The sequence below is a fragment of the Rhizobium sp. B21/90 genome (genome assembly GCF_019355815.1).
Classification (GTDB): Bacteria; Pseudomonadota; Alphaproteobacteria; order Rhizobiales; family Rhizobiaceae; genus Rhizobium; species Rhizobium rhododendri.
The window spans coordinates 403,701-519,043 of record NZ_CP072163.1; the positions used below are offsets into that span (position 1 = coordinate 403,701).

Annotated in this window: 101 protein-coding genes and 14 pseudogenes (2 of these 115 cut by a window edge); 54 read left to right on the top strand and 61 right to left on the bottom strand. The window is 56.5% G+C overall.

The features are described 5' to 3' along the window. The 6 genes from J5278_RS20055 to J5278_RS20080 all read left to right on the top strand — a co-directional run. A protein-coding gene (locus J5278_RS20055; RefSeq protein ID WP_224129381.1) for an ABC transporter substrate-binding protein crosses the window boundary here: on the top strand, positions 1–114 show its 3' end. 1,248 nt of this gene lie to the left of the window's left edge; only the last 114 of its 1,362 coding nucleotides appear in the window; the start codon falls outside the window, past its left edge; its stop codon occupies positions 112–114. 149 nt (positions 115–263) lie between these two features. Then, the gene (locus J5278_RS20060) at positions 264–1,187 is read left to right on the top strand and encodes a sugar phosphate isomerase/epimerase (RefSeq protein WP_142831130.1); all 924 of its coding nucleotides are present in this window, start codon (positions 264–266) and stop codon (positions 1,185–1,187) included. Between the two features lie 12 nt (positions 1,188–1,199). After that, positions 1,200–2,105: a carbohydrate ABC transporter permease gene (locus tag J5278_RS20065; RefSeq protein ID WP_224129379.1), complete on the top strand. Its 906-nt coding sequence runs from the start codon at positions 1,200–1,202 to the stop codon at positions 2,103–2,105. A gap of 2 nt (positions 2,106–2,107) precedes the next feature. Next, positions 2,108–3,019, top strand: coding sequence for a carbohydrate ABC transporter permease (locus J5278_RS20070; RefSeq protein WP_209186046.1), 912 nt, complete (start codon positions 2,108–2,110; stop codon positions 3,017–3,019). Between the two features lie 16 nt (positions 3,020–3,035). Further along, positions 3,036–4,124 (top strand): Gfo/Idh/MocA family protein, encoded by a 1,089-nt coding sequence (locus tag J5278_RS20075; RefSeq protein WP_142831128.1) that lies wholly within the window; start codon positions 3,036–3,038, stop codon positions 4,122–4,124. A gap of 119 nt (positions 4,125–4,243) precedes the next feature. Next, on the top strand, positions 4,244–5,266 hold the full coding sequence (locus tag J5278_RS20080) for an ABC transporter ATP-binding protein (protein WP_209186045.1): 1,023 nt from the start codon (positions 4,244–4,246) through the stop codon (positions 5,264–5,266). 188 nt (positions 5,267–5,454) lie between these two features. On the opposite strand, the gene J5278_RS20085 is transcribed toward J5278_RS20080, so the two are convergent. From J5278_RS20085 to J5278_RS20125, 9 genes are all read right to left on the bottom strand, one after another. Next, complete coding sequence (locus J5278_RS20085; RefSeq protein WP_374108298.1) at positions 5,455–6,357, bottom strand: sugar kinase; 903 nt, start codon at positions 6,355–6,357, stop codon at positions 5,455–5,457. 75 nt (positions 6,358–6,432) lie between these two features. Continuing rightward, positions 6,433–7,452, bottom strand: coding sequence for a Zn-dependent oxidoreductase (locus tag J5278_RS20090; RefSeq protein ID WP_209186043.1), 1,020 nt, complete (start codon positions 7,450–7,452; stop codon positions 6,433–6,435). A 65-nt stretch (positions 7,453–7,517) separates the two neighbouring features. Continuing rightward, complete coding sequence (locus J5278_RS20095) at positions 7,518–8,933, bottom strand: mannitol dehydrogenase family protein (protein WP_374108321.1); 1,416 nt, start codon at positions 8,931–8,933, stop codon at positions 7,518–7,520. Beyond that, positions 8,933–10,129, bottom strand: coding sequence for a mannonate dehydratase (gene uxuA / locus J5278_RS20100; RefSeq protein ID WP_209186041.1), 1,197 nt, complete (start codon positions 10,127–10,129; stop codon positions 8,933–8,935). Before uxuA ends, J5278_RS20095 begins: the two co-directional genes overlap by 1 nt. Beyond that, entirely contained in the window at positions 10,126–10,893 is a 768-nt protein-coding gene (locus J5278_RS20105; RefSeq protein ID WP_209186040.1) for a cyclase family protein, read from the bottom strand. Before J5278_RS20105 ends, uxuA begins: the two co-directional genes overlap by 4 nt. A gap of 1 nt (position 10,894) precedes the next feature. Further along, positions 10,895–11,830 (bottom strand): ABC transporter permease, encoded by a 936-nt coding sequence (locus J5278_RS20110; protein ID WP_307877481.1) that lies wholly within the window; start codon positions 11,828–11,830, stop codon positions 10,895–10,897. Then, entirely contained in the window at positions 11,830–12,795 is a 966-nt protein-coding gene (locus J5278_RS20115; protein ID WP_247749313.1) for an ABC transporter permease, read from the bottom strand. Before J5278_RS20115 ends, J5278_RS20110 begins: the two co-directional genes overlap by 1 nt. Further along, positions 12,788–14,263: a sugar ABC transporter ATP-binding protein gene (locus J5278_RS20120; protein WP_209186038.1), complete on the bottom strand. Its 1,476-nt coding sequence runs from the start codon at positions 14,261–14,263 to the stop codon at positions 12,788–12,790. The genes J5278_RS20115 and J5278_RS20120 overlap by 8 nt, the downstream gene beginning before the upstream one ends. A gap of 10 nt (positions 14,264–14,273) precedes the next feature. Beyond that, the gene (locus J5278_RS20125) at positions 14,274–15,359 is read right to left on the bottom strand and encodes an ABC transporter substrate-binding protein (protein WP_209186037.1); all 1,086 of its coding nucleotides are present in this window, start codon (positions 15,357–15,359) and stop codon (positions 14,274–14,276) included. Positions 15,360–15,633: 274 nt separating this feature from the next. On the opposite strand from J5278_RS20125, the gene J5278_RS20130 reads away from it, so the two are divergent. Together J5278_RS20130 and J5278_RS20135 are read left to right on the top strand one after the other, a co-directional pair. Beyond that, positions 15,634–16,377, top strand: coding sequence for a GntR family transcriptional regulator (locus J5278_RS20130; protein ID WP_209186036.1), 744 nt, complete (start codon positions 15,634–15,636; stop codon positions 16,375–16,377). A 211-nt stretch (positions 16,378–16,588) separates the two neighbouring features. Beyond that, positions 16,589–16,756, top strand: a pseudogene (locus tag J5278_RS20135) (integrase core domain-containing protein); the annotation flags it as partial. Between the two features lie 207 nt (positions 16,757–16,963). Here the strand turns inward: J5278_RS20135 and J5278_RS20140 are convergent. From J5278_RS20140 to J5278_RS20155, 4 genes and pseudogenes are all read right to left on the bottom strand, one after another. Beyond that, positions 16,964–17,482, bottom strand: coding sequence for a virulence factor (locus J5278_RS20140; RefSeq protein ID WP_247749312.1), 519 nt, complete (start codon positions 17,480–17,482; stop codon positions 16,964–16,966). Between the two features lie 323 nt (positions 17,483–17,805). After that, positions 17,806–18,600, bottom strand: coding sequence for an IS21-like element helper ATPase IstB (istB, locus tag J5278_RS20145; protein WP_167130286.1), 795 nt, complete (start codon positions 18,598–18,600; stop codon positions 17,806–17,808). Beyond that, positions 18,590–20,110: an IS21 family transposase gene (gene istA, locus J5278_RS20150; protein WP_209187055.1), complete on the bottom strand. Its 1,521-nt coding sequence runs from the start codon at positions 20,108–20,110 to the stop codon at positions 18,590–18,592. Before istA (J5278_RS20150) ends, istB (J5278_RS20145) begins: the two co-directional genes overlap by 11 nt. 114 nt (positions 20,111–20,224) lie before the next feature. Next, a pseudogene (locus tag J5278_RS20155) lies at positions 20,225–20,428 on the bottom strand (IS21 family transposase); the annotation flags it as partial. A gap of 149 nt (positions 20,429–20,577) precedes the next feature. On the opposite strand from J5278_RS20155, the gene J5278_RS20160 reads away from it, so the two are divergent. Genes J5278_RS20160 through J5278_RS20170 form a run of 3 tightly spaced genes read left to right on the top strand, consistent with a single transcriptional unit; the run spans position 20,578 to position 23,766 of the window. Beyond that, positions 20,578–21,804 carry a tyrosine-type recombinase/integrase gene (locus tag J5278_RS20160; protein WP_111218331.1) on the top strand — a complete coding sequence of 409 codons (1,227 nt, stop codon included), beginning with the start codon at positions 20,578–20,580 and terminating at the stop codon, positions 21,802–21,804. Continuing rightward, the gene (locus tag J5278_RS20165; protein WP_111218329.1) at positions 21,801–22,745 is read left to right on the top strand and encodes a tyrosine-type recombinase/integrase; all 945 of its coding nucleotides are present in this window, start codon (positions 21,801–21,803) and stop codon (positions 22,743–22,745) included. The genes J5278_RS20160 and J5278_RS20165 overlap by 4 nt, the downstream gene beginning before the upstream one ends. Next, positions 22,735–23,766, top strand: a complete 1,032-nt coding sequence (locus J5278_RS20170) for a tyrosine-type recombinase/integrase (protein WP_219258897.1) — start codon at positions 22,735–22,737, stop codon at positions 23,764–23,766. The genes J5278_RS20165 and J5278_RS20170 overlap by 11 nt, the downstream gene beginning before the upstream one ends. Here J5278_RS20170 and istB (J5278_RS20175) read toward each other — a convergent pair. The 3 genes from istB (J5278_RS20175) to J5278_RS20185 form a co-directional block, all read right to left on the bottom strand. Continuing rightward, positions 23,681–24,457, bottom strand: coding sequence for an IS21-like element helper ATPase IstB (gene istB / locus J5278_RS20175; protein WP_111221724.1), 777 nt, complete (start codon positions 24,455–24,457; stop codon positions 23,681–23,683). The genes J5278_RS20170 and istB (J5278_RS20175) overlap by 86 nt on opposite strands. 11 nt (positions 24,458–24,468) lie before the next feature. Next, complete coding sequence (gene istA, locus J5278_RS20180; protein WP_111221723.1) at positions 24,469–26,022, bottom strand: IS21 family transposase; 1,554 nt, start codon at positions 26,020–26,022, stop codon at positions 24,469–24,471. Positions 26,023–26,388: 366 nt separating this feature from the next. After that, positions 26,389–26,802, bottom strand: a complete 414-nt coding sequence (locus tag J5278_RS20185; protein WP_219258898.1) for a helix-turn-helix domain-containing protein — start codon at positions 26,800–26,802, stop codon at positions 26,389–26,391. A gap of 281 nt (positions 26,803–27,083) precedes the next feature. Between J5278_RS20185 and J5278_RS20190 the strand changes: the two genes are divergently transcribed. The 3 genes from J5278_RS20190 to J5278_RS31055 all read left to right on the top strand — a co-directional run bounded on the left by J5278_RS20190 (position 27,084) and on the right by J5278_RS31055 (position 29,094). Further along, positions 27,084–27,653 (top strand): hypothetical protein, encoded by a 570-nt coding sequence (locus J5278_RS20190; protein WP_209187049.1) that lies wholly within the window; start codon positions 27,084–27,086, stop codon positions 27,651–27,653. Further along, the gene (locus J5278_RS20195) at positions 27,650–28,363 is read left to right on the top strand and encodes a nucleotidyl transferase AbiEii/AbiGii toxin family protein (protein WP_209187048.1); all 714 of its coding nucleotides are present in this window, start codon (positions 27,650–27,652) and stop codon (positions 28,361–28,363) included. The genes J5278_RS20190 and J5278_RS20195 overlap by 4 nt, the downstream gene beginning before the upstream one ends. Positions 28,364–28,845: 482 nt before the next feature. Then, complete coding sequence (locus J5278_RS31055; protein ID WP_244615422.1) at positions 28,846–29,094, top strand: hypothetical protein; 249 nt, start codon at positions 28,846–28,848, stop codon at positions 29,092–29,094. A gap of 152 nt (positions 29,095–29,246) precedes the next feature. Here J5278_RS31055 and J5278_RS20205 read toward each other — a convergent pair whose 3' ends face one another. Further along, positions 29,247–29,675 (bottom strand): hypothetical protein, encoded by a 429-nt coding sequence (locus tag J5278_RS20205; RefSeq protein WP_209186980.1) that lies wholly within the window; start codon positions 29,673–29,675, stop codon positions 29,247–29,249. A gap of 259 nt (positions 29,676–29,934) precedes the next feature. Beyond that, positions 29,935–30,468: a hypothetical protein gene (locus tag J5278_RS20210; RefSeq protein ID WP_209186979.1), complete on the bottom strand. Its 534-nt coding sequence runs from the start codon at positions 30,466–30,468 to the stop codon at positions 29,935–29,937. Positions 30,469–30,721: 253 nt separating this feature from the next. Here J5278_RS20210 and J5278_RS20215 point away from each other — a divergent pair. The 3 genes and pseudogenes from J5278_RS20215 to J5278_RS20225 form a co-directional block, all read left to right on the top strand. Beyond that, positions 30,722–31,398: pseudogene (locus J5278_RS20215) on the top strand (IS3 family transposase); the annotation flags it as partial. Between the two features lie 649 nt (positions 31,399–32,047). Beyond that, the gene (gene ltrA, locus J5278_RS20220) at positions 32,048–33,577 is read left to right on the top strand and encodes a group II intron reverse transcriptase/maturase (RefSeq protein ID WP_374109204.1); all 1,530 of its coding nucleotides are present in this window, start codon (positions 32,048–32,050) and stop codon (positions 33,575–33,577) included. A gap of 64 nt (positions 33,578–33,641) precedes the next feature. Then, positions 33,642–34,112 (top strand): annotated as a pseudogene (locus J5278_RS20225) (transposase); the annotation flags it as partial. Positions 34,113–34,219: 107 nt separating this feature from the next. Here J5278_RS20225 and J5278_RS20230 read toward each other — a convergent pair. Then, positions 34,220–34,537 (bottom strand): annotated as a pseudogene (locus J5278_RS20230) (DDE-type integrase/transposase/recombinase); the annotation flags it as partial. Positions 34,538–34,746: 209 nt separating this feature from the next. Between J5278_RS20230 and J5278_RS20235 the strand changes: the two are divergent. After that, the gene (locus J5278_RS20235; RefSeq protein ID WP_209186978.1) at positions 34,747–35,214 is read left to right on the top strand and encodes a low molecular weight phosphatase family protein; all 468 of its coding nucleotides are present in this window, start codon (positions 34,747–34,749) and stop codon (positions 35,212–35,214) included. Positions 35,215–35,266: 52 nt separating this feature from the next. Beyond that, on the top strand, positions 35,267–36,001 hold the full coding sequence (locus J5278_RS20240) for a hypothetical protein (RefSeq protein ID WP_209188308.1): 735 nt from the start codon (positions 35,267–35,269) through the stop codon (positions 35,999–36,001). Between the two features lie 100 nt (positions 36,002–36,101). On the opposite strand, the gene J5278_RS20245 is transcribed toward J5278_RS20240, so the two are convergent. The 4 genes from J5278_RS20245 to J5278_RS20260 all read right to left on the bottom strand — a co-directional run bounded on the left by J5278_RS20245 (position 36,102) and on the right by J5278_RS20260 (position 38,857). Further along, entirely contained in the window at positions 36,102–36,614 is a 513-nt protein-coding gene (locus J5278_RS20245) for an adenylate kinase (protein ID WP_209187002.1), read from the bottom strand. A 156-nt stretch (positions 36,615–36,770) separates the two neighbouring features. Continuing rightward, entirely contained in the window at positions 36,771–37,724 is a 954-nt protein-coding gene (locus J5278_RS20250) for a LysR family transcriptional regulator (protein ID WP_209187001.1), read from the bottom strand. A gap of 245 nt (positions 37,725–37,969) precedes the next feature. Continuing rightward, positions 37,970–38,341: a nuclear transport factor 2 family protein gene (locus J5278_RS20255; protein ID WP_209187000.1), complete on the bottom strand. Its 372-nt coding sequence runs from the start codon at positions 38,339–38,341 to the stop codon at positions 37,970–37,972. A 15-nt stretch (positions 38,342–38,356) separates the two neighbouring features. Beyond that, on the bottom strand, positions 38,357–38,857 hold the full coding sequence (locus tag J5278_RS20260; protein WP_209186999.1) for an HIT family protein: 501 nt from the start codon (positions 38,855–38,857) through the stop codon (positions 38,357–38,359). 168 nt (positions 38,858–39,025) lie between these two features. Here J5278_RS20260 and J5278_RS20265 point away from each other — a divergent pair, with 168 nt between their 5' ends. Beyond that, a complete protein-coding gene (locus J5278_RS20265) occupies positions 39,026–39,892 on the top strand; it encodes a dienelactone hydrolase family protein (RefSeq protein WP_209187003.1) in 867 nt (288 codons plus the stop codon). A gap of 314 nt (positions 39,893–40,206) precedes the next feature. On the opposite strand, the gene J5278_RS20270 is transcribed toward J5278_RS20265, so the two are convergent. The 8 genes and pseudogenes from J5278_RS20270 to J5278_RS20305 all read right to left on the bottom strand — a co-directional run bounded on the left by J5278_RS20270 (position 40,207) and on the right by J5278_RS20305 (position 44,910). Further along, positions 40,207–40,746, bottom strand: coding sequence for a hypothetical protein (locus J5278_RS20270; RefSeq protein WP_209186998.1), 540 nt, complete (start codon positions 40,744–40,746; stop codon positions 40,207–40,209). Between the two features lie 276 nt (positions 40,747–41,022). Beyond that, positions 41,023–42,147 carry an IS5 family transposase gene (locus J5278_RS20275; protein ID WP_209230093.1) on the bottom strand — a complete coding sequence of 375 codons (1,125 nt, stop codon included), beginning with the start codon at positions 42,145–42,147 and terminating at the stop codon, positions 41,023–41,025. A gap of 50 nt (positions 42,148–42,197) precedes the next feature. Further along, entirely contained in the window at positions 42,198–42,488 is a 291-nt protein-coding gene (locus tag J5278_RS20280) for a hypothetical protein (protein WP_209185808.1), read from the bottom strand. Between the two features lie 34 nt (positions 42,489–42,522). Further along, positions 42,523–42,594: pseudogene (locus J5278_RS20285) on the bottom strand (IS6 family transposase); the annotation flags it as partial. Positions 42,595–42,861: 267 nt separating this feature from the next. Then, complete coding sequence (locus J5278_RS20290; protein ID WP_219258899.1) at positions 42,862–43,599, bottom strand: DUF4139 domain-containing protein; 738 nt, start codon at positions 43,597–43,599, stop codon at positions 42,862–42,864. Positions 43,600–43,992: 393 nt separating this feature from the next. Next, positions 43,993–44,313 (bottom strand): annotated as a pseudogene (locus J5278_RS20295) (EamA family transporter); the annotation flags it as partial. A 47-nt stretch (positions 44,314–44,360) separates the two neighbouring features. Beyond that, a pseudogene (locus J5278_RS20300) lies at positions 44,361–44,620 on the bottom strand (D-alanine--D-alanine ligase A); the annotation flags it as partial. A 59-nt stretch (positions 44,621–44,679) separates the two neighbouring features. Then, complete coding sequence (locus J5278_RS20305; RefSeq protein ID WP_209185805.1) at positions 44,680–44,910, bottom strand: hypothetical protein; 231 nt, start codon at positions 44,908–44,910, stop codon at positions 44,680–44,682. 681 nt (positions 44,911–45,591) lie between these two features. Between J5278_RS20305 and J5278_RS31650 the strand changes: the two genes are divergently transcribed. After that, a complete protein-coding gene (locus tag J5278_RS31650) occupies positions 45,592–45,762 on the top strand; it encodes a YcxB family protein (protein WP_374109216.1) in 171 nt (56 codons plus the stop codon). Between the two features lie 237 nt (positions 45,763–45,999). On the opposite strand, the gene rtcR is transcribed toward J5278_RS31650, so the two are convergent. Then, the gene (rtcR, locus tag J5278_RS20315; protein ID WP_219258900.1) at positions 46,000–47,607 is read right to left on the bottom strand and encodes an RNA repair transcriptional activator RtcR; all 1,608 of its coding nucleotides are present in this window, start codon (positions 47,605–47,607) and stop codon (positions 46,000–46,002) included. A gap of 211 nt (positions 47,608–47,818) precedes the next feature. On the opposite strand from rtcR, the gene J5278_RS20320 reads away from it, so the two are divergent. Together J5278_RS20320 and J5278_RS20325 are read left to right on the top strand one after the other, a co-directional pair. Beyond that, positions 47,819–49,375 carry an RNA-binding protein gene (locus tag J5278_RS20320; RefSeq protein ID WP_219258901.1) on the top strand — a complete coding sequence of 519 codons (1,557 nt, stop codon included), beginning with the start codon at positions 47,819–47,821 and terminating at the stop codon, positions 49,373–49,375. Between the two features lie 802 nt (positions 49,376–50,177). Next, positions 50,178–51,584, top strand: a complete 1,407-nt coding sequence (locus tag J5278_RS20325; RefSeq protein WP_219259171.1) for an RtcB family protein — start codon at positions 50,178–50,180, stop codon at positions 51,582–51,584. Positions 51,585–51,687: 103 nt separating this feature from the next. Here the strand turns inward: J5278_RS20325 and J5278_RS20330 are convergent, their stop codons facing one another. Further along, positions 51,688–52,449, bottom strand: coding sequence for a metallophosphoesterase (locus J5278_RS20330; protein ID WP_219258902.1), 762 nt, complete (start codon positions 52,447–52,449; stop codon positions 51,688–51,690). A gap of 375 nt (positions 52,450–52,824) precedes the next feature. Further along, positions 52,825–53,154: a hypothetical protein gene (locus tag J5278_RS20335; RefSeq protein ID WP_219258903.1), complete on the bottom strand. Its 330-nt coding sequence runs from the start codon at positions 53,152–53,154 to the stop codon at positions 52,825–52,827. 161 nt (positions 53,155–53,315) lie between these two features. On the opposite strand from J5278_RS20335, the gene J5278_RS20340 reads away from it, so the two are divergent. The 3 genes from J5278_RS20340 to J5278_RS20350 all read left to right on the top strand — a co-directional run bounded on the left by J5278_RS20340 (position 53,316) and on the right by J5278_RS20350 (position 55,365). Continuing rightward, entirely contained in the window at positions 53,316–53,702 is a 387-nt protein-coding gene (locus tag J5278_RS20340; protein WP_219258905.1) for a 3'-5' exonuclease, read from the top strand. Positions 53,703–53,843: 141 nt separating this feature from the next. After that, positions 53,844–54,431, top strand: a complete 588-nt coding sequence (locus J5278_RS20345; RefSeq protein WP_219258907.1) for a DUF6088 family protein — start codon at positions 53,844–53,846, stop codon at positions 54,429–54,431. After that, the gene (locus J5278_RS20350) at positions 54,421–55,365 is read left to right on the top strand and encodes a nucleotidyl transferase AbiEii/AbiGii toxin family protein (protein ID WP_219258909.1); all 945 of its coding nucleotides are present in this window, start codon (positions 54,421–54,423) and stop codon (positions 55,363–55,365) included. Before J5278_RS20345 ends, J5278_RS20350 begins: the two co-directional genes overlap by 11 nt. Positions 55,366–56,652: 1,287 nt before the next feature. Here the strand turns inward: J5278_RS20350 and J5278_RS20355 are convergent. Further along, entirely contained in the window at positions 56,653–57,411 is a 759-nt protein-coding gene (locus tag J5278_RS20355) for an RNA-binding protein (protein ID WP_219258911.1), read from the bottom strand. Positions 57,412–57,888: 477 nt separating this feature from the next. On the opposite strand from J5278_RS20355, the gene J5278_RS20360 reads away from it, so the two are divergent. The 6 genes and pseudogenes from J5278_RS20360 (at position 57,889) to J5278_RS31070 (ending at position 60,436) form a co-directional block, all read left to right on the top strand. Beyond that, a complete protein-coding gene (locus J5278_RS20360; RefSeq protein WP_219258921.1) occupies positions 57,889–58,071 on the top strand; it encodes a hypothetical protein in 183 nt (60 codons plus the stop codon). 291 nt (positions 58,072–58,362) lie between these two features. Next, positions 58,363–58,725, top strand: coding sequence for a hypothetical protein (locus J5278_RS31060; protein ID WP_257623457.1), 363 nt, complete (start codon positions 58,363–58,365; stop codon positions 58,723–58,725). A gap of 267 nt (positions 58,726–58,992) precedes the next feature. Next, entirely contained in the window at positions 58,993–59,385 is a 393-nt protein-coding gene (locus J5278_RS20370) for a hypothetical protein (protein WP_219258923.1), read from the top strand. 44 nt (positions 59,386–59,429) lie between these two features. Further along, positions 59,430–59,534: pseudogene (locus tag J5278_RS31065) on the top strand (exonuclease); the annotation flags it as partial. Between the two features lie 59 nt (positions 59,535–59,593). Next, positions 59,594–59,992 (top strand): VOC family protein, encoded by a 399-nt coding sequence (locus tag J5278_RS20375; protein ID WP_219258925.1) that lies wholly within the window; start codon positions 59,594–59,596, stop codon positions 59,990–59,992. Between the two features lie 309 nt (positions 59,993–60,301). Continuing rightward, on the top strand, positions 60,302–60,436 hold the full coding sequence (locus J5278_RS31070) for a hypothetical protein (protein WP_257623458.1): 135 nt from the start codon (positions 60,302–60,304) through the stop codon (positions 60,434–60,436). 46 nt (positions 60,437–60,482) lie between these two features. On the opposite strand, the pseudogene J5278_RS20380 reads toward J5278_RS31070, so the two are convergent. Next, a pseudogene (locus J5278_RS20380) lies at positions 60,483–60,913 on the bottom strand (DDE-type integrase/transposase/recombinase); the annotation flags it as partial. Here J5278_RS20380 and J5278_RS20385 point away from each other — a divergent pair. Both J5278_RS20385 and J5278_RS20390 read left to right on the top strand, forming a co-directional pair. After that, on the top strand, positions 60,909–61,241 hold the full coding sequence (locus tag J5278_RS20385; protein ID WP_257623483.1) for an SIS domain-containing protein: 333 nt from the start codon (positions 60,909–60,911) through the stop codon (positions 61,239–61,241). The pseudogene J5278_RS20380 and the gene J5278_RS20385 sit on opposite strands and share 5 nt — an antisense overlap. Positions 61,242–61,457: 216 nt before the next feature. Then, on the top strand, positions 61,458–62,357 hold the full coding sequence (locus J5278_RS20390) for a hypothetical protein (protein WP_219258926.1): 900 nt from the start codon (positions 61,458–61,460) through the stop codon (positions 62,355–62,357). 175 nt (positions 62,358–62,532) lie between these two features. Here the strand turns inward: J5278_RS20390 and J5278_RS31075 are convergent. Further along, positions 62,533–62,706: pseudogene (locus J5278_RS31075) on the bottom strand (ATP-dependent DNA ligase); the annotation flags it as partial. A gap of 37 nt (positions 62,707–62,743) precedes the next feature. On the opposite strand from J5278_RS31075, the gene J5278_RS20395 reads away from it, so the two are divergent. The 4 genes from J5278_RS20395 (at position 62,744) to J5278_RS20410 (ending at position 69,074) form a co-directional block, all read left to right on the top strand. Further along, entirely contained in the window at positions 62,744–62,968 is a 225-nt protein-coding gene (locus tag J5278_RS20395; protein ID WP_219258928.1) for a hypothetical protein, read from the top strand. Continuing rightward, entirely contained in the window at positions 62,968–63,420 is a 453-nt protein-coding gene (locus J5278_RS20400) for a hypothetical protein (protein ID WP_219258929.1), read from the top strand. The genes J5278_RS20395 and J5278_RS20400 overlap by 1 nt, the downstream gene beginning before the upstream one ends. A 62-nt stretch (positions 63,421–63,482) precedes the next feature. Further along, the gene (locus J5278_RS20405) at positions 63,483–63,821 is read left to right on the top strand and encodes a hypothetical protein (protein WP_219258930.1); all 339 of its coding nucleotides are present in this window, start codon (positions 63,483–63,485) and stop codon (positions 63,819–63,821) included. Positions 63,822–64,907: 1,086 nt separating this feature from the next. Continuing rightward, complete coding sequence (locus J5278_RS20410) at positions 64,908–69,074, top strand: DUF3883 domain-containing protein (protein ID WP_219258931.1); 4,167 nt, start codon at positions 64,908–64,910, stop codon at positions 69,072–69,074. Positions 69,075–69,315: 241 nt separating this feature from the next. Here the strand turns inward: J5278_RS20410 and J5278_RS20415 are convergent, their stop codons facing one another. Both J5278_RS20415 and J5278_RS20420 read right to left on the bottom strand, forming a co-directional pair. Beyond that, positions 69,316–70,632: a hypothetical protein gene (locus J5278_RS20415; protein ID WP_219258932.1), complete on the bottom strand. Its 1,317-nt coding sequence runs from the start codon at positions 70,630–70,632 to the stop codon at positions 69,316–69,318. Continuing rightward, entirely contained in the window at positions 70,629–70,859 is a 231-nt protein-coding gene (locus tag J5278_RS20420) for a hypothetical protein (protein ID WP_219258933.1), read from the bottom strand. Before J5278_RS20420 ends, J5278_RS20415 begins: the two co-directional genes overlap by 4 nt. Positions 70,860–71,386: 527 nt before the next feature. Here J5278_RS20420 and J5278_RS20425 point away from each other — a divergent pair. From J5278_RS20425 to J5278_RS20435, 3 genes are all read left to right on the top strand, one after another. After that, positions 71,387–71,839 (top strand): transposase, encoded by a 453-nt coding sequence (locus tag J5278_RS20425; RefSeq protein WP_142832485.1) that lies wholly within the window; start codon positions 71,387–71,389, stop codon positions 71,837–71,839. Then, positions 71,836–72,189 (top strand): IS66 family insertion sequence element accessory protein TnpB, encoded by a 354-nt coding sequence (gene tnpB, locus J5278_RS20430; RefSeq protein WP_209207799.1) that lies wholly within the window; start codon positions 71,836–71,838, stop codon positions 72,187–72,189. Before J5278_RS20425 ends, tnpB (J5278_RS20430) begins: the two co-directional genes overlap by 4 nt. Positions 72,190–72,250: 61 nt before the next feature. Then, positions 72,251–73,921: an IS66 family transposase gene (locus J5278_RS20435; protein ID WP_219258326.1), complete on the top strand. Its 1,671-nt coding sequence runs from the start codon at positions 72,251–72,253 to the stop codon at positions 73,919–73,921. Positions 73,922–74,348: 427 nt separating this feature from the next. On the opposite strand, the gene J5278_RS20440 is transcribed toward J5278_RS20435, so the two are convergent. The 3 genes from J5278_RS20440 to J5278_RS20450 are packed head-to-tail and all read right to left on the bottom strand — an operon-like array spanning position 74,349 to position 77,575. Continuing rightward, positions 74,349–74,579, bottom strand: coding sequence for a KTSC domain-containing protein (locus tag J5278_RS20440; protein WP_307877486.1), 231 nt, complete (start codon positions 74,577–74,579; stop codon positions 74,349–74,351). Further along, positions 74,551–76,398 (bottom strand): ATP-binding protein, encoded by a 1,848-nt coding sequence (locus J5278_RS20445; protein WP_219258936.1) that lies wholly within the window; start codon positions 76,396–76,398, stop codon positions 74,551–74,553. The genes J5278_RS20440 and J5278_RS20445 overlap by 29 nt, the downstream gene beginning before the upstream one ends. Then, the gene (locus tag J5278_RS20450; RefSeq protein ID WP_219258938.1) at positions 76,385–77,575 is read right to left on the bottom strand and encodes an SIR2 family protein; all 1,191 of its coding nucleotides are present in this window, start codon (positions 77,573–77,575) and stop codon (positions 76,385–76,387) included. Before J5278_RS20450 ends, J5278_RS20445 begins: the two co-directional genes overlap by 14 nt. A 204-nt stretch (positions 77,576–77,779) precedes the next feature. On the opposite strand from J5278_RS20450, the pseudogene J5278_RS20455 reads away from it, so the two are divergent. Together J5278_RS20455 and J5278_RS20460 are read left to right on the top strand one after the other, a co-directional pair. Further along, a pseudogene (locus tag J5278_RS20455) lies at positions 77,780–77,983 on the top strand (transposase); the annotation flags it as partial. Between the two features lie 211 nt (positions 77,984–78,194). Next, positions 78,195–84,629: a dsDNA nuclease domain-containing protein gene (locus tag J5278_RS20460; RefSeq protein ID WP_219258939.1), complete on the top strand. Its 6,435-nt coding sequence runs from the start codon at positions 78,195–78,197 to the stop codon at positions 84,627–84,629. A gap of 48 nt (positions 84,630–84,677) precedes the next feature. On the opposite strand, the pseudogene J5278_RS31080 reads toward J5278_RS20460, so the two are convergent. Continuing rightward, positions 84,678–84,869: pseudogene (locus J5278_RS31080) on the bottom strand (IS66 family transposase); the annotation flags it as partial. 82 nt (positions 84,870–84,951) lie between these two features. Here J5278_RS31080 and J5278_RS20465 point away from each other — a divergent pair. From J5278_RS20465 to J5278_RS20475, 3 genes are read left to right on the top strand one after another with little or no spacing between them, the layout of a single operon-like run. Then, positions 84,952–85,383, top strand: coding sequence for a transposase (locus J5278_RS20465; RefSeq protein WP_142832636.1), 432 nt, complete (start codon positions 84,952–84,954; stop codon positions 85,381–85,383). Continuing rightward, positions 85,380–85,730: an IS66 family insertion sequence element accessory protein TnpB gene (tnpB, locus tag J5278_RS20470; RefSeq protein ID WP_143122947.1), complete on the top strand. Its 351-nt coding sequence runs from the start codon at positions 85,380–85,382 to the stop codon at positions 85,728–85,730. Before J5278_RS20465 ends, tnpB (J5278_RS20470) begins: the two co-directional genes overlap by 4 nt. A 47-nt stretch (positions 85,731–85,777) precedes the next feature. Then, positions 85,778–87,421 carry an IS66 family transposase gene (locus J5278_RS20475; protein ID WP_209187034.1) on the top strand — a complete coding sequence of 548 codons (1,644 nt, stop codon included), beginning with the start codon at positions 85,778–85,780 and terminating at the stop codon, positions 87,419–87,421. Here the strand turns inward: J5278_RS20475 and J5278_RS20480 are convergent. From J5278_RS20480 to J5278_RS20510, 7 genes are all read right to left on the bottom strand, one after another. Then, positions 87,390–87,635, bottom strand: a complete 246-nt coding sequence (locus J5278_RS20480; protein ID WP_142832635.1) for a DUF6429 family protein — start codon at positions 87,633–87,635, stop codon at positions 87,390–87,392. The two genes, J5278_RS20475 and J5278_RS20480, sit on opposite strands and share 32 nt — an antisense overlap. Positions 87,636–87,709: 74 nt before the next feature. Next, positions 87,710–87,877, bottom strand: coding sequence for a hypothetical protein (locus J5278_RS20485; protein WP_374109218.1), 168 nt, complete (start codon positions 87,875–87,877; stop codon positions 87,710–87,712). A 26-nt stretch (positions 87,878–87,903) separates the two neighbouring features. Then, positions 87,904–89,919 carry a hypothetical protein gene (locus tag J5278_RS20490; protein ID WP_257623485.1) on the bottom strand — a complete coding sequence of 672 codons (2,016 nt, stop codon included), beginning with the start codon at positions 89,917–89,919 and terminating at the stop codon, positions 87,904–87,906. 2 nt (positions 89,920–89,921) lie between these two features. Further along, positions 89,922–90,410 (bottom strand): hypothetical protein, encoded by a 489-nt coding sequence (locus J5278_RS20495; protein WP_257623459.1) that lies wholly within the window; start codon positions 90,408–90,410, stop codon positions 89,922–89,924. Beyond that, the gene (locus tag J5278_RS20500; protein ID WP_219259173.1) at positions 90,403–91,314 is read right to left on the bottom strand and encodes a hypothetical protein; all 912 of its coding nucleotides are present in this window, start codon (positions 91,312–91,314) and stop codon (positions 90,403–90,405) included. Before J5278_RS20500 ends, J5278_RS20495 begins: the two co-directional genes overlap by 8 nt. Before the next feature lie 383 nt (positions 91,315–91,697). Next, positions 91,698–92,165: a GIY-YIG nuclease family protein gene (locus J5278_RS20505; RefSeq protein WP_219258943.1), complete on the bottom strand. Its 468-nt coding sequence runs from the start codon at positions 92,163–92,165 to the stop codon at positions 91,698–91,700. Positions 92,166–92,309: 144 nt separating this feature from the next. Beyond that, complete coding sequence (locus tag J5278_RS20510) at positions 92,310–92,783, bottom strand: hypothetical protein (protein ID WP_219258945.1); 474 nt, start codon at positions 92,781–92,783, stop codon at positions 92,310–92,312. A gap of 437 nt (positions 92,784–93,220) precedes the next feature. On the opposite strand from J5278_RS20510, the pseudogene J5278_RS20515 reads away from it, so the two are divergent. The 4 genes and pseudogenes from J5278_RS20515 to J5278_RS20530 form a co-directional block, all read left to right on the top strand. After that, positions 93,221–93,403, top strand: a pseudogene (locus J5278_RS20515) (IS3 family transposase); the annotation flags it as partial. A gap of 141 nt (positions 93,404–93,544) precedes the next feature. Further along, positions 93,545–94,819 (top strand): metallophosphoesterase, encoded by a 1,275-nt coding sequence (locus J5278_RS20520; protein WP_219258947.1) that lies wholly within the window; start codon positions 93,545–93,547, stop codon positions 94,817–94,819. A gap of 279 nt (positions 94,820–95,098) precedes the next feature. Next, positions 95,099–96,919 (top strand): hypothetical protein, encoded by a 1,821-nt coding sequence (locus J5278_RS20525; RefSeq protein ID WP_219258949.1) that lies wholly within the window; start codon positions 95,099–95,101, stop codon positions 96,917–96,919. Then, a complete protein-coding gene (locus tag J5278_RS20530) occupies positions 96,912–97,940 on the top strand; it encodes a hypothetical protein (protein ID WP_219258951.1) in 1,029 nt (342 codons plus the stop codon). The genes J5278_RS20525 and J5278_RS20530 overlap by 8 nt, the downstream gene beginning before the upstream one ends. On the opposite strand, the gene J5278_RS31655 is transcribed toward J5278_RS20530, so the two are convergent. From J5278_RS31655 to thyX, 4 genes are all read right to left on the bottom strand, one after another. Beyond that, positions 97,923–98,342 carry a transposase gene (locus tag J5278_RS31655; protein WP_374109205.1) on the bottom strand — a complete coding sequence of 140 codons (420 nt, stop codon included), beginning with the start codon at positions 98,340–98,342 and terminating at the stop codon, positions 97,923–97,925. The genes J5278_RS20530 and J5278_RS31655 overlap by 18 nt on opposite strands. Before the next feature lie 138 nt (positions 98,343–98,480). Continuing rightward, a complete protein-coding gene (locus J5278_RS20540) occupies positions 98,481–100,712 on the bottom strand; it encodes a hypothetical protein (protein ID WP_219258955.1) in 2,232 nt (743 codons plus the stop codon). After that, positions 100,712–101,839 (bottom strand): hypothetical protein, encoded by a 1,128-nt coding sequence (locus J5278_RS20545; protein ID WP_257623460.1) that lies wholly within the window; start codon positions 101,837–101,839, stop codon positions 100,712–100,714. The genes J5278_RS20540 and J5278_RS20545 overlap by 1 nt, the downstream gene beginning before the upstream one ends. A 55-nt stretch (positions 101,840–101,894) precedes the next feature. Then, positions 101,895–102,833, bottom strand: coding sequence for an FAD-dependent thymidylate synthase (thyX, locus tag J5278_RS20550; protein WP_219258959.1), 939 nt, complete (start codon positions 102,831–102,833; stop codon positions 101,895–101,897). Positions 102,834–103,134: 301 nt separating this feature from the next. Between thyX and J5278_RS31660 the strand changes: the two genes are divergently transcribed. Beyond that, positions 103,135–103,419 carry a poly-gamma-glutamate hydrolase family protein gene (locus J5278_RS31660; protein ID WP_219258961.1) on the top strand — a complete coding sequence of 95 codons (285 nt, stop codon included), beginning with the start codon at positions 103,135–103,137 and terminating at the stop codon, positions 103,417–103,419. 15 nt (positions 103,420–103,434) lie between these two features. On the opposite strand, the gene J5278_RS20560 is transcribed toward J5278_RS31660, so the two are convergent. From J5278_RS20560 to J5278_RS20580, 5 genes are all read right to left on the bottom strand, one after another. Beyond that, on the bottom strand, positions 103,435–104,742 hold the full coding sequence (locus J5278_RS20560; RefSeq protein WP_219258963.1) for a hypothetical protein: 1,308 nt from the start codon (positions 104,740–104,742) through the stop codon (positions 103,435–103,437). Between the two features lie 63 nt (positions 104,743–104,805). Further along, the gene (locus tag J5278_RS20565; RefSeq protein WP_219258965.1) at positions 104,806–105,654 is read right to left on the bottom strand and encodes an HNH endonuclease; all 849 of its coding nucleotides are present in this window, start codon (positions 105,652–105,654) and stop codon (positions 104,806–104,808) included. Then, complete coding sequence (locus J5278_RS20570) at positions 105,654–107,189, bottom strand: AAA family ATPase (RefSeq protein ID WP_219258966.1); 1,536 nt, start codon at positions 107,187–107,189, stop codon at positions 105,654–105,656. The genes J5278_RS20565 and J5278_RS20570 overlap by 1 nt, the downstream gene beginning before the upstream one ends. A 231-nt stretch (positions 107,190–107,420) precedes the next feature. Continuing rightward, on the bottom strand, positions 107,421–111,257 hold the full coding sequence (locus J5278_RS20575; RefSeq protein ID WP_219258968.1) for a hypothetical protein: 3,837 nt from the start codon (positions 111,255–111,257) through the stop codon (positions 107,421–107,423). Positions 111,258–111,452: 195 nt separating this feature from the next. Next, positions 111,453–112,592, bottom strand: coding sequence for an RHE_PE00001 family protein (locus J5278_RS20580; protein ID WP_219259178.1), 1,140 nt, complete (start codon positions 112,590–112,592; stop codon positions 111,453–111,455). A 181-nt stretch (positions 112,593–112,773) separates the two neighbouring features. On the opposite strand from J5278_RS20580, the gene J5278_RS20585 reads away from it, so the two are divergent. From J5278_RS20585 to J5278_RS20595, 3 genes are read left to right on the top strand one after another with little or no spacing between them, the layout of a single operon-like run. After that, positions 112,774–113,031, top strand: a complete 258-nt coding sequence (locus J5278_RS20585; protein ID WP_209186147.1) for a type II toxin-antitoxin system VapB family antitoxin — start codon at positions 112,774–112,776, stop codon at positions 113,029–113,031. After that, complete coding sequence (locus J5278_RS20590) at positions 113,028–113,432, top strand: type II toxin-antitoxin system VapC family toxin (protein ID WP_209186146.1); 405 nt, start codon at positions 113,028–113,030, stop codon at positions 113,430–113,432. The genes J5278_RS20585 and J5278_RS20590 overlap by 4 nt, the downstream gene beginning before the upstream one ends. Continuing rightward, positions 113,429–114,571: a site-specific integrase gene (locus J5278_RS20595; RefSeq protein WP_209186145.1), complete on the top strand. Its 1,143-nt coding sequence runs from the start codon at positions 113,429–113,431 to the stop codon at positions 114,569–114,571. Before J5278_RS20590 ends, J5278_RS20595 begins: the two co-directional genes overlap by 4 nt. A gap of 142 nt (positions 114,572–114,713) precedes the next feature. Here the strand turns inward: J5278_RS20595 and J5278_RS20600 are convergent, their stop codons facing one another. Together J5278_RS20600 and J5278_RS20605 are read right to left on the bottom strand one after the other, a co-directional pair. Next, the gene (locus tag J5278_RS20600) at positions 114,714–115,034 is read right to left on the bottom strand and encodes a hypothetical protein (RefSeq protein ID WP_219258970.1); all 321 of its coding nucleotides are present in this window, start codon (positions 115,032–115,034) and stop codon (positions 114,714–114,716) included. After that, positions 115,022–115,343, bottom strand: partial view of a hypothetical protein gene (locus J5278_RS20605; RefSeq protein ID WP_209186143.1) — the 3' portion only. 56 nt of this gene lie beyond the right edge of the window; only the last 322 of its 378 coding nucleotides appear in the window; the start codon falls outside the window, past its right edge; its stop codon occupies positions 115,022–115,024. Before J5278_RS20605 ends, J5278_RS20600 begins: the two co-directional genes overlap by 13 nt.

The window sequence follows — 115,343 nt, forward strand, 5'->3', positions numbered from 1 at the left end:
TCGGGTATCGCCGGCGTCGTAGGCGGCACCACGACGCCCCAGGACGCGGCAAAGAGTGTCGAGGCGGCCTTCAAGCAACTGGTGGATGACGGCAACTGGCCGCCGAAGGACTGACACACGTCCCGAGCATGCGAACGGCGCGGGATCTCTTCGCGCCGTCGCCCTCTTCCTGCAGCCGCGGCCTGACACGGCGCCGTTGCGCATCTACGCACACTCTCGTCGCAGTGACGAGCCTATCCGCCTTAGCACGAAAGGCCCAGGCCATGACCCGTTCCGCCAGACAGCGTTTTTCCATCGGTTATCATCTCAACAGCTGGGACCTCACCGGTCAGCCTCTGCGGCCCGCGCTTGAATTTCTAGCCGGTCAAGGTTTCAACTGGTTCGAGATCCTCGCTTTCACCAGCCTGTCCGATCAGTTCGCCCGGAAATACATGCAGCTCGGCAACCTTGCCCCTCCCGGCGTGACCACCGATACCGACATTTTGCGCCGTTATGCGCTTCTATCCGAGGCGCAAAGCGATCTCGGCATCGGGCTGTCGTCGCTCTATGTCAATGCCACCTTCGTCAACCCGGTGCTGTGGGAATACGAACGCGGTTGCCTGATCTCGCTCGCTCGCATTCTGAAAGGCTTCGGTGCACCGGTTCTCGTGCTCGGCGGCGGGCCATCCGAGGCATCGGGCAACAAGCACACAGCGGATGACTACAAGGCGTTTTGCCGAGCCCTCGAGGATATCGGGCGGCGAACGGCCGATCTCGGCATCGCCACGGTCTATCATCCGCATCTCGACACCTTCATCGAGCGTCGCGATCAGCTCGACCGGATGATGGACGAGCTGGATACGCGACACGCCGGCCTTTGCATCGACCCCGCCCACCTAGCCCAGACGCACTCCGATCCGGTGGACGCGCTAAAGACCTATGTGTCGGCGGTGCGCTACATGCATCTCAAGGACACCAAGGTCGACGACAGCCTCGTCGGCCCGGAGCGCTACGCTGCTTTCTGCGAGTTGGGCGCCGGGGTCGTCGATTTGCCCGGATTGGCCGACGTCCTGATCGACGCCGACTATGACGGCCTCGCCATCGTCGAGCTGGATGCCTCGCAGAAGACCGCCGAGCAGAGCGCCATCGAGAGCATCGCCTACCTCACGGAAACGCTCGGCCTTTCTCTCAACCCCCTCAAGGGCTGAGGAAGAAGCGCCGTGGCAACCTCGCCCAAACGACGCATCCAGCTCGACAGCGACCCGATCGTGGCGACATTGATGCTGGTGCCGGCAGTGGCGCTGCTCGGGCTGTTCTTCATTTGGCCATTCTTTCGGGGCCTGTGGATCAGCCTGACGCGCTGGGATGGTTTTTCCAATCCGACTTTCGTCGGTCTGACCAATTACCTCAGACTGCTGCACGACCACGTGTTTCTCGGCGCTATCGAGAACAACCTGATCTTCGTCGTTCTGATCCTGATCTTCAAGAACACGCTCGGTCTAGGCCTGGCTATGCTGCTCGATAGAGCGATTTTTCTGCGCGGACCAATCCGCGCAGCCGTGTTCATTCCCGTCACCCTATCTTTCGCGGCAACCGGGTTGCTCTGGTCGTGGATCTACAATCCGGTTTTCGGCCTTCTCAATGCCGCACTCGATCTGGTCGGCCTTTCCTGGCTTAAGCAGTCGTGGCTCGGCGATGCGGATATCGCGCTCTACTCGATCGTCGCGGTCGATATCTGGAAATGGCTCGGCTTCCATGCGGTGATCTATCTTGCCGGACTGCAGACGATACCGCAGGAGCTCTACGAGGCGGCCCGCATGGATGGCGCCAAGGCATTTTCTCGCTTTCGTCACCTGACCCTGCCGTTGATGATGCCGGTCGTTCTGATTAACGTGATCCTTGGTCTCTCCGGAGCCTTCGTGCGCAACTTCGACATTGTTCAGGTTCTGACGCAGGGCGGACCAAATCATGCCACGGAGGTCGTCATGACGCTGATGGTCAAAACCGCTTTCCAGGATGGCAATATGGGCTACGCCAGTGCCATGGGCTATGCGCTATTCCTGATCGTAGCACTGGGCTGCGTCGCACTTCTCGGACTAATGCGCCGCGCAAAGGTGGACATGTGACCATGACCCTCGATCCAGCCATTTCTCCCGATATCGATGGCGAAAGCCGAAGACGGACGCGGCATCTGCGCTGGAGGGAGCGCCTTGCCGGTCGGTCGGTCGCCGAACTGGTCTTTGTCTATGGTGTACTGGCCATCGTTTTGGTGGAAACGCTCTATCCCCTGGTGTGGGTGCTGTTCGGCTCATTCAAGACCAAAGACGAGGTGATCGCCAATGTCTGGGGACCTCCATCCAGTTTCATCTGGCAAAATTATGTCGAGGCCTGGCGCGTCTCCGGGATGGGCGACCGCATCCTTAACAGCATCATTGTCACCGGTGTCGCACTTGTGGTGCTGCTGATGGCAGCGACGCCTGCTGCCTATGCCCTGTCACGGCTGACATTTCGCGGACGCAACCTCATCCTCGCGCTGATTGTCTTGGCGATGCTCGTGCCGCCGCAGGTCATGGCCATTCCGCTGTTCATGACAGCGCGCGATCTGGGCTTGATCAACAGCCGTCTGGGCGTGGCGCTTATTCATGCGGCAGCTAATCTGCCGCTGTCCATCTTCATCCTACGCAGCTTCTTCCTGTCGCTCCCGATTGAACTCGAGGATGCGGGGCGCATGGATGGTGCGAACCGCCTTCAGATCCTTTGGTTGATCATGCTACCGCTGGTGCGCCCCGGCCTGGCGCTGGTGATCATCTTCGGCTTCATCGAGATCTGGAACGACTTCTTCCTCTCCTTCCTGCTTCTGCGTGAGCCTGCAGTACAGACCATTCCGCTTGGGCTTGTGGCATTCTTCCAGCAATACGGCTCGATGTGGAATCTCTATTTTGCCGCCCTGACGATCACAACCCTGCCGGTGATCGCCGTCTTTGTGCTGATGCAGCGGCAGTTCATCGCCGGTCTGACCGCCGGCGCCGTCAAGTCCTGAGAGAAAGTCCATATCAATGAGCTCACCTTCTTCCAAAGTTCCTATCGGCGTCGGCGTCATCGGTTGCGGCGAGATCGCCCAGCTCATGCACCTGCCGATTCTCCAGGAACTCACAACGCTGAAGATCGCCGCGATCTGCGACTTGTCTCAGACGGTGCTGGATACGCTCGGAACGCAGTACGGCGTGGCGGCACGTTACCGGGACTATCGCGACCTTTTGAACGACCCGACCGTCGACGCGGTAGTCATCTGCACCTACGATCATGGCCCTGTAGTATCGGCGGCCATCGCAGCCGGTAAGCATATTATAGTTGAAAAACCCTTGGCCTTCACCGCGGAAGAGGCCCGCCCGCTTGTCGCGGCGGCTGAAGCCAGCGGGCTTGTCGCCATCGTCGGCTACATGAAGCTCTATGATCCGGGCTACCGGATCGGCCTCGAGCAGCTTGCCCGGATCGGTCGGCCGAAGATGATCCACATGCACGACTTTGCCGGTCGTTTCGATCGCTACCAGCAACTTTATACCCAAGTTCGGGGCAAGGACGTCGACACGGCTCTGATCGCCAAGACGCAGTCGGATGTCGCCTCTGACGTCCGACGCTTCCTAGGCGAGGATCATGCTGCTTATCATGATCTCTACATGACGCTGCTTATGCTCGGCAGTCACGATCTTGCAGTCCTGCGCGGCGCCTTCGGCGTCGCAGAAGCGGTGGACTATGTGCAAGCGGTCGGCCCTACTCACATCATGGCCGTGCTCGGCTTTCCCGACCGCGTCCCGGCTCTGCTGGAGGTTGCCTTCGGTGCACAGTACGAATGGTGGGACGAGTGGATGACAGTCCATGGCGAAGCCCACGAGATGCGCATCGAGTTCCAGAACCCCTATGTCAGGAATGCTGCAGCCACCGTGCGCCTTCGCGAGGCGTCCGGCGAAAATTCGAGCGAGAGAATATTGCCCGGCACCCCCGACACCGCGTTCCGCAAGCAGTGGCAGCACTTCGTCGCCTGCATCCATGACACGGCAACCCCGATAACACCGCTCCAGGGCGGGTTGGACGATCTGGAGTTGGCGGAAAAGATCATCAAAGCGCTGCCGCGAAAGACGGCCTGACGCCGCGGGCTGGTTGCTGACTGAAACACCGGGATTGGTTATCGGCGCCGTATGTTTCCGAACATTTTGATTGATGCGTTCAGCGCCGCGCGCTCAAATAAGATATCTGGGAGAGAACCATGGGCAGCATTACCCTTCAGAAGGTTTCGAAGGTCTTTGGCGAAGCCCAAGTCATTCCTTCCATCGACCTTGAAATCAAGGACGGCGAATTCGTCGTTTTCGTCGGCCCGTCCGGTTGCGGCAAGTCGACGCTGCTCCGCCTGATCGCCGGTCTCGAAGATGTCTCCGGCGGCAAGATCATCATCGACGGCAAGGACGGCACGAGCCTCGGCCCTTCCGAGCGCGGTCTTGCCATGGTGTTCCAGTCCTATGCGCTCTATCCGCATATGAGCGTGCGCAGCAACATCGCCTTCCCGCTGAAGATGGGCGGAATGGCCAAGGACGAGATCGACCGCAAGGTGGCGGAAGCAGCCCGCGTGCTGAACCTTACCGATTATCTCGACCGCAAACCGCGCATGCTGTCCGGCGGCCAGCGCCAACGCGTCGCCATCGGCCGCGCCATCGTCCGCCAGCCGTCGGCCTTCCTGTTCGACGAACCCCTGTCGAACCTCGATGCGGCGCTGCGCGTCAACATGCGCCTCGAGATCAGCGAGTTGCATCAGCAGCTGAAGACGACCATGGTCTACGTCACCCACGACCAGGTCGAAGCCATGACCATGGCCGACAAGATCGTCGTGCTCAACCGCGGCAACATCGAGCAGGTCGGCTCGCCGATGGAGCTCTACAAGAACCCGGCCAACCTTTTCGTTGCCGGCTTCATCGGCTCGCCGAAGATGAATTTCGTCACCGGCGTCTATGCCGAGCCCTACGGTGCGCCGACGGTCGGCGTCCGGCCGGAGCATATTCTGCTGTCGACGGAGAGCGGCGTGTGGCAGGGCAAGGTCATCGTCGCCGAGCATCTCGGCTCCGACACCTTCCTGCATGTGGATGTCGAGGGCATCGGCCACATCACCGCGCGCGGCACCGGCGAATTCCCGGTCAAGGCCGGCGAGACCGTCTACATGACCCCGGACCGCAGCCGCGTCCACCGGTTCGACGACAAGGGACTGGCGATGTCTATAGGTGGTCTTGATGCGATCTGAACCCTTGACCACTCACGCTGTGAGACGTTTTCCAAGCAATATCATGAAGTTGGCGCGTAAGGGTGATTTATGGAACTCATGTGAGGAGCGGCAAAGCCTGGCATGATCCGCCTTGACTTGTATCGAGCCAACGGCGCCCTTTCTCGACCGCATCAGCTACCGATATGTCCATCACTTCTTTCCTTACATCAATTTGATTTGCTGGGAATGCATGGTGACTTCAATTTGGCATGAGGGGTCAGAGCGCCTTTGCTCTGGATCGAAATGGCTGCGACCGAATGGGCTTCGCGCAAGGATATCGAGATCGTACGACCAAGTAGGCGGCTCGCTAGATAACCTGCATTAAAGGCATCACCAGCGCCTGTCGTATCGACGGGTGTGTGAACGGTCTGCGCCAACGATGTTCCTCCGTCTCCATCCAGACGGTAAAACGCCGGATCTGATCCACACTTCACCACGATTTCGCTTGGACCACTCCTGGAAACTCGATCGAGGGTGGCTATGGGATTTTCATCGCCATAGAGGCTTCGCTCATCATCGAATGTTGGCAGGACTATATCACTTAGCGATAGAGCCTCGCCGATCACCTCCATCGCGAACTTTTGGTCGCTCCACAAGCGGCTGCGGTAGTTGGGATCAAATGCAATCCTGGCGCCACGTTGGCGTGCGGCCGAAAGTTCATCAAAAAGAGTTTCAAGATGTTCATTGGGCATGACTGCCGTCGTAATGCCGGAGAAGTAGATCAGGTCTCTTCCCGAGAGGCTCTGTCTCAGTGCGTTACGGTCAACAGCCAACTGGCGTGCGGCGGACTGGCTACGCCAATAATCGAAGCTCCGCTCATAGCCATCCAGCGTAATAGCGTAGAGACCGGGTCGCAATCCCGGGATGACTGGGCTGTGGGCAATGCCAATCCCGTGTTCGTTGAAGAATGTCTGTTGTCTTCGAGAGAATCCATCGTCTCCGAAGGCCGTCACAAAATCAAGAATGCTATCAGAGGGCAGGAGCGCCCGCATCGTCCATAGAGTGTTTAACGTATCACCAGCGTAGGCCGACTGCCAGCTGTCCGGCCCGGTGCTGGATAGCTCGATCATGCACTCCCCCACGGAGGCAATACTCAATTTCTTTGCCATGTTATCCCGCTACTACAATTGCGCATAGGTGAACCATCACGCATCAAAAGCTAGCTGCACCTTCAGCGTCTGCTCAGGATGCTTCTCGACCAAATCGAAGGCCTTGTGAGCGTCTGCCGCGTCGAATGTTTGCGTGATCATGTCTGCGGGTTTTAGCTTGCCCGTCTCGAGCCATTGCACGACTTCGGGGATGAACCTTCGGTTGAGGCGCGAACCAACCAGGCTCAATTCCTTGCGGACGATCTCCTGCTCGCTGACGTTGCATGGCGCTGCAGAGAAGCCGAGAAGCCCAATGCGGCCGGCGGGGCCAGCAATGCGGCAGGCTTCATCGAGCAGTGCCGGTATACCTGCACCATCGATGACGACCGATGGGCCCAACCCCTCCATCTCCGCTGCGACCTCCTCGGGAACCGATTTCTCTCGCGAATTGATGACGACATCGGCACCAAACTCGAGGGCTCGCTCGAGGCGTTGGGGGTCGATATCAGCAATGATGCAGCGCGCGCCGCGCATCTTCGCAACCTGAAGGACCGTGATACCGACCGTACCAGCGCCGTAAATCATCACGACGTCGTCGGCGCCGCATTCTGTGCGAGATAGAACGTTCGCCGCCACCGCCAGCGGCTCGGCAAGTGCCGCAACGTCAAACCCAAGCGACGGCGAGATCTTGACGGCATTTTCCTGCGGGATGACAGCGACCGACCGGAACCCGCCATCTCGGTGGACGCCTATGACCTGCAACTTGGCGCAAACGTTCGAACGACCGATGCGGCATGGATGGCATTTGCCGCAGGATATCACCGGATCGGCAACCACATGATCGCCAATCGCGAGGTGAGATACGCCACGGCCGAGCGCCGTTATCACTCCCGCGAACTCGTGGCCGATGACGCGCGGATAGCTGACGAACGGATTGGAGCCGTGAAGGATGTGCATATCCGACCCGCAGATACCGGCCCTTATAACTTGGATAGCGATCTCCCCCTCGCCCGGCGGCAGCGCGTCGCGCTGATCGATGGCGAGCTTGTGGGGTTCCAAGACAGATATCGTAACCATGTTGTCTCCATTGTTGTCTTGTCTGGTGCCAGCCCTCCGTGGGGTGGTCTTTTGAAGAGCAGTGCTCAGACCGATTGAATGGATTTCAGATGCCGGTCGACGCTGGCTCGCCACGCAGTATCAATCATGAGCGTAGGCGGAAACAGCCCAGGGATATCGAAGAAAGCCACGGAACCGTCATTGCGTAGCGCGCTGTCTTGGGCCGCTTTTCGCAGCTCGTCGGCACGGGGGTCATCAACATTTTCCGTCGTCAGCACGTAGGCGATCCATAATGCCGTAGCATAGGCGAATGCGTCGGCATCCTTCCCGGCTGCTAGCGCCTCTAATGCTGGAGCGAAGATCCGCTGCGGCAATTTCTGAGTACCGTCCATGGCGATCTGCGCCGTCCGATGGGCGATAGCCGGATTGGCAAATCGGGCGACCAATTGCTCGATATATGCGTCAAGATCGATGCCGGGCACCGGATCGAGCGTCGGCAGCGCTGCCTGCATATGATGGCGAACGATTTGCTGATAATCGGCCACGGCCATGACATCGCGAACAAATTCCAGGCCGTGTAACTGGCCTAAATAGGCAATGAGCGAATGCGAGCCGTTGAGAAGCCTGAGCTTCATCTTCTCATAAGGTTCGACTGCGTCAACGAAGAGAGCGCCGCCTGCCTCCCAAGCGGGCCGCCCGGTGACAAAGCTGTCTTCGATCACCCATTGCGTAAATGGCTCGGTCTCAAGAGCCAGTGCATCCGCTGCTCCGATGATGCCAGCTGCACGTTCGCGGACTGCATCTGTTGCGGCGGGCACGATCCGATCCACCATGCTTGACGGGAAGCGGCCTTCCGTCTCGATCCACTGGCCGAGCTCAGGATCGCGGTGAGATGCCATTTCGATCACAAGACGACGAACGACATGCCCATTGCCCGGTAGATTGTCACAGCATAGTACCGTGAATGGCGCATGGCCAAGCGCACGTCTGCGTGCGAGGCCTTCGACGATGAAACCTATTGCTCCAACAGGGTTGTGCGGGTCTGCCATATCATGGGCCACCGCCGCGTGGTCGGCATGGAGGCCACCGGTTTTTGGATCTATCCCGTAGGCCTTTTCGCTGACTGTCAAGGTAACGATCCTGATGGCAGGATCTGCGAGGCAGGAGAGGAGCGCTTCCCGATCTTCTGTCGCCGCGATTGCCCTGACTGTTGAACCGACGATCCGCGCGCTATCTCCCAAACGGTCACGCGTGACGACAGTATGCAGGCAATCTTGCGCGGTCAGGGCATGAACGATGTCTGTCGACCGGAGACTTGCTCCGACGATGCCCCAGTCACCGAACTCATGCGTGAGCGCATCGTCGGTATAGACCGCCTGATGGGCACGATGGAAGGCGCCGATACCGAGGTGAACGATACCCGGTTTTAGCGAGGATCTGTCGTAGCCGGGTGCCTGGACGCCCTCCGGCAGGATTGTCTGTGCATTCAATCGCTGCATGATCAAGCCAGTCCATAAGTCGCATGCGACAGGGTTCGCTCGATGCCGCGAAGCTCCGCAAGCCCCTTCAGCCGACCGATGGCCGGATAGCCCGGCTGCGCGCCGCGCGTCAGATCGTCAAGGATTTCCTGGCCATGGTCCGGTCGCATGAAAATCTGGTGATCTGCGTGGCCCTCAGTCCTGCGGCGATTTTCTTCAGCGACGATAGCAGCGATAACCGCCACCATGTCGGTATTGCCCTCCAGATGTTCGTCCTCAAAGAACGAGCATGGCGTGGTCTCATCTTCCCGTCGGACGTTGCGCAGATGTACGAAGTGGATGCGCGGTGCAAGGCGCCTGACCATGGCCGGAAGATCATTATCGGCGCGCACGCCAAGCGAGCCGGTGCAGAACGTCACGCCGTTTGCGGGACTGTCGACGGCGCCGAGCACCTCGACATAATCCGCTTCCGTCGACAGTATACGCGGCAATCCTAGCAGCGGCCATGGCGGATCATCCCCATGGGCACACAGACGCATCCCGAGCTCTTCGGCAACAGGAACCACCTCCGACAGGAAGGTAATCAGGTTGGCGCGCAGGGTCTTCGCATCGATCGATGCGTAGCGCGCGAGTGCCTCGCGCAACTCGCCGATGCTGTAGCCGTCGGAAGACCCTGGAAGCCCAGCTCCAATATTGCGAGAAAGCGCGTCCTTTTTCTCATCGGACATGGCTCGGTATCGCTCTTCGGCTTGTGCGATCACATTTGGCGGGTAGTCCGCGTTAGCTGCGGGTCGCTGAAGAACATGGATATCAAACGCCACGAAGTCGATCAGGTCGAAACGCATCGCCCGTGCTCCGCTCGGTGTTTCCCAGCGAAGATCTGTCCGTGTCCAGTCGAGGACTGGCATGAAGTTGTAGCAGACAGTGAAAATGCCGGCGCCTGCCAAGACGCGCAGGCTTTCCTTCCAGGCCTCAACATGGGCTTTCCAATCGCCCGACATCGTCTTGATGCTTTCGGATATCGGAATACTTTCCACGAGTTCCCATTCCAGACCACCGGCCCGGATCTCGCTTTGTCTTTTGGCGACGTCCTCAGCCGTCCATGCCGTTCCGGTCGGCACATGGTGAAGTGCGCTGACGATACCCTGAGCCCCCGCCTGGGCCGCGTCGCGAACACTTACCTTGTCGATGGGGCCGAACCAGCGCCATGTATGTCTCATTCCTTACCTCTCGTATTCATGTCTGCGTGCAAAGCACCCGAAGCGCCTCGATGGGATGCCATTTCGATTTCGACGAGTGCCACTGCTCTGGCGGGAGATCCGGAGCCGCCCGCGATCGGCAATGGCAGGGCCACCAGAAAGCAGTAGGGCGGCAATTGTCCGAGATTGGCAAAGTTTTCACCAATGAGAATGTTTCCGCCAAGGAGGATATTGTGGGCGGGGAAATTCGAGCTGCCATAACAATCAATCGAAAGGCAGTCCGAGCCGACGATACGAACGCTTTTCTCCTGCAAAAACTCGCTGGCACCCTGCGACAGGCCTGGCCAATCCTTGAGAAAGCAATCCTGTTGGGAGGCATCATTCCAGTAGCGGTCCCAACCGAAATGGAAGAACACCGCATCTCCTGCCTCGATCGGACCGTAAAGGTCCTCGAACTCCAGGATCCGATCGATAGTTACGGCTTCGCAAGGGGCACAATGTTTCGCGTCGATGGTCGCCATGCGGCCAAAGAATTGCTCAAGGGAAATTTCTGCGATCGACTGGTCGCCCTTTATAAAATGCAAAGGCGCATCGAAATGCGTGCCGGAATGTTCGCTCAGGCAAAGCGAGTGGTTACAGGCGACGTCGCCGTTATCGTAGCTCTCAATGACCTCCTGGCAAAATGCTGGGTGGGTTGGCCAGACCGGCATGCCTTCCTTTAATGGATGCGTGAGATCGATGAACCTGAAGCGGTCTCGCCTGAAAAGAGCGGTAAGATTGTCCATGTCAGGCAACCCGCGGTCGGGGCGCGATCGCCACGATGAGGATGATCAATGCACCGGTCAGCACGAAACGTACGCCCGCCTGCATCTGGAAGGTGTTCAGCATTGTCGCCATCAGATTGAAGAAAAGCGCGGCACCCCAGATGCCGACTGCATTCGCCTGACCACCCGCGACGCTGGTGCCTCCAAGCACCACGACGGCAATGGATTCCAGAAGGTAGACATCACCCATGTTCAGCGCTGCACCGCCGGAAAAGCCGGACAGCAGGAACCCCGCGAGACCACCGGCAACGCCGCAAAGGCTGTAGGCAATTAGCCGAACACGCCCCGCCGATATGCCTGCCAGCCGCGCTGCCGGCTCGCTTTGGCCAACGGCCAGAAGACGGCGACCCCATATGCCGTGCGAAAGGACAAGCATGGTGACAATGGTCAAGAGCATGACCGCGAAAGGCATGAATGGAATGCCCCCAACGCGCCATTGTGTGAACGCAGACAACATGGCCGGCGGCTTCAGCGTCGCCTCTCCGCCAAGGTTGAAGGCGAAGGACTGAAACACGAAACTCCACGCCAGCGTCGCTATAATTGGCGGCAGCCGCAGCAATGTGATGGCAAGGAAATTGAGCATCCCCGCGACCGCGCCCACAGCAATTGCTGCAAGCAAACCAGCCAGGATCATGCCGTCCTGGGCCTTCATTACGGTCATGGACACATAGGCCGCAAGCGTCAGCACCGATGGTACCGACAGATCGATATTACCCGGCCCCGATGCAATGACCAGCATCTGGCCGGTTCCTACCAGCACACTGAAGGCGCCGAAGGTAAGGGCAGCGGTCAGGGTGGCCTCGGCACTGCCAAAGCCAGCATAGGCGGTGGTGGCAATCCACATCATCAGCGCAACAATGAAGCCGTAGGTCCACGGTGCAAGAGTAAGACGCGACATCATGATTTTTCCTCCGACAGGAGGACACGCCCGGCCAGCACGAGAAACAGGATTCCGCCCTGCGCGCCGATCTGCCAGGTTGGCGGCACCTGCAGGAAGCTCAACAGAGACCCGGCAAGGGAGAGCGTCAGTGCGCCGATGACCGTTCCGACCGGCGAGACGACGCCGCCGTTGAACGAACCGCCGCCAAGAATGACGGCGCCGACCCCAAGCAGCGTATACGCCGGCGCTACGTTGGGATCACCTGAAGTCGTCAGACCAGTCAACGTCACACCGGCAAGGCATGCAAGCACGCCGGCTGCTGCGTACACCAACACACGGATACGAATGGTTGACCAACCTGCCCGTTCGATCGAACGCGGATTGGCGCCAGCACCGCGAAGAACCGCTCCATAGGAGGACCGGGTAATGATCAAGTGGCCCACCGCAGCGGCGACGACGGCTAACAAGATCGGCAACGGAATGAACGGTGGACGCCAGTTCATGAAGCCCGACAGCCATGCTGGCACCGAACCGCCCGGCGAGGGCAATATGATAATGGCGATGCCGAGCCAGATGAACGACATGCCAAGCGTGACGATGATCGACGGCAGCTGGCGAAGATGGATGAGCAGGCCGATGCCGGCATAGGCGACGATCGTCACCAGATAAAGGAGAACCGCCAACACCGGATGGGCGTTGAGGTTGAGTGCGGTAATACATGTGATCAGCCCGACGAAGGCGCCATTGGACAGATCGATATCACCCAGCATGATGATCAGCATCTGGGCAAGCGCTGCAAAGACCAGCGGCGTCGCCAGCTTGAAAAGCAGCGTGAAGCCAAAATAGCTCATGGCGGACGGCCTTATCCAGAAGATGATCGCAAGCATGAGAACAAGCGTGACTGCTGGCAGACCAACCTGCAGCGCCGCGGTCAACCACGCGGGACGGCCAACCGACTGAGGTCGGGTCATCACATCAACCATTTGCACCTCCAAACGAAGCTTCCAGGATTCGGGCATGACCAATGTCAGCGCCGTCTATCTCCTCTACGGCCCTGCCTTCGCGGAATACGTAGAGCCTGTCGCAATTATTAAGTTCCTCCATCTCGGTCGTGTACCAGACGAAGGTTCGGCCCCGCTCGGCTTCGCTGCGGATCAATTGATAGACCTCCTGCTTGGTGCCGACATCGACGCCGCGCATTGGGTCATCGAGAAAAATAACGCTGGCGTCGGAGGCGAGCGCGCGTGCGAAAAGCACCTTCTGTTGATTGCCGCCGCTCAAGGACAGGATCGGCGTATCGATGGATGGCGCCTTCACCTTGAGCCGTGCCGACCACTTTCCCGCCAGATCTTTTGCTCCTGCGCTCGATACGAAACCGTATTTCTGCAGGGCATTGAGACTGCGGATGGTAAGATTATCGGCGATCGACCATAGACCGAAGACACCTTCCAGCCCGCGATCGCCCGCGACATAGGCTGCGCGGATCTTGCCGCTCTTTTCGATCGCCGTGAAGATAGCACGTAATCTCTCTCGCTGGCCGTGGCCATCGAGGCCGGCAAAACCGATGATCTCGCCGGCGGCTGCCCGAATCGGGCGGTCAGCGGCATCGATACCGCCGTGATCGATCTGCCGCTCGCCGAAGCTGCGGGAGGTCTGACCTTCTCTGTGCCCGTTTGCCGCCTCGATACTGCCCATCATCTCGACCAGGTTGGAGCGTGACAGACCCTTCGTGGAGCATTCAGCGACAATCTTGCCGTCGACCATGACGACAGCGCGATTGCAGACCGAAATGATTTCGTTCAGCCGATGCGTGATAAGAATACAGGCGATACCCTTTGAGGCTGCCTTGCGGATAAAGGCCAGGAGCTGCTCTGTGGCCTGATGCCCGAGCGACGATGTCGGCTCGTCAAGGATAACGCAGCGGACAGGGATATCCGTTTCCGTGAAGGCTCGGGCAATTTCCACCATCTGCCGAAAGCCGATCGAAAGCTCCGAGATCTTCGCATTTGGATCAATGCCGTGGCCGGGAAAGATTTCATCAAGCGACCTCGCGATCAGATCTCGCGCGCGGCCGCGCCAGCCAAAACCCCGCAGCTGACGGTGGACAATGCGCGTGTTCTCGGCAGCAGAAAGGTTGGCGCAAAGTGACAGCTCCTGAAATATGCAGCGCAGACCTCCTGACTGGGCTCGCCCTGCGCTCCATATTTCAACGTCTTCTCCGCCATAGCGGAAACTGCCTGCCGTGCGCTGGACTGCGCCCGACAGGACATTCATCAGTGTCGACTTGCCGGCGCCGTTGTGACCGACCAAGCCAACCACCTCGCCGGAGCGTAGCTGAAAATCCACACCACCGAGTGCGTGAACGGCGCCGTAGCTCTTACGAATATCGCGAACATCGATCAGCGCTTCTGCTGCAGCCTGCGCCGACGAGGAGGTTGCAAGGTCATTCATATGTCAATTCTCACTTCGGTGCTGGAACAGCCGGAAGAGCAGTCTTGTTGACGTTGGCATCAATAATCTTTGCCACGAGATCCTGCGGGTACTGCGCGTTGACCACGCCACCTTCCGGAACCGTCTTCAACCATGCGTCGAGATCGGGCTGATTGATCTGCAGCAAAGGCACCTCGACGAATTTCGGCACCTTTTTTCCCGCCAGGATCTGCTGGACGACCCAGAATGCCACCTGTGAAACCGATGGCGTTGCGCCAAGTGAGAAGGTCTCGTAGCCCGACGCATCATGCTCCTGCTTCCACAGCGCCAGTTCATCCTGGCGATTTCCCATGATGATGATCGGCAGATCACGCTTCGCCGCCTTGAAAGCCTGAGCCGCGCCATAACCATCGCCGCCCTGGGTCAGGACTGCATCGACCTTCGGCAGAGATGGCAGGATGCCGGAGACTTCCTTCTGGGCGACCGTGGACGTCCACTGCCCATAGACTTCGCCAACGCTTTTGTAGGTCGGATGCTCGGCCAGTGCCTTGACGACGCCGTCATGCAGGCGCTTATCGAAGCCATCGCCAGCCATGCCACGGATCTCGAGGATATTCGCCGGCTTGTCGCCCTGCTTTGCCTTGATGAAATCAAGCTCTGCCTTGGCATAGGAATTAAGGTTGTAGTCAACCACGTAGGCGCAAGGCTCGGTTACGCCGCTGGCGAAAGCAACGACAACGATACCCGCATCGCATGCATCCTTGATCGCGCCGTTGAGTGCTGTATCCGAACCGGCCAGAACGATGATTGCGTCATACCCTTGCAGGATCAGGTTCTGGATCTGAGAGGCCTGTTCGGTAACCGAGTTGTTGGCGCTAACAACCGCCGTATCGCCGATCTTGCCGTCGACCTTCGCCTTTGCGCCCATGTCCTGGAAGCTTTTGATCATCACCTGGCGAAACGAATTGCCGGCATAGGAATTGCTGAACGCGATTTTCTTGCCGCTAGTGTCCCCGGCGGCAATGCCCTCGTCGGCGCGGGCGGTTGCAGTTATGGCTGTACTTGTCAGCAACGCCAGGCAAAGCGCGGCGGCTGTTCTCTTGTAGACGGTTCTCATCAGTGCTCTCTCCTCCAGCTTCCTATTCAAAGGCCCCGCTCCTGTCGCGACCCTCGGGTCGGCGGCGGATCGTTCGACGGCTATTCGTCGCCTCGTTAGCTGATATTCGCCGAAGCGAGTATCTCCCGAAACTCTGCTGTCGACAGGTCCGCCTGTCTCTCCCCAGGCTTAAGATACAAGCTGCCATGGTAGTATGTCAACGTCTGTGATAGACTGCTTCGTCAAGATATGCGATTTGCGGAGATGCGACGACTATCGCTGAAAAGGGGGCGTAATGGCAGACAGACACTGGATCGACGAAAGGGCTGGCAAGAAGGGCGCAACCCCATCTGGAAACGACGTTTTAGAAGCGATTAATATCCGCCAGCCCATCGCTCCTCAGGTTTATGAGCGTCTTCGGCGAGCTATTACGACGCTTGCGATGCTGCCTTCGGAGGCGCTGAGCGAAAAAGATCTCTCCCTGCAGCTCGGCGTCAGCCGAACACCTGTTCGTGAAGCATTGATCCGGCTTGCGGATGAGGGATTAATTGACATTTTGCCGCAGCGTGGGAGTTTCGTGGCGCCGATCCGTATCCACGATGTCGAGGAAGCCCAGTTCATCCGGGAATCGCTTGAGGTTGCGGTCGTTAAGAGGTTGGCGGGACGCTGTTCGACGCAGTTCCTGACCGACATCAAAGCCAATCTTTCCCGGCAGGAATTGGCAGTGGCTCAGGACGACGGGGACCTGTTTTTAGAGCTTGATGAGGCCTTTCACAGGGGCTTTTGCGAGGAGGCCGGCCTCTCGAAGAGCTGGCGTGTTATCCAGACAGTGAAACTGCAAATGGATCGAGTCCGTTACCTCAGCCTCCCCGATCCCGCCCATTTGAAGACACTATTGGAACAGCACTGGAAGATCGTCCACGCGATCGAGGACGGGGATCGGGAGTTGGCGAGTAACGCCATGTCGGCGCACCTGCAGGAAGTACTTCGCACCGCGCAGCGGTTAAGCGTTCAGCGAGCCGAGCTGATTGAGCGCTGAAGAAGATATTCCCGAGACTTCAACAAAAAGCGAGATCCAGACTCTCTCACCTTGAAGAGATGCGAACTGCCGACCCCGCGCAGAAGTTAAAATCAATCGAGTTAAGCGTAACGCCCGTTTATGGAACTCCAGGCGCTCGTGATAATTAAAATTGTGATTGAGTCCATAAGTGAGGCTCACGTTTCCGGCGACGGCGATTGTCATCCGCAATTACACGGAAGTCTACCTCCACGCCTACAAGACTGTGTCCGAGGCCAGCGCTCGCATCGGTCGATATCTGAACTTCTACAACAGCCGCCGCCCACATTCTTCCCTTGACCGGCAGACACCGGATCAGGCCTACTTCAACGCGCTGGCACCAATGATGGTGGGGGCATAATCGAGGCGGAAATCCACTTAGCGATACGCCCGAAACTGTTCAGACAAACCGAGCCACCTCTCTTATGAAGATTGCCATGCCCACCAAAAAACAAGGTAAGCTACGACAACTAGGTGTTCCGAACTTGACAGATAGCATTGTTCAACGACAGTGCATTTGTCTTTGTCTGGGTCTGGAGTTTCAGGTCAAGGATGGGAGACACAAAGCTCATTTGTTAAGACCCATCTTAAGACCTGAGGTGATATGTTCAGCAAGTCTATGGTAATTTCCACCGAAATGATGGCCGCCAGGCATGTCAATAACCGTTATTCCTGCGCTCCGCAGATCCGGACAGGCATTGTCGTGGTCATCGTACTTGCCGTTAACGCATTGGATTATCTCCGGTCTGATCGACCCGATATCATCTACAGGGTTGCCACCCTTGCCGTCCGTTTTAAACCCAAGCCATCCCCTGAGGGTGATCACGTAGTCGACCTTGTGCGACAGGGACAGGAGTGAAATTGCTTTGACCTTTGCTTTTTGCGCTGGCCTCAGTCTGTTGTAGCTCGCGGGCATCACGTCTGCGCCAAAGGAGTAACCGACAAGAACAACATGCTTCACGTTCAGATACTTGGTATAGTAATCGATGATGAGGCCAAGATCCCTCGCTGTCCTCTGAGCTGTGCGACCTGACCAAAAATATTTGAGGGAATCCAGACCGACGACCGGAATACCTGCGTTTCGCAAACTTATTCCTACCTGGTCGTCGATTTCTTGCCACCCACCATCACCTGAATAAAAATGGCGAGAGCATTCAGCGTTGGTTTACCATTGATTACGTGGATCGGAAGATCTGGCTGCCCAGTTTCACTGACAGATCGCCGGGTAAGGGGTCCGTATTGTCGCGCATTTACCGGCTCTCCCGTGATTGTAAGGATGGCAGTCAAAGCAGGTGCAATTTTCAAAAACATCTTCAAGATCGCTTTCAAGATAGCGTTTGTTGGTTTTCACGCGGAACTGAGCCGGTTTTTCCACCGAGAAGTGAGCCACCTCTGAGTATGGTTTTCTGATCAGGGTTTGGTCAAGGGGTTGGCTTTTTCTCCTTTCTTCTGCGCTGCTGCAGCCGAGCTGGCCTTGAAGCGGAAGCTGTCATTTCCTGTTTCCAGGATATGGCAACGGTGGGTCAGACGGTCGAGCAGAGCCGTGGTCATCTTGGCGTCGCCGAAGACTGTTGCCCATTCGCTGAAGCTGAGGTTGGTGGTGATGATGACGCTGGTGCGTTCGTAGAGCTTGCTCAACAGGTGGAAGAGCAGCGCTCCGCCTGAGGCGCTGAACGGCAGGTATCCCAACTCGTCCAGGATGAGCAGATCGAGGCGCACCAGGGTCTCCGCGATCTGGCCCGCCTTGCCCTTGGCCTTCTCCTGCTCGAGAGCATTGACCAGTTCGATGGTCGAGAAGAAGCGGACCTTTCGGCGATGATGCTCGATCGCTTGGATTCCAAGACCGGTCGCAACATGCGTTTTTCCAGTGCCAGGGCCACCGATTAGGACAACGTTCTGCGCCCCATCCATATACTCGCATCGGTGCAGTTGGCGCACGGTGGCCTCGTTGATCTCGCTGGCAGCGAAGTCGAAGCCGGAGATGTCTTTGTACGCAGGAAAGCGAGCGGCCTTCATATGATAGGCGATGGAGCGGACCTCGCGCTCGGCCATCTCGGCCTTCAGCAACTGTGACAGGATGGGCACGGCCGCATCAAAGGCAGGAGCCCCTTGCTCGATAAGGTCTGTAACGGCTTGGGCCATGCCATACATCTTCAGGCTCCGTAGCATGATGACGACGGCAGCACTTGCGGGGTCATGACGCATGGCGACCCCCTACGATCCTGGCGCGTAGGCCATCATAGCGTTCGACATTGGCCTCGGGTTCACGCACCAAGGTCAGCGCCTGTGGCGTATCGATGTCGGGACCATCGATTGTCTTGCCGTCGATCAGCCGATGCAGCAGGTTCAGCACATGCGTCTTGGTCGCCACCCCCGCATCCAGGGCCAGTTCCACAGCCCTGAGGACGACCTGTTCGTCGTGATGAAGGACAAGGGCCAGAATATCGGCCATCTCACGATCACCGCCGGGGCGGCGAAGCATCTGATCTTGCAACTGTCTGAAGGCCACCGGCAGTTCCAGAAAGGGTGCACCGTTGCGCAGGGCACCGGGTTTGCGCTGGATGACGGCAAGGTAATGTCGCCAGTCGTAAATCGTTCGCGGCGGCTTGTCGTGGCTGCGCTCAATGACGCGCTCATGCTCGCATAGGATATTGCCCTCGGCCGCAACGACTAGTCTCTCGGGATAGATTCGCAGGCTGACGGGCCGGTTCGCAAACGATGCTGGCACGCTGTAACGATTCCGCTCGAAGGTGATCAGGCATGTCGGCGAGACGCGCTTGCTCTGCTCGACGAAGCCATCAAACATGGCGGGGAGCGACATCAATGCTGCCCGCTCATCAGCCCAGACATCCGCGATCGTGCCGGGTAAGGTGCCGTGCGCTGTGTCGCGCCACAGGTCCTGGCAATGCTGTTCCAGCCAGGCATTCAATGCCGCCAGATCCGGAAAGTCCGGCATCTGTTGCCACAGCCGCGGTCGGGCATCCTGGACATTCTTCTCGACCTGACCCTTCTCCCAACCCGCGGCGGGATTGCAGAACTCGGGCGCAAAGACGTAGTGGTTCGTCATCGCGAGGAAACGGATATTGACCTGCCGTTCCTTGCCACGACCGACACGATCGACCGCTGTCTTCATGTTATCGTAAATGCCGCGGCCAGGCACGCCGCCGAACACACGGAACCCGTGCCAGTGGGCGTCGAAGAGCATCTCGTGCGTTTGCAGTAGATAGGCCCTGACCAGAAATGCCCGGCTGTGTGATAGTTTGATATGGGCGACCTGCAGCTTCGTGCGCTCGCCGCCTATCACGGCATAATCTTCGCTCCAATCGAATTGGAACGCTTCGCCTGGGCGGAAAGACAGAGGAATGAATATGCCGCGGCCCGCTGTCTGCTGCTCAGTCCGCCAGTCACGGGCGAACGCGGCAACCCGACCATAGGAGCCGGTAAATCCGAGAGCCATCAGATCGGCATGAAGCTGCTTCAAGGTTCGGCGCTGCTTGCGCGACCTCCCGGCCTCGGTCTTCAGCCAGCCAGATAGTTTATCGGCAAAAGGATCAAGCTTGCTCGGTCGTTCCGGTACCGTGAACGTCGGCTCAATCGTGCCCGCATTCAAATACTTCGCGATCGTGTTGCGTGACAACCCGGTGCGCCGGCTGATCTCCCGGATCGACTGCTTCTCACGCAGCGCCATCCGACGGATGATGTTTAAAAGTCCCATGTGGATCACTCCGTTGCCCCCGTCGCTCGCCGCGTTGGGGGAAGGTTCACATGGCTCAATTCTCAATGGAAATTATGCGCCTAACCGGCTCAGTTCTGCGTGGAAACCAACACATGTGGCCTCGGCGTAGGTGTAGCTCGACGCGCCGAGCACGCCGAGGAACAGTTCCGCCTCGCGGATCTCACCCGTCTTGCGATCAACGATCGGCACCTTCTTGCCGGAATAATCCACGAAGACTTTGTCGCCGGCGACGTGTTCCTGGCGCATCGTCGGTGAAAGGCACTTCTCAAAGCCACGGAACAGCTCGCAAAAACGGCTAATATGTTTCGCATAACATATTAGCCGTTATGTTGCGGCCAAATTTATGTAGTGGAAGGCCTCTCTTGCTCAAGCGCCTCGGTGTCGTGGGGGGCTTGACGCAACATAACTCGATGACTGGGTAGCAAGCTTTCCAATGGAGGTTTGCTATGGATCATACGACTGATGCCGGCCGCTCGGCGGCCCACTATCATGATGACGCGCCGTTTGCCGAAGAGCGGAACCGTTATCTTCGCCACTGCGCGGAACGCGGTGCCACTCACGCTTCTCTCAAAATCAAACGCAACGAGCTGTTGTGGATTGCCCCGCGCCTCGGTCCGAATGCTCCTTCGGAGGGCATCGACATCGAGGTCCTCCGACAGATTGCGATTGAGAGGCAACAGGCGCACGGAGCGCTCACGGCCGCCCGAAGAGTGGTCGATATCGGACGTCCTTGGCTTCGATTTCTTGGTTGGTGGCGAGAACCGAGTACCGGATTCGAGTATCAGGGGCAACTCGAAGAGTATGTGAGATGGATGCGCGATGAGCGCGGCTTCACACCATCGACGCTTGAGCAATGGATCCGTGTGATCGGCAGGTTCCTGCGCTGGTGCGATCAGACGAACCGGCAACTCGGAGATCTTCAGGCGGTCGACATCGACGCTTATTTTGTGTCCCAGGCAACGGGACGATGGTCCCGTGTGTCGGTCGCCACCACTGCTTCTGCTCTGCGGGTATTTCTGCGCTATGCCGGAAAGCGGGGATTATGCGCAAACAACCTGGCCGGATCGATCGATCGTCCCCGGCTTTACCGAGAGGAGTCGCTGCCGTACGCCCCGAACTGGTCAGACGTGCAGCGCATGTTGGCCGATGCCGACACCGACAAGCCGCGGGACATTCGCGATCGTGCAATCCTGCTGCTGCTTGCGGTCTATGGAATGCGGAGCGGCGAGATAGTTGCATTGCGCCTCGATCGGATCGACTGGGCCGGTGGGACCCTAGGGCTTTTCCGTCTGAAGCGCCGCCAGCCGCAGATCTATCCTCTCGTTTCGTCTGTTGCTGAGGCGCTTGCCCGCTACATCGACACGGTTCGGCCGTCGTCGTCGCACCCGGAAGTCTTCCTATGCATGCAAGCGCCCCGTCGGCCGTTGAAGGCGGGAAGCATCTATGATGTCGCGAACCGCAGATTTGTCGCGCTTGGAATCGAAGCGGCCCATCGCGGGGGGCACGCACTGCGGCATGCCTGCGCCTCTCGGCTTCTTGCCGAAGGTCTGTCGATAAAGGAGATCGGGGACCATCTGGGGCACCGCAGCGCGGCGACGACCAGTATCTACGCCAAGGTGAACTTGGCAGCCCTTCGCGAGGTTGGTGCATTCGACTTGGGAGCGCTGCAATGATGCTGTCCAATGTTGTCGACGCGTATCTGGCCAAGCAGCGGTCATTGGGCATGCGTTTCGAGTCCGCCGAGGTGCTGTTGCGCAGATTCTGCCGCGTGATGGGCAATCCCGAGATCAGCGAGATTACCCCGGAGGCGGTAGCCGCGTTTCTCCAAGGCAGCGGATCGCTCAGCGCCACCTGGATGCTGCGTTACAGGGTGTTGAGCGGTCTTTACCGCTTCGCCGTCAGCCGCGACTATCCGGCGTTCTCGCCACTGCCGACATCATTGCCGAAGCTGCCGCCGCAACAGACGCCGTACGTCTATTCGACGGAAGAGCTGCGCCGGCTGCTGGACGCGACCTCTATCCTGAAGCTTGGGCACAGTCCTCAGGTGCCGGCAATGTATCGCACCCTTCTCCTGCTGCTTTACGGTAGCGGTATGCGCATCGGCGAGGCGCTTCGCTTGGTCTTGCAAGACGTGGACCTGACCGAGCAGATCATCACTGTCCGCGACACGAAGTTCTTCAAAACGCGTCTCGTGCCGATCGGACCAAAGCTCAACTACGAGCTGTCTGCGCATATCGAACGCCGGCGCCTTCTCCCTTTGCCGCGTGGGGAACAATCACCGTTGTTCACTACGCGCGATGGCCGGCCGTGGCACTACGTGCGGGTTATTTCCTGGTTCCAGCATGTCCGTCGAGCCGCCGGAATCAGTTGCCCTATCGGGGAGCTTCGGCCGCCACGACTGCACGATATTCGTCACACCGCCGCCGTGCACCGGGTGGTCGCCTGGTATCGCTCCGGTCAAGACGTGCAAAGGTTGCTTCCGCAACTCGCAACCTACCTTGGCCATATCGATATACGTTCGACCCAGCGCTATTTGCACATGACGCCCGATCTCCTCGATGCAGCCAGCCAGCGCTTTGCGCAATATGCAATGGGGGCCGACCATGAAGGATGAGAACCTCCTTGGTCCGTGGATCCGTCGTTTCCTGTTGGAGCATCTGGTCGCCGAACGCAATCTTTCCCGCAACACCCAAGCCAGCTACCGCGACACACTTAAACTGCTGTTGCCGTTTGCGAGTGAGAAAGGAAGTTGCGCCATCGAACGTATGACAGTGGAGGAGTTGACGCCGGCAGTCGTCCGCAAATTCCTGGACCATCTAGAACGTGATCGCCGATGCAGCGAGGCAACCCGTAACCAACGGCTGGCGACCATTCATTCGCTGGCACGCTTCGTCGGCATGCGATCACCGGTTCATCTGGCGTGGTGTTCCGAGATAAGGGCAATACCATTCAAAAAGACAGCGAAGGCCGCAATCGGGTATCTCGAGAAGGCCGAGATGGATGCGCTTCTCGGTCAACCTGACAGGCGTACGCCTATCGGCGCGCGTGATCATGCTCTGTTGCTATTCCTGTACAACAGCGGTGCTCGCGCGGATGAGGCCGCAAAATTGACGATTGGCAATCTTCAGTTGGGCACGTCTCCGTCAGTCCGCCTTCACGGCAAAGGAAACAAGACACGAATTTGCCCATTGTGGCCAGCGACGGCGATATCGCTGGCTCGACTCATTGCCGATCGGGATAGGAGCGATGCGGTCTTTCTGGGTCGGACGAAGGAGCCTCTGACGAGGTTCGGAATACACCGCGTCGTGACGCAATACGCTGCCACGGCGAGCAAAACCGTGCCGACATTGGCCACGAAGCGCATCAGCCCCCATACGATCCGGCACACGACAGCTGTCCATCTCCTGCGAGCAGGCGTCGATATCAACACGATCCGCGCTTGGCTGCGGATTTCGCTAAATCGGGACAGCGGTTTCAGCAAGTCGCGGACAAGCGTTTCGCTAAGTCGCGGACAACGGATGCGATCGAATCCCGGTTGCCTTGTTGCTGTTACGCGTGATTGTGTTCGGTTATTTCGTCGCCGGTCAAGAGCGTCGGCGTTTTTCGTTTGCGCATGCTGTCGCCTTCGAGAGTGATGCGGTGGGCGTTGTGAACAATGCGATCCAAAATCGCATCGGCCAAAGTGGCTTCTCCAATCATTTCGTGCCAGGCGGCCACCGGAAGCTGAGCTGTGATCAGGGTCGATTTCCTTCGATATCGCTCCTCGAAGATTTCGAGCAAATCGAGGCGCTGTCGGTCATTCAGGGTATGGGTTCCCCAGTCATCCAACACCAGCAACTGAACACGTGCCAGCTTGTCGATGAGGCGCGGAAAGCGTCCATCGAGCCTGGCAAGTGCGAGATCCTCGAAGAGCCGCGGCATACGAACGTAGAGGACAGAGTAGTCGAGGCGGGCCGCCTGTCTCGCAAAGGCGCAGGCGATCCAAGTTTTTCCAGTGCCCGTTTGGCCTGTCAGGATCAGGTTCTCGTTTGCCTTCAGCCATGCGCCCTGCGCCAAGGACAAGACATTGCGACGATCAAGGCCGCGGTGAGATCTAAAATCGATGTCTTCGATCGAGGCATTGGCAAATCGAAGCTTTGCTGTGGCGAGCCGATTGGTCAGCCGTCGGTCGGTTCGTAGTGCGATCTCGCGGTCGAGCATCAGGCCAAGCCGTTCGTCAAAGCTAAGATCATTTCCATGAACTTGCTCGATAAGTTCGCGATAGGCGGTTGCCATTCCGGCAAGACCAAGCGCACTCATCTGGTCCAGTGTTGGATGTGTCAGCATTAGATGTCCTTTCATTGGTAGTAGGTTTTGCCGCGGATATTGCCGTGCGGCGGTGCCGGCTTCACGGTCTCGCTTGCGGCAGGAGCCTGATCGAGACCAGATCTGAGAATGTTGGCGACAGACGAATAGGTCAGCGCATTGATGACCAACGCACGCTCACAGGCCAATTCCAGCCGATCGGTTTCGTAACGACGCGCCAGGGAGAGAATGCCCTGAGCGGATCTGTAGCCTTGCTCCGGGTGCGGCCGATCGCTAAGCAGACGCTCGATAAATATCGCAGTATTGGCCCCAACCTTCGCCGCTTCCTTGCGCAACGTGTGAGGCGTCGTGTTTGCATAGCGCTGGTGAGCTTTCGGCATATGCTCATTGACAGTGATATGGCCGGAACGCTGGGAGCTTCGGATGTGGCTGGCGACCCGCTTGTGGTCAAAGAAGATCTCGACCGCTCGATACGTCAGCCTGATATCGACCTTCCTGCCGATCAGACCGTGCGGCACGGAATAGAACGTCTTGTCGACGTCGACATGGTAATCGGGATGAACCTTGGCGACCTTCCATTCCGCGTATTCAAACGGCGTTGGCGGCAGTGGCTTGAGCTGGGAGCGCTCGACCTCATCGAACAGGGCTCGCCGGGATTTTCCATACCGACGCATCGTACGGGTGTTAAGGTCCTCGATCAGAGCGCTGATGCGGATATTGAGATCGACAAGGCTGAAGAAACGGTCGTTTCGAAGTCTGGCCAGAACCCACCTCTCGACGATTAAAACCGATCCCTCCGCGGATGGTTTATCCCGAGGACGCCGCGGCCGTGCTGGCAATACGGTCGTATCGTAGTGTTCGGCGAAGGCAGCAAATGTCGCGTTCAACGTCGGTTCGAACCAGAGAGCCTTGGCAATCGCGGATTTGAGGTTGTCGCAGATCGTTGTCTTCGTCACCCCACCGAAGTAACTGAAGGCTCGCTGGTTCGCCTCGATCCAATCCGGCAGCTTCTGACTGAAGCTGGCATAGGAGAACACCAATTGCGATGCACTCAGCACGGCCACATAAATCTGTGCTGCCCGGATCTCGCCAGAAGACGGATCGATGATCGGGATCGTATGGCCGGCATAGTCGCATTCCATCGCGACACCAGCCACATGACGACTGCGATAGGTGGGTTTGGCGCGGCTCTCATAATCAGCAAATCGGCAGCAGAACCAGGTGTAGCCGTATCCATCCGGATGGACCTCCCGGTATTCCTGCCATAGCAGGTTGAGCGTCACGCCTTTGCGTTTCAACTCGCTGGCCACTTTCGGCCAGTTCGGTTCCTCGCTGTCTCGAGGAGGTCGCCCCATCCGCCGGAATAGTCGCTGCTCCAGGAGCTCGTCATCATCCAGACCGGGTGGAAGTGGCCATGCTGCAAGCCCCGCCTCCCGCGCCCGCAGCAGATACGTTGAGACCGACGTCTTGCTCATCTTCAGCCGCTCAGAAACGGCGCGTATCGACAATTCCTGCTCGAACGTCAGCCGCAGTATCGATCGAATGTCTTTCACATCAGTATGTCTCGCTTGCTTCCGTCTAGGCATTAGATCCTCGCTTAAAACACGAGAACAAATTGCCAGATCGGCGCTCACGAGATTCGATCTAAATCCGCTGTCCCTTCTGTCCGCGACTTACTGAATTTGCTGTCCCGAACTTTCTGAATTCGGTGTCCGCGACTTACTGAAATCTTTGTCCGGGACTTTGTGAAACCCGCACTTGGCTGGGCCATGTGTCGTTGGATACCACGCACATCTACGCCGAGGTGGATCTCGAGATGAAGGCCAAGGCGTTGGAAAAGGTTGATATCAGCGGCTTGAGAAGCACCCCACGGCAGCGATCCCTGCCGTCATTGATGGCATTCCTGAAAGCATTGTAGGCAACTATCTTATGTGACGGCTTGGGCCAAGGAATCACCGAAATCCTTGGCTCATTCCCTGCTGCCGCAACATAAATTTGGCCGCAACATAACGGCTATATCCATACCCATCTGGATGAATGCTGCGGTATTCTTCCCAAAGGATAAGCAGCGTAACGCCTGGCTTCTTCAGCTCTATTGAAAGCGGGCCCCAATCGGGCTCTTGGCGCAATCGCTGGCCCTGCTTGACGCCGGGGTGGACGAAAAGCTTGGCCTCAAGGACATCGTCTGTCAGGTCGCTGGCGAGCGGCCAACTCAGCCCTGCCATCGCAGCCCGCTTCAAATTGTCCTGCACGGTGCTGCGAGCAATGCCAAGTATCACCGCGATCTCGCGGCTACTCGTTCCGCTACCCGCAAGCCGCAGCATTTGTCGAATGTGTCGCATGGTCAGCTTTCTTTTTGCAGGCATTAAATTCCCCTCGTGGATATCGAAGGGACACATGCCAAGGTTGCTGACCCAGGGGAACTTAAGTGCCGGAAACTGGCCGGTTATTGATTGGAATGGTGGCCGGCTTCAAATCGGAACGGTGGCCGGTCAATGATTGGAATGGCGGCCGGCTTCAGAACGGAATCCGCACTACATCGAGCTCTTTGCTCCAAACGATTAATCTAAGGCGCGATGTCCACAGATTGACAGGACCGATTGCTTCAGGCTAACTGTCCTCAGTCCTAGGACAGAGGACACTGTTTATGAAGAGCCAAGATATCGTCGTTTTGTTAAAGCTGGTAAGCCTGCAAGACCAGGAACTCACCAAGGGCATCGATCGGTTGCGATCGGAATCCGTGGGGGGAGACCCGTATTCCGTTCGGAACCTAGAGGCGCTACTAGGTATCAGCAAGACCGAAATAGGGCAGTCCATTAAGCGCAGTGTCGCGTCAGGCATCGCGCGAAAAGACAATAGCAAGAACGAGCCTAGGCCAAGCCGCAGGAACCTGTTCGGCTTCATTACCACCGGGCTAAAGTTCGTCTTCCCCGCTCAAGTTGGGCCGATGCAGCGCGGCATACCGACCGCCTTCGCCGCACCTATGCTCACGGAACTTCTGATCAGCGGCGGGACGTACAACTACGTTTGGCCCTATGCCAACGGAAGGGAGATGGGGCAGGCGGTGGAGCCGCTCTTCAAGACCGTGCCGGACGCAGTCCTGAAGGACGACGCACTCTATGAGTACCTCGCGTTGGTCGATGCGATCCGCCTCGGGAACCAGCGGGAAGTTGGTCTCGCGACCGACCACCTCAAGTCAAGGATTATGAGCAAATGACAGCGATCCGCGCCCAACTGCTGGAAATGATGAAAGCCGTTGCCTCGGCCCTTGGCGACGACCTCCGCTCGCGCCTGGTCTTCGTCGGCGGATGCACGACCGCGCTATTCATCACTGATCCGGTCACGCTTGAGGATGTGCGTGCCACTGACGACATCGACCTAATCGTTGACTTGGCAGGCCTTCCCGCCTGGGCACAGCTCCAGGAAGAGCTTCGACACCGGGGCTTCATGGAGGCAGCTGACGAGGCGGTGATCTGCCGCATGCGTCTCGGCAAGCTCACGGTCGACTTCATGCCGGATGATCCGGCTATCCTCGGATTCGGAAATCGATGGTACGCGAGTGGAATCGAGACGGCACAGCACTACCAGCTCTCGGAAGACCTTGCGATCCGGATCCTGACGCCGCCAATGTTTCTTGCGACAAAGCTCGAGGCCTATGCCGGAAGGGGAAACGGCGACTTGATCATGAGTCGTGACGCGGAGGACATCCTCCTGATTATCGACGGCAGGGAGGAGCTCCTAGCCGAGGTCACGGCGGCCGACAACGAGGTTCGAAATTTCATCGCCGGACAGTTTCGTGCGCTCCTCGATCAAGGTGACTTCGACGATTTTCTCGATGGCAATATCCGCGGGCCCGCCGGTCGTGTAGAAATCGTCCGGGACAGGTTTGTCTCGATAAGCCATTGTGCGGATGGCCCCGCACAATGAAAATCAAGGCCCGATGGTTGAGCCAAAAAGGAACACGCACCGACGACAATCGCGACCATGCGGGGATCACGGGGAGACATGGTGAACTCCTTGCTATCGTGGCTGATGGCGCCACGAACGGCTCAACAACGGGGGATATGCACGGGCAATCGTCGAAGCTGTCGTCGACTGGTTTCCAGGAACCGACGAGGCGTGGGGCCACGAGCTCATGCAAGCCAAGCTTCGGGAGATTCATCAAGCCCTTCGCAAATCGTTTCCAAGGGGTTCCGCCAGAATTATCTTCTTTCACGTGAGGGACAGACACAGGCTCCTTGACGGTTCTCCACTCAGGAGATTGCCTTCTTGGCAGGCACGACGGCCAGGTACACTGGCAAGTCACGCCACATACCCTCGCAAACGCCTTGGCGGACATGCCTCTCGATGCGATCGCAAAATCCCCTACGAGGCACCTTCTCACCCAGAGTTTTCGTTCCAGGAAGTTCATGGTCACAGACGTCCTCGCAGAAGAGAAGGTCAGCGGCACGTTTTTTCTTGCCGCCGATGGCTTCTGGGCGGAATTGACGGAGAGCGAGCAGGAAGTTCTTCTTGGCGGCGGCCAATCAGCTGCTCCAGAGAGAGATGATGGCAGCGTGCTACGATTATGGCTTTCCACCGAGGAGCCGACCGAAATCTTGCTGGACGATCGTGGATCGACGAATTTTTATGTGCGGACTCCAGGGCCCCGGAAATAACCCATAAGCATAGATATCCGGCATCTTTCGCCGCCCATCAATGCCCGACGTCAGTTCCAGCGCCTTGAAAGGATCGGAACTTTTGACCACTCACGCATCAAACGTTTTTCCAACCAAATCAATGAATTGCACCGTAACGCCCATTTATGGAACTATTTGTTGACAGTGCTAGGCGGACTAGCTGTCGACATTGCCTTTTGCCTCGCAAATTCGTCGGCTCCTCTTTTGTACAGTCCTACCAATTGTCGACAAATATCGTCCACCGACCTATGTTGCTCGACAGCGATGTCTGCAATGTTTTTCACTATACCGCGACCCGATATCAAGCCAGCTCTTCCCGTCGACTCAGCCTCGTCTCCTTTGGATGAACCTATTAGGTCGTCGTATATGTTGGCTGACATCCGCAGAAATTCCAATGCACCATCTTCGGAGATCCCTCGGTCCTTGCAGAATTCCAGCACTCCCAGCATGTTTCGGGTCTCTTTGTGCGTCACCTGCATTTCATGCGGCATTTGCCGTTGGGCGATAGCCGATGTCACGCTAATGCAACTGAATGCCACGGCAAGCATGATTTGTTTCATTTGAGATTCTCCATGAGAGGCCCCGATCGACTATTGCCTTTGGCTTGCGGAAGCGGGTCGAATCGCGGCTCCGGCGTCTCCCTAGTCACGCTCAGTTGAGACAAGACTCCGTGGAGCCGGTGATTCTCATCGCAGCGTTTAACCTGTAGCGCTGATGACTACCTCATACGCGAACTGCTGTATTGTTCGCAATGCATGCAAGTGCATGGGCGGGACTAAAGCGAGATCCTTACAATTTCGGCCTCGCCTTAACTTTGGTTTAAAGCGGAGAGCTGAACATATTATAGCCGTGGTAATCGAACGCGAATCCGAAATTGATAGTCTTCCAGTTTTCGACAGTTGTATATGATACGCTGTTGGCATGAAGCTTATCCGCAAGCGGATATCGCGAATGGATGACGGCCGCAAACTGCTTTTCGATTGTACTGTCATCGGCCATGTCCGGACGGCGACGGTCTCGCACCGTGCACAGTCCCTTCGGATTAATGCCGACGATGAGCGATTGGTCGTCAGTGGCGCCTTCGGAATACATGTATTTCCCCGACAGCCAACTCGAACCTTCTTTCGTTTGAAATTTCTTTACACCGTATCGCGCCGCTGCGGCATAGCTCTCGGTGTAGGGTGCCTTATGAGCAAAACAGATATCCCGAAATGCGGCAACTCCGCGATCAATCGCAACTGGACCGTTTGGCTTTGCGGCGGTGATATCAGACTTGTCGTTCGATGTTGTACACGCCGCCAACGCCGATCCGAACACTAGAATGATCAGCGATTTTCTTCCGTTAATGCTCATTTTGCAGTCACCTTCACTCGTCTGCCGAGTCTATGACATGAGGTTTAGTCTCATGCAACCATGCCCCATGGTTGACGTCATCGTGACTAGGCATGGGAGCCGATAGGGGGGCCTGTCACTACTCCGATTGAGACTGAAGGACTGGCTTCGACGCTGAGACGGCAGCGTCAGAGCTGGCTCGGGAAATCTGCACAGCTAGAGTAAGTGGAATTTCTGCCTGACTTCGGCTTAGATGCCGGGAACAGGAGATACCATGACCAGACGACCGCGCCGGAACCATAGCCCGGCTTTCAAGGCCAAGGTGGCGCTCGCCGCCATCCGAGGTGAGCAGACACTGGTGGAGTTGTCCCAGCAGTTCGATGTGCATGCCAACCAGATCAAACAGTGGAAAGACCAGCTCCTTGAGGGGGCGACAGGCGTTTTCGGTGATGAAGCGAAGGCGGAATCGGCGGGTCCAACCGTCGATGTCAAAACACTGCACGCCAAGATCGGCGAGCTGACACTGGAGAACGATTTTTTATCCGGTGCGCTCGGCAAGGCGGGATTGCTGGGCGGAAAGAAATGATCGACCGCTCACACAAACTCTCCGTGTCACGCCAGGCGAAGCTTCTCGGCTTCAGCCGTGGAAGCGTCTATTATCTGCCGCGTCCGGTGCCTGCCGGCGATCTTGCACTGATGCGACGGATCGACGAACTGCATCTCGACTACCCGTTTGCCGGAAGTCGAATGTTGCAAGGGCTCTTGAGGGGAGAAGGGCTGGAAATTGGGCGGCTGCACATCGCCACGCTAATGAAGAAGATGGGCATCGAGGCGATTTATCGCCGCCCAAACACCTCAAAACCAGCGCCTGGGCACAAAATCTATCCCTATCTTCTGCGCAAGTTGGCGGTCACCCGGCCCAACCAAGTCTGGGCAATGGACATAACCTACGGTGCGCCTCGCCCCAATCGGGGAGGCATATGACTGGAATGCAAAGAGAAAGGAGGATGTGAAGATCTGCCTGTCCCCTGCTGCGAGGGGACATGAGCCCAAGCGGCGGTGACCTGCCGTCAACTGGCAGGGTGACGTAGCCCGCAGGTAAAGGGGATTGAGGCGAAGCCGTTACGCCTAGATGGTTCCCGAGGCTGAAGTATTGGACGGTTGAGGAACACGAACCGGTTAACCCGCATCTGAGGGCTGAAAGGTCGCCTTCGCCTACACGGCTTAACAGGCGGAATGCTGATGAAGCTGCCGGACACGTAAGTCGGCGGCATCCAAATACGGTCGTAGATGTATGACGTCCGTATGGGGTCATGGGGAGAATGCAGCCAGACCATGACATCGGCATCGACTTGCGGAACGCAAGGGAAAAGACTGCGACCGGCAACCTCACCAATACGTTGACGTCCAGCATATGAACGAGGGAAGGCATGATGGAATGACAACGAAGTATTGCGTCGCAAGGGAGTTGACCCTGATGTCCATCATGTTGGCGGAGTTCCCGTAGTAGTCCGGGATGGGGAAAGCCCATCACATGGCGAAGGGGAACAGTTCAAACTGCTTGAAGTGCAAACTATCTGACCAAACGAGGTGAAGACCTTTGATAATCAGCGAAATGCAGCACAAGCTCGCAACATGGGCCGAGAGCGATCCAAACCGAAGGTTTGATCGGCTTCTTCGGCTGATTGCCAACAGGGAATGGCTTGCCAAGGCCGCTCGGATGGTTCTTGCGTCAAGTGGCGCACGAACGCCGGGTATCGACGGAATGGATAAGCAAAGACTGCAGGTCAAACTGGATGAGCATCTGGACAACCTGCGAGCAAGCCTGCTGGAGGAGAGTTATCGCCCCCAACCGGTCAAGCGCATCTATATCCCGAAACCCAACGGTAAGCTACGACCACTGGGTATTCCGACCCTGACGGATCGCATCGTTCAACGCGCCATGCTGATGGCCATGGAGCCGATCTGGGAGAGCGATTTCCATCGTTTATCCTACGGCTTCCGGCCAGAACGGAGCGTGCATCATGCCGTCCGCACCGTGAGGATACAGCTTCAGGATGGAGCCGACACGACGAGGGGCCGCTGGATCATCGAAGGTGATCTGGCCAGCTACTTCGACACGGTCCATCACCGGCTGCTTCTGAGATGCGTGCGGCGACGGGTGCAGGACGGGCGGTTCGTCGATCTTCTCCAACGGTTCCTGAAGGCAGGCCACATCGACCGTGGCCTGTTTACAGCCTCCAGCGAGGGTGTTCCGCAAGGTGGCGTTCTGTCACCGCTCCTGTCCAACATCATGCTCCACGAGTTTGATATGTGGCTGGAGGCGAAATATTTGAGCGACAAGGCCCGCAAGGACCGCTGGGCATGGAACTTCGGCATCAAGCAGGGCCGCCCCATCACGGTTCGCGAGAACCGGCAATGGAAGCCGGCTGTTGCCTATTGCCGATACGCTGACGACTTCGTCGTGATCGTAAAAGGAACCAGGGCTCAGGCAGAGGAAATCCGCGAGGAATGCCGGGCGTTTCTGGAAGGTGAGTTGAAGTTGACGCTGAACATGGAGAAGACCCATGTCACACACGTCAATGACGGCTTCGTCTTTCTGGGGCACCGGATCATCCGCAAGCGTGGGGCACGTGGACGGATGTCCATCGTCACGACGATACCCAAGGAAAAGGCAAAGGGGTTCGTTCGCAGACTTACCGAAACCCTTTCCGGCAATCATAGTGTCAGTACGGTCGACATGATCGCTGGCCTGAACCGCCAATTGGTGGGATGGGCGGCGTTCTACAAGTTCACCGACTTCACGGCGTACGTCTTCCGGCGCATCGATCATGTCGTGTTCTGGAAAATGGCGCATTGGCTGGGGCACAAATACCGATCCCGCATCAAACCCTTGATGCGGAAATGGGTCAGGGCCCCGGAACCGGGCAAGGCGAAAACCTGGCTCGTGTTTGGTCGGAATGAACGCGGTGACCCTGTCGGAAAAGTGTTGAAACGGCTTGTCTCAAGCCCCAAGGCGCAGTTCCGGTGGCGCAATCCGGAGGAGAACCCATACATCTTCCGGATCGAGAACCGCAGTACCGTCATGTCGCAATACCATGACGTTGCTATGGCCATGGGCCAAGCTTGAATAGAGAGCCGTATGCGCTGAAAGGTGCACGTACGGTTCGGGGAGGAGAAGCGCATCTGCGCTTCTTACTCCACTCCCAATGGCTCGCGGCTTCGTCTATCTCTGCGCCGTCGTCGACTTGTTCAGCCGGAGGGTTCTGTCGTGGCGGCTGTCAATCACGATGGAGGCGGACTTCTGCATCGAAGCGGTCGAGGAAGCGCTGGCCCGTTATGGCAAACCCGACATCTTCAACACCGACCAGGGATCGCAGTTTACCTCTGTCGACTTCACCGCCGTGTTGAAGAAAGCTGAAATCGCCATCTCGATAGATGGCAAGGGAGCATGGCGCGACAACGTCTTCGTCGAACGGCTCTGGCGTTCGATCAAATACGAGGAAGTCTACCTCCACGCCTACAACACCGTGTCCGAGGCCCGCGTCGGCATCGGCCGATATCTTACCTTCTACAATAGCCGACGCCCACATTCATCCCTTGACCGGCAGACACCGGATCAGGCCTACTTCAACGCGCTGGCACCAATGATGGTGGCGGCATAATCGAGGCGGAAATCCACTTAGCCAAACGCCCGAAACTGTTCAGACAAACCGAGCCACCTCTGTCGCCTCAACTTGAACAGGCTGTCAGATGGCAGCGGCGGTCGATTTTATGTGGCGCGTGGCAGCATGATTTCACGCCAGACGGCCATAGCCTCGGTGCGAAGCGTTCGGTGATCGGCGGCAGTTTGATGTTTGCGGTGAACCAGAAAGAGATTGGAAATCGGTCCGTGGGCTGAAACGAAACGTTGGCATTGCGCGGCAGACTTGAACCGCATCATGATCCGTTCTCTCCGCCTTATGGGTACATGGGAATTTTCTGCCCGATTGTGCAGCCCCTTATGCGAACGATGCTCAACGCCGGGCATGATATCGCGTTTGGCGGCATCGTAGGACCGGAGTTTGTCGGTCACCATCACACGGGGTGTGAGACACCTGGCCTTTGAGCAACTTCATGCCCACCGCTCTATCGAACAAAACTTAAGGCGACGCTGCCCGCTGATTCACAAATATCCCCTTCTCTGTTGGATAAGAAAGAACAGGCATCGTGGTTTCAGGGTTGAGGCTTATGTCATACTGAGAGGAGAGCCTGCATCAACCGAGTTTGACTGACGCGCACCCTTGGGAGGGTAATGTTTTGAAGAGCGTTCTTTTCATCTGTAGCGGCAACATCTTCCGCAGCTTGAGTGCCGAGCATGCACTGCGGCTCTCACTCGGCAGCAGCCAATCGATGCTTGTCGGTTCAGCAGGAACGATTGCAGAGCCTACAGATGTTCCGCCTTTGGTCCGCCGGATATTGGCCGAATTGGGCGCGGATGTCGGAAACCACGTTCCTCGCCGATTGACCGCCGAAATGCTGACCAGCGCGTCTCATCCCGTCGCAATCAGTATCGATCACCAGACTTTCGTCAGAGACCAATTCGGGGTATCAATCCCACTCCTAAATGAGCTCGCATATGGCCAGACGTCATCCGTCCCTGACCTATGGGAGGTCTATCCAGATTGGCGGGAACGCCCGGCTCATATGATCGAAATCTACACCCGATCAACGATTAACCACATTTTCGAATGTATTCCGCGAATCCTGATGAAACTTGGACATTGAGTGCCGCCTGTATCAGGATGACACATCGGTCGGGGGTGTTAAGGAAAATCCAATGATCATTTTTTCCGGAAAGATCGATATCAAAGACATAACAATCGATCTGTTGCCGACTACCAAGAAGCGAAGTTCCACTCTTGAGCACGATCTGGACAGGCTCTGGCAAGACGAAGTAGCAGAAATGACGGCGAAGGGTCGAAAGATCTGGAATGCCGAATTGTACCGCCTTGAAGGCTTTCAGCAGTCGGATACCTCCCTCCATGTTGAGTTATCAACGATTGAGATCAAGGAAATTCACGCGGCTCACAGGCTGCCAGGCGAGCGCGACCTGGGCGAAAGCTATCACTCGAACAATGTCTTCGTCGCGTCGTTCATCGAGACGAGCGATGGCAAATTCCTGTTCGGCCGGACGAACACGAACACGCTGACCGCCGGGCGAATAGATCTGATAGGTGGTTCGCTTTCAAAAACAGAACGGCCCATCGCTAATGCCAATGACCTTTTCCATTCGGCGCTCAGCGAAATTGAAGAAGAGCTGAATGTAGGCATGGCTGATGTGAGATCAGGACATCTGTGCGCGATTTTGAAAACGCCTCGCTCTTATGTTGGAATGATCTTTCACGTCCGCTTGAATATCGACCTTGTGCAGTTCGAGAGCCGCTTTGCCGCTCGTAATAATGACGAAATCACTGAAGCCATTGCAGTCGAGCGGATTGATTTAAGCAGCTTCTTGGATTCTCAGGCAAGCTATTTGCCGTCTCTAAGCAAGCTTGATTTGATGGCATTATAGCTGGTTGTCGCAAAATATCTCGACATTTGCTCGAAATATTTGCCGAATTTTTGCGGCGTCGCAAAATAAGGAATTCCGAGACAGGCGTGTTGTGTCCGGATCAGATAGCATCCGCGAATGCATTCAAGTCGTCCACGCTGCGAAGTTGCACCAGCGCCTTGCCCTGGACTTCCGCCTCTGCGCAAAGCTCTCGAAGTGCCGGCATCCATCCTTGATCGACATCCCAGATCGTGCGGAAAAGCTCTCGGGTGGGAGGCATAGCAGAAATGCCGCCTGGAGCATGTTCGAGTTTCCCAGACATCCAGGACATCTGCCGTTCTGCGGCAAGCCAGAAATGCATCCATAACGGCATGTCGATAAGAATGATTTCCGTTGCACGCGCAACGCGCGCTGGGATCGAATCCAAGCTCCCGAGCCCGTCGATCACCCAAGCATCCTCCGAAATGATTTTCTCATGCTTGCGTGCATAGACATCAGGCGGCGTTAGAACCCAACCCTCTTGCCAAAGGCAGCGGTCCATTTCGACATGTAGAAGGCCTCGCTTCTCGCTAAGTTTGCGAGCAAGCGTGGATTTTCCACCCCCTGCATTACCAAGAATAACAATTCGCGACATCGGCTATTGCCTCAAAACCCCGAGCAAATCTATAATTCTACCGGCGACCTTTGCAACATCACAAAATTAGAAGTGCCGCGCCTAGCCGCAAGTCCGCGTTTTGAGCGGAGTGGGCAAGGCATTGTCGACAGTGCCCGAAGGCGTCGTCCGCCCCAATCAACGAGCGGCCGGCGTTGCGACTTGCTCGCGCAGCCAGGCGACGAACATCGTCGCCGCTGGCCGCAGTGCCACACCACTCCTATGCACCACATGATAATTGGTGTCCGCAGGCAGGCTTTCGATCACCGCCTTTACCAGTCGCCCGGATAAAATCTCGTCAGTCACCAGCATCGTTCGAACGAGGGCGAAACCTTCGCCGCGTCGGCAGGCAGCCAGCATGTCCTCGAAACTCGGCAGAACGACCATGTCCGCCAACCGATCTTCGATCCAGCGACCACCCTCGATGCCGAAGAATTCGGAGCTCCAGCGACGCCAGTCTAGACTGGTATGATAAGCATCGGAATGCGAAAGGAATGGCGCCGCGGAGAAGGCTTGCCGAGCAGGTAGGCGGCGTTTGAGATCGGGGGAGCAAACCACAAATTCGTCATCGAACAGCATCGTGAACCCGTCTTCTTGCGCCATCGGCCGTGCGAGCCGGATTTGCAGATCGGCATCGCCGTCAGAAAACACGTCACGCCGATAATCCTGGCTCACCCGCAATGCCACATCGCCATGCGACGCCACAAAGGCATCGAGACGACTGGCAAGCCAATAGCGAAAAAATTCCGGCGCCACGACCACGTGCAAGTCATGCCGGCCGGCCTGGGGACGTGCGGCTTCTATCGTCTCCGACAACATGCGGAGCTGATCGCGCAATTGTCTCGCCAGCATCTGAGCCTTTGCGGTCGGCCTCATCGTTTTGGCTGATCGCTCAAACAGCCGCTCGCCGACAAACCGCTCCATCTGAGCGATGTGGTGGCTGACGGCGCTCTGCGTCAAGTTCATGCGATCGGCCGTCTTCGTCACGCTGCCGGATGCGGCGACTTCCACGAAGGATAGGAGAACCGGCCACGTCGGCAGCCCGCGCTGCATCCATCGAATCTCATCATGGGTTTGATGATCAGACTTCATTTCCATTTTCCGTCAAAGCCCACGTAAGTTCCCTTCTATAACAAGGTAACGCCGGTACAATCATGCGATTTTTTCATGGGTTGATGCAATGGTGGAAGTGGAAGCGGCCTCCATCGCCACCGGTCTCTCTTTACCGCGACATTGGACTCGATCCGGCTCCCGTACCGGTCGATTGGCGGCGCCTGGATCGCTGGTAGCCACGACCTCCGTTTGTCGCGAATATAGTGTATCGCTGCCAAAGACGTTCATGGCGAAGGATGTTGACTGAGATGCTCATGGACAATCTTCCATGTGTCGCGTTCCTTGCCGAGGATCGTCGTGCCTCGCCCGCCGCCCAATAAAGTCTTTGCTTCGATCGTGGCTCTCCATCGGAAATGATAGGTGCAGGCGGCGGCGGCATCGCCCATCGCGATCCAGTTCGTGTCTTCAAGCCAATAGTCTTCCAGAGGAAATCTACGCCACGTTGCCTCAAATGCTTTGCGGATATCATCCAGGCCGACGTACGAGCCGTCGTTGAACCAGAATATTGCGTCTGGTGAGATCAAGGGCACCAGATGGTCGAAATCGTGCAGGTTGATCCGGGCTTCATACTGCTTAAGCGTCTCTTCCGGTCGCATCTCATCTTCTCCTGATCAGGTAGGGCCCCGGGACGGAAAGCATATCACCTCTCGCAACAATGCAACGGCCTCAGAGACCGTTCGCCCCTTGATCGTGGGCGGCTCCGCACGCTCGCAAAACTCTCGCCATACAAACAGCGTGAGTTCAGCGCCATCTGTCGCGGTTTCCCCCGGTCCTTCCGCGAAGGTTCCAAGCAGACGATATCTCTCGTTCTTCCAGAACAGCGCCTCAACCCAATCAAAGATCGGGATCACATGGAAATGGATCGGATAACCGGGTGAGTGACCGTAGCGGCCGATGTAGACCCGTTGGGCATGCAATTCCTGTTTCAATGCGCTTTGCGCCACCGCCAGCAACGGCCCAAGTTCGCAAAGCGCGCCTTCCGACAACTCGGACAAATCATCAGTGTCAGCCTTTGAACTGACCATGAGATAGCCGGGAAGCGCGGAGTTTATCCTGTGGCTTACAAGCCATCCGGTTGTCTCGAAGATGTGAAAACGCTGAGGTATTTCCAAATTCTGCCTCCGGTGTCGCTATTGAAAATTCAACGGGGCATGTTGCTGGTAAGCAGGAGTTTGGTATCATCGGGGCTCAAAAATTTCACTCTACTTTTTCGATTGAGATCCATCAATGCTGGCTAATGTCACCACTTGAAGGTTCGATGGGTTCAAAGGAGTACGATGATGCCTTTCAAACCAATAATGACGTTGATGGCGACCGTCGTAGTCCTCAACCTGAATATTGGGATAGCCATGGCGGGCGAAGAAGTCCGGTTCTCAAGCGAGATAGCCGAGCCAAGCCCGTTTCAGGAAAGACTGGCTAAGCAAAAGAACGAGCCACTCCCGCAGACCCAAGGGACACCATTGATCGGGTATCTGAGCCGTCCTCCAGGCAATGGGCCGTTACCAGCCATTGTTGTCTTGCACGGATGCGGTGGCCTGGGATCAAGGCTCAAGAATGATGTTGCCGAGCAGTGGGTGGCTCGGGGATATGTCGTCTTTGTCATCGATAGCTATGCTACTCGGGATATAAAAACGACATGTCGAAACACACGAAGCGATGGCGCATTTACGAGCACGGAACGCGTCTACGACGCTTACGGGGCGCTCGACCTTTTGTCGACTTACCCTTTTGTTGATGCCCAGCGTGTCGCTCTGATGGGTTTTTCCGCTGGCGGCGTGTCAGCCTTGGAGGCGACCAAGGTTGAAGGTGATGAGCAGCTTACGGCTCGCAAGTTCAAGGTTGCGGTTGCCTACTATCCAACGTGCTCCGCAGATGATGGAGACGCGACGGTACCGACCCTCATCGCTGTCGGAGAACTAGATGACTGGGGGCCGCCGGCGCTATGTCGTCAAAGGCTTGCCCATTTGAGCGGCGGGGCCCCCAAGATACAGCTCGACGTCTATCCTGGTGCCTATCATGACTTCGACGTTCCCACCACGAAACCAGGGACGGTCTACTTTGGCCATCGCCTCGAATACAACGCGGCCGCGGCGGCACAATCGACAAAGGACGTGGAGGCGTTCTTACGGAAAGGGCTCGACAATTGACTACTCGGAAAAGCTGTTGATGACGGCAACGGGCCGCCGACGGACAAACGGCTTGTCGCGAAAAACCCGGGCAGACCGTGTCAAAACTAATCTGGCTTGACGGCAGTTACAAAGTGGCGGCCGCCCCTCGCGCCCGCAAGAGGGCCGAGCCTCGCTGCGCTGCGGCCGCACCACCCCTCTTGCAGTCGCTACCCCTGGCCCCCGCCGGTCAGGCAGGGTTGCATGAATGCACCCGCCTTCTTAAACCATCTGAGGGAAAACTTTCATGGGCGCTGGCCTGCTATCGGATGTACATGGTCAGGATCGCTATCAGCTCAGTCGCTCAACGTTCCCCTGTCCTGTTCCAGTTGCTGGTAGATCGCATCGCCCTGCTCGGGGAAGGTTCCGTTTGCGAGGTGCTCGGCATATTCCTCGAGGTCGACGAAGACGTTGATCGTGCCGCCGCTGATGAAGACGATGCAGGGTTCGGTATCGGCATCCGACTTCCACCAGTAGAAGCATAGTCCGAGCCCCTGGCCGCCATCTTCCAACGCCAGCAGTGCCGTTCTTCGCCAGTCGGAGGGATCTGATGGTGGCAGCGGCTTGTAGTCCTCGGCCTTCAGGTCGATCGATTCTTTCACGTCCGAGTTGGCGTAGAGTTCTTCCAGCGTGTTTGGATCAGCGACATCCAATCCCGTCAGCCCCTCCGTCCAAGTCAGGGCGAAGCTATAGAAATCGCGCATCTGTGGCGAAAGCGGCTTGCGAGTCACCCGGTCGATCATCAGGATCGTTTCCGGCGGCTGTCCCTGCGATACGGTTTGAGAAAAGCCACATTCCTCGTTTTTCTCGTAGATCTTGTTCAGCAGGTCAAGCATCCGGTTTCCTTTGCAACTGTCGCAGAGTGTTACCATGTGTGCATTATCGGCTACTGACAAGATCATCCGCAATCCAGTCGACCATCTTGCATGGATGGTCCGACGTCGTAAGTCCGACGAGCAGGCATGATGCTTTAACAGGTCGCGGAAATAGCGCCGATTTTTCCGCCGATCCTGGCTAGACGGCTCGAAGACAGGCCGTGATGAGGCTTTTTCAGCGGCCGTTGTCGGCCCATTTTGTCGTCATCCGCCTGGTTCGGCGGATTCCGGGCGCGATTAGGCTGTCGCCAGCAGCTTTGGCAGCCTCACCAGATTATAAGCGGTGGCTGTCAGTGTGAACATCCAGCCGACGCGATCCTTTCCACGATGGCGGGTCTTACGCATTCCGCCGCTGGTCTTGGCCCAACCGAACACTTCCTCGATACGCTTGCGAATGCGCTGACTGACAGCGTAGCCAGGGTGATGGGTGGTGCGACCGTCGATGGCCGAGCGTCGGTTCGTCGTGTTTTGGGCGACGTGTGGCGTCACCTTTGCGTCCCGCAAGGCAGCAACGAAATCGGCCGTATCGTAGGCTTTGTCTGCAGCCAATGTGATGCGATGACGACCATCCATGCGGCCCACCATATCCAGTGCCGCCTCGCGCTCGGCGGTTCCGGTCGCATGGGTCAGCGTGGCGTCAACAACCAAACCATTGCGGTTTTCCATGGTGACGTGGCCCATGTGGCAAAGCCTGGCCGCCTGGCCACGGGCCTTCTTATAAAGCCTGGCGTCCGGGTCGGTGGTCGATGCGTGGGTTGCGTTGCTGCGCTTCTCGCCGTGGAAATCGCGCTCAGAGTTGCGGCCTTTGGCTTCTGGCGGCTGTTTCTCTTCAGCGCCAGAGCCGCTGCCGTCGGTGTCGCCACCATCTGTGTCGTCCTTGGGCTTGAAGCTCTTCATGCTGGCCCAGGCTTCGATCAAGGTGCCGTCCACCGAGAAGTGGTCGTCTGACAGCAATGCTTTCACCCGCGGCTGGCTCAGCAACGCGGCCAGAAACTTGGCGGCGATATCGCCAGCCAAGAGCCGCTCACGGTTCTTGGTGAACACGGTGACGTCCCAGATCGGCGCGTCCATCGACAAGCCGACGAACCAGCGGAACAGCAGATTGTAGTCCATCTGCTCCATGAGCTGACGCTCCGAGCGGATCGTGTAAAAGGCCTGCAACAACAGAGCGCGCAGCAGCTTCTCCGGCGGGATCGACGGACGGCCGATCGCTGAATACATCGCCTCGAAATCCGGCGACAAAACTTCCAGCGCCTCGTCTACAATCGCGCGGATCGCCCGCAGCGGATGGCTTGTCGGAACCCGGGCTTCGCAGCTCACATAAGAAAACAAACCCGCCGTCTGGATATCATTACCGCGCATGTCCTGCTCCTGCCGACCAATCACTCAGGCATGGAATCATGGCAGTCCGTTCACAGCAAGGGCCTTTTTCCGCATCCTGTTAAGCGTCGCGCTCCTCCTCGAGCCGAGGTATAGATCGCATCGCCCTGTTCTGGAAACTTGCCATTTGCGAGATATTCGACCAGTTCGTTCAGATCGGCATAAAACTCCACGGTGCCGCCGCTGATAAAAATTACGCAGGGTTCGGTATCATTTCCGGATTTCCACCACAAGAAACTGAAACCGTCCTGTCCGCCCTCGGACACGGCGAGAAATTGCCGTCCGCTGCCAGCCGGAAGGGTCGGACGGCGGATCAGGGCCATGTATTGTGCCATCAATTCCAGCGACCGTTTCGTTCTCGAAATGCCTGCCTTTGAAGTCATCCTTTGACTGGCGCTTCAGTTTCTCGGCAATAGCGTTCAGAATCATGGGCTCGCTCCGTAACATTTGGAGCGGCAAGTTCCATGCTTGGTCAACATACGGTTGAGCCCGAAAATTTGCGACAGGCCCGAAAGTCTTCGGCGTCTGGCCCGCCAGAGCAGGCATGCGGCGCAGGCGCGTCGTCTTCTGGCGCTTGCGAGTTTCGTCATTGCGCAGCCTCAGACGCATCGCACGCAATGGCAAGCTCATAATACCGGCAGGCATAGCGGGATTGTAACGCGCCGATCTTGATGACCGACTCGACAGCGCGGCTGTCTAGTCTTCGCCTGAGGCATTCTCGAAAATGGCCCACGCTTGCAGCCGGACTTCACCATCCTGGCCGGGGACCAGCCTGTAGGACGTTTTCCAGATCGGCGCAGGTACAACATACGAAATATCCACATCGCGGCTATCCTGCCCTTCCAGCTTGATGGTGATAGTCCGAGCATTATCGACGCTTGCTTTTGAGATGACGCTCATGGCGCCCTTGAGCTTGTCCTTGATGGCGGGATCGACAATCGTGATCTGGGTTCCAGGAATTGGGACCATCGCGATCGCGCCGTCGTCACGCAGGAATGAGAGCTGCCAGCTCAGTGGCGTCTGGACATTGCCCGGGATCTCGGTGACGCCAAGCACAACGCCCTGCTGCTCGCCGGCCTGGATGCGGCTGCCTTTGATGGAATTCAACAGTGCTGGCAGGGACGTCAGGTCGGATGGCTTGAACGGCAGTGTTTTAAAGGTCTCATCGACCGGAGTGGGGCCAGCCAAGGACAAGCTCTTGACGTGGCCTTTGTCGTCGCGAACGACGATGCTCTTGAGGATGTCGTCGACCTGGTCCAGCGGGACGTCGATGTTGATCTCGGCATTCTGGCCGACGGTGGCAGAACGAACGATCTCCGCCAAGCCGCCGGACGACAGGGTGACGGACTTGACAGGGCCATCAGCCCCGGCAAATGCGGTTGAGGCTGTGAGGGACAGGAACACGGCTGAAGAAATTGCCTTTGAAACGAACATGAATTCTCCCCACAAATACAACGCAAGCGCCCTTTGGCAATCCACGGACGCACTTGCAGCTTAGATCAACCTCCAAGTTCACGGCAATTGAAGCAAATTTGGGGTGTGTAGCCGAACCCTCGGCTAAGGGATTCATACACGAAGCACCTGATGCAATCTGAACCATCGACCACTCAGCCTAGAAACTTCCTGCACGGCTGAACGAGGTAGGATCCCAAGGCCTGCCTCACCATGTCCTTGCTCGCACTACTGACCTGCCTGCTTCCGCCTCCCGGGGCCGTTGCCAGGGAATGGAAGTGCCGTCGCCCGGCAGAAGACTCGCCTCGTCAGCAGGAATCCTCAATCCAGATAGCTCAGATCAACATCGCTCGCGTGTCTCTCGTCAGAGTGACTGCCCGGAGACACGCCGAAGATGGCCGTCGATAGTGGAAGAAGACCGATGAACATGATCGAATGCGCGGATGTCACTTGCTGCAAGGCAAGCGCCGTCAACAGTGGAAATCCGACCACTACGCCCAGGGCGACGACGATGAGCGACGCGAGATCGCGCCGGGTTGGACGTTTCTCCCGAAACAGAAGCAGCAGACCCAGGCCAAGTATGCCGGCGATCGCGGCGCGCGCAACAGTCAGGAATACCGGATCGAATTGCTGTACGGCCACACGGGTTGCTGGCAGTGACCCGCTTAAGATGACGACGCCGATCAATCCATTGATCCACCCGCCAACTTACACTGTTGGATCAGTTCTCGTCGTTGGCATGGTCATGCGGACTGGCTCGCTCGCGCCAGCCCGTGTTCGACGAGGAGGTCGATAATTGCGGGATCGCTCACGCCGCTTGCCGTCATCGCCTTTGCATACATGCTGATATTGGTGAGGCCCGGAATGGTGTTCACCTCGTTGACGACGAACCTCATATCCGGCGTCGGAAGAAATCGGCACGCGCCATACCATCACAGCCAAGAGACCTGAACGCCCTGGCGGCCATATCGCGCATTTGCGCTTCCACCTGTGGCGGCAGATCTGTCTCCAAAGAGTTTTTGGACGCTCTGCGGGATTTTCGCGACGCCATGTGAGTTGTAATTAATCTCCGAAATATCCCCTAAGCCACAGGAGTTTATCCCGCGTCTCGTTATCGAGGGGAATGTTTGAAAAGGCGTTTTCGACGCCCTCAAATGCAATCAACCACTCGCCGACTTCAAAAAAATGACCGATAGCAGAAATATCTCTTCCGTCGTCGCCGAGACCGCGGATCAGGTCTTCGAGCTTTATGATCGCAACGGTATCGCTCGTGTCGCTGTCGCACCTACTCATGAAGCCTCTTGGATCTGCGTCTTGCCGATCGCGCATTGTGGACAACGACGACCTACCCGTCGAGAGGTAACTCGTCCCGGTAGACTATCATGGAATGGCCCAGACGCGCAGCATCCTGCGCCGCCGATCTTAGGGTTGGCTTGCCGTGGCTCTTGGGAAAGAACGGGCACAGGCGCTCCATCTGCTCGTCCGTCAGCCAAGATTGCTCACATCCAGTCTCCTCACTGAGCCTGAATCAGATCGTCGCCCTTGCATCAACGGGTCCTGCCCCTAGATTTTGGAGCTTGCAATCGTAGCGGCCTTCCAAGTAGGCCTTTCTTTTTCTAAGGTCAGAAGATGACGCAGGATGAGGTCAGCTATACCTATAGATGGGAGGATGTACTCGCAGCCAATCGGTTGCGCATGCAGACCCCACGCCGCCGTCGAATAGTGTGGACGGTTCTCGCGCTCATGGGAGTTGCTGAAACCGCGCTAGGTCTGGTAGTTACAGACGTCCTCCTGATCGGCCTTGGACTATTTTCCTGCCTTGCGTACCCGATGTGGCGCTTGGCGCTTCATTACTGGCTGCTCCCAAGGCACTCTCGCCGCTACTATAAGCAAGCCGCAGTCCTGCAAGAACCGATCACCGTCGCCTGGAGCGCGCTCGGACTTGCTACCCAATCGCGAATGGTAACCACTTCCATGCCGTGGAGCGCCTATATTGGTCGGCTAGAAGACGACGCGATCTTGCTCTTCCTCCAAACAGACGCGCTTTACCAATTCATCCCGAAGCGAGCCTTAAGTCCAGATCAGGTCCAACAGCTACGAGCGGCAGCCGCCTCGGTGCCGTGTTGGCGACACATTGCACCATGAGCGTTGTTGAATCGTCTACTACGCCCATTTCTCGGCCAATAATGCAGCCCGAACGCTTTCAGAAAACGGATGTTGTCGGACATCCTGGCCGCCACATGCATTTCCGAATTGTCGCGCAAGGATCGGTCTATAAATTTGTCGATTATGCTGCGCTTATCTTCATCAGCTTGGTCATATTTCGCTTCGGATCGCATCCTCTCTCAAAGGAAATCGTTGTCGCTATGGAGGAACAGAAGGCTAGTTTTTTCCTCTAATATCCTCAAATCTGAGCGCGAAGCGAGCAAGATATTTGGTCAAACGATCGGCATCGTTGCTGCTCTTCTTCTCTAGTCGCGAGTTCGCGAACAGGGCTCTGCCCGCAGCGCTGGCTGTAGGGTTTTCTCGGCAGGATTGAAGGACAGTGGCAAGTTGCGCTACGTCAAAACGATCGAGGCGAGCGGCGGCTTCGACACCTAGCAGCTCTTCAATGATCGCATTTGGCATCTCATCACCATTTGAGCTGCGCCAAAACGCATTCAGCCGTCGAACTTCATCGTCGACAACATCGGTGGTGATGCGCCCATGCGGTGCGAGCGTCGCCATGCGGGTAACCGAGGCCGACAGATCACGGAAGTTGGCGCTCCAGATGGCTTGCGGGCCGGTCGCGAACGCAAGGTACCGATCGCGGGCTTCCTTGTTAAAGGTGACATTTTCGCCTTCGCGTTCCAGATAGCGCCTGAGTTCGAAGTCGAGATTGGGCTCTATGTCCTCCTTGCGTTCGCGCAGGGCCGGTAGCTGGAAGGTCCAGAGGTTGAGCCGGGCATAGAGATCTTCGCGAAACCTGCCTTTGCGTACATCTTCACCGAGGTCGCGATTGGTGCCAGCAAGCAGCTGAAAGTCCGCGGATGTCTCCCGATCGGCACCTACCGGAAGGAACCTCTTTTCCTCGATTGCCCGCAGGCACATGGCCTGTTCATCGAGGCCGAGTTCACCAATTTCGTCGAGGAACAGCGCGCCCTTGTCGGCGGACATGAGCAAACCGGCACGTTCACCTGCGGCGCCGGTAAACGCGCCCTTCACGTGGCCGAACAGGGTGGACATGGCCTGGTCGCCGCGAAGGGTCGCACAGTTGACCTCCACGAAGGGACCGCTGATTTTTCGCTGACTCTTCTTTAGCTCATAGATCCGGCGGGCGAGCTGCGACTTGCCTGCGCCGGTCGGCCCGGTCAGGAGAACGGGCGCCTTCGAGCGGATCACCACTCTCTCGATCTCGTCGATCATTCTGTTGAAGGCGGCGTTGCGGGTCGAGATCCCGGACTTCAGGAAGGAGGCGGCGTCTTCCCGCTCGGACGCAAAGCGTTTGGCGATCTCGTCATAGCGGGAAAGGTCGAGGTCGATGATTCGGTGCGAGCCAGCGAAGTCCTGCTCTGGCTCACGATCGCGAGGCGGCGAGAGCTGCAGCAATTGACCTGGAATGATGCGGGCTTCGGTCAGCAAGAACCAGCAGATCTGCGCCACATGGGTGCCTGTGGTGATGTTGACGAGATAATCCTCCGTTTCGGGGTCGAAGCTGTAGCCGCGGGCAAAGTCTCTAAGGTTGGTGTAGACCTCCGAAAAATCCCAGGGATCTCGGAAGTTGATGACGTTGCTGCGCACCTCCGTGGCCGGCGCGACCGTCCCGATGTCGGCGACGATGCGGTGACAGAGCGCTTGCGAGTGGTTGTCGTGGATCAGTTCTAGCCGGTCGATGAACATGCCCGATTGTTGACAAAGCGCGACATTGGGCCGCCATCGGCTCCAGCGATTTTCCCACTTCCCCGCATCGAGAGTGGTTCCCAACATGCTGATGGCGACGCGGCGCTTCATGTGCTATCCAAAATTATAAATCTCTATCTCTTGAGATAATATAATCAGGGCCGTGATTTTTAGCAATTCACGATTGCCGCCGATGGCGTGAAAAAATAGTCCATAAAAACAGATAATTGAAGGAAAATTGCCAGCGTATCGAATTGATTTCCCAGACCTGGCACGCAACTTGAATTGTAGCTGGCACGAACCAACAAAAAGGGGTGCCGTTATGGTCAATAAGGCAATCTTCAAAACTTACCTCGGAAAACTGCTTCCTGGAACTGACACAAAAAATCATGCAGGTGCGCCGGCCTATCGGCTGACGCCGCGTGAGGCGCTCGCGCAGTATGCTCTGACCGGGACGTTCAACGGCACCTTCTATGCAGAGGGAGCCGAACAGCTTGACGCGGTAAAGGAGCTTGCCCTCCAGGTCGAGCCGGAGTTTCTCGCGAAGGTGGCGGTCTATGCGGCTGAGCGAGGTCACATGAAGGACATGCCGGTGACGCTGCTCGCCATGCTCTCTAGCCTTCAGAGCGATGCTTTTGCCAGCGCGTTCCCGCGGGTGGTGAAGAGCGGCAAGATGCTGCGTGGCTTCGTGCAAGTCATGCGCTCTGGCGCTACCGGCCGCAAATCGCTGGGCACACGGCCGAAGAAGTCGGTGCAGGCGTGGCTTGAACGGGCGAGCACAGAGCAGATCCTTCGTGCGATGGTAGGAAACGACCCATCCCTTGCCGATGTCATCCGCATGGTCCATCCTAAGCCGGCCACGGAAGAGCGCAAAGCCCTCTATGCCTGGGCAATCGGCAAGCCGCACGACTACTCTGCGCTGCCGGATCTCGTCAAGGCATTGGAAGCGTTCCGACGTGACCAGACGGTGCCGGTGCCGGACGTGCCGTTCCAGATGCTGACCTCGCTGCCGCTGACGCGGACGCATTGGGTCGAGATCGCCCGCAGGGGCAGCTGGCAGATGGTGCGGCAGAGCCTCAACACTTTCGCCCGCAACCGTGTGTTCGAGGTCGAGGGTTTTGCCGAGGCGCTGGCGGCCCGGCTTGCCGATCCGGAGGAAATCCGCAAGGCGAAGGTCTTCCCCTATCAGCTGATGATGGCGTGGAAGATGGTCGATGGCCAGGTTCCGGATGTCGTGCGGGATGCGCTGCAGGATGCGATGGATATCGCCGTCTCCAATGTGCCGTCCCTGACGGGCAATGTGGTGCTGTGCCCCGACGTTTCGGGTTCCATGGGCTCGCCAGTGACCGGTTACCGCAAGGGCGCGACGTCCTCGGTCCGCTGTATCGATGTCGCCGGCCTGATGACCGCGGCGTTTCTGCAGCGCAATCCAAAGGCGCGGGTGTTGCCGTTCGAGAATGACGTGGTGAACGTCAGTCTCAATCGGCGAGATTCGGTGATGACCAATGCCGACAAGCTGGCAAAAATCGGCGGTGGCGGAACGAGTTGCTCCGCACCGCTGAAGAGGCTCGCAAACGAGAAGGCCAAGGTTGATCTCGTGGTGTTCATCTCGGACAACGAGTCCTGGGTGGACGCGCGCAGAGGTGGCCAGCCGACTGCTGTGATGACGGAATGGGCAAGGATCAAGAAATACAGTCCGGCTGCAAAGCTGGTTTGTCTCGATATCCAGCCCCAAGCCTCGACACAGGCGGTGACGCGAGAGGACGTGCTCAACATCGGCGGGTTCTCGGATGCCGTTTATGGGGTCATCACCGCTTTCGCGGCCAATAGGAACGGATCGGCTGGCTGGGTAGAGGCCATCGAGGCGATTGAGCTCTGACCGGTTCACACAAAGCAATACCCCCGCGCCGCCGTGAACGGCGCGGGAGCCGTGACGAATGCCGGATGAAACTACAGATCGTTAATCTCCAGGTCGCGGGTTCGAATCCCGTCGTGTCCTCGCTTTATGGACGCGTAGCTCAGCGGATAGAGCAGGACGTTTCACCAAACCTCGTCGTCACGGACGAATGGAATGACATGGCGAATGCGGAGGAAACTACATTGGTTACCCTTCGGGAAGCGGGTTCGAACCCCGCCCTGCTGGCGATCCCTGGTGGAGGACCCGCAGGTTGTTTCTTCAATACTGGTCGCCATGGCCAAATGCAGCGGCGAATGCCGGACGGAACTACAGCCACCACAGTTGGATGGTCTGGCAGGTTCGACTCCTCCTGGGCATACGCTCTCTGGCACGAGCGGGGCCATCCGGTTTCGTCCATACTCGTCGCCGCTGCATGGCATACGATATCCCTGTTTCACGGGGGGTGGAATAACCCGGCGAATGCCGGCAGGACTACAGGGAAAGAGCGGCCCGCCGGATTTTTGGTGGGCAGGTCGGATGTTCAAGCCATCCCGCGCTTCGATGGAGCGCGTAGCTCAGTAAATTGTCCTGCCACATCTTGTCGCTGGAATGATGAAAAGGCCCTGGGCGAATGCCGTCGTGGCAACAGGGGCCGCATAGCGCCATGACCATGGAATGCGTCCGGCGCGATGGATCTCCACTAATGTTTGTCGCCCAAGGTGAAGTGATGAATAGCTACGGAACAAGAAGGACTGCAGACGCAGAAAAGACAATGACAACAGTAATGAGCGGACAGGATTTGATCGATGCCGGCATTAGCCAGGGGAAGTGGTTTCGCCCGGCACTTGAGGCGGCAAACACAGTTTTGAGCAAGGGTGGCTCGGTGACAGATGCCCTGGAAGCGGCGAAGGCATTCGAGCCGGGGCCAGCTCTAGCCTTGAGGGCAGATAACGATGTCGAGATCTATTCCAACATCCGCGCTGAGAACGCCTTCGAACAGGACAATGTCGAGAAGGTCAATGCGACGATGCGCGCGCTGGTCCGCACGCCGGTCGTTCGGGCCGCGGCGATCATGCCCGACGCCTGCCCGGCGGGTCCTGTCGGTACGATCCCGGTTGGCGGCGTGGTGGCATCCGACGCGATCCATCCGGGCATGCATTCGGCCGATATCTGCTGCTCCATGGCGATCTCGATCTTTCCCGGCGCAGACCCGAAGTCGCTGCTGGACGCCGTGCATGCCGTGACGCATTTCGGTCCCGGCGGTCGTCCGCGCGGAAGCCAGCTAAAGCCTTCCGACGCAACGCTTTCGGCTTTTGAGCAGAACCCGTATCTGCGCGATGGTGCTCTGAGTGTTGGCATTGAGCATTTCGCGACCCAGGGGGACGGCAATCATTTTGCCTATGTCGGAACGATGAAGTCGACCGGCGAAACGGCACTTGTGACCCATCACGGATCGCGAGCACCGGGTGCACGACTCTACGACAAGGGCATGAAGGTCGCCAACCGATTGAGGGAGCAGATCTCGCCAGAGACTCATCGGGAAAATGCCTGGATCCCGGCAGACACCGCGGAAGGCGACCTCTATTGGTCGGCGCTGCAGACCATCCGCCAGTGGACGAAGGAAAACCACTATGTCCTTCACGATATGGCGGCAGAGAAGCTCTCAACCAAGGTTGCGGATCGCTTCTGGAACGAACATAATTTTGTTTTCCGCAAGTCGGACGGGTTGTTCTACCACGGAAAGGGTGCGACGCCCGCCTTTGACAAATGGGCTGACGATGCGACCGATCTGACCATCATTCCGCTCAACATGGCGGAGCCGATCCTGATCGTTCGCGGCACAAACGCTGCAAATGGTCTCGGCTTCTCGCCCCATGGTGCCGGCCGCAACTTCTCGCGCAGCGCGCATATGAGGCAGTTGTCTGCGGAATATGGTGCCGATTCGCGGGGGCTTAGCCCGAACAACATCGCAGCTATTCTCGAGAAAGAGACAAGTGGTCTGGACGCGCGGTTCTTCTCCGGTTTCGCGGATGTGTCGGAACTACCGAGTGCCTACAAGAGCGCTGTGAACGTGCGGGCACAAATTGAGCATTTCGGACTGGCTGAGGTGGTTGACGAGGTGATCCCCTACGGGAGCATTATGGCAGGCGACTGGCAGAAGAATGCACCCTGGCGCAAAAAGCGTCAGTAAACACAAGGGAAGGCGGCAAGCTCGCCTTCCCTCGACATGTAACATGCCGACACCAATCGACCCATTCCAAAAGCAACCGCGGAAAATTGGTCTCCCCTATCCATTAACCTGGCTGCCACTCACCGACGTGGATCGCACCGGTGTCGGTCAGTTCGGTGCATACGAAGTGTGAAAGCGCATCTCGCCTGATCACTGCCGCGCTCAGCCGTCCAGTACGATACGCGCCGGTGTCCAAAGCTATGCGATTTGCGTAAACTTCAGGCCGCAGCGACTTCGTGATCGTGTGACCATGCAAAACGACATGACCAAAGACGTCCATGTGGTCGAGGAAGCCCGTCCTGATCCAGCGCAAGTCGTATTCGTCCTGTTTGGCGAGCAGAATGCCGGGACGTATTCCAGCGTGAACAAAGCAGAAGCGCCCCATTTCTTTGAATGTCAGCGCGTTTTCCAGCAAGTCCACATGATGTGGGAAGACGCGGCGGATATCGGCGGCGATGTTCTCAAAATCTGGCACCGGACAACTGGAATAGGCGCTCACTGTCGCAACGCCTCCCCAATCCATCCAGTTGACGGCGTCCTCCTGGGTGAGAGTACCGCGAAGGAGCTCACGCAGGTAAAAATCATGATTGCCGAGAATGAGCCGGGAGCCCGGGTAGAGATCGAGTGTCGAACAAACCTGATCAAGTACCTTCGGACTGTCTGGGCCTCGGTCGATCAGATCGCCCAGAAAGATCACCACAGGCTTGGATTGATGATCATCCGAGGCAGCTGCGATGTAGCCAAGCATGGCCTCAAGAAGGTCGGCGCGTCCATGAATATCGGCAATGGCATAGATGTCGGACGATAAACTCTGGGTCTTAGTCACTATTTTTCCTGCAGGCAAACATGGTGCGTGAAATCATCCCTGGTGCTATGCAAGGTATAGGGACTTAGAGCGACGAGCAAAGGCCCAAGGCAAAGCCGGATGGTCGCAGTTCCTATAGGCCATCCCGGGAGTGACGCGCCACAAGAAATTGACAACGAACGATTGGATTTGAACGGAGTTAAACCGTCGCTTCCAAGCCCACGACTTCTTTCCCACCAAAAGTGCTGCTAAATTTTACACCACATGACTGTGGTAGTCACTCAAGGGCCTGTTACGGCTTTACATGATTCCGAGTTATGTGAATTTCAGTTCCCGCTACAGTTATCCTAACCATTATCAATTGCAACTCGGAATCATCATCATTCAAGCCGGCCTTCACCGCGGTCGCGCCAAGTATTCCACACGGTCGAACGGAGCGGCGGCTGAACGGGGTCGTATCGGAGGCGGTCCCGTCAGCGGAGTGTGGTGGTCGAAGACAGTTTCCATGATACCCGCACCACTGGACAGGCCCGGCAATTGCTGACGAATGCCTTGCACGCTGGACGAGGGGATCGCACCCTCCAGCCGTGCGACGCCACTGATGATTTCGGTCGCTTGCACCGCTGCACCCGACTTCGACAAAAGCACATGGAAAGCCGGAAGGACGGTGAGAGGAATCTCAAGCTGAAACCGCTCGAACGGTTCGCAGACGACGGTGCCTGCCATCGACAGAGCACTTGCCAGGACTAGTTGCGTCAGGCCTCGAAAATCGGCTGCCGTGCTTGAAGGTGAACTGTGCTTAAGTGCCGTGACGGCCACATGGCAATCGATCATCGCACCGCAATAGCGCCGTTATCTGTGCATTGTCCTCCAAAAGCTATCCTGCCATGGCAGCGACCGCTGTATGCGACTGCGACCATTGCCGTAAGCCGGTCCCTGATGATGCAGGACTTTATATCGTAAGGCGCAAGGACCTGCCTCGATACCTCAAAACGGGCAAGCCGGTGCAGCTTCGATGGAGTTCCAGCATCAAGGTCGCGGCGGCCGATCTACCGACACTTATGTTCGGACGATCCAAAGGTCTCGGTTTTGACCGCGTCGTTATCTATCCCACGGAAAAAATGATGTCGTGGCTGGAAGACCCGACGGACCAACTGGAAGGAGAGGCGCGTGCCAAGCTGTACGTCGCCTTGACGCGGGCACGTCATGTCGTCGCTGTCGTGCACGACCTTCCAGAGGGAAAATCAGTTCCGGGCTTTTCGCTATTCGAGTAGTGGAAATTACCGGGAAATTTCGCTGTATAATTCAATTATTTCAGTATTATAGCCGCTGATTCGCCGAAAAAATTTGCATGAAATTTGTAAAAAATTGCATTCACGACCATATGTCACTATAGTGAGTGCAGGAGCTAACCCATGACGAAGTTACAGGAATTGAAAAAGCATCTGCGGTCCGGCAAGGTCTACCGTCGGGAGGATCTCGCCCAATGGTCGTCGTCTGTCGATCGGCATCTTCAGCAGCTGCAGGCAGAAGGATACCTGACCAAGCTATCGACCGGCGTCTATCACCGGCCGAAGCAGACCGCGTTCGGCAAAGCCCCCGCCGAGGATGACGCGCTCGTCGAGGCTTTCCTGAAGGATAACCGTTACCTCGTCACCTCGCCCAATGCCTATAACAGCCTGGGTGTCGGCGCGACGCAGCTCTATAACAAGACCGTCGTCTATAACCATAAGCGCCACGGCAACTTCATGCTGGGCGGCCGAGAGTTCGAGTTCCGCAGAAAGCCAGCCTTCCCCAAAACCCTGACCAAAGAATTCCTACTGGTCGACCTGGTCAACAATCTCGACCAGCTGGCCGAGGACCGCGATCAGGTGCTGGCCCGCGTGAGAGAGCGTGCCCTACAAGGCAATCGCACAGCCCTCAGCCGTGCCGCCAAGGAATACGGCGTGGTGCGCACGCGAAAATTCTTCAACGCCCTCGCCGCGGATGCGCATGCCAGCTGATTTCCTACATAGACACAAGGATTTTGCATCCCTACTGCGCATCGTCGCTGAGCAGATGAAGGTGCAGCCGGTGCTGGTCGAGAAAGACTACTGGATCATGCACTGCCTGTACGGCCTGCAGCAGCTTGAAATGGCGTTCGAACTCAAGGGCGGTACCTCGCTCTCGAAAGGATATCGCATCATCAACCGCTTCTCGGAGGATATCGATATCCGTGTCGAACCCCCGAAGACAATGGATGTGAAAACCGGTCCCAACCACGACAAGGCCGCACACCGTAATAGCCGCAAGGCCTTCTATGACTGGCTGGCTGAGACGATCACGATCGACGGAATCCATAAGATCGAGCGCGATACCGAATTTGACAATGAAAGTTATCGCAGCGGCGGCATCCGCCTCTACTACCACGAGACGACCGGCACGAAATCGGATCTCAAGGACGGCGTGTTGCTCGAAGCCGGCTTCGACACGGTGGCTCCCAATATCGACAAGGATATCAGCTCCTGGGCCTATGATTACGCGGCATCGCGCGTCGAGCTGATCGATAATCGCGCACTGGCCGTTCCCTGCTACGAGCCCGGCTACACGCTGGTCGAGAAGCTCCAGACCATTTCCACCAAATATCGCAAGCAGCAGGAAACCGGCCAGTTTCCCGCTAATTTCCTGCGGCACTATTACGACGTCTTCTGCCTACTGGACCAGCCGGAAGTGCAAGACTTCATCGGTACTGAAGCCTATCTCGCGCACAAGGACCGACGTTTCCCGAAGGCTGACGATCAGAACATAAGCAGCAATCCCGCTTTCAGCCTTTCCGACCCCGGGACGTTCGGGCTTTACGAGCGCGCATATGAGCGGACCTCGGCGCTCTATTATCATGGCCGGCCCAGCCTGAAAGAGATCCTTGCCCGCATCACCATCTACGCGGAGCGTCTCTAACGATCCCGTCGCATTAGGCTGATCTTCTCGAAAGTCACTTATTTACGTGTCCGGGTGGACGCCTTCGCTATGCGGTATTAGGACGAGCTCATGCCGCAGATCCGCCGGTGAACGCAGTTTACAAACCAGAATCGACACCTTTGCAAATCGACTATCTTACCTGCTTTTGAAAGGATCGGAACCTTCGACCATTCACGCATCAAACCGTTTTTCCACGTTAATCAATGAATTGCACCGTAACAGGTATTTATGGAACTTTTGCTGATTACATCTCTTACGCTGCCTCGAGGTCCTCTGCGGCAACGCCCACGTTAATCCCTTGACCGGAAATTGCCGGATCGGGCCTACTTCAACGCGCTGGAACCGATGATGGTGGCAGCATAATCGAGGCAGAAATCCATTGAGGGCAACTGACACCACGGCTATCTACCTTGATCTATTTGGAGGTGACGCGCGCGCGTTGATCGCGCGGACCTGTAATTAGCAGCGTGTTGCACTGCAACAAGGTGTGGAGAGCAGAATTCCATCCTTAGGCAAGTTTGGTTGCTCATGCTAATATCCAAGATGAGCTTTCAAGCACTGATTTGGGGGCATGGATGCAGAGTTGCTGGCTATATAAGCCTAAGTCACGTCCGAACACCACGAAGTTCTGTCATCTCACCGTGAGCCAGCGCCGGATTGGCTGGATTATGGAGTTGGCGGCTGGCGACGGCATGTCAAATTGCCTTAGTCTCGACCGGCGTATCTATCGCTATTACGACCGCGCCCTCACATCTTACGATCAATGCCGAAATGATTGGATTTCTCTAGGCTTCCGAGAACTGTCAGGAAAATGTAACTACTTCCACACGAGTTCAGAACATCTGTTTTCGATAGATATGCCCCTCTCGTTCGATGAGTATATCAATAGATATCCAATAAATGATCGCTCTATTAGCTACGTAAATGAACGCTATCCGTTTCGCAGATGGGTCAACAAAAATGCAGATTGCGACATTGTCTGCCGACTTGTACCACGCCCTCTTTACCCAATACTTGACCTAAGCGTGGAGCGATACTTCACAAAAACTCGAAGGTTCGACCCGATTGTCGATAATCTTGGGAAGAGGAATATCCATTTTCTAGGACAGCTTGTGGTTATCACCTTTGAAGAGTTCTCCAAACTCTCCGGGGAAGGCCGCGAAGCAAACATGCACTTCAGGGACCATCTCAACCGGTCGGGGTTGGATTTCCAAATGCGTGTCCCAGCTTGGCGGCTACAGTATGGCCAATCCCTGCATCGGTGACTTAGGAGATCTTCTCCAGTGTACTCGTCGGCTTATTGCCGAGGAATTTTCCTGGATTCGGGCATACTCTACCGTTCCATGAGGTTCCGGTCAGCTCTTCCAATGCCGCTTTGACCAAGACGGCTGTTTCCTTCGTGACGCAACGACCTGTGGTCAGATCCGTGATCAACCGCGTGTCGTTGTGCTTTGCAGCCAGAGTGAGAGTCTGAAGTGCTTGTGGGTGACCTGCCTCAATCGCTTTTAGAGCCGCCTCGTTGAAGTTTTCAAGATGATAGCACGCAGGAACGATTTTGAGCCTCTCATATACGTCATAGGCCGTGCCTGAGACATGACCTGCCGCAATTGCATGGGCGTATCGAACTTCGAACGCAGCGATAATAACAACTGCGCGCTCGAACGTAATTGCGTCCTCATTCTTGGCGCGATTGAACTGGTTTTCCGCGATCGGCTCGAGAATGCCGGGCGCTACCAATGTCCACCCAGGGCGCTGCATGAGAAGCGCTTTCGCGTCGTCGCGCAGTTCAAAGTATTTCTTCATCTCATAGGTGTGGAGAAACGAAGATAATTGTTTCACACCTTTTAAGAAAAACCGCGGCCTTCCAAGTTGGTCGGATTCCCAGCCACCATAATTGTCTTCGGCATCGAATGGTTCCGGAGCCAGCGTATGGGAAAAAAGCTCCTGGATACTGGGATAGGTTTCCCGTGTTTGGGCACTAACTGCTTGCCCGGCAATTGGCGTCGAGTGTTCATCAGTCGGCATTGTGGGATCCCCAAGGTTCTCCCTTATACACAACCTGTGAAGGCCAGCAAAGGGTAAGTGCGGTCAAATTGGCCCAGCAAAGGGCATCTCTTTCCGGTGAAGGCCAGTTGTAGGCAATCGAGGGCAGTGAATGCCAATCGAGTTCAAACGTTGGAAGGCAATCCTGCACCCTTCTGATTGTCCTTGGGGAAGCTGGCGTGGCGCTGGCAACGCTATAGGCGGTGCGAACCAGAATGGTTGGGCCGAGGATCTGGGAACCTCATCACTACCGCTTCAATATGCACACGATTGATAGTGATCCACTCGGCTTTCCTATGACAACCCTAGTCTATTGCAACTTCAAGTGGTTCAGTCGGATGTCAGCGACGTAACCTTTAACTATATGAAAATAAACGATAAAAATTGATTTTATCTCTTGATTTATCGCTCATCTCCGACAACATCAGATCCACAATCGCCTCACCAGGAGTGGAAACGATGCTGAAAGTGATCATTCTTATTGCAGTGGTAATCGTCGAAATCGCCATGCTTCTCATCGAAGCCGCACCCGGAAAGCTGCTCTCCTGGGTGAAGGTGATCATCCTGCTTTGCAGCGCCACCCTTACGATTGGGCTGACCGTGATCGGTTTCTATCCGGAGATGTTTCCATTTCAAGCGTAGCGGGCATCGCATTCTGATCTTCCCGCGGCCGCACTTACGAGGGCCGCCCCGAGAGACCAAAATATTGCGGAGATTGCGGCAGGTCACGACGAGAGGTCATGCTCTTGGATTACTGCTCGGCTTGGGAAGTGATCGTCCTTTTTTCAGGATGGACGTAGCTGACCAGGCCATCGCCATGGTCTTCCGACTGATCAAGGAGCTTGCCACCAGCGAGGATGCTCGTCGGGAATTCTGGGACCAGTTCATGGATAGTGCTGCCGGCCACTTCATCGCAGCCGATTCTTTGAACTCATGGGCGAAACAGGCCAAAAACAGTGCGGGCGATTCGCCGATCGCGCCAAAAGTGGATGGTCCGTCGAGGATTGGATAAATCAGGCCGGGCATGATTGGTTTGGTTATTCCGTTCCGTGGGCCAAGGACGGTAGCGCGCAAGCTTACAACAATCGTCGAGCTCATGAAGAAACAGATAGAGCCAAGAAGCTGCAGGATGCGGCCGATATGGCCCAAGCCGAGTTGCTGCACAAATTTCTCGACCAAAATGGAGGTCGCCTGTCGCAGCGGGCGCGCACAAAGGAGTTCGCTGCACTCAACGATACGGAGGTTGAGCAGATCGAGGCGCTCTACGCCGGCACATTCGATCAACCTGCCCAATGATACTAACATTTCGATGTTTCGGGCCCATTCTCATTCGGCGCATTCGCCTCTATCTTGCTCGCGCACGCGCTTACGCGGCGATTGCTCTCAAAGCTGCTTCGAGGGGACTAGGATGGAAGCGACAGGCGTTCTGGCTGCCGGGGAAACAACAGCCGCCATGGCCTATATCAAGGGTCGAAGGGGCGTATCACCACGCCAGATGAAATTGATCCTGCTAGTCTGTATGTTGGCGATCGGCATCCCTGTGGGAGGATGGGTGTCGGGGTCATGGTTCGCAGCCACGATTTCAATCGAGTTCGCTTTCGTTGGCGTTTGGGTGGGATTGCTGGCAATCCAAAGACTGGCCGGCTCTCAATGCGGAAAGCTCTTGCGAAGCGAGGTCAAGCATATGAGCAGCCGCTTTCGCTTCGCTTAACTCCTGAGGCGCTAGTCTATGATCTGGGCGACCTGACGATGACCGCCAATTGGCGTTGCGTCACGGATCTCTTTCAAACCCGCAAATACTGGGTGTTTCTGGTTCAAAGCAGCGCTATGGTCCTTCCTCGGCGCTTTTTTACAACCGCCGAAGCCGAACACAATTTTATTGCCGAGGCCATGTCGCGGATGACGGACGCGGCGCGTGCGAGAAGCCCGGATGCGGCAAAGCCGATTGGCGGTTAGCGTTGATTTTTGCATCAGGACCGACTGGGCTAGCCCGTAGAGTGTTGCAGGGTCATGACGCACTCGATGATGCGCTTTCGATTTCATATACGCTGCAACACCTCATGAAGGTCGGAAAATTGCAGTCGATGGTATTCGACGGCGAGTGACAGAGGGGTCAGATCGCTATGTCGCTCAAAATTCGAGATTAAGGCGACAAGGGGAACTGATGCTACATCACATTTCATTTGGGGTGGCGAACATCGAAAGATCAGCCGCTTTCTACGACGCTGCTTTTGAACCCATTGGCTATGTCCGGGTCTGGGAAGACCTAGTCCCCGGCGACCCAGATCAAGCAATTGGTTATGGCCTGCCTGGTGGTGGCGACAAATTTACGATCAAACTTCGAGGTGAGGATGCTCAGTGTCCGGGAGCCGGGTTTCATCTTGCTTTTACTGCCCCGAGCCGAAGCGCGGTCACGTTATTCCACAAGGCCGCTATGGACTATGGCGGTCTCGACAATGGACCACCAGGTTTACGAGCGCACTATGGACCCAGTTATTTCGCGGCCTTCGTTATCGATCCGGATGGACATCGCGTTGAAGCCGTCTGCAAGGAACCCGAATAGTCATCGTCGCGTGAGTGTCGGCGGGAAGCTAGCGTTATGGAAGAACCACCCCGACGGCCTTGCTGTATCGCGAAAATCCTAGACTGCCCGAAAACTCTATGATCCCGTGACCTGAACCGGGTGTATTTCGGAGCTAGAAAACCTTTGCCATATCGACAGTCGTAAAGCCGGGACGAGGCGCGACCTGCGCCGGTGTCGAGCCATGGTCCGGGCCAGGGATGTTAGGGGCATCGACAATGGCGAAGGCGCGCTCGTCATCGTTCTCGCGCAATCGACCAGCAGACCACAATGAAGACAGGGATGCCAAGCATGAGCAGGCTCCAGGGGAACAACGCGAACGTGAACACTCCAATCGACCCAGCGAACGCCGCTGCCGCGAAAATCCACAATGCTGTGGCGACCTTCGCCCGCATGTCGTTCTCCTTCCATCTGGAAATGATCTAGCCGAGATCGGCTTGGGGGGAGTGCCCCCGTTTCGCCGGACAGTCGGCTAGTTTAATTTAGCCCTGATGAACTGCCGAGGGTAGGCCATCTTGAGTGCGGAATGGGGATGGATTTCGTAGTAGTCTTCGCTCCATCGATCTGCCGGAGCGCGGTGTCGGCGTCCGGAAGTGGTGAGATGCGGATATAGTCCCGATTCAGGGTTTTGACGAAGGCTTCCGACATGCCGTTGGACTGCGGGCTGGCGACCGGTGTGAAGCAGGGCGTCAGGTTTATCGCCTGGGCGAAGAGCCGGGTGTCTTTGGCGGTATAGGCCGAGCCGTTGTCGGAGAGATGTTCGATTGCCTGTAGCGCTCGCGTTGCACCGAAGCGTTTTTCTACCGCCTCCAGCATCATGTCCCGGACGTCGGAGCCCGATATCCCGGCATTGGCGACGGCCATCCAGGCGATGATTTCGCGGTCGAAGGCATCGATGATGAAGCCCGGCGACGTCGCCTTCGTCATCTCCAACACAGGCACGACCCGCTCCATCATCGATATCGCCCGGATCGCCCACGAGAACGGAGCGACTGTGATCTGTTTGACCGGTTCGGATTCGCCGCTCACCCATTATTGCGACGTTTCGCTGATTGTCGAGATGCTCGAAAACACCAACATGTACACGCCGACGATTTCGCGCATTGTGGCACTGGTCGTGATCGATATCCTCTCGACCAGCGTTGCCCTTCGACGTCCGCCTGAAGATCAGGCAAGAATACATCAGATGAAGCGGCAGCTGAGCGATATGCGAAAGATGCAGCCGATTTAATTTCGTCTGTTCCACGTAGAAGCCGTCGCCTTGATGGGAATCGAACCACAGCCCGAAATTTAATTCCCACGATTACAATTACTTAGCCAACCGGAGCGGCGTAGTGCGATGTATTGAACTTCCACTGCTAAATACAGCGAAGCTGCCGCCATTTCAGTAACTTTCACTGATTAATATCTACCATTGATAACGATCACGCACAGTTGCCGGAATATAATGTCAGATTCCAAAACCCCTTCGGATTCCGATGAAGTGCTGACTGGCGAGAAACTAGCTCGTCTAGCGGCGGCCGATTTTGAAAGCTTCTTTCATCGTGACGGTAAGGTGTCGGTCCCAATTTACGTAGAACGTGTTCACAGTGCGCGCGTCCGTGGCACTGGCCCGAACTCACGCATTATAATCACGCCAGATATGGCGAAGGACGAAATCGATGGGCCAGATCGCCTCCATCTACACTTGCTAATCCTCGGTCATGAGATAGCGCATCTCGTTCACAGGCACGTACAGGAGAAACCGCCGGAAACCTCTGACATCCGAGCACTCGAATACTGGGCTGACTTTTATGGAGCCAAAGTCATGATGACACTTGTGACATGCGGAGGAAATATCTCACCTATTTACAAGAAATATTTTCCGGCAGAACGTTTCGATCCCGCACTCAGAAGTATGGGTGCCGCAGTTGGAACGATGGTCGAGACCGTATACAATATTAACAAATATTACCCAGATCCTTTAGTGCGCGTCTCCTTGACCACCAATGGTATAATGTGCGTATTGCGCCGTTTCATGCTGGCGGCGAATGTTGACATTCTTTGGATGCTTTCCGCTGCCTATCGCCTTATGTTGGCACCGCCAACGAGACGGTTGATCAACACGCACCCTGACCAGCTTGATAAATTTCTTATCCCTCTCGAAGACGCACGTCAGTGGCATCTAAACATGCAAAAAACTCACCCGCCCATCGACCGGTGGCTCCATCCGTATTTACTCCCCTTCCTCAGTACGACATTCGAAGAATCGGAGCTGGAAATAGAACTCTCTAAGGCGGAGCGACGGGAAGAGTTGGGTCGCCTTGCTCAAGCTCTCGACGAGCCCGATCTTTTCAAGGATCTTTGAGAAGAACATTTCCTATCGAGGCAGCATTCCCATCCGCCATTCGTTGTTTCCCTTCACCCCGGACTCGCAGCGGAGCTTCGGCAGCAAGCTAGTGATGACGGTTTGCTTTCCATGCTGACGTGACATCTCCCAGCGATCAACAGACTTCATCCGGTCGCAGCTCTTGCAGTGAACGCCAGTGTGTTCCCGGCGGTTTCGACTTCAGCAAAGCAAGGCAAGGTTTGATCCTGCGCGGCATAGGATCGAAGAGAAGGTTCGGCTGCGCCGGGTCGCGGCGGCACCGAGGCTTCGACCTGGCCGGAGCATCGGTATCGCGGAGGAGAGGTTTTGATCTCGGCTTCTTGACCATGATGCCAATTCAGCCGGATCTTCGTTAAGATAACGAGATGAGCCGATTTGACGAAACCGAAGCCGCCCTGATCGACAGACTGCGCACGTTGAAGGCGGAGCCAGAAAAGATGATAAACCTATTCGACATCGGCGTTCCGATGAATGTGGCCGGGTTTACCCAGGACGAGATCATGGCCGTCCTGTTTGCCCTCGAACAAGACAAGATTATCGCTTTCGCGCCGGGAAATCGGCTGCTGATGCTCAAGGAGCTGCCGAAATAATGGAGAAGCTGTCATCTCAACAATCCGGCACGCTGGGCGAACTGCTGACGGTGGCGAAACTGAACACCTTGGGATTGGCTGCTTACATGAGCCCGGAAGGCGCACCTGGTCACGATGTCATCGTCGTCGTAAATGGTCAGGCAAAGTCGATCGAGGTGAAAACGAGGCAGTTCCTCAGGCGGCCGACAGAGATCACGCGGTGGCCTGTGGACATGGCGGCAAAGGGGGATGCTGACTTTTTCGTCTTCCTCGAACTCGATCTGCGAACGATGTCGCCAACCTTCTATGTCCTGACCAATGCGCAGGCTCGGGCGACACACCGGGACTATATCGGCGGAGGAAACTGCTACCCGCCAGAGGTTCGAAAGCTGATCAAGCCCAACGATTTCACGGCATTCGAGGCAAATGACGCTTCCTTCGTAGCTGATCTTTCCGAGACCGTGGATCTCTGATCCTGGTCGGCTTTGAAAGCCCTGCGCCGAGACATATCTTTGTTTAAACGGAGAACGCCCCTGTGACTGAATACTACACGCTGAAATTCTATCGAGTGGCCTTCGGTGACACGAAGTTTACGGATATTCCGCTGTTCGGCAGCCCGCTGCCAAAATTGAAAGAAGAGGCTTGTGCCGCTCTATATGCGCGGTTCAGCGACATGAAGACTGACGGGAAGGGTAGCCAAGCACCACATACGGCTGCTCTGCTTGATGAAAACGAGCATGTGGTCGCTCGGTTCGAGGTTCGGCCAGTTGTACAGGGACGAGGAGGAGAAGAAGCGGTGGAGCTTGCGTCGCAACTCTGGCTCGACCGCTGGCCGGGAACGCCTTCGCCTGCGATCCTCCAAACCTTTGAATAGGCCAGAAAAGCGAAACCCCGAGAGGAGCGATCTTTCACGCTTGTCTCGGGGTCCATTCCTTCGAGGCCGTCCGGCAAGCCGACCCGGGTTATCTCGATCATTGTCACAGGATGTCCGGTGGCGGCCGTCCGCCTCGTTTTGTGGAGCGACGATCTTTATGGACACTCACCGTCAAACCCGGAAATGCATAAAATACCGCCCGGACGGCTTCAGCGCATGGCCCAGGCGCTTTGCTTCGCCGTATAATGTACAAAGTCGAGCTAAGACAAGTTCTCTTCCGTAAAGCAGCAAAATACTGGCGAAGGTGGCCGCCCAATAGCGGTTAGGCCGAACGCCCGCTGAGAGGCTGCCCGGTCGCTCCGAAGTACGCGGCCACAAGACTGCAAAGCGACCAAACGGATGTGACTATGACCAACGCCCAGGAAGAAAGGAACGGACCAAGGTCGTAGCCGCCACCGCCGATCGAGGTACCAGAGGCGGTATCTATTTGAATGGCCACCAGTGAGACGACGGGTAAAGCGAGCGCCAATAGCAACATCCAAAACCCCTTTCTCTTCATGTGAAGTCCTCCGTTCCACATGCACATGATCTTGGCGAGTCACCAGTCGATCTATCGAATGAGTTTGCACCATAGACATCATGATCCCACCGTCCATGCGTATCCGGACTGAACCTGCATCCGTGTACATGGCCGCTTGCCGATGGTTTAGATGTTTGAAAATCGAATGTCAGGAAATGGCTAAATCAGGAGCAATCACCGCCTGGAGGGGATACGAACCGCGGACCCGGTTATCTCAAATCTCGCTGAGTTACAGATATCTATCACGGCAGGATCTTTCCCGGCGGTGAGGTAGTTGCCATAAGAAACGCTAGGACGAACCGCGCCGCCCTGGCTTTGATTGAATATTGTTTTGCCATACCAATTGTCACCAACTACGCTCGATCACGTATGGGAGATCGTGGGCGAGACAGGGCTGAGTCGTGGTAGACAGCGCGGAAGATCGAGCAAGTCCGGAGTCCGCGATCGTAAGAGCCACGGCTTCGCGGCCGGTGAGAAAGGGCAGGGCCCTGTCTTCGGCGGATGTCTTGATTGACGAACCCGACTATGTGCCGCCCGATTATGGTGCCAGCCGGCGCACCCGTATCGGTTCGAGTGTCATCGAACAGTTCGTGGCCGGCCATGATGCTGGCGACGTCCTACGCGAGCTCGTTCAAAACGAGTATGACGGCGGCGGCGAAAAGCTCACGCTGACCTTCGGAAGCAAATCGGTTGAGGTGCTCGGTTCGGGTCGAAATATCGAGCGCGGCGGCTGGGAGCGGCTATCGGTGATCGTCGGGACCGGCAATGTGATGGGCACTCGCGGCGCAGAAGTCGTCGCGCCAAAGGAGAATGGAATAGGTTCGAAGAATTTCGGGCTGCGGTCGCTCTTTCGCTTCGGAGATGAAATCCATGTCCGATCTGCCGGGCAGGTAGCCCTTCTCGATCTTCAGACGCAGGAGACCGGTCGCGCGCCCGATCCACAATCTCGCGGCATGAAGGGCGTCCGTCTGTTCGTGCCCTATCGGACGCGATCGACCGAAACCCTAGAGGCATTCACTGTTGAGCGAGAGGCGCATGCGCTGGAGCTGATGGCGATGAGCATGCCTGATACACTGCTAAAGCTGGCGCATAGCGGGAAGAAGCCAGGCCTTCGCGAGGTCAAAGTTCGTTCGATTCGAACCGGGCGCGTACTGCGCTGGCGACAAGAGGCGTCACCAGATCGCTGTCGTACGTCCGGAGTTTCGATGCTCTCCCGACGCGGTAGCATGAGTGATGGCGACGCGCGCGTCGTCACTTTCCAGGAAGAGGAGTTCTCGCGAACCGTGGAATTGCCCGCGGAATACGCGGCTCGGCGGTTCCCATCGTACTATAGGGTAGCCGGCGGCAGGGTGAAGATCGCGGTCTCGGTGCCGATCGCGCGACGTAAAATCGACATCGGCCATAACGGTCACTTCTACTATCCATTGAAGGCTCCGGCCTCGCGAACCGGTTGCCCGGTGAGCGTGAGCGCTCCGTTCGACCTTAACCAAGATCGCAGCGGCCTCAACGATCTCCAGTGGAACGAATGGCTGATCGATCAGGCGGTCGAACTTGTGATGGACCTGCTCGTTTCCGATTGGTTGATGCGATATGGCGCTGACGCCTTCAAAATCCTCGCGGGTGTCGGCGCCGCCGCTCCCGACCGTTTCGCCACAAGCTTGGCGAAACGGCTCAAAGAGGATGCGTGTTGGCCAACGCGCGCAAAGGACAATGAGCGCTTTGCCAAAGCGGGTGCAATCGTACTGCCAAGCGACGAAATCTATGCCAGCTTCCTCAGCGACGCGCGCTATCTCGATTTGACGCTCAGCCCTGACGAGAATCTGCGGAAGCTTGCGGAAAAATGCGGAGCAAAGCCATTTACGGTCGCATCCCTCGTTCGGCTGCGCTGCGCGGGTGAAAACGAGAAGGGCCTGAAAACCGCGATCGAAAAGACCGCGAACTACTACTTCAACGACTACGTCAAGTCGATGAATAAGTTGGATATGCAAAAGCGCCAAGCATCAGCGCTTTCGGCATTCCCGCGACGGCTCTCAAAGCAGATGCGGTTCGATCTCGGCAACACGGCCTCAACGCTCAGCGCAACAGGCGACCTGAGACCAGCCATTGAGCTGATGATCGTCGACCCGGACCTATGGGCTGATTGCCCAGAACCCGACGCTAACCGACTTCACCCCGACCTGGTCCCGTTTAAGTCAATCTCCGGGCACTGCCGCGTTTTCGACGAAGAGCAGTGGCTGATCGACGCTGCCAAACGCGCAGCGAACGCGGCGCCGGACGACCGGGAGCGCGAAACGCTATACCGAAAGCTGCTCGCACGTGAGGCGCCGATCAGCCGAGCTGCCCTGTCGGCGTTGCGCAGCAATCCCGTGGTGAAGAACCAACGTGGCGACTGGGTCGCCCCGGAGGAGATGGTCAACCTCAAGAAGACACTCGCCCGTTTCTTTGATCCCGCCTTCGACGGACCGTCCAAGGAATTGCTTGCTGCACCAAACCTCATGGCGCGCCTACGGATTTGTGAAAACCTGAGGGGTGCCGATCTCGTTCGCTTCGCCTGGTTCGTCGAGGATCGGCCGGAGATCGCCGAGCGCTTCGAGAAGCTGCTCACCGAGAGTCTCAAACTGCTGAACCCCGCGATCGTCGAACAATTGCGCGAGATCGCCTGGCTTAGGACCAGGTCCGGAAGACTCGCCACACCCGAGAGTCTCCACCTCGACACCCAGACCAACCGGCTATGCATCATCAACGACGACTTGATTGTCGCCGGCACGAACGAGCTTCTTCATCAAAAGCTCAAGCTGAAGACGGCGCCGGACAGCGGCACGCTGCTCGAGATCATCGAGGCGCATCGCGACCGGACCGAGCCGCTGGCGCGGCCGGACCTCGTTTATCCTGCCCTAGTCGCGGCGATCGGACGCGAGCGACGCGCAAAAACCGAGTTCGCGGACCAACGCGTCTGCTGGGTGCAGGACGACTATCACGCCCCGTCGGATATTCTGGTCGGCTCGCGGATCCCCGGGCTCTTGGCCGAAGCGATCCCGGTTTTTCGGCACACCGACGATGTCGGACAGGCCTATCAGGCCCTTGGCGCACCGGCGACGCCAACAGACGAGCATTGGACGCGGTTCTTTGAATTCGTCGATACTGAGTGGGACGTAGAGGGACCTATCGACCAACGCCGACGTCGTATACTGCTCGAAGCGTATAATCTTCGCGGTCCACTAGGATTGCCGGCCAGCGTGGAGAATGTCAGCTGCTTGCTCGATGATCGTTATCGGCTATTCACTCTTGCCCAGCTCCGATCGGGGCAGCTAGTCGAGCCCGACTTTGCTGCACTCGAACAAGAATTGCGCGCGACCAATAGCAAAATTGGCATCATAGAGCGCTCGGAACGATCGCGGGTTTTCTTTACCGCCCTTGGTATTCGACCGCTATCGGCCGTTGCCGGAACCGGCAAGCCCGAGCTTGGGCCACCAGGACGACCGCATCTCTGGTACAAGCAGAAGCATAGCGAGCGCGTTCTTGGGATGTTGCATCGGTCGCTATTTTCACGTGCTCTCTACGAGGTCGCATTCCGCAATCGCCACGGGCATGCGGGGTTCGTTCCAGCGAGCCGCAGCGAGATCGCTGAGCGCTTGGCGGCGATAACTGAGATTGCCTTCTTTCAGTCGATGGGACGTCGCTATTCGGTCGGGGGCGCCAGTGTGCTGGTGCCAGCGCAGGTTGCCGTCAGCAAGCAGCGTCTCGATTTCGTGGCGCCTAAAACCAAGGGTGGCTTTCAACTGTTGCTGGCCGAGGCGCTCGCGGAGATCGCCGGCGCCACCAGCGTGGGGACGATGCGCAGTCTTGCCAATGCCTTTCTTCCATTGGTTCTCGCAGGTACGCTCGAAGAGCTTACCGACTATCTCGATCGCATGGGTATCCCGCGCGGGCGGGAATGGGAACTCGAAAACGAGGACAACAGCGATCTCGAGGAGGAAGATGGTGACGACGACGCGGAGGAGATCGCGCTCCGCCAGGTTTTCGACAATCTCGACACCGCCGGGGAAGGGAGTGGCTCGGAACCTGCACCGGTCGAGCCCGCACCGCCCCTCTCCCCTCCTCCCCAAGTACCTACCCCACCGCCCGTGCCGCCACCGTTCAAGCTTCCCGATATCGATGAAGTCGATCTGGCGGTCAGGCCTGCAAATGGAAGCAGGGTCGAGCAGCAGCAATCGTCGCGCGGCGGCGGCAGCTCCGGCACGTGGTTGCCCCCGACGCTGGCTGAGGTCGAGCGAGCCGGGCTGCTCGGCCGGCGAGGCGAGGAACTGATCTACCGGATGGAGCTAAAGAAGGTCCGCGAGTTTGGCTTTGACGAGCCGGAGCGCTACGTCATCTGGACGTCTCGCGACGAACCAGGTGCCGATCATGATATCCGCTCGATCGACGCAGAAGGGCGTCCGCGATGGCTCGAGGTCAAGGCCACCACTGGGATCGATGGCCGATTTGATTGGCCTCGCAAGGAATTTGAGAAGGCGTTCCGCGAGCGCGATCGCTACGAGCTGTGGCGGGTCTACCGGGTCGCCGATAAAGCGCCGATCGCGAAGTGCTTTTCTAATCCTGCGAAGATGCTCGGCACTCGACAAATACTACTTGAGCTCGGATTGCTGCGCGCCAAAATCGAGGACGTCGGCTGAGCGCTAAAATTTTCCGCCCCGTGCATCACGCGCACTTCCATGGGTCAACGCTTACATGTCGACGTCTTTCGGGCAAATCATCCCCGTAGACCCTACGGAAGGTATGATGGCGCGAAACCGACGTTCAGCGCTAATTCGACACTCGCCTTGAACCAACCCGAACCGCGGACCTGCGATTTACGAAGGCCAAATACTGCTACACTCCGGAATTAATGCACTGATTTGAATTGGCATTTAACTGCTAGGCAGCAGCATTCTCTATATCATGCGCCTCATCGCGAGGCAGCCGGCCGTGATTTTTCAACATGGAATTGATCGTCATCTCCGACACCATGAAATGGTTGGCGACTTCTTCCTGTTTCTCGGCAGAATAATCGTCGTCCAGCATATCGTCCACAACGTCAAAGGGCGCCAGAAACTCCGCCGCAAAAGACCTCTGTGCCTTCTGCCGGTAAGTTAGAGCTCTAGTCGCTGGATGTAGTTTATCATCGGGCGAAAGAAACTGATCAACAAGAAGCCGCGCGACCTCGAAACGGCGACCGGTTTCCCATTTGGAGCGAAGCACAACGTCGAAATCACTCGACGCTTGTTGTTCGAGCACAAAGGACAGTTGGGCATCGTTCTTGCGATCAGCCACGATACTGTCCTTGCTGAGCCCGGAGAGTTGGGCCAAGCGCCCCGACGATATAGGGTCGCCGTTGAGGTGCTCCTGCCGTCGCAATAATTGTGCGAGCCTCGCACCAACTTGCCACGCAGGCACAGCAGGATCGATCTTCGTATCGCTCCCAACGATGCTCTGGACCCGATCACGTCGGCTTCCGCGCCTCCCGTAAACACGAGCGACATCCCCTAATCCGGCAAGAGAAAGTGGTCCAGGTTCTGATACAGAACTGTCAGCGGCCATCTCATCGATGGCGGCGGAGCCTACGAGCTCGCTCTCCGCAATTAGGCGCTCAAGAGTGGCATCATCGGCCTCGTCTGGATCAAAGCCCATCAGCGCTTCAAGTCGGCGACGACGAGCCAGATCGGGTTCTGAACGCTCTACGCGTAGGTCTTCCCACAAATGCTCAAGATTTGCTCCATGGATGCCGCGCGCTGACAGGCGCCCGAGAATGAGCACCAGAAAAGCATCCAAGGCACTCTGAAACGATGTGGACGGAACGACCGTGGCATTGGAGCCGAAGTATCGAAACGGTTTCGCGTCTGGTCGCACAGAGGGACGGGAAACCAGCACTGTACGAACGCCATCAGAAAAAATGGTTAGGTTTGGCCATACGTATCCAGCTCCGATCATTGTCATGGTGTGGGTACGAGCCCAGCTATCGGATTGCGTCCGAGGCTCGTAATTAAGTCGCCACCAATTCCACGCCAACCATTCCGCTACCGGATACCCCGCAACCAAAGGTCCGGCGCGATAATTTTCAATAAATGAATCATATCCGTCGGTCAGGGATTGCAAAGGAGTTCGGATTTCGAATTGTCCGAAAGTCGCCACCTCTTCCGGTGGACCTTCCTCCAGTCGCTCACTTGTAATTTTTATCTCAAGAGCGCCCGTCATCTCACCTTCCACTCACTCATCACGTACTTGCTCATGAGCGTTTCATCGTCACCGATGCGATATCCATGATAATCGGATTCCCGCTCGGGCCTCGTCTTTGCTTCATACACTTCGCCCTGTTCGTCAACCGACCATATGTATTTCGGCAATGAGCCGGGCTCGTAAGCGCTGACCATTCCCTTTTCGATCCCACGTTGTAGCAACAACGTCGCCTCGGCGAGAAGCACTGGCCTTAGCTCGTCACATGGAGACTTCGAAGGCCGAGGATTGCTTGGCGGCGAGAGCCCATAGTCCCCCGGTCGCAATTTATGAAGACCGGATCCGATATAGCGTACGGTGCCTAGTAGCCTCATTTTCTCGGTGTCTGTGAGAAAGTTGCGATCTGCGATCCTCCTATCAGGGCGATTACCTTCTCTTCGTCTACCCGTCATCACTCATTCCGCTTTAGCTGGAGCATGCTGCTACGCGATAGCCCCAAGCCTTTACAATATCCCGTACGATATCAGAGATGATTGCGTTGATATAGTTTTTTGGCGCGTCTCGTTGGTGCTATGTCCTCTGAAAAGGGGCGCCCACTTCGCTACAGAGAATTTTAAGGCGACGGCTGAGCTAATCATGCATTTTGCTGTTGAAAGAATCCAAACCGACGACACCGTTATTGGGATGTAAGCGCCGTCTCCGCCCCATTGGATTGGGTGTATTTTGAGGCTTGCTGCATATGCGAGAAGGTTTCCAGTTGTATCTGGAGATTTTCATGGCAGATGATGGATTTGTTGGTCGCTACGAAGTTGTCGAGCCGCGCCGCGGAAACCGGCGTTGGCCGGATGATGTGAAGGCGCGGATCGTGGCGGAAAGCTTTGAGCCTGGTGTTCGCGTTGTGGATGTCGCGCGCCGTCACGGCGTTATAGCAAACCAGCTTTCCGATTGGCGACGTCAGGTGCGCGACGGCATTCTGGTGCTGCCGTTTGCGGCGGCAACGACGCCGTCGGAGCACGATGGTATCGAGCCGGCATTCGTGCCTCTGGCAATCGCTGCGGATGCGCCTGAGCCTGTCAATCGGTTGCCGCTGCCGAAGCTGGCCTCCGACGGGCCGAAGGTGCAGGTTTTGACGTTGGAGATTGGCTCAGACGTTGTGATGCGGGTTCCGAACGATGTGCCCGTTGAACGGGTCGCCGCTCTGGTTCGCGCTGTGCGAGGAGCGCCATGATTGTCGCGGGCCAACGACTGCCGATCCTGATCGCAACGCGTCCGGTGGACTTCCGCTGTGGGCATCAGGCGCTGGCTCTGATGGTGCAGACCGAGTTGAAGCTCGATCCACATTCCGGGATTACGGTCATCTTCCGGTCGAAGCGCGGAGATCGTCTGAAGATCCTGGTGTGGGATGGCAGCGGAATGGTGTTAATATATAAAATTCTGGAACAAGGCAGCTTTGCTTGGCCCAAGGTTCAGGATGGAACGATGCGTCTTTCCAGGGGTCAGTATGAGGCCATGTTCGAAGGTCTGGACTGGCGACGGGTGATGGCGCAACGGGTGAGTGCGCCGTCTGCAGCGGGGTAAATTCTGGCGGCTCTCGCATTGTTTTATTTGGATTTTTGATGCCATTTTGCTATAAAGTGGCATGTCGCAATCCTTTGATCTCAGCTTGTATCCGGACCTTCCACCAGAGGTCGCCAAAGCCTTCGCGGAGATGCAGTTCGAGCTGTCGGTCGAGCGTGCAGCACGTCAGCACGAGCAGGCAGTTGTGGCCGAAAAGGATGTGTTCATCGCCGAGTTGAAGGAGCTGATCGAGACACTCGAGGGTCAGGTTCATGAATATCGGCGCGCGAAGTTCGGGCCGAAATCGGAAAAGCTTGATCCGGGGCAGATGGAACTGGCACTGGAAGACCTTGAAACGGCGATTGCCGAAACACAGGCGCGGATCGCCGCCGTCGAGAAGAAGATCGAAGCCAGCGCAATCAATCCTGGAGAGGTTGGCGATCCGGACAAGGCCGTTTCTCGCAAGGAGCGTAAGGCCCGTGCACTGCCTGAACACCTGCCTCGGGTCGAGCGCGTGATCGAGCCCGAGAGCATCGTTTGCCCCTGCGGTTGCGGCAACATGGTGCGGATCGGCGAGGATCGGACGGAACGGCTCGACCGGGTCCCGGCACGCTACGAGGTGATCGTCACGATCCGCCCGAAATACGCATGTCCCAAGGGGCGAACTGGCGTTGTCCAGGCCAAAGCGCCTGCACATTTGCTGGAAGGGAGCTGGCCGACCGAAGCCCTTCTGGCGGAGATTGCCGTCTCCAAGCATTCCGAACATATGCCGCTCAACCGGCAGGCCGAGGTCATGGCACGACACGGGGTGCCGATAGACCGCACGGTCCTGGCCGATTGGATGGGGCGCACGGGCAGCGAAATCCGGCCGGTGGTCGACCATATGGCTAAACAGCTCCTGTGGGACAGCACGCGGCTCTATGTCGATGAGACGACCGCCCCGGTTCTTGATCCGGGGCGAGGCAAGACGAAGACGGGTTATCTCTGGGCCGTGCTGCGTGACGACCGCGGCTGGAATGGCTCTGCGCCATCAGGCGTGGTGTTCCATTATCGGCCTGGGCGTAAAGGCGAATATGCCGCTGAAATCCTCGACGGGTTCAACGGCACGATCCAGGTCGATGCCTACGGTGGTTACTCTCACCTTGCCACGTCGGAGCGTGTGGGCGGCGATCCCTTGAAACTGGCTTTCTGTTGGGCACACGGGCGCAGAAAGCTGATCAAGGCCACGCCGAGGAGCGGATCACCCATCGTTGATGAGGCGCTCATTCGCATCGCCGCGCTCTACAAGATCGAAGACAGTATTCGAGGCAATGAGCCCGAACATCGTCGGGCAGTCCGACAGGAGTTGTCGCTCCCGCTGGTGGACAAGTTCTTCACATGGATCGCGGCTCAGGCTGCACGTGTCTCACGCAAGTCAGATCTTGGAAAAGCCTTGGCATACATGCTGACGCGGCAAGACGGCTTCAGATTGTTCTTAGACGACGGCCATGTCGATATTGACTCCAACCTGGTGGAAAACGCGATCCGTCGCCCGGCCATGAACCGCCGCAATGCGCTCTTCGCCGGCCACGATGAAGGGGGCCGAAATTGGGCCCGGTTTGCCAGCTTGATCGGCACATGTAAAATGAATGGAATTGAGCCTTACGCCTATCTGTGCGACCTCTTCACCCGCCTCGCAAACGGCCACCTCGCCAAAGACATCGATGCCCTAATGCCTTGGGCCTATGCCGCCCGCATCAAGTCCTCACAATGAGCTCGTCAGATACTCGTCGGTGAGCTCACATCCGGCCCCAAAGGCAATACTATCAAGCCGCTGCAACTGAAAAATCAATGGGGCGTGGACGCCGCATACATTGGGATAGAGATAACGTGCTTAAATTCCTCGACTGGGGGACCTGGTTTGTCTTACGCGGGACGGCTGATATGGGGCTGGAAGCGGAACGGCGGATACCATGTTAGCAACGCTGAAGAGCGGTCAGTTTTGCCGGGATCCGGCATCAATGTTATGAGGCACGCGGTCAATCTTGATAGCTGCGCCTACTAATTTGAGCTCAAGCTTAACCGGGAATCCGACGCGAAAGGCATATTTGTATCTGTCCGCCACGAGATACATAGTCTCATGGAACGCCCCTCGTCGTCATCGACTATTCTCTCTGCCCCAAACCGAGCTTGTGCATGCGCTACCCCACGCGGGAATAGGGATAAGCATTTCGAATGTTCGTGTTCAGGAACTGCCCTTTCGACGGAGCCTGCATAAGCTGCTCATATAAAAATACAGTTACGTTGTAATACTGGTAGATGGACCCGGACGTGAACTCGACTTCAAGCGTCTGGGTCGGCTCGTCATATCCGATTGACGCAACTGTGGTGGAGGCAACTGAATCACGCATCATCGGGCATCTGCTCCCCATCTTCTGGTGGAATCTGAACACGGTTTATCGCGAGCTGGTTCACGACTGCCGTGGTGCGCTGAGCTCTCCAAGATGCGACAACGCGGTCATAGCCTTCGGCTACCCGCCGCTTTCTCCAGGCCGAAGTAACCTGCGGGTCCGAGCTCCTGGGCAGGTGCTCCTGAGGCGGCAGGAAAACCCTTGTCCTAACCGGAAGTCGCGCCGCCTCCCCAGCGATGATCGCCTCGCCGGTCCTCAGCACTGGCAGAAGATCCATCAGCCCGGAAAGATTATCTGGCAGGGCACCCTTCACGCGGGCACGATCCGCAGGATTCGATAGTCTGAGGGCGATAAGAGTCCCGCACTGCGACAAGATGGTTTCGTCGATTTCAGAAGGTCTCTGAGAGACCACCATCGCGCCGACGCCGTATTTCCGGCCCTCTTTCGCGATCCTTCTGACAACGTCCGAGGCGACATTTCCCGCGTCCGGAGAGATGTACCGATGCGCCTCCTCCATGACGACGAGTAACGGCCGAAGGACTCCGCCCTCGGTCTTCTCTCGGCTCCAGAAAAGAGCTTCGTACACGATACGGAGTATCGAACCGATGAGCCGGACAAGGACGGCACTTGGAACGCCGGAAAGGTCGAGGATGGTCAACGGCTTGTCATGACCGAGCCAATCGGCCAGAAGCGTATCAAGATCCTGTTCAGCAATACCTTCGAGATCAGGCTCCCAGGGGCCTGGATGGAGGATGAAATCGAATCTTCGATCGAGAAGCCGGGACCGAAGCAAGTTTAGTTGCCTCCTGATGCCCTTCGCTGCTGCGTTCATAAAAGGCCCGGCGTTCCCCATGGCATGAGGAGTATAGATCGGTGGTTCGAGCACGTTGGCGTTACCTGCTGAAACAAGCGCGGGCTGATCCCTCTGCGGACCAGTGAACGTGGCAGTCTCGAAATCGATCAGGTCATACCATAACCGCCTGAGCGAGAACGGGACAGGGCTGTCCACCGTGAGGGATTGAGGCTGGAGTCCGGGAAGCGGCTGAGCGGCCAGCCGCTCGCTTTTAAGGTCCTGAATCTTGTCCGTGAAAGCGATCAGTTGGTTGTCGTTTAGTCCGCCCGCCACGAACTCGAGGAGTTCGCCAGCCTCGAGTGCCCAATACGGCACATATAAGGGGCTTTCACCGGGCTGCGGGGTCGTGCTGAAAATCTTTGCCACGTCGCCCAATGCCGACGCGTATTCTCCATGGATGTCCAACAGAAGGATTCGCGCCCCTGGCGATCCCGCCTCCCCGCCGTGGCCTATGATCGAGCGAAGGATGCTGGCGACGGTGGTCGACTTCCCGGATCCCGTGGATCCGAGGATCGCCGAATGTCTGGTGACCAGGGCGTCGAGCGAGAGCCTGACATCGATATTCTCAGCGCTGGACAACGTCCCGATCGCGACGTGGTTTTCGTCTTCGCCACCGTAGATGCGCCGGAGATCGGATTCAGTGACGATATGCACCGTGTCGTCGATGTTCGGATGCTGGCTGAGGCCACGTTCGAAATGATTTCCAATCGCCTCGCCTGCAAGTTCAACGCGCATCCAGCGACCGCCGTGGACGCCGCTCAGGCCCGTAGCAGCGGGGGCAGCCGATGCGCCAATTTCAGCGACGACGCCGAACAGGTCCTGATAGCCCAGCGGGATGCGGACGAAGCTTCCGACTTGGCCCACGCGATACGTGTGCCCACCGATGATCGCCATTCCAGACGCCAAGGATTCAGAAAGCCTCACCGTCACCGAAGAGCCGGAGACGGCTGTGACGAGTCCGAGGAAGCTGGGATCACTGGGCTTCATCGGCACCTGCCTCTTCCAGAACCTCGGCTACTGGAGCGCTGGCGGATTTCACGATGTCATTGGAGTACGAAAGGGCGAGGAACCTGCAGAAGGTTGCGAAATCTCCAAGTAAGAACATGGGGTCGCCCACTCCCCAGCGTTGTCCCCAAAAGCTGCTTCTGATTTCGCCCCAGTTCTTCGGCGGGTCGCCGGGCCTCCACTTCCCCGCGACACCGCTGATGACCGCCCCGTCGGCGGCATACACGGACACGTTCGGCCTATCGTAGGCAAGGCGGCACACAGGCTCTTCGTCGGCAAGGTTCATGAACTGGAAGGCGAAGACCGAGGTATTTGCATTCACGGCAAGCGCTTCATCCAGTACGGCGCAGATATGAGCGTCACGGAAGGAAAAGCCAGTGGTCAGCAGAAGCGTGTCCGGCATCATCAGGAACTGCTTCAACCTCTCGAACAGCGCCGCATACGGCTGCTTTTGCGTGAGGTCGTACTTCAGGTGGTCGGGATAAATTAGTTCGTTGTAGTCGTATCCACCGGAGCGCACGACCCGCCCATCCTCGACCCTCCACCCTAGTGAACCGTGTAGCTTCCACAGTCGCGCCCAGCGTGTAGGAAGATCGTCACCGGCCACTGTGACCGGATCAAAAAACGGCGCATGGCCGCCGCTAAATCCGTCGAAATATGGGACCTTCGCACGTTCGAATGCCGACTCGAAAAGGAGGTCGTAGTTCGTCGTGAAGAGCTCCACGGAATGGGGTCTCTGCGCCCCAGAAATCCAGGATACGAGTTCGTGGTAAGCGCACCTCTCGGCGGGCAGTCTGGCCCCCACGATGCCACCGATCGCGTTGCACACCTTCGCTCCAAGCGCTCGGTAGCCTTCCCCGTCCAATCCGTTCACAACAGCGGTACCGAGTGCTGTCTGGAAAAGTCTGATCCGTGACAGAATGCTCTCGATGTTGCCGCCACCGAGCTCGGCTCTGATGGCGTCGACGGCCACCTCGTCCCTACCAACAAGGCCTTTCAGCGCTTCCGTGGTGAGCTGCTCCACTCCAGGAATGAGAGCTAAACCGTCGGGGGAAAGCTTTCCGTTAGCGTCCACCCGAACCGACAGGGGTGCGCCTGCGCCTATCAGGATGCCAATCCGTTTTCGACCCTGCGACAGCACCTGGCGAAGGTCTGCCATGAAGCGATCCGGATTATGAATAGATTCCACGTGCGACTCACCGATCTCGAAGTCATCATTCATAATCGGATGACGATGTTTGTCTATCAGAGGTTGTTCAGACAATCATGAAATAATATAAGTTACCTAGGCCGCGCACTCGTAAACAGGGCCTGCAAATCAGCCTGATTTTGATTCATTGATGCCTTGATTTAAAGGCCTCTCATGACCCGTCGCTGGTTTGATCTCACCGATTTCGAGTGGTCTGGGATCCGGCCCTTATTGCCGAACAAGCCGCGTGGCGTGCCATGCGTTGACGACCGCCGAGTGATCAACGCTAGTTTGTGGCGTTTCCAGACAGGCTCACCCTGGGCAGACGTTCCGGACCGATATGGCCCATACACGACTTGCTACAATAGATTCGTTCGTGCCACACAATTTAGTCTCTGCCCACACACCGGGGCGTGCACAGTATCTGTGCAAATATCGCGCTGTTCGATTATTTCCCTCCGCGTTAGCCGCTTTGCATATTCTCTAATAAGGTAGCGTTGCTCTCACCTTGCATCTAGACTGCAGAGTGGGACACTCACCATCATGATCCTGCGTTGCATGTCCACGGATGAACCAGCAAGGGGCGAACTTGAAGGACGAAATTGACTTCCTTGGCGCGGTGGCCTCGAACGCTGGCGATGATTTCCACATACTTTGGGCGACCCGTGAGATGCTACGGCTGCTTGATGTTGACGGTGATGTAACTGCGGTCAAGGTCGAGGGGCCACCACAAGACGAAACACATGCGGCACTTGGCGAACACGGCCAAGCTGCTGACGTCACTCTGATACGCGGCTCTGCAGAAGAAGCTGCTTATCGCTACCTCCAACTGAAGCACTCGGCATCAAACCCAGGCGAAAGTTGGAATTGGTCGCGACTACTTACGCGTCGCGCAAAGACCAAGCCGCTGAGCAGTGTTCTGGGCAAACTCGCTGGACTGATGAAAGCTGTCCAGTTCAGGGGCGATTTCGCCATCGTTACCAATCAGCCTCTCTCTGCCACGGTGGCAAAGGATGTTACGCGCCTGATCACCAATGAGGCCAAACCTACCTCGGAAGATAGAGAACTGCTCAGCAAGCTTACCAAGGGGCTCGGACTGAGCCGCCCGCAAGTGGTGACATTTCTGAAGGCCTGGGATCTGACAGGTTTCGCATCGGCCTCGCGGCTTGTCATGGAAAGCGAAGTAATTCAACGCCTTGCCAGCATTGCCGATGCTGATGCACGCGACGATGCCAATCTCTTGCAGAAACGAGTTGCCACCCTGATGCTCCCCGAAAGCCGCAACGACCCGGCCGTAACGAGAGAAGTCCTGTCGGTCTGGTTGGGTGCGGGCAGCAGGGGTATGTTGTTTCCAGCCCCTTCACAGATCGAGCCGGCACAGCCGTACATGCACCGCGCGGTGATCGATTGTCTTGGTGAGAAACTAGCAGCACCTCAGTTAAAGCCACTGCGCGTTCATGCTGGAGGAGGCTGTGGTAAGACGAGCCTAATCTGGGATCTGCCTTCGGTTCTGCCAGCGGGATCGGAAACTTTCGTATACGATTGCTATGGCGGCGGCTTGTTTCTTGCGTCCGACCAGAAGCGCCACCTCCCCGAGCAAGCTTTTACCCAATTGGGCAATGAGCTTGCTGCGCGTCTCAGAACACCGCTGGTGCTGAGGCGCCAAGGAAGTATCGACGTGCTCGAAGCTTTTCGGAACCGCGTCATAGTGGCAGCCGACCTCATTAAACTTCGGGGCGCCGATGCCAAACTGGTGCTATGCTTTGACGCGGTTGACAATGCACGGGCAGGAGCGCGCCATTGGCACGATCCCTGCTTCCTGGACATGCTGACCCGAGTGTCGACTTGGCCCGAGAACGCCCGGATATTGGTGAGTTGTCGGACTGCGCGGCGCGATGAGGTCGGCGATAAACACTTGTTTGAAGATTTCCCCGTTCCAAATTTCGATGTAGATGAGGTTCGCAAGCTCGTCGCACTTTGGCAGCCAGAATGGCGTCCTGAACTTGCTGAAACCTTTGAGGACCTGACGGGTGGCAATCCACGCCGCCTTGTGTATGCGATAAAGGGGTTGCCGAGCGATGGTGAGGCGCAGGCGATCATGCGCCTCATGCCAAAAGCTGAGGGTATCAACCCACTATTCGAGCAGCGAGTCGGTGAAGCTGGAAAACATCTCGGCGACCCGGACAAGGTTTGGCACGTACTTGACGCGCTATCCCGGTTGCCTAGGCCCGTTCCGGGAGATGTTTTGGCTGACTTGGCAGGGCTTGCTCCTGCAGACATCGGCGATATTGCGACGGATGTGGGCGGCATCATCGAGCGTAAGGAAGGCTGGTCCTTTCATGATGAAGACTTCGAAGCTTTTGTCATCGAGCGCCCTGGCAATGATAGCCAAGCGTTACTCGCGCGCGCAGCCGATCTGCTCCTCGAGACCCGGCTTACAAATCGTTATGCCGCTACTAGCGTTGCGGAAGTGCTTGCGGCGGCCAACCGTCTTGAGGCGCTCTATTCGCTGGTGACCAAAGATGATGGGCCATCTGCCGTTCTTACCCCCCTTGAAACAGAGTTCGTCTGGTCCCGGCGACTCAGTCTTGCGATACGTTGTTGCCGTACCGCAGCCGACATCACTAACGCATGTAGCCTTCTCATTGCATCCGCAGAGGCTATCCGGCGCACCAACTTGCTGGAGAGCCTGACAGTCGGCAATCTTGACCTGTCAGTGCGCTTTGCTGCGGAAGAAGCGAATAGGCTGGTGATGGTCGGCCAAATCTATAGGGCAAAGCGCCCGCGGTTGAGGATTGAACTCGCCCGCATGGCAGCGCCGACGCTTCCCGAAACCGCAAAAATGCACCTCCGATGGTGGCACGCTCATATTGGCGAGCTACGTCAGGCCGACAGCCCAAACGGGTTCAAGGTAAGCGCTAGGGATATTGCGGCTGAATATGAAACCTATTCAGCGCTTTTCGGCGAGAAGGAAGCATTTGCTCGGCTCTTTGACTGGCGGCCCAAAGCGGCATTACAGCCGGTGTTTGAGGTTCTAGCCGCAAAGGCTGCCGGGCGGAGTTGCCACGCATTGCTTCAGGCGATCGACGCCCGTATGTGGCCACCGGTTGTACTTGCGCCATTGATGGCTGCTGCCTTACTCTCCGGTGCCGATATTGGTAGCATGGAGTTGCGTCGCGGTGTTGCGCGTTTAGCCAATGCAACGAGAGCCAGGTGGAGTAAGGAGGTTGAAACCGGGCTGTCGCACTCACCACTCCTTGCATGGCAAGAAGCCGTACTTTTGGTCTGTGAGCGCGCCATAGCTCATGAGGATCTCAAGCCCTTGGTGGCGCAAATTCTTGATCGTGCAATACCCAAGCCCGAATTCAGTGAAGCACATCACTTGTACCGGCTTCGTTCGGCCGGGGCACGCCACGCCCGTGCTTATGCGCTGCGTGAGCTAATCTCCGGAGTTACTGTTCCCGTTGCTGAGTGGCTGCCACCAAGGCGTGAAGAGCCGCCGCGCAGTGATCGCAGGTCAGGGCGACATCAGGAAAAATCACCCGAGCAGTATTGGAATGAGTCGCTTGCTGAAACACTGTCGGCTTTTTCAAGGTTCGTCGAGGCGGCGCGAATAACTTTAGCTTCGCTTGCTAAAGACCCGCTCGCTGCATGGGAAGCACTCGCTAAAGCGCTCGATGTATCGCGCGCCTATAACCAGTCGTCGCGCCGAGACCCTGATGCCGCGACGCTGCTAATGCGAAACCACATTATTCATACTGCAATCGTTGGCAGCAACGTTACAAGTCTCCTTCCTAGCATGCGCAAGATCTTGCAGGGATGGTCAGCGGACGACATCACCCGTGTAAAAGACCTGGCGGCTTCGCTGGCTTTGATGCCAACTACACATGATACGGTGCTGACACTGTTGACGGAAATTCAGGCCGAAATTGAAGCCGCACCGCTGCCTGCCTCCGAGCGGGTCAAACTATTTGGTGAATGCGCTCGCATTGCACTGCCACTGGATCCCGAGTTGGCGGAATGGCTGTTCGGCAAGGCTGTTGGGGCGACTGGCAGCGTGGACTTTGAAGCGCGCAGTGCGCTCGCAGCCGCTGGTAGCATCGCAAAAACCGGCCTTGGCGGTCTTCCGGCCGAACACGCTGTTTTTGCCGCACGCCTTGGCGACGCCGCAGGTGCAGTAGTTGAATCTCTTGCGTTAGGCGGTGACTTTGCCTGGGACGAGGTCGCCGGCTGGGTGACTGCAGCAAATCTACCAATGGGTTTAGTATCTGCTTCACGCTGGAATGACTGGGGAATCATACCTTTAAGCAGAAGTTTGCCGAAGGTGATTGCAGTGGCAGGCAATGAGTTATCGCTTGCACAGCGCACGGCGTTGGCAACGCTCGCGTCAGATGGTCCTATAGACGTTGACGTTGCATTTGGTGACGACACTAGGCTTCCCGATTGGATAGTAAGGCCAGCGTTGGAAGAGAGTTTGCGCGAAGGCGACATTGATTCGTTTCTAGCTTCATTCGATAAGCTTGAAAGTCTTGCTGATGTTGACGCCGACGCTGCACTCGCCGACGTACGGGGGCAACGCGACGTGCTCCATGGATGGCTTGAAAGCTACCGTGAGGATCAGTGCGCCTACGACGAGGATGAGCCGAAGGAACAAGACTCAGTAATTCTTTCCACCCGAGACGAGGTCCGCGTGGCGCTAGAGGCTGCGTTTCAAAATCGGACGGCAAGCGCGCACCAGCTTCGTCAAATCGCAGAGCGGCTAGGTAGCATCACACTTCGTGTGCCGTTTCTGAATATCGCGTTAGAGTTTGGGGGAGATGATGGAGGGTTCGGCAAGGCTATCCCAAAAATTCTCTACTCTTGGTCGATCTATCCGCCGGTAACGACTTGGATGCGTGAACGCTTTGCGTCGTATATCGTCGGCGCGCTGCGTCACCTATTCAGCTGGAATTACGAAGATACAGAGGTGCTAGAGGCGGCACTGGCAGCAACTGGGCTATCACCTCTAGCCCAAGCCGACGTTCTCCTCGAAGGTATTGAGCGGCAAGGAGAAAGGATTTCAGCAGATCTCCTGTATACGTTGACTGGGCTAATAGCGGCCCGAACGCCGGCGAAGGATCGTGCCGGATTGATCGACGCGCTTTTGTCAAGGGTAGAGGCCCGGACATCACATCCATCCATTGTTTGTCTTGCAGGTGTTGAGCCTCCACAAGACGTCGCAGAGTGCGTCGCAAGAACTCTGTTCGCTGCTATGGGTGACATGGATCGTCGGATACGTTGGCGTGCCTGTCACGCTGCACTTGTTCTGCTGCATGGGCGAGATCCTGCATGGGAGAAGCTGGTTGCATGCTTGACCAAAGACCATGAGGCGGTGTTCGCGGGGGCCCATTTTTACCGCTATGCTGCGCTTGAGCAGTTAATGCTTGTACTCCAGCGGGCGGCGCAGAAAAACGCGCGCGCAGTTGAAAGTCACGCGGCAACCATTCTTGAGATAATCGGGCGTGAGCCGCATGTCATCGTGCGTGAATTGGGGCGTGTGACATTGCTTGCTCTGGACGACGCAGGACTTGGGCGCCTTACCGAGATCGACCGTATTCTTGTTCAGCAGCTCAATCGCAGTCAATTGCCTCCGCGTGCTGCCCGTAAAAAATCTCCACGCCAAGCGCCCTACGGTGAAGAAAGTCGAGAACGTAAGTACGGCTTCGATCGCACGGACGCAATTCCTTACTGGTATGAGCCGGTCACCCGTTTGTTCGACATGCGGATGGATGCCTTTCTCGACCGGATGGAGCACTGGCTTTACGAAAAATGGAACCACGACGAAACGACAACCCACTGGGTCAAGGAACCACGTCTGCATCGTCTTCAAGACGCCCATGAGATGACATCGCGCAGACATGGTGCGCGTCCAACGATTGAGCGATTAAGCTACCATATTGAATGGCATGCGATGATGTGTGTGGTGGGCGAGCTGATAGTCGAAAAACCGCTTGCGGCAGGGCTCGATGATGATGCTCTCGGGGCGTGGCTTGAGGAGAATTTGCCAACGTTGATGCCCCATTGGTTGAGTGACTTGCGTAGTTCTCCCCCAATGGAGCCAAGATTCTGGGGCTTCGCTCCTGACGAAGTCCCCAAGCATAAAACCGCGCTGGCGGACCGCGTGGCCGCACCGTTGGCGTGGGGCTACAATCTGCTACCAGAAGTCTTCGACACAGAGGTCACCGCATTCGATGACTTCGTGGTGGCCGCCGATTTTACAATTCATTGGCGGGATGCTCTTCAGCATGTCACCATCCATTCGGCTCTTGTATCTCCCGAAACCGCGCATTCGCTAGCGCAGGCGTTGGCAAATACTCGCGACCACATGGATTTCGCACTGCCGGAAGGGCGTTACCACCACGAAATTCGAGTGGACGGATTTCAGCTTGAGACCTGGCTAGAAACACGTGAATTTGAGCCAAGGGGAGATAAGTTCGATGAACGCCGTGGTGCAATCTCCGGCATACCGGTCAAGCCAGTGGGTAACGCAGAACTTGAGAGCCTTTCTTTTGACCCCACTCGTGGAGTATGGAAAACTCACGAAACCGAAGAGGTGATTAGAATCGCGCAATGGGGGAGCGAAGGTGCCTCCAATGGTTATGGTTGGCGTGCGACGGCGGGCCGGGCCATGCTAGCCAGGCAGCTCGAACGGTCAGCTAGAAGCCTTATCATATTGGTCGAGATATCGCGCCAGATTCGCGACGACGAAGTCGATAAGAACAAGCGGCAGTGGATGCTCTACGTGCTAGATAATCGAGGTTTACTCGCAAGGGTTGCGCGTGAACGAAGGAGTCTCGGCCGGGTTCTTGTTCGCCGAGAAGGCCTTGATAAAAGCGTCGATACTCTCGGCCGGTGGATGCTTCATCAAGCCGCCGAAATGTACAAAAAACGTCAAACGGCCGGCGTGGAAGAGGTGGTTGCTCTCGACTCCGAAATCGCAAAGCTGTGTAGCGCTTTTCAGCGGAGGGATAGGAACAGCTTCTAGTAGCTGTGCTTGCCGAAATTTACCGAGCGGGAAATTTAGACTCGACAAACCGCCGCAGGCACAGACCAGGCTTTCCGGCTCGATCACCTCTTCGACACGAGGAAGATGCTTTGGAACGGAGCCGCGATTGATGGCGCGTGGCTTGGTGACTCTGCTCCCGACAGGAGCGTCTGCCTCATCCTCGGCATGGATTACTGCCATGGCCGTTTCCAGGTCTTCCAGTGCCAGATCGAACGTACGCATCCGAGCTGAACCGGATTGCGGATTTGAGTGATCGTGTGGATGCTCTGTCTATATAGACGGCAATATAGACGGTGCTTTCATGGACATCACAAGCGATCACTCGGGGCGTTTCAGCCGGATGGAGATTGTCGATAGCGGGCGTCGGCGGCGTTTCACGGATGAAGCGAAGCTGGCGATCGTGGCTGAGAGTTATGCTGGCCCGCGGCAGGTAACAGTCACGGCGCAGCGTCACGGGATCACGCGTTGGCAGTTGAATGCCTGGCGCAGGGCCGTGCGGGAAGGACGCCTTGTCCACCGCTCGACGAACGAGTTTGTTCCGGCGATTGTCGTTGCTGCCGAGCCTGTTTTTGCGAGCACGCCTCCTGCGGAAACTGTCGCGGTGCCGTCTCCCATCACCGACCGGGGTCGCATAGAGGTGGTGAGTGCGAACGGCCGGCGTGTGATCATGGGCCAGGATATCGATGTGGACGTTTTGCTACGGATCATGCGTGGTTTGGAGACATTGCGATGAATCCGTTTCCGATGGGGGCGGAGATCAAGGTGTGGCTGTCGACCGGACATACCGACATGCGGTGTGGCTTTCCATCCTTGGCCCTTCGGGTGCAGGAAGTTTTAAAGCATGATCCGCTGGGCGGTCATTTGTTCTGCTTCAGGGGCCGCCGCGGTGACCTGATAAAGTTGATCTGGCATGATGGCCAGGGCGCATGCCTGTTCACGAAAAAATTAGAACGCGGCCGGTTTATCTGGCCGAATGTGCAGGGTGGCGCGGTGGCGATCACACCGGCGCAGCTTTCCTATTTGCTCTCTGGAATTGACTGGCGAGCTCCTCAGGAAACTTGGCGTCCAACACGCGTTTGAGTTTCTTCATCATTGAATTTGTTGAAGAAATATGCTCTTATTCTGGCATGTCGTTACCACCGCTTTCCTTTCCTGACGATCTTGCCAGCGCCCACGCCGCGCTGCTGATAGAACGCGAGGCACGGTTGCGGGCCGAGGCGGAAGCCACCAGCGCCAAGGCAAAACTTTCCAGCATCGAGGCGCTCAACGCCCATCTGCAATTGCTGATCGCCAAGCTGGAACGCGACAAACACGGTCCAAGCCGGGAGCGCACCCAGCGGCTGATCGACCAGATGGAATTGCAACTCGAGGAGCTGGTTGCCGATGCCACCGAGGACGAGCTCGCTTCACAAGTGTCTGCCGCCAAAACCCAAGTCGTGCGTGCCTTCACCCGCAAGCGGCCAGTGCGCAAGCCTTGGCCAGAGACTATCGAGCGCGAGCGCGTCGTCATCGACGCGCCCAGTGCCTGCGATCACTGCGGCAGCGAACGCCTGTCGAAGCTCGGTGAGGACACCACCGAGACGCTGGAGGAGATCCCGCGCCGCTTCAAGGTCGTCGAGACCGTGCGGGAGAAGTTCACGTGCCGGGACTGCGGCTGCATCAGCCAATCGCCCGCACCCTTCCATGCAACGCCACGTGGCTTTCTCGGCCCCAAGCTACTCGCCACCATCGTCTTCGACAAATTCTCTGAGCATCAGCCGCTCAACCGCCAGAGCCGTCGCTTTCGCAGTGAAGGGATCGATCTGTCCACCCAGACGCTTGCCGACCAGGTTGGCTACGTCAGCGCCGCCGTCACACCGCTGTTCGATCTCATTGAGACCCATGTGTTTGCGGCCGAGCGGTTGCACGGCGACGACACCACCATCCCGATCCTCGCCAAGGGCCAATGCACGACGGGGCGCATATGGACCTACGTTTGCGACGACAGGCCGTTTGGTGGGCTATCACCGCCGGCGGCCGTCTTCTACGCCTCCAGTGATAGGCGGGGTGAGCATCCGCAACGACACCTGGCCGAGTTCACCGGTATCCTGCAGGCTGATTGCTACAATGGCTTCAATCCGCTCTTCGATCGGACCAAGAAACAGATCCCGGTGACGCCGGCCTTCTGTTTTGCCCACGCGCGCCGAAAGTTCTTCGAGTTGGCAGATGTCTCGCGAAGTGCCCGGCGGGGCAAAGGGGCAAAGCCTGTCTCTGCGACGGCGTTGGAGGCGGTCAAGCGTATCGATGCGCTGTTTGACATCGAGCGCGACATTAACGGCCAGAGCGCCGGTGAGCGACTTGCCGTGCGCCAGGAAATGAGCAAACCGCTGCTCGAAGAGCTGGAGACCTGGTTGCGGCAGGAGCGCGAAGGTTTGTCGCGATCCTCACCGGTGCTTGAGCCGATCAACTACATGCTGTCGCGCTGGCAGGACTTTGCCAGATACGCCGATGACGGCAGGATCTGCATGACGAACAACGCGGCGGAAAGAGCTCTGCGCGGCGTGGCTTGCGGAAGGAAAAACTGGAACTTCGCCGGGTCCGATCGCGGCGCAGACCGGGCTGCCATCATGCTGACCCTTATCACCACGGCCCGTCTCAACGATATCGATCCGAAGGCCTGGCTGGCGGACGTGCTGGCTCGCATCGCCGATCTGCCCGTCTCCCGCCTGCACGAATTGTTGCCATGGGAATGGAAGAGGATCAAGGCGGCGGAGATTGCGGTTGCTGCGTAAATAACTGCCGGAAAAGCTCTTCCGATCGGCGTAGACCCTCATCCGTCAGCACCAGCGACTTCGACTTGTTCACCGGATCGCCAATCAAGCCTTTCTGATGCAACCGATCCGTCGTAGCCCAGTCAAAACCCTTCCAGGCGCAACGCTCGTTGTGAAGCGTCAGCCATAGCAGCGCCAGCACAGCATCGTCGATTTTGCCTTCGTCGATCTCCATCCCGCCAATTTACCACGCGCAAAAGCAAAAATCCTGCGGTTCACCTCGGATGGATACGATCGAACTGGTCGGCATCAGTCTTCGCGGACTTGCGCCCCGAAGGCGGCCTGCTTGAAGGCCGCGACCAGCTTCTCAAGCCGCTCGATCCGCTCATCCTTGCGGACGATCTTGACCTTGACTGAAGCCGTCTCAGTATCCCCTTCGGAGCAATTGTTGCCGGTAGAGTTCTGGTCTGCCTGCATAGTCTGAAGGTTATGAGAGGTGACTATCAAAGCTTCTGAAGAATGTAGCCGGCAAAAATTTCTTCATGGCATTTCATCGAGCTTGTGATTTGGCGAAGGCTTTCCAAATCCTCGCTGGTTGAGAATACTACCTGCTGCCCTCGATCGCGCGCCTTCGATGCCCGTCTGAGCAAGCTTTCAAAGCTAACCTTGGACGAAGATTGCTGGCGAGGCTCATCGAATATCAGTAACTCCGGATGATTAGTCCGGAAACTCGACGCAAGTTCGAGCAGACTTAGCTGATACGCCCATTTCAAACGGATCGCGTCGCTTGCCGACGTCTCAAACCCGATCTCGAAGCCTTCTTTCTCGGGTCTGTAGCTGTCGTTGGAAATCTCCAGTTCGCTCGCCGAAAAGGTGCTGAATCCGAATTCGGCGGCTTGCGACTGGAGCAGCGTTGTCAGGCGAGTAAGTTTGGATTGGTCGGTGGCTGAAAGCTTGTCCTTTGGAAGCGTTGCTTGCTCGAGCAGTAGGGAGGCATAATCCTTTTGAATCAATGCCAATCTATCGATAGCGTCTTCGAAGACTCCTTGGAGTGCCTCCAGATCGCGAACCTTCGCTTCAGCTCGGATACGATCTTCGATAGCCGCGGCCGACGGATTTGAACCAGGAGCAACAAGCTCCGAACGAAGTGATCTAATCTGCGCGTAGAGATCAGCGAGTTCGCGATTGATAGCGTTGAGCTGATCGGCTCTGCTCTCATCGTCACCGGACTCGCGCCCCAGTATGTCCTCGAACATTTTCTTTTGCGAACGAATGTACTCAATATTGTCGGCAATCGGCATGACGGCAGACAGCGCGTCTTGGGAAAGCAGCGTGTCAATCAAGGCCTGCTCACAGGTTGGGCAACGATCCGGTGTGAGGATAGCCGAGACACCGGAGTATCGTTGTAACTTCTGTACGTCCAGGTTTTTTGCAAGATCGTCAGCGAGCGTATCGATCCGTCTTTGCAACGAGAGCATGTCTGCCGACTTCAGCTGTCTGATGCCATGAATCCGGATCCTCTCGGCGTTGAGGCGGTCGACTTCTTCGATTCGTTGGTGCAAGCGACGGGAGACCTCAGTCGACTGTTCACTAACCTCTGGAACGGATGCGGCGCTTAATTCAGCTGCTATCGCACGATAGCGTGCTACCATCGCCGACATGGGGGCCCAGTTGACGCCTTCAGCCATTTCCAAGTAAGCGCGATCGAGAATTCCAACGTCCGCTTGAGGTTTATCCAAAAGCGCAACGACCCTGCCCCCGTTGCGGGACGCGAACCGACTTATTTCCTCATGCACCGCTGACCACTCTTTGGCATTCGCCGCAATCCGCTCCGATAGTCGCTCGCGCTGCATCTCCAGCTTATGGACATCCAGATCGAGAAGAAACTCAACCGCCCTCTTGTGAACTTCACGGATCCGCATGTAGGTCGGTATTGCAGCCGGGATCGCTGACCAGCCGTATTTCTGTTCCACCCAGAAAAGGGGGAATACCGTCTCAAGATACAGCTTGGTCTCCGGAGAGTCGTAGCGGCGTACTTGCGGCAGCTCCCACCCCAGAAACTGCTCCAGAAAGAAATGGAATCCATCTTCGCGTTGGGCTGCGCCGCTATCAAGGACGAAGAAGTTTTGAGTTCGGAGCGGTTTGGAGCCATCTGTAAGAGCGGCCCCGAAATCGACAGTGATCAATCTACTGTCCGTGGGCGCCTTAACAGCCCTATGAACTGTTATGATCTGCCCTTGGCCATTGGCGATTTCTAGCGACACTCGCGACTCGACTACGTCGACACGCTGCCCGTCGTCACGATTCAAATAGGACGTCATTGCGTGCGGCAAAGGAATCTCTCTGCGCGGGCTCAACATCTTCTCCAAGCCAAGCGCGTACAGCATGCCCTGCATGCAGGTCGATTTTCCCTTGGTGTTATCAGCCCACAGCACCGTCAGACCTTCGCCGAAACTGACGTCTGCGCCATAGGTTCCATCAGACGTCACGGCTCGCAGGCGAAGGTGTCTAAACCTCATAGTCAAATCAGGTCCTCCAACCGCCACACGCGCTTCATAAGAATATCGGTCATCCGCGGCGCGACATCACGTAAAAATCTGAGTTCCTCCTCAAGCAAATCGCCCGCTTTGGCGATCGCCTCCGCTGTAATCTTGCCGCTATCCGTCAAAGTAACCGAAACTCCACGTTCAATGTTCACCAGCTTTAGGCCATAGGCCAGAGACACTGCGCGATTGAGAGATGGTTCGACCCGAACCGATACATCGGAGGGTCGATATTGCCCTGAAAGCAGACCTCGAACCTCCTCTCTTCCTTCCGGCAGACGAACCGAGTGGGCGAGAAACTGCAGCTTTTGAAAGTTTGATTTCTTGCCCTTGCTGTAGAGTAGTGCAAGCAAGAGAAGCGCGAGGCCCCATGACATTCTCAAATCAGCTGGCACGGGATCTGGTCTCGGCGTATAAGTAAATGTGCCGCTAAGAACCGCGTTTCGGAAAGGCGATTTGCTAGACATTTGGGAAATCCAATGGGCAACGCATAATCCACTCCGAGATTGCGCCGTACGCGATCTGCTCGGCGTTTTCATCGGAAAGGTTTGGGGCGGCTAATAGGACAGCTGAGATCAGTGAGTCCAGTTCAGCATGCAAAATGCCGCTTGCACTTTGCCCACCCAGCGGACCAGCGAACTGGATACGTCGAGCTCGACTCTTAATGGCCACGGTAACTTTCTCATGAAGGTCCGGTGACCCGTTGCGCAGTGCATCGAGCAAAGCATTCCCTTGCAGGAATGCTGATGTCGCATCGGCAACTGCGTCGCCAACATTCTCGGGAGATGTGCGCTTTGAAAGCTTATGATGGGCGTTAGCCAGCAAATTGGATGATCCCACAGTCCAAGCTGCCACCTCTTCAGTTGAAGGTGCAGGGACAGACAGCTTCACACTCGAAATCGATGTGAGGCCGCTTGCGATCACCGCAGATGGAAAGAGAGTCATGTCATGAATGGCAACTTCAAACGCGTCGTCTAAAACGCTGCATTGCTTTTCACGCATATCCTTTGTCTTTTTAGAGCAATGGAGGTTGACTTCCTTGCTATCATGCAGCGGTGCAAGAAGGATCCAGTGTTTAATTTTGATTTCGTTGAATAGCTTTTTTATCTCAAGCTCGTTCGCGACGATCTTGGCCAAATCTCGGGTGATTTTCGTTTTTTGCCTATCAGCTCGGGTCGAGATGTCTATTGGCTCTTCCACCGCGTAGCACTGATATGCGACGGCCTCCTTTGTGCAGTAGAAATCGATCCCGAAGTCGCCTTGATGAGCGGCTGGAATTTTGTGCACGTTTAAAGCGCCATGCCGATGCTGAAGCAGATTGAGAGAAAATAATTCCCAGTCGTCAGGGTTCCAGACCTGAACCGCGCTCATTGCCAACGATGAAATCCCCCACGATTAATTTGGCCATCCTTACACCCGAGGGCACCACAATCAATTGGTTATTACAGTGTCAGGAAGTACAACCTTTTCCCGAGACGATAATCCGCATTACGAACTTTTGGGCCGCTCGGATGCCGCAAGCATCTTCTAGCACACCAGCGGAGAAATCGTGACCAATCCGTCGCCTTGAAGGGATTTGAACTTACAACCCCATTATCTAAACTCTAAGCCTCTGAAATTACGTATTTCCTGACTGTAGCGTGTTCCTTATTCGAAAAACCGAATAACGCTTGCAACTGCCTCCGGGCAAAAACTAGGGTACTCTCTCATACGCTTGGACAGCGTGGCGGAAGTGACCGTTCGTGATTGAAAGCCTAGCGCCGCGGCTTTTGGTTCACTGATTCCTGCTTCTGAAATCTTGGTAGCGACAACTTCTGGCTTGCTTGTTCGATCAGAAATTCCGCCATACCCTCGCCATTGAACCAGTAAATGAAATCCACGGAGTTTCTGTCCGGGCTATCATCGCTAAACGCCGTGAAGCCCTCCAGCAGCAAATCCAAGGCATCGTTGTCGCCTGTAAAATCGAACCATTCTCCTGAGTACCAATAGCTTGCGAAGCCGGTATGTAGGCACCGTTCGTGATGCGACATCCCCCAGAACGGTTTTTGCCCTACTAACATCATGTCGGGTAGCCAAGTCTTTGCCGCCTTGAGTCGATTTGTATCCCGCTTGGATTTTCCAATCTTGTACTTGCCGTGGTTCTCGACGATGTAGATATATCCAGGGTCCACTCGGCTGATCTGCCAAACTGGCATTATCGTGCCGGCATCTTTGAAAATCATTTTATGGCTCCCATTCGAGCGGACGGCCCATTTCTGAATATCGGCAGGAACCGACGTTCGAATTATGGATGGAGGGCGTCATAAATCCAGCCCGATACAAAACTATTGCGCTTATCGGGGCGCGTGGAAGCGTCTCATTGAGTTTCAGAGCGCAATCTCAAGTTGCTCTAACTGATCTCGCCACCAATAGATTGCCTCCCGTAGTAGTTGATGACCATCCATATCTAGCGTGTCATGAAAAAGACCGTTCTCATCTACTTCGACACCGAATTGATAGGCCTTCAGGAGATTGTTTCGCTCATCTTCGATGAAGTCCCAAAATATCCAGTTATGCATTCTTTCAACTTTCCACTTCGCCCACATGTCATTGATTGCGAGTTTGTGTAATGTCGAGGCCTCGACGTCGACCTTAGCTAAGACGTGTCCGATTACACGGAGCAACGTGACCTGGCTGAGCCACATCATCCTCCATTCTGGGTGTTCGTCATCACACTCTTGATGGCAAAACGAAAAATATATACCTAAAACCTCCCAATATGGCTCCCACGCAGCGAGTGTTGTTTTCGCTGCTTTCTTTACGAATAGATCATCCCGACCATTCGCAATATGCCTTTTCATAATTTATCTCCAACGATCATGTTTCGAAAATCACCAGCCTAGCCAACGACTCATAGCAGGTTGTAGACCGTCGAGACGGCCGGCAACAATGCCTCCGTGGCGGATCTACCGTTGGAAGTTGGATGGAACCTACACCCGCCGAGCCGTGAAATTGGCCTGAACCGCACTAGAGTTTTAAAATCCATTTGCCGGAACTAGGCGCTGTCTTGCTGCCTACTTCCGACAGTGACCAAGCCGATATTTATGGTACCAATTCTTGACCTGTTCCTCCGTGTGAGTTGTTCCACCCTCGGTTTCCGGCAGCGATAGACCAACTGCTCGAATTGACGGTTATAATTGGCTTATTGGAAAAGAAGGGCGAGTTCGTAGGGTTCTTCACCGACGCCGCAATCGAACTATGAGGCAACGATTTCGAGCGATGGAAGCCTCGAGGGCCGTTGAAGGCGCTGGCACATCAGAGCCGTCGCTTCGGATATCGACGCCTTCATGTGCTGCTCAGGCGCGAGGGTCACCTTGTGAACCACAAGCGGCTTTTCCAGCTCTACCGGGAGAAGAAGCTGACAGGGCACAAACGTGTTGGCCGGAAGCGAGCGATGGGCACAAGCGCGCAGGTGCTGATTCAGCTTTGGCGCTCTCAAATTTCTGGTCGCCACATGTCCACGAATGTGCCGAACTCTCCACAGTATTTTTCTACTGGCGCTCGACTCTGCGTTGCACTTAATCCAAGCGACCGCTAATAGGATTAGGGGAAGAGGGACAAAGTGTTAGCTAAGATACGGTTGCTGCAAATAGGTGATATACATCTCGTCTCGAACGCGAGCAGCGAAGCCTTTGTTGACGACAAAGACACGACATTTCCTTTAAACTTGAAAAATATTATCTCGCGTAACCCCTTAAAGACGGTCTTCCGCAGGATTTATGAAATCATCGAAAATGATGATATCGATTGCGTCTTGATCATGGGCGACCTGACGGACTACGGCAAGCTGGACGGGTATGCTGCCTGCGCGAAATATCTCGCAAGCGCCCTGCAGATCGGAAGCAAGGGGATCCACCACAACCTTCCTGTCGGTATCGTTCCGGGAAATCATGACATTGATCGCGGTCTTGCAAAGGATCCTGGTAGCAACACCAAATTTGCTCCCCTTCTCCAAGCTCTCGCTGAAGCTGGACTACCGCCCTTGCCGGTCGCCAAACCCATCCTGGTGACAGTTCCCAAAGGACCGTCCCGCGTGGAACTCTTTTTGCTTAACAGCTGCTGGGGATGTGGCGAGGAAGCATTTATACCGCCAGAGTTCCGAACCCAGATCGCAGCAGCTATCGATGCCGTCATCACCGGACCTGACGCCGACGGTGCCATCAAGGCTTACTATGACCGTCAATTGGATACCCCCGCGATTGCCGAAGATAGTATCGCAGCTGTCGTTCAAGCGCTCGAAGGGACGCCTGGATCGGCCATCGCGGTACTCGTGGCGCATCACAACCTTCTGCCGCAGCGAAGGACCCGGCTGGCGCCCTACACAGAACTGGTCAATGGTGGTGCCTTGCGCGGGGCACTCGGTGAACTCGGGCGACCGGTGATTTATCTCCATGGACACATCCATGAAGATCCCGTCGAAGTCGTGCAACTCCCGAACGGTGCACCACTGGTATCCATCAGCGCCCCAGACATCCCCAAGGGATTCAACCTGGTCGACATTCTTTTTGGCGAAAACTCGTCGCCGCTTGCCTGCCACGTGACGCCGTTTCGGATGGACAAATCCGGTCTCCTAAAGCGCGAAGCGGCGATTCCGATCTCGTTGAACAATGGTCGTCGTCGTAGCTCGGACCGCAGCACTGGGTTTGTGTACGCAAAGATCGTTGAGGCCGGCCAGATCTATTGGCCTGAACTCAAGGCACTGGTGAATAATGCATCACAAAATCTGCCCGATGAGCGATTGACCACGATTGTTGAAGAGCTTTTTGCCGAAAAAAGCATTGACATCGACAACTATGATCTCGAGCAGAGGAACTGGATACTGAGAGGGGAAATCTGAGTGGTTGTTTTAAATCCCTTCCGTCCGACACGGTGGGAGCATGATAGCTCCGGTTCGCCTTTGATCTGGTTTACGCCGATAGCGGAACATCTATCTGCGGACAAATCGGTATACGTTTATGGAAGTCGCGGTAGTGGCAAGACAACCCTGCTAAGGAGCATATGCTGGGAAGACCTGCTCAATAATCCGTCTCTGCAGATCCAAAAAAATATTTCAGACTTCAACCATATTGGAATCTATATACGGCTGCCTGACCATGTCTCGGGATCAATGGGATACATGGGCTGGAATGAAATCTTTCCGGGATCACCCAACCCAGATTATGAATTCTTCCGTTTCTACTCACTTGCTCTGGAGCTGATCGCTGCCGAAAAGGCGCTATCGGCGACGCATCAGTTGCGCCTTGAGGGGGTGATGTCACTCTCAGCCGGGGACGAGCTTTCGCTCGTCACCAATACCTGTGACGAGTTCCCGCAACTGCTGACCTTCACGGAAAGACCACCAAGAACCTTCCTAGATCTCGCAAGGACGCTCCGGACCCTTGTAAGGAGGATGAACGAGGCTTGCGGCCGCGGCCAGGTACCCGGCCTTTTGCCGATGTTGCCGGCTCGAGAGCCTTACGAGTTGCTGGCATTTGTAATCGAACAGCTTTCCAGGGCGGTCGAACACGCGAAAAGTCCAGGCGGCACAAAACTTGGGTTCAAGTTCTGCCTTGACGACTGTGAAGTGATGAGCCCTCTTCAGCGGAAATCCGTCAACACGCTGGTTCGCAAAAGCCGGTTTCCGATTTCATGGGTCGTCTGTTCGGTGGGTGAAGCGATCGAAGCCGGCGACACGTTTATTGACGAACAACCTCTCACCGATGCGGATCGGCGCGTCCTTTCCCTGGACGATCGAAGAAGTCCGGAATTCCTTGCACTATGCGAAGCGGTTGCCAGTCTGAGGGTCTATTTCTCGATCAAGGAGGACCGGAGGCCACAAATCTCCGGATCCGAAGTCGCAAACTATTTCTCTCTCAAAAATCGCCTCGGGACCGTCGTGGTCAATGACATGATCGACACGATGATCAAGCGCTCCACAGCCCCACTGGCAGTGCAGATCAAGAAAGCTGCCGACTACCTCGACGGTCTGGGTTTGAGCCATTATGGACTCGGAAAGACCGCAAATTCCGCGCCTCCGTATTACCAGGCCTACGTCCTTCTGCATTGGACCGGCTCAAAGGAAAACTTCACGGCAATTCCGACCCTGGATGATTACTCGAGGCTAGAGAAGAACGCCAGGATGCTGAAATCGAGGAGCCAGCAAGCTTGGTTGCGCCGTAAGAACGTTGGAGCGATGCTTCATCTGGCGAACCGCCTTGGCTACCGAAAACTGCCCCTCTCGGGAGTGAGCATCGTCACCGCATTGGCAGACGGCTCGATCCGAGACTTTCTCGAGATCATGGCGGAGATTTTTGATCGCTTCACGCGGCAGACAAAGGCCCGATCGCCCGAGGATATTCTGGAGAGATTTGTACGATCTGGCGGCAAGATCGCAAACCAGCTCCAGACCGATGCAATCTATGCGTCAAGCGACGCGTTCTATGACGGGATCGGGATATTAACGGATTCAAATGCGGAAGCAGTCCTCAGGTTTGTCAATGCGCTTGGCCGGCTAACACACTATCTTCAGGCGGATTTTGAAGACGCGTCCGCGCTTGCAACCTCGGAACGAGGGCTGTTCTTCGTGGAGCAGGCGCGCACATATGCGGCAAACGCCGCTCAGATCGAGGCAGTCAATCAGATTATCCACCGCGCTGAACTCGCGGGATATCTTCGTGCAACGACGTCCAAGCGCACAGTGGATGAAGAGGAAGAGGAGGCGCCAAAGATCACGGGCTTCCGCCTGCACCGGCGTTTCGCGCCTCGATTTATGTTCTCATACCGGGGTGCCTATGAGCCTGTCAGGCTCACGGAGGACGTCCTCTTCCAGGTATGTGTCGGAGCGCTCGACACCAAAGCCGACGAGTGGGCCCGGCAATATGCACGAAAAGTCGGCTCGTCTGAAGCTCTGCAGCTTTCGCTTAATCTTCGTCCCGAGGTGATCAGCTTCGATGATTAGTGATGTTCCAATCGGTACGCTCAGTATTTCGGAGCAGATTCTCAAGGATCAAACCCCGCTTCGCGATCGTTACGATCTGGTGCTGGCGGCCGTGAGTTGGGAAAGTCGCTGCCATGGTTGCGCAGAACTACTGGCGGGTCGAGCCGACCAGACGTTGATCATACATTTCGCGTCATCCGATGCTGAGATGGAAAAGCGCAAGAAACAACATCGCGAGGCAATTGAAGTACATCTGTCCGATGCCAAGTTTCTCGACCTTCACCGCTCCTCGCAATTCACTGAAAACGCTAAGGCGCTTGAGGCGGAGATCACGAAAATCGCTCGCACCAAGGGGCGGGCCTTGCGGGTCTTGATGGACATGACCTGCATTCCAAAGAGGTATTTGCTATTTCTGATGGGCCTCGGATTTCGACGCGAGATGTTTTCCTCGATCGACATCGTTTATTCAGAGGCTGAAAAATATGAAATTGAGATTGCTACTACCGATCTATCTGGGCAGCAGAGTTCCCTGATCTCCGAGGGTGAATGGACATCTGCACAGATCCCCTATCTGGAAGCGGACAATTATGTCCCGACGAAACGCGATCTTTATATTTCCGTAGGCGCAGAACTCACACAGGCGAGCCCGATCGTCGATCGCTTCGAACCCAACAAGCTCGTGTTGTTCCACATCACGGAAGGTCAACGCCGGCTGCCGTCTTCTGTGATTGATCGCGAAAAGCCTGCCTTGGACCAGCTCAGTGCAGTTTCAGGCGTTCGACAGGAATATTTTGGCCTCCATGAGATTGCGGCGGTTGCCACAAGCGTACTGAAGAGCCGCACCGGAAGCACAACCTGTTTTGCAATTGGGCCAAAGACCCATGCTGTAGCATTCTGCCTGGCGGCTCTTGCAGATGACCAAATCCAGGTTGTTTGCAGGACGCCGTCAGCCTATGTGGTCAACGAAGTGAAAGCGTCGGGAACAACATACTTCTACCGAATTCACGATCGATTTGATCCTTGCTCATTTTGGGACGAATGATGACGGCGCTTGCTTAGGATTCCCACGCCGGAATGCGATGTGAATTGGCCGCAGGCGAGGACGACCTATGAATGCTCGAGAAAGTAAATGGACATGGCTGAACTCGCAAGAGCAGATGATCTCAGGACGGCTGGCCTTTTTGATCGGCGACTCCGATACCGGTGGATCGACGATCACCGCTGCAAACTCGGGAGCAGGTAGAACCAGCTTACCCTGTCGCGCCGTGGTCCGCCAGGTGCAGAGGCGGTTCGACTTCAAACCGTGTCGCGCTGCGGCCTCATTCACCATGGCACTTGGCCGAAGGCTTTCTGGAACGATCTGCGCCTTCAACTTGTCCCGCCAGTGCCGGTGAAGCTCGCGTCCAGGCTTCCTAATCGTGAGAATCTCCAATGTACTCTCCATGGAGAAACTCCCGTAGCTCGCCCTTGGACATGCGATCCCAAATCAGAGGGCGACGACAACCTGGGGGCGGAACAGCGGTTACGGTAAATTCTCTACGAGCCTCGTTTGAAATGAAATCCGCTCCGCCTGACGTGTATGTCACGCGGGTACATCTGTTTCAAAACCCGCCGTTTCGGCATAAGGCTCGTCCTTGAGGACATAGGGCAGGACTGCGGCCAGAAGCTTCGGCAACTTGTTCTTGGGAAATGAGACGATTCGCTCGAGGTCGACCGCTGCTAACGTCATCTGACGGGTCGCTAGTGCGACGACAAACTCCAAGACGGCCTCGCCTTGGTTTTCGGCATGCCGCTCCAACATTTTTAACACCAGGTGGCCAATCTTGGCGCTGTGATTTGCTGTGGTCGTGTGGGCGTAGCTCAGCTCATGCGGAAACGCTGCGCGAAGGAGCGAAGCCTGGATGATACCATCATTGAAGCGCGTAAAATTCTCGCTTGATAGTATCGTCAGATGAAATGGGGATTGCGCGAGATCGGGCGAACTTTTCGCCTTCGATGGCTTCCGCCGACTCTCCAGGATGCTGGCGATCGTCGCGAAAACATCTCCTTGCTTGATAGTCTTTGTATCATAAGCGCTATCCCAAAACGCGAAGCTAGGCCTCAGCTCGAGGGGAAGCTCTGCCGTGTTGTTCAGAAAAAAGTCATTCTCTAGAATATCGCGCAAAAGAATACGTATTCTGCGCTCGATGAAGCTGACGACTTTGCTCGTTTTGTAGCGCGCCGGGAGATCTGCTTTGACCTTCCTCCAGAACGTCAGCTCCTTCTGCCAAGATGAAAATTGATTCTCATGGGGCAGCGTCATCGCGTCAACGACGCAAAAGATATGCTTGTGTTCTCTGTTATTGTGTTCGAGATCTTTCAGCAAAGTCCCTTGGTACTCAGCCAGGTTATGCTTGTTGACGCCTGCAAAATAGGTACGAGGGAGGTTTTTAAAGGGTGTTCGGAGGTCACGAGATGCATCCTGGAAGGACTGCCCTGAACCGATCGTGGCAGCGACGATCACAACGCCTCTACGGTCTTTTGTCGCAACGCCGACTGACGAGCTCGAAAGTATCTCCGGCCTCGGGAGGCCGAGAGCTTCTATCTCATCCGCAACAATTGCTGCAAGTTGCTCGCTGTCCTTGCCTTCCGTAGGAAGTATGTGTGACGTCGAGGCGGGTATGTTTCGCTGCACCATTTTGCGGATAGCTGCGCGATTGTTTGCAGCGAGCAAAGTGTGCTGCAAGTCTACAAACAGGCCGTGACCCGGACGCTCTCGGTGAAGCCGAAGGCTGAAAGCCTTGTGGGCGCGATACTTCTGCATAATCGCTCTGAGGGCTGGCGAGGCCGCGGTCTCGACAATGGTGTAAGGCAGCACAACCGCGGCATCCGCGAGAAATTGATCTCCAACGAAGGTAATCAGTCGCGACCCATCCCGGCACCATGGGCACTGGGTGGCATCGAAGGTCTCGAGCATGAGGGGCTCGAGCCCGCGGATCGTCTCGCGGGCATCGAAAACGACGGTTCCGGATGGCTGTTTCGATGTCGAAAAGAGTGTAATGATGCGGTCTTCCGGCAATCGCGTTTTGCTGGCCACGATCTCTGGAAGGGAACCGCTTGCCGTAGCGGAAATCAGGACCAGCTCTTTCGAGGGATCTTGAACTTGGAGCCGATCGACCCCTTCATAGGAAAGGAAGCTCTGTATCTGAATGCAAGTGATCTTTTTGGTGAGACGGCCCTTCAATGCATATGCCGCGTACACCAGCGCAGCTATCGAGGAGGAATCAATCCAGACTTTTTCGTCTGCTTCACCGAGATAGGGCAGGAGGACCAGGGCTAGAAAACCTATTTCTTCGCCTTGGATCAGCGCGTTCGCCGTTCGGAAGAAGGCACGAGAATGTTTTCGCTTCGGGTGCACGAAGTGATGCCCAGGGGGTGCTTCGAGAACAGCCTCGCGTGACTTAACGAGGTGGAGCGTGCCGGCGCGGACAATGGCGGTAAAATCCTCACTGCCGAGTGTCAGCTCGCCTTGGAGGACGTCGGAAACGACGACCCTCCCCCGTTCGTCAAACGTTGCAAGGATAATCGCTGTGTCACTGGGAAGTCTTAAAAGAGCTTCAGAGCCCATCATGCCCGTCAAGGCGCTCTTCATTTCTTGCGCGGCATCCGCGGGCACAATGACGATGAGCGCTTCAGGATAAGGATTGCCGCTGATCAAGTCCTGATCAACAATCTCCATGAAGTCGTGCTGCACGAAGTCGGTAAGCGTTGTCATGAGCACCAGACAATCGGCGTGCTCCTCGCGTGTCCAATGAAAGTGATAAAAAGCGCTCATTAGTTGCCGAGCCCAACTGGTATGAGGATTGTGAAGACAGCCCCTTCAACGCGCGCATGACGTTTCGGAGACCCGCCACCGATGTCCGTGAACCGCAGATCGTCAGCTGTGACGCGGGGATCTTTGATACCTGGCGGGAACCACTTACACAGCGATAGACGACCGGTTCTGAGCCGCATGAAACCGCCAGAAGATTTCAGGGCATGCATTACGCGCGGTAGGCCCCACCCATGCGCTGGGTTAGAGACCGAGGTGTAGGTCTTCAGGAAGCACTTCTGCACGAGCTCATACTCGCGCTCTATCGGCAAGTCGGCCGGGACGAGGGAGCGCAGTGTTCGTGCGGCTAGGCCTGGCCCACTGTCGAACACTGAAACTTCGAGGAATTCGACCCGCGGCCGAGCCGCCTCACGCTCCATGCTTTCGATATACTCCTTGAGAACCGGCAATCCGGCTGCAAAGGAATCGTGCGGAATATCGACCGGCCTCAGAGCGAACACGATTCCACGAGCGGAGCGGCGATAGAGCGCGCCCTCTAGATCCGTTCTCGCATGGAGATGAGTGTTTGAGAAAAGCTCTCTGAAGAGGCTGGCAAGCAGGCCGACATCGACATCTTCAATTCTAAGCCTGTTCCTCTGTATGAGACGGTCTAGCGCCTGCCGTACGAGACCGGTAAAATCACCCAGAACTTCCCCGGTCCTCGCATGATAAAGAAAGGGGTTCGGCCCGGCACGCTCAAGATGATCTATAGAGACAAGAGGAAGGGACTGACCGTGGATTATTTCGTCAAATCTTCCAGTGTAGAGTTCGTTCAGCCGATTGGCCACGCGGCGAAGCATACTGGCGCTCACGTCTCTGGCGCCGTCGCGGCCAATGATGCGATCCGCAAATGATGCCGCTATGAGACCATAGGTTCTGTCGAGCAGTGTTTTCGCGGCAAGCTCAGGTTCAACATCGTTGTTGAGATAGAGTGTTGCCTCTGGTTCATTTCTACGTGACCAGGTGATGGCCAGTTGTGCGCCGCTCACCGAACCACCGGCTCGCGCCTCGAACGCCCATTTGTTTGGGACGGTCAAACCACTCTTGCGCTCGTTTACGAGGTTGAGCGCTGACTCCACCTTGTCGTACATAGCGGTTTGAGCAAGACGATCACGAGCTTCTGGACCTGATGCCATGGCGGGAAAACTACCGTTTTGCCAAGATCGACATGAATTCATCCCATTCTCGCTTCGACATCGCGGTATCGGAGTGCTCGACTTTCTCGCCGGACAGCATCCGTCGCAACGCTTTTACGCCTTCGCCCGAGAACGTCGCCGCGTCCAGACGGTGTTCGCGAAACGCTTCGTAAGTCAGGGGTACCCACTTTTTAAGAACATCCAAGATAACGTCAGCGTAGACTCTAATCTCATACTGAGCGTGCGCGTCAGCGCGAAGCCTCAGAAAGTTCATGAGATTGTGAAGATCTGTCTTCCAGTACCACTGGGTGTAAAAATTAAGCGAGAGGTTCATGCGCGCCAGTTCGCGTGCGAGGCCCTGCCTATTCTCGTCAATTGGCTTCCCGGTTTCGTCATGGTTCAACATGTCCAGGTAGTGATCGTATGACCGCTGTGAATCCTCTTTCAGCAATTCGAGTATACGCTCAGCTTCAGCCGGGCCTACGACGTTCCCGCGACCTTGCCTGTTCTGGATCGATTGCGCCGCCAGTTGTTCCGGAGCTGGGATGTAAAATTCCCGGTCAAGTATCGAGTAGCGTGCAGAGTATTCATTGACATTCGCCATCCTGTGGCGGATCCACTGTCTTGCGACGAAGATCGGCATTTTGACGTGAAGCTTGATTTCGGCCATCTCAAAAGGCGTCGTATGCCAATGACGCAACAGATAATTGATGAGACCTCGGTCTTCGCTGACCTGTCGAGTACCCCGGCCATATGACACACGCGCCGCTTGAACCACAGCGGAATCATCACCCATATAGTCGACGACCCGAACGAAGCCATGATCAAGTACAGGCATCGCTTCGTAAAGTATTTCTTCCAGGCCAGGGGAAACAATCCTGCGGGTCGGTGCGGAAGCCTCACGCGATTGTTGAATCTGGAGCTTTTGTTCGTTTGACAGTACGCTCATGGATTATCCTCGCATGCTCCTTTATTGAGAAAATATCTCGTTTCGTAACAACTCTGGACCTTAGCCGCTTTTAAAGGACCCGTGCAAATAAATGATTGACGGGCAGGACATTGGAGCCGCGTATTCTGCTTCTGTTGGACGCTCTAACGAAGAGGGATCGAGGGCTTTCTTGCCATGGGTAGCGCAAGCGCTGTTCTGTTATCTCGTTGAACGATGGTATGAAAGGTCACGACTTCGGCTGCTTAAGGTATGACGATTTCAGCTGCGCGATCCGGTCGTCAAACGCCCGGCTAGCGTTTGCGTGATCGCGCCGCACGGCGGGAAAGTCGAGCGAGGGACCTCCGAGCTTGCATTGGCTGTTGCAGGCACCAGATTGAGCTACTATCTGTTCGAAGACTTGAAGCCCAAGGGCAATCGCGATCTTCATGTGACATCATCAAGCTTCAATGAAACGCAAGCGTTAGCGGTCGTGGAAAGCAGTAACACTTGTCGCCAGATATCGCCCCCTGTGGCGATTCCCGTTTGTTCGGCCCGGCCGCCGCGGCCGGGATGGGTGGCATTCTCGACGCGGTTCTTGATAGGATAATAACTCGTTTCCACATCAGCTTTTAATACGCCCGGCTGAGCTGCTTTCACTGCCTCGTTTGCGGATGGCAATCTGCATACCCTCCGGCAGACCCATCCGGACGAAATCCCGAATAGTCTCTTCGTCCATCATCTGCAGGCCGTGCGATTCCAGGCTTCCTTCCGCGACTACGGGAATTTTCGAACTCGCCCGAAGAAAGGTGTCAATGCTGTTCTTGACGAGCCATCGTGGCGAAACGCACTCCATGCCAACACGGCCAAGCATATCTTGCGAGATCCACATGCAGCCGGCATTCGACCCGAAGGAAATCAAAAGCGGATGGCTAGGCTCTTGAGGATCGAACCGTCCCTCGAAGCCAAGTTCCGCAACGATTTCCTCGAGACCGACCATATCTACGACAATCGCGATCGAAATTATCCCACGCAGCATTGCCCAGAGATGCTCCGGATTTACGATCGATGCCGTGGGTGGCAGATAGGGCATCCAACTGAGGCGCTCGAGCGGGTCATTCCAAATGAACACCCACGGCGCGCGGGCATCACGAAATTGGGCAACCGGATCAGGCACCTTGGTGTCGGACCTCACCACATAGTATGTGAGCCCGTTTTCGGGGCTCACCGACGCGAAGCCCGTTCTCAATGCGGCATCGATGCATTCGTTCAGTTGCGATGAATAGCTGACCTCAGGATCTGTTAACGCCTCCCGGCGCAGATCTGGATTTCCCCACAACTGGCTCGATGCATCGGTTTCATAAAAATTCCGCAGGATATCAAGGCTATCCTTCTGCTTGCGCGCACGTGGATTGCGCGACGGTGCTGCCTTCACCTCCATGAGGTAGGGATCACTCGCCCCCATAAGGCAGATATCGCCGTGACGGATAGTGTTGGTAAGGTCGGTCAGGATCGCCGGCACGTTATGATCAAGAGCGCTGAACAGAAGCCCTAGTTCGTGCTGCAAGCCATCCTTGCCGCTGAGAAAACCCGCATCGGCTTTCGGTCGCTTCTGACCGGTCCGATAATAGGTGTCCTTCAGCGCGAACTTGTCGAGATAGGTAAGGGCGACCGCATCTCCGAATGACCTCCATATGTAGGCGGAAAACCGATGCCCCTGGATCCGCCTCGGCAGGAAGCTGCGACGTCTCTCGTCAATCGTGGCGGAGTTTGTTTCCGCCTTGAGTGCCCGGATCGCGCGCTCTGTACGAATGATCTCGCGCGCCAAATGGATCTGCAGTTCCCGCAAAGCCTTGAGGTCATCAAGGTTCTTGCGGATCTTTGCGAAAAGTGCGTGCGCCTGGAAGAAAGACTTCTTGCGATAGCCGATCATAAGGAAAGCCTCTGGAGGAATGCCGCCTGCTCCCTCGTCGTCAGATGGGGACCGGTGCCCAAACTAGTCTTCAGGTTCGTCAATCTGTTCGAAGCCTCCCTCACAGAAAGCGTCGCTGCACCAAAGCGCCCGGTACAAGGCTGTTTGCCAGCTGTTTCGATTACGCTGGAGACGACTGCGCGCCTCGCGTTCCATCTCGTCCCGCAATCCTTCGGTTCCGTCGGCGTCAAAAATCTCTTGGAACGCCAACTTTCGCTCGACCAACTCAACTGCGGCGTGATCGCCATACAGCTTCGCAAGGCCCAGTTTGCGAAAGTGCCGCCTTGCTCTCCCAAAGATCTCGACGTCAATTCCTTCGGGCTCTCGAACGGAATATGTTACAGTGATACCTTGCCCAATATTGAGCGACGCCTTGATGAGACGATGCTGGCTCCAATTGTCGAAATACGGATGGAAAAGCCGCTGATCGGCCGATTGCGCGCGGTACGTGCCCTTCTCGTGGTTGCAATCGAAACAGCATGGAACGAGGTTTGCCGGAAAAACCGACAATTCTGGATAGTCGGCTTTAGAAAGGTAATGATCGAGCGTCTTGACATCGCGTTGCGCGCAAAGCGGGCAGCGACCATACCGTGCCAGACCCTTTAGCCGAAGATACGTGTCGCGCTCCCCGCCCTTCACCAGAACTCGAGCATAAACGCCGCTGAGTTCAGAAGCGTCGATGTCATCGGGATCCTGAGGATCGAACGTATGAAGCGAATTCTGTTGAGCGTGTTCGAGGTAGAGGGCTGCCCGGGCCTCGACCCAGGGGCGCTGTGCAAGCAGGACATCCCTTTTAGCGACGGGTCGCGCGCGTGTGGCGCATGCCGAAAAGACCGTGCCGGCATCATCTTCGGGGAGAGCTATACTCAGCATTAGCGACCTGTCCGCAGCATCGAACGTGCAAGTGCCCTGCCCTCTGCTCCGACCCTGTTACCGAAGATTTCGAGGACATCATCGATGTTTCGCGACTCCGAGACGGCGTTCGCGATCAGATTGTGGTGGCCACTTTCAGTGACTTGCACCCTAAAAATCTCGCGGGTGAGGGCACCAAGGTTTTCGGCAAACGTCTCGATCTCCGGGCGCTCGATCTGAACCTCCCCTCCAGGGCGAAACATCAAAGAGATACAACTAGCGGGGACTTCTTGAGCCACGACGGGCGAATGCGTAGCAAGGATTGCAACACCGTTTCGCTTGGTCAGGAGATCTGAGAGAGCTCGCACGAACGCCATCACCAAAGGCGGGTGAAGGTGTGCCTCCGGCTCGTCGATGAGAACCAGGGTTCGTTCGCTTACAAGTTCAGAGAGTTGCGTCAACGTCAGAAGCACAACCTTATGGCCGGAACTGGCGCTTTCAAACAGCTCTCCAGCCCTTCCCTCAATCTCGTTTGCCGGGAGATTGGGCAAGTCGGAAAGTCTGAGGGCCGCAAACAGGGGATCTGCTTCGAGCAGTCGCATTGCGGCCTGCCAACGCGGTCGGCTCGCACTGCGCAGGCATCGCAACGTGCTCTCTACGAAATCCTTCTGGAGATCTGCCTCATTCTTATTGCCAGTCGCCCGTTCATCACCCTTGCGAATGCGCTTCTTGAGGCCGACATAGGTGTACTCAATGCCACTTCTTGTACCGGCCTTCATGCTGCGCAATGGCCCTGCGGCTGAGCGAGGCGGGGGATCGAAGCTGTCGAACGCGCTGAACGCCACCGTGATAAGGTTGGCGAACTGATCTTTTGCCTTGGTTTCGTCGTCATCATGAAAACGCAGACGGCCGAGACGCTTGTCGCGACCGTTGCGTAGCAAGGAACTCAAAGATGTTAGCAGTCTTGTTTTCCCGACGCCGTTTCGGCCGATTACGACATGGATATTGGATGGCGGCCGGCTGTTTGGAGTGACCTCGAAAAGAATCTCCTCTTCGACATCAGGAAACTCGTAGGTGAAGTTGAAGGAGGTTAGGACGGCATCGTGATGAAGGATAGAAACGAGCTTGCCGAAGCGTGCGTCTCCGACGCTCCGCATCAACGAGATGGTGTACGCATCCTCCCGCTCGACTTCCTCACGTTTAACCTGGTTCCAAATTACGTCCCGAAGTGCATTCAAGATCTCGAACCGGATCTCGTCTTCAAGCTCGAGGAGGTTCTCGTAGTAGTCCTGGCCCTGACCGAGAGCAGCGAACTCGGGAGCTAGAGTTTCGAAAGTCTCTTCGATGGGCGTATAGCCACCGGTCATTCCGGCTTGCATGATCTTCACTTCACCAACGTCCAGTCGCTCACCCTCCGCATCAAAGTAGATAAGTGAGAATGTGGTCTTGAACCCATAGTCGTCCCAATTGTCGCGGATGAGAAAAGCTTCATTCTCGCCGGTGACACTCTGGTATCGTCGGGCACGATCGGCATAGGGTACGACTGTAAAACGCATTGCTTTTCCGGCTTCTCGCAAATCAGTTTGTCAATCGTAGATTGCAGCCGTCGGCGGTAGTTGACAAGTGTTTTCGGACCTATGTTGCCCCCAGATGGGGCAAAGCTTTTGGCGATCCTTGCCAGGCTCTCAAGTGGCAGCCATATGTACTTCCCGTCTCCGAAGAAATCAGGCTGATCATGCCGCAGCGCATTGAAGCATGACTTCAACGTCGATGAACCCAGCGCGAAATTACCGTCCTTCATACTCCTTTTCCCGCTCGATCCGGCTTTCCAGCTGCTGAACCTGGTCTTTCGCCCACGTCGCCAGCGTCGGAATTTTGTGCTTCGACCATTCCTTAAGCGGCTTAAGGTAAACTTCGAGCAACGGTACGACAGACCCGGACCACGATTTTGGGCGGATGCGGTTACCCAACGCCTTGCGGAATTCCTTTGTCATACCGTATCGGCTGGCCAACTCCTCGAATGCGGGGTGCCAAGCGGAATGAGCGGGATCATCCGAAAGTGTCGGATAGAATTCGACCAGGAACGCTGCACGATCAGGAGACTGGTCTGCCCATGCAAACAGGACGTCACTTTCAATGCCGAACAGCGGCCCCGCCTCGGTGTGACCGGATTTGTCGAAGCGATCGGCGTTTGGACCGATCATGTCGTCGAGCCTGTTGAGTTCGATCGGGGTGGCGACGTCAAAAAACCGCTCGATGTATGCCCAGAGCACTTCAGGTTGGTCATCGCGCAGCATCTTGATGAGATCGCGCATCGCGGACTTGAGGGAGGAGATGATTTCCCAGTCATCGGTCTGCGCCAACCGTAGGACTTGCTGTGCCATGCCATTGCCGAACTCTTCGTCTATACCGACAACGTTGCGGACTTGCACGAGCAAGGTCTCAAAGAGGTGCTCATCCCTCCCGCGATTTCTACTACCGCCGATCAGTTCTGGATTGACGAGGAGCATCTTCACCTTCTCGGCGAACTCAGAGGAGATCGGCTTGCCGTGCCGGTACATCGTCGCGATTTCCAAGGCTGCCCAGGCGCCATCGGTCCCATGGTCGATTAGCTCGTCCAAAAGTCGCGATACATTTTCTGCCGGTAGTTCGTCGAGACCGCGTCCATAGGACAGAAAGACGCATTCCGCCGGCTTGATCCTTTCAGCATGCAACTCCGCCACGATTCTCTCAATACGCGATCCGTCGATCGAAAGTGCAGAGTAAAGATCGATAAGTGGAAGGATGTGAAGAGCTTCTACGGCCTTCTGGAGTGATGCGTCAGCAAGTGCGTGGTCTACGAAATCGATCCCACGCAGAATTCCGCGCAACATTCGCATGCCCATTCCACTTTGGCCAACAAGTGCGAGTGCCGTATCGAAAACCTGTTCAGGGTGTCTTACACGCTGCCCAAGCCGCTCGGCGAAAGGTCCAACGGTCTTGAGATCGAGAGGCATCATTCTTCGGATCGCCAGCAGTGCCAGGTCATCGTCTTCTGAGATTTTATCAGCAAGGTCGAGAGCAGCGCGTTCGGAGTAACCGAAGTCGTTATCGCTTTGCCTATATACAGCGTCTGGATCGCGAATGTCCGATGACCAAAACCGCGTGAAAACGATCGCCTTATCGATCATATCGCTCGGGAACAGAGAATCATAAAGACCGCGTACGTATTGTCGAACGTCCTGCGGTGCCTCTTTGCGGTCGAAATAGAGCCAGTCGCCAACTGCCTCGATCGCCTCCGGCCAGCCGCCCTTTTCCTCAGCAATTTCTATCAGCGCCTGAGCATGTTCCTTGTAAAGCCTTGTACTCAACAAGCGCCGCGTCGCGCGAACAAGGATCGCCTCGCATCGGTCGGCGAATTGCGGATGATCTCTTCGCGCTGCCAGAAGGCGACTTAAGCCCTCCTTGTGAAAAGCGTCGACTTCGTCCCACGTTGATGGCGACCAGTCTTGTAAAGGCTCGCCAGAACCTATCTCGTTAGTTGCGCCAAACCTAGAATAGTGGCTCAGAAAAACGCTTTCGAGTGCTTCGACACAAAGCGCCATGGTCGCCTCATCGCCAGTCTCCAAGCCCTCGTCGAGGATCACAAATCGAGGGCCTGGGGGCACTTCTGTTCCGCTAAGGTAGAGCTGATAGAGCTGCTTGAACATGCCGGTCGCATTGTTCGCCCAATCCTCATTCTCAGCTGCGGCAAGTTTCATGAGCAGTCGTGACGCGATGTTGAACGATTTGGATCGAAACATAAGCTTTGCCGCAGCCTCGACCAGCGAGCGGCGAGCCTCGCGAGCCTCGCGAGCCAAGTTGAAATCTTCAGCAGAAAGAGGAAGAACGAAAATGTTGAGAAGCTGTGCGACCCGGTCTGGAACGATATGGACGAGAGCGTCGAGCATTGCCGACCCACGCGCTGTCATCACGGCCTCCGTCGTCGAGAGATGTCCGGCAATGACCGCACCGGCCGCCTCTTGGATAAGTGGCGACGTGTCCATATACCGCCATCGGCGAAGCAGGGAGAGCGCCAGTTCATCCGGTGCACTTTTTATAAACCGGTTAAGTAGCGAGGGTCTCACCAGTTTCAGCCGCCGCTTTGCCAGATGCTCTGCAATCGGCTGCGGCTGCGCTGAAAACTGTTCTGCGTAACGGCCTACCAGGTCATGGGTCTGCGCTTTCGTGAGATGCTCATACATCTCATCGCCAGTCATTCGACCGAGCTGCGATGCAACAAGATCAAGTGGGTTTCCGTCGCCCTCTATTGCAACGCGATCAAACATCGCCAGACACTCCAGTGCCCTGACTTCCTCTTCCCCTTTGATCTTTGATCCTGTCAGGACACGATCGACAATGTCATCGAGGGTTTCGAAAGGTATGTTCGCGATATTGGGGGTTGTCGCCGCCAAAACCGCGAACTTTGGGTAACCTCCGCAAAAGTCACGGAGCCGCGAAATGGAGCTTTCATCAATACCAGGGTTCCTTTCACGAATGATCGACGCGATCAAAGCGCCCTCACTTGGGGTAACAGATATATGAAGGACCGACTTGTCGAGAACTCGATCGTCGGTGTCTATCGTGATGACACGAAGGAGACTGCCCGCGGCCGCCGCGACCCTCGCAAGATCGATGGCGACATCTCTTGGACATTCGTCCACGATGAGGAGTGTATCGCGTTTGCCTGCAGCGAACTCCGATGCGGCTTGTAGCAAAGTGGCCGAAACAGTTCGATAGTCGACAAAGACTGCACTGTTGCTGACGATCTCCGCCAAGATCGAAGTTGAAGTGCGAAGCGCCTCATAGACGAAACGACTTTTTCCGAGCCCGGAGGCACCGGTGACACGGACCGAGCGCCCGGCGATCGAGACATGATCAATAATTTTTGCCCAGGCACCCCTTGCAGTCGTAGTATTTTCCGAGCCCGAAAGATTGCGTTCAAGCGAGGGGCCGATGATGTATCGGCTGTCCTCGTCGAGAGAATAAGGTTGACTGACAAAATCAGGACGCCTACCCCAAGCTCCGACTGTCCCAAAACCGGCGAGCGCGCGTTGATGAGCTATCTCGCCAATCCAAAGAGCCACAGACGGATGGCGCGTTGCCCACTCAGCAATTTCGTTGCTCCCGTACAGTTTGATTGAGCCGACGCCCGCAGGATCGGCGTCAGCCTCCTTTATTCCGTCCTTTATCGCTTGGACGTAGTCGTCGATCTTGGGCCCCGTGAGCGCTTCGGTTGTGAAGCCAATGTAGTGACCCCCGACCGCCAATATTGACTTTAGTGCCGGCGTCAACTCTCGGATCTTGTTCTTACCTTGTGTCGACTTGGTCCAGACCTCTTTCTTCCAGCCCGCCTTTCGCAGATTGCTTGCCTTGCACTGAAAGAAATTGTCACGACCAGGAAGATAATCCGTAGAGGCGACGCCGTCCCTCCAGACGATCCTGCCATCCTCCCCGCCATCGGCGATCGTAATTTGCAGAGGGACGTTTATGTTCCCTAGCGCCACATTGGCCGATTGCGCCTCAGCGTGAAGGAGGCGCTTAAGAAGTTGAACGAGCTCTAAGCTACTTAATGCCTCAATCTGAGACGGATCAATGTCGAACATGGTCACTCAACGATAATGTCGTCTTGCCCATGCTTCAAAAAATGATGAGCTCTTCCAAGCCACCGATCCTAGAATTCAATTCAACCCGTAGCAATCTGCGATTACCTAGTTTCATGAAGTATTTATCCAACGGACTGAGTGCTCCAACGTCGCATTCGGCCTCTTCGCCCACATACCGAAGCTTGGCATCTGCGCTTACACTAATCCCCATGCCCGAAACCTCCCCCTCCCCGTCATCTCTCTGAGGCCGAGTTCCAAAACAATCCGCCGCGCCGCCTGCGGCGTCACCTCGAGCGTCTTGGCCACCATTCCGGCCGACACCAATGGTTTTGCCATCACCATCTTGACCAGCTCCGGAAGCTTTGAAGAAGTCCGGCGTCCGTCCAGCTTTCGCTCGAACATCTTGCGCGCCAACGCCAGCCGGTCATTTTCTTTCAGTCCGATCTCGGCGGTCGCCAGAAGCCCTTGTGCGATGGCGAGCAGCCGGGTTTCGCGATCGCGATGCCGGCGCCGATCGACGGGAATGGACTTGAGCCCAAGATTGAGCGCCGCAAGATGGGCGCCGGTGGTGACGCCGGCCTGGCGCAGGATCGACGCGGCCAGCAGCCGGCCGAGCCAAGGGGCGTGCTGAAGGACGGACAATTCGTTCCAGGCGTCAAGTGCGACGATCGCCTGCAGCACCGCCGGCAGGTCTTGGACCTGTCGGAGCACGCCGCGCCATTCCTCCAGCCGGGCATCCTCGTCCCAGTCGAGATCATAGACCAGTGCGTCTCTGTCTGCCGCACTGGCGCGACCGGGCCGCGTTGCGTTTTCGATCGCAGCTTCGGAGCGGGCCAACACCGCATCGATGGCGGCATAGTCGACGCCGGGGAGATCTTCGATGTCGTCGACATCGTCCCTGTCTCCTTCCTGATCGATCGCGACCGCCGCCCGAATAACTCCCGCCGTCGCCGCCTCGTCCCCGCCGCCCGACCCGATCTCCGACGTTTTCCGCAGCGAGCGGATGCCGTCGGCAGATAGCGCCCAATCCGGGGATTGGCCGGCGGCCCGCCGACGCGTGCGCAGCACGTCGCGAGCGATTGTCAGCTCATGGGTGGGTGTGCGAATATCGCGGGTGGCGTCATGGAGCACGAGGTCTTCGAGATGGACCAATTCGCCGTCGATCCACAGCGAGGCGCAGGCATCCGTGAATTGGCTGCGCTCGATAAAGCCGTGCCCGACCGGCGAGCGGGCGATGCGCTCGTCAAGACGTGTGAGCGCGATTGCCGCGTCGAAAGCCGGCCGCATCAAGGTGGAAATGCTGATTTTCGCGAGATCGTAAGCCATTGAAACTATGGTAAATGATTTGTTATAGGAACTCTATCTGAATATTGCGGTTTGCCACATGGTATGATTGGCAGTTGGGGTTTTAACCTCCGATAAGTACCCCTTATCGAAGGTAAGCCATCTTGCCAGTGATTGTTGCCATCTTGTCCGGCAAAAGCTATGTTTACGTCAAAATTCGTCGAGGATCACCATGTCCGAACCACAGCTTTCCATCCGCAGCGCCAAGGCGCGTGACCTGGCCCATGCGCTTGCTCGTCGCACCGGCCAGCCGATCAACAGGCTCGTCGAGCAAGCGCTCGAGCGCTACGACCAGGAACTGCGTGAGAAACAAGCCAAGACGCCGGCCGATATCCTTTGGGACCTGATGGCGGAAGGGCGCCGCTTAGTGCCGCCAGGCACGACGTCGGCTCATGATGATCTGTATGACGAAAACGGCCTGCCTAAATGATTGCTCTCGATACGTCAGCGATCGTGGCCACCGCGCTGGGCGAGCCTGAGGCGGAACTTTTCTACGCCCTTATGAGCCGTGAAGAAATCCTCGTGGGCTGGCCAACCCTTCTTGAGGCCCGGATGGTGTTGGCGGGAAAGCACTTTCCAGGTGCTGCGGCCGTCATCGCTCAGTTGGTCGCGCTGCCCAATGTCACGGCCGTCGCGTTTGGTGAGCGCCACTACCATGCCGCAGAGCTTGCGTTCGAGCGGTTCGGAAAGGGGCGCCATCCAGCGAGCCTGAACATGGGCGACTGCTTCTCCTATGCGGTGTCTGCAATAGCCAAAGCGCCCCTCCTGTGTAAGGGCCGGGACTTTTCGCAATCTGACCTAAAATTGCATCCGGCGTCATCGATGGCATGAGCGGATCAAGCGACAAGGCCCTGAACCGCCGGCTCGAAGAGCTCGACACGATCGCCGCCGTCCTGCCGATGGGGCGACGGGACGAGCTCGCCGAAATCCTGTCGGATGAGGACGTCAAAACCCTTCGCCACTTGGTCAATGAAGGCATGGGTGCCAACTCCTTGCGCGCCCTCACCTCGGATCTCGCCTATCTGCAGGCCTGGTCGCTTGCTGCCACCGGCAAATCCCTCCCTTGGCCGGCCCCAGAGGCATTGCTACTAAAGTTCGTCGCCCATCATCTCTGGGATCCGGAAAAGAGACTGACCGATCCACAGCATGGCATGCCTATCGTCGTCGAAGAAATCCTTCGCAGTCAGGGCTTTCTCAGAGTGGTGGGACCACATGCGCCGGATACCGTTCGTAGACGGCTTGCGACATGGTCGACCCTGACCAAATGGCGCGGGCTGAATGGCGTCTTCGCCTCCCCTTCCCTGAAATCGGCCATTCGACTGGCTGTTCGCGCCAACCCGCGACCAAGAAAACGCAAGAGTGCTCAGGCCGTTACATCAGATGTGCTGGCAAAGCTGCTCGGCACCTGTCGCAGCACAAGTCTTCGCGACGTCCGCGACCGGGCAATCCTGATGGTGGCCTTTGCCTCCGGCGGTCGTCGTCGCAGCGAAATCGCCGGGCTGCGGCGGGAACAGTTCACGATCGAGCCTCCAATCGCCGTTGAAGGCGCCCCTCCCCTCCTGTCGCTCTCGATCCATCTCGGCCGTACCAAGACCAGTGGTGCCGATACCGATGAGGTCGTGTACCTCACCGGCCGGCCGGTCGATGCGTTGAACGCCTGGCTCGAGGCTGCCAGGATCGACAGCGGCAGTGTGTTTCGGGCGATTGATCGCTGGGGGAATGTGTCCCGTCGAGCCCTCGATCCGAAGACCGTCAATGATATCGTCAAGCATCGGGCAGCGCTGGCCGGGCTTGAGGCTGGGGAGTTTTCGGCGCATGGCTTGCGATCAGGTTATCTCACCGAGGCGGCCAATCGCGGCGTTCCGCTTCCCGAGGCCATGGAGCAGTCGCGTCATCGCTCGGTCCAGCAGGCTTCGAGCTATTACAACAATGCGACCCGGCGCACCGGACGAGCCGCTAGACTTCTTTGATGGCGGGAATTTATGTACGCCGAAACCGCGACTGTCCGATTTAAAGCAATGTTGTCGAATCCTCTAAGGGATTGCGTAATGCCATAATGGCTTCGTAGGTTGCCTCAGAAAAACCAGGGGCATCCGTGGCTATTGCTGCAAATTAAAGTGCTGCCATCAAGCGGGCCAAGGCAAAATAGGCTGCAGAATGCTCATCTCGTCCATCGTCCTCTGCGTCAAAGTATCTTTCATCCATTTCGCCGCTTAGCGCGCCGAAATCTAAACCCTCCGGCGGCTCGCCAGCGGCTAACTGCAGGGCAAGCTGGTCATTCTCTAACAAGGCGTACCAGTGGCTTTCAATTCTGCGGGCGCAGGCCCGGAATATCTCTTCGAATAGTCGTCGGGCATATTTTGTATCAGGACTCTGTCGAAAACGCTGGGCGAGATCTTCGTTAACTGTAGATAGACGCGTTATTTTTGCCATCCCACTTGCTGCTCTTGCCCTCGAAAAAACAGCGACACGGCATTTGCGGCTTGCTCGCGATCTACACAAAAGCTCTCGGGGTATTCGCCGTACTGCCCCCCGGCACACAGTTCAACCATCTTAGCCTCATCTCCGCTTGAGTTTTCAAGCGTTAGATTTTCATCGGCATTGCCTAACGTAACAATGTAATAAATCGGGCCACCACCCACCATGACTTGCCACCCATCATCTCGCTCCAGGCTTATCAAGGTGTGCTGTTGGCCGTTGAGCTTTGAAAGCCAATTCAGCGTCACAATTTCATCTGCATCG

What these genes read in the sequence shown, in the direction of transcription:
- J5278_RS20060 (WP_142831130.1), top strand. Translation starts at nt 264, where the DNA reads ATGACCCGTTCCGCCAGACAGCGTTTTTCCATCGGTTATCATCTCAAC.
- J5278_RS20070 (WP_209186046.1), top strand. Translation starts at nt 2,108, where the DNA reads ATGACCCTCGATCCAGCCATTTCTCCCGATATCGATGGCGAAAGCCGA.
- J5278_RS20075 (WP_142831128.1), top strand. Translation starts at nt 3,036, where the DNA reads ATGAGCTCACCTTCTTCCAAAGTTCCTATCGGCGTCGGCGTCATCGGT.
- J5278_RS20080 (WP_209186045.1), top strand. Translation starts at nt 4,244, where the DNA reads ATGGGCAGCATTACCCTTCAGAAGGTTTCGAAGGTCTTTGGCGAAGCC.
- J5278_RS20085 (WP_374108298.1), bottom strand. Translation starts at nt 6,357, where the DNA reads ATGATCGAGCTATCCAGCACCGGGCCGGACAGCTGGCAGTCGGCCTAC.
- J5278_RS20090 (WP_209186043.1), bottom strand. Translation starts at nt 7,452, where the DNA reads ATGGTTACGATATCTGTCTTGGAACCCCACAAGCTCGCCATCGATCAG.
- uxuA (WP_209186041.1), bottom strand. Translation starts at nt 10,129, where the DNA reads ATGAGACATACATGGCGCTGGTTCGGCCCCATCGACAAGGTAAGTGTT.
- J5278_RS20105 (WP_209186040.1), bottom strand. Translation starts at nt 10,893, where the DNA reads ATGGACAATCTTACCGCTCTTTTCAGGCGAGACCGCTTCAGGTTCATC.
- J5278_RS20110 (WP_307877481.1), bottom strand. Translation starts at nt 11,830, where the DNA reads ATGTCGCGTCTTACTCTTGCACCGTGGACCTACGGCTTCATTGTTGCG.
- J5278_RS20115 (WP_247749313.1), bottom strand. Translation starts at nt 12,795, where the DNA reads ATGGTTGATGTGATGACCCGACCTCAGTCGGTTGGCCGTCCCGCGTGG.
- J5278_RS20120 (WP_209186038.1), bottom strand. Translation starts at nt 14,263, where the DNA reads ATGAATGACCTTGCAACCTCCTCGTCGGCGCAGGCTGCAGCAGAAGCG.
- J5278_RS20125 (WP_209186037.1), bottom strand. Translation starts at nt 15,359, where the DNA reads ATGAGAACCGTCTACAAGAGAACAGCCGCCGCGCTTTGCCTGGCGTTG.
- J5278_RS20130 (WP_209186036.1), top strand. Translation starts at nt 15,634, where the DNA reads ATGGCAGACAGACACTGGATCGACGAAAGGGCTGGCAAGAAGGGCGCA.
- istB (WP_167130286.1), bottom strand. Translation starts at nt 18,600, where the DNA reads ATGCGTCATGACCCCGCAAGTGCTGCCGTCGTCATCATGCTACGGAGC.
- istA (WP_209187055.1), bottom strand. Translation starts at nt 20,110, where the DNA reads ATGGGACTTTTAAACATCATCCGTCGGATGGCGCTGCGTGAGAAGCAG.
- J5278_RS20160 (WP_111218331.1), top strand. Translation starts at nt 20,578, where the DNA reads ATGGATCATACGACTGATGCCGGCCGCTCGGCGGCCCACTATCATGAT.
- J5278_RS20165 (WP_111218329.1), top strand. Translation starts at nt 21,801, where the DNA reads ATGATGCTGTCCAATGTTGTCGACGCGTATCTGGCCAAGCAGCGGTCA.
- J5278_RS20170 (WP_219258897.1), top strand. Translation starts at nt 22,735, where the DNA reads ATGAAGGATGAGAACCTCCTTGGTCCGTGGATCCGTCGTTTCCTGTTG.
- istB (WP_111221724.1), bottom strand. Translation starts at nt 24,457, where the DNA reads ATGCTGACACATCCAACACTGGACCAGATGAGTGCGCTTGGTCTTGCC.
- istA (WP_111221723.1), bottom strand. Translation starts at nt 26,022, where the DNA reads ATGCCTAGACGGAAGCAAGCGAGACATACTGATGTGAAAGACATTCGA.
- J5278_RS20185 (WP_219258898.1), bottom strand. Translation starts at nt 26,802, where the DNA reads ATGCCTGCAAAAAGAAAGCTGACCATGCGACACATTCGACAAATGCTG.
- J5278_RS20190 (WP_209187049.1), top strand. Translation starts at nt 27,084, where the DNA reads ATGAAGAGCCAAGATATCGTCGTTTTGTTAAAGCTGGTAAGCCTGCAA.
- J5278_RS20195 (WP_209187048.1), top strand. Translation starts at nt 27,650, where the DNA reads ATGACAGCGATCCGCGCCCAACTGCTGGAAATGATGAAAGCCGTTGCC.
- J5278_RS31055 (WP_244615422.1), top strand. Translation starts at nt 28,846, where the DNA reads ATGGTCACAGACGTCCTCGCAGAAGAGAAGGTCAGCGGCACGTTTTTT.
- J5278_RS20205 (WP_209186980.1), bottom strand. Translation starts at nt 29,675, where the DNA reads ATGAAACAAATCATGCTTGCCGTGGCATTCAGTTGCATTAGCGTGACA.
- J5278_RS20210 (WP_209186979.1), bottom strand. Translation starts at nt 30,468, where the DNA reads ATGAGCATTAACGGAAGAAAATCGCTGATCATTCTAGTGTTCGGATCG.
- J5278_RS20240 (WP_209188308.1), top strand. Translation starts at nt 35,267, where the DNA reads ATGATCATTTTTTCCGGAAAGATCGATATCAAAGACATAACAATCGAT.
- J5278_RS20245 (WP_209187002.1), bottom strand. Translation starts at nt 36,614, where the DNA reads ATGTCGCGAATTGTTATTCTTGGTAATGCAGGGGGTGGAAAATCCACG.
- J5278_RS20250 (WP_209187001.1), bottom strand. Translation starts at nt 37,724, where the DNA reads ATGAAGTCTGATCATCAAACCCATGATGAGATTCGATGGATGCAGCGC.
- J5278_RS20255 (WP_209187000.1), bottom strand. Translation starts at nt 38,341, where the DNA reads ATGCGACCGGAAGAGACGCTTAAGCAGTATGAAGCCCGGATCAACCTG.
- J5278_RS20265 (WP_209187003.1), top strand. Translation starts at nt 39,026, where the DNA reads ATGCCTTTCAAACCAATAATGACGTTGATGGCGACCGTCGTAGTCCTC.
- J5278_RS20270 (WP_209186998.1), bottom strand. Translation starts at nt 40,746, where the DNA reads ATGCTTGACCTGCTGAACAAGATCTACGAGAAAAACGAGGAATGTGGC.
- J5278_RS20275 (WP_209230093.1), bottom strand. Translation starts at nt 42,147, where the DNA reads ATGCGCGGTAATGATATCCAGACGGCGGGTTTGTTTTCTTATGTGAGC.
- J5278_RS20280 (WP_209185808.1), bottom strand. Translation starts at nt 42,488, where the DNA reads ATGGCCCTGATCCGCCGTCCGACCCTTCCGGCTGGCAGCGGACGGCAA.
- J5278_RS20290 (WP_219258899.1), bottom strand. Translation starts at nt 43,599, where the DNA reads ATGTTCGTTTCAAAGGCAATTTCTTCAGCCGTGTTCCTGTCCCTCACA.
- J5278_RS20305 (WP_209185805.1), bottom strand. Translation starts at nt 44,910, where the DNA reads ATGAGTAGGTGCGACAGCGACACGAGCGATACCGTTGCGATCATAAAG.
- J5278_RS31650 (WP_374109216.1), top strand. Translation starts at nt 45,592, where the DNA reads ATGCCGTGGAGCGCCTATATTGGTCGGCTAGAAGACGACGCGATCTTG.
- rtcR (WP_219258900.1), bottom strand. Translation starts at nt 47,607, where the DNA reads ATGAAGCGCCGCGTCGCCATCAGCATGTTGGGAACCACTCTCGATGCG.
- J5278_RS20320 (WP_219258901.1), top strand. Translation starts at nt 47,819, where the DNA reads ATGGTCAATAAGGCAATCTTCAAAACTTACCTCGGAAAACTGCTTCCT.
- J5278_RS20325 (WP_219259171.1), top strand. Translation starts at nt 50,178, where the DNA reads ATGAGCGGACAGGATTTGATCGATGCCGGCATTAGCCAGGGGAAGTGG.
- J5278_RS20335 (WP_219258903.1), bottom strand. Translation starts at nt 53,154, where the DNA reads ATGGCAGGCACCGTCGTCTGCGAACCGTTCGAGCGGTTTCAGCTTGAG.
- J5278_RS20340 (WP_219258905.1), top strand. Translation starts at nt 53,316, where the DNA reads ATGGCAGCGACCGCTGTATGCGACTGCGACCATTGCCGTAAGCCGGTC.
- J5278_RS20345 (WP_219258907.1), top strand. Translation starts at nt 53,844, where the DNA reads ATGACGAAGTTACAGGAATTGAAAAAGCATCTGCGGTCCGGCAAGGTC.
- J5278_RS20350 (WP_219258909.1), top strand. Translation starts at nt 54,421, where the DNA reads ATGCCAGCTGATTTCCTACATAGACACAAGGATTTTGCATCCCTACTG.
- J5278_RS20355 (WP_219258911.1), bottom strand. Translation starts at nt 57,411, where the DNA reads ATGCCGACTGATGAACACTCGACGCCAATTGCCGGGCAAGCAGTTAGT.
- J5278_RS20360 (WP_219258921.1), top strand. Translation starts at nt 57,889, where the DNA reads ATGCTGAAAGTGATCATTCTTATTGCAGTGGTAATCGTCGAAATCGCC.
- J5278_RS31060 (WP_257623457.1), top strand. Translation starts at nt 58,363, where the DNA reads ATGGGCGAAACAGGCCAAAAACAGTGCGGGCGATTCGCCGATCGCGCC.
- J5278_RS20370 (WP_219258923.1), top strand. Translation starts at nt 58,993, where the DNA reads ATGGTTCGCAGCCACGATTTCAATCGAGTTCGCTTTCGTTGGCGTTTG.
- J5278_RS20375 (WP_219258925.1), top strand. Translation starts at nt 59,594, where the DNA reads ATGCTACATCACATTTCATTTGGGGTGGCGAACATCGAAAGATCAGCC.
- J5278_RS31070 (WP_257623458.1), top strand. Translation starts at nt 60,302, where the DNA reads ATGAGCAGGCTCCAGGGGAACAACGCGAACGTGAACACTCCAATCGAC.
- J5278_RS20385 (WP_257623483.1), top strand. Translation starts at nt 60,909, where the DNA reads ATGAAGCCCGGCGACGTCGCCTTCGTCATCTCCAACACAGGCACGACC.
- J5278_RS20390 (WP_219258926.1), top strand. Translation starts at nt 61,458, where the DNA reads ATGTCAGATTCCAAAACCCCTTCGGATTCCGATGAAGTGCTGACTGGC.
- J5278_RS20395 (WP_219258928.1), top strand. Translation starts at nt 62,744, where the DNA reads ATGAGCCGATTTGACGAAACCGAAGCCGCCCTGATCGACAGACTGCGC.
- J5278_RS20400 (WP_219258929.1), top strand. Translation starts at nt 62,968, where the DNA reads ATGGAGAAGCTGTCATCTCAACAATCCGGCACGCTGGGCGAACTGCTG.
- J5278_RS20415 (WP_219258932.1), bottom strand. Translation starts at nt 70,632, where the DNA reads ATGACGGGCGCTCTTGAGATAAAAATTACAAGTGAGCGACTGGAGGAA.
- J5278_RS20425 (WP_142832485.1), top strand. Translation starts at nt 71,387, where the DNA reads ATGGCAGATGATGGATTTGTTGGTCGCTACGAAGTTGTCGAGCCGCGC.
- tnpB (WP_209207799.1), top strand. Translation starts at nt 71,836, where the DNA reads ATGATTGTCGCGGGCCAACGACTGCCGATCCTGATCGCAACGCGTCCG.
- J5278_RS20435 (WP_219258326.1), top strand. Translation starts at nt 72,251, where the DNA reads ATGTCGCAATCCTTTGATCTCAGCTTGTATCCGGACCTTCCACCAGAG.
- J5278_RS20440 (WP_307877486.1), bottom strand. Translation starts at nt 74,579, where the DNA reads ATGGGGAGCAGATGCCCGATGATGCGTGATTCAGTTGCCTCCACCACA.
- J5278_RS20445 (WP_219258936.1), bottom strand. Translation starts at nt 76,398, where the DNA reads ATGAAGCCCAGTGATCCCAGCTTCCTCGGACTCGTCACAGCCGTCTCC.
- J5278_RS20450 (WP_219258938.1), bottom strand. Translation starts at nt 77,575, where the DNA reads ATGGCAGACCTTCGCCAGGTGCTGTCGCAGGGTCGAAAACGGATTGGC.
- J5278_RS20465 (WP_142832636.1), top strand. Translation starts at nt 84,952, where the DNA reads ATGGACATCACAAGCGATCACTCGGGGCGTTTCAGCCGGATGGAGATT.
- tnpB (WP_143122947.1), top strand. Translation starts at nt 85,380, where the DNA reads ATGAATCCGTTTCCGATGGGGGCGGAGATCAAGGTGTGGCTGTCGACC.
- J5278_RS20475 (WP_209187034.1), top strand. Translation starts at nt 85,778, where the DNA reads ATGTCGTTACCACCGCTTTCCTTTCCTGACGATCTTGCCAGCGCCCAC.
- J5278_RS20480 (WP_142832635.1), bottom strand. Translation starts at nt 87,635, where the DNA reads ATGGAGATCGACGAAGGCAAAATCGACGATGCTGTGCTGGCGCTGCTA.
- J5278_RS20485 (WP_374109218.1), bottom strand. Translation starts at nt 87,877, where the DNA reads ATGCAGGCAGACCAGAACTCTACCGGCAACAATTGCTCCGAAGGGGAT.
- J5278_RS20490 (WP_257623485.1), bottom strand. Translation starts at nt 89,919, where the DNA reads ATGAGGTTTAGACACCTTCGCCTGCGAGCCGTGACGTCTGATGGAACC.
- J5278_RS20495 (WP_257623459.1), bottom strand. Translation starts at nt 90,410, where the DNA reads ATGTCTAGCAAATCGCCTTTCCGAAACGCGGTTCTTAGCGGCACATTT.
- J5278_RS20500 (WP_219259173.1), bottom strand. Translation starts at nt 91,314, where the DNA reads ATGAGCGCGGTTCAGGTCTGGAACCCTGACGACTGGGAATTATTTTCT.
- J5278_RS20505 (WP_219258943.1), bottom strand. Translation starts at nt 92,165, where the DNA reads ATGATTTTCAAAGATGCCGGCACGATAATGCCAGTTTGGCAGATCAGC.
- J5278_RS20510 (WP_219258945.1), bottom strand. Translation starts at nt 92,783, where the DNA reads ATGAAAAGGCATATTGCGAATGGTCGGGATGATCTATTCGTAAAGAAA.
- J5278_RS20525 (WP_219258949.1), top strand. Translation starts at nt 95,099, where the DNA reads ATGGGCTGGAATGAAATCTTTCCGGGATCACCCAACCCAGATTATGAA.
- J5278_RS20530 (WP_219258951.1), top strand. Translation starts at nt 96,912, where the DNA reads ATGATTAGTGATGTTCCAATCGGTACGCTCAGTATTTCGGAGCAGATT.
- J5278_RS31655 (WP_374109205.1), bottom strand. Translation starts at nt 98,342, where the DNA reads ATGGAGAGTACATTGGAGATTCTCACGATTAGGAAGCCTGGACGCGAG.
- J5278_RS20540 (WP_219258955.1), bottom strand. Translation starts at nt 100,712, where the DNA reads ATGAGCGCTTTTTATCACTTTCATTGGACACGCGAGGAGCACGCCGAT.
- J5278_RS20545 (WP_257623460.1), bottom strand. Translation starts at nt 101,839, where the DNA reads ATGTACGACAAGGTGGAGTCAGCGCTCAACCTCGTAAACGAGCGCAAG.
- thyX (WP_219258959.1), bottom strand. Translation starts at nt 102,833, where the DNA reads ATGAGCGTACTGTCAAACGAACAAAAGCTCCAGATTCAACAATCGCGT.
- J5278_RS20560 (WP_219258963.1), bottom strand. Translation starts at nt 104,742, where the DNA reads ATGATCGGCTATCGCAAGAAGTCTTTCTTCCAGGCGCACGCACTTTTC.
- J5278_RS20565 (WP_219258965.1), bottom strand. Translation starts at nt 105,654, where the DNA reads ATGCTGAGTATAGCTCTCCCCGAAGATGATGCCGGCACGGTCTTTTCG.
- J5278_RS20570 (WP_219258966.1), bottom strand. Translation starts at nt 107,189, where the DNA reads ATGCGTTTTACAGTCGTACCCTATGCCGATCGTGCCCGACGATACCAG.
- J5278_RS20575 (WP_219258968.1), bottom strand. Translation starts at nt 111,257, where the DNA reads ATGTTCGACATTGATCCGTCTCAGATTGAGGCATTAAGTAGCTTAGAG.
- J5278_RS20585 (WP_209186147.1), top strand. Translation starts at nt 112,774, where the DNA reads ATGTCCGAACCACAGCTTTCCATCCGCAGCGCCAAGGCGCGTGACCTG.
- J5278_RS20590 (WP_209186146.1), top strand. Translation starts at nt 113,028, where the DNA reads ATGATTGCTCTCGATACGTCAGCGATCGTGGCCACCGCGCTGGGCGAG.
- J5278_RS20595 (WP_209186145.1), top strand. Translation starts at nt 113,429, where the DNA reads ATGAGCGGATCAAGCGACAAGGCCCTGAACCGCCGGCTCGAAGAGCTC.
- J5278_RS20600 (WP_219258970.1), bottom strand. Translation starts at nt 115,034, where the DNA reads ATGGCAAAAATAACGCGTCTATCTACAGTTAACGAAGATCTCGCCCAG.